The organism is Streptomyces sp. NPDC004752 (assembly GCF_053601275.1).
The window spans coordinates 1-113,164 of record NZ_JBSGBN010000005.1 but is presented as its reverse complement, the minus strand read 5'-3'; the positions used below and the strand labels follow the sequence as shown (position 1 = coordinate 113,164).

Genomic DNA, 113,164 nt, shown 5'->3' with positions numbered 1-113,164 from the left:
CGGCGGCCAGGATGTGCTCGCGCCGCTTCAGCTCGGCGCCCAGGGACTCCAGGGCGCGCTCGACCAGATGGGCGTCGAGGTCGGTGACCATGCCGACGGTGTGCGGCAGTTTCACACAGTCCTTGAACGCCGAGCCGCCCTTGTAGTCGACGAGGACGAACGTCATGTTCTGAGGCGTGTTGGCCACGGCCAGCGAGGCGACGATGGTCTGCAGCAGCTCGGACTTGCCGGAACCGGTGGTCCCGGCGATCAGACCGTGCGGGCCGTCCTTGCGCATGTCGATGCCGAACGGACCGTCGTACGACTCGCCGATGACCGCGAGCGTCGACTGCCCGCCCATCCGCCAGCGGGCGGTGATCGCGTCCCCGGTCGGCGGCTCCAGTTGCAGCACGTCCAGCAGTCGGCTCGCCCCCGGCAGCGCCGAGTCCTCGGTCTCGCCGCTGATGTCCCGCAGCGGGGACAGCGAGCGGGCCAGGCGCAGGCACCAGGGGGCGGAGACGAAGTCGGGCCGTACGTCCTTGATGCGCTCCGCGCCCGCCTCCTCGACCCGCAGCCGCAACTCCCGGTCCTGCGCGGCGGGTTCGTTCTCCTGGTTGGTCGTGGTGTGCCAGGCGTGGAAGGACGGGAAGCCCCCGGGCGTCGGCTGCTGGACCGCTTGCTGCGCGGGGCTGTCGTACTCCTGCGCCTTGGGCTCGGCGACGACGAACGCCTGGCACTCGCCCGGCAGGAACCGTTCCTCCGCGTCCAGGCACAGCGCGTACATCGACACCGCGGGACCCTCGCGCAGCAGCCGTACGACGCCCGGCAGCGAGCGCAGCCGCCGCGAGCCGTCCCAGACGACCACGATGTCCGGGTCGGAGAAGTCGGTGCGCTGACCGCGGTTCTGCTCGGCGGCCTTCTTACGGCCGTCGAGGATCTGGGTCAGCTCGCCGATGCGGGCGCCGACGGTCTCGGCGTCCGTGCCGATGAGGACGTTGGCGTCCTGCCCGCCGGTCGGCCTGGCGTGCGGCAGCCAGCGCACCCAGTCCCAACTGGGCTGCGCGCTGTTCTCGCTCAACACGTAGAACTGGACGTCCATCGGGCTGTGCAGCGCGGTGGTCTGGGCGACCGTCCAGCGGCCGAGGGCGCGGGCGGAGTCGCCCGGTCCCGCGATGCCGATGACGCCTAGGGAGCGCAGCGAGAGTGCGACGGGCGCGTCCTCGATGTGCCAGGTGACCTGGCGGCGGTGCTCGTCCTGCTCCGGGTCGTCGAGTACGACCTCGGAGGGCAGCCGGCCCGTCCCGAACCGTATGAGCAGATGGTCCCGGTCGGTGCGCCGCCGCTCCCACAGCCGGGTGCGCGGGCCGGTGCCGAGGGAGAGGACGGCGGCCGGGTCGGGCACGGCGCCCCGCCGGTCCTGCCGCTCCGCGACGAGCGCGTCCTGCGCGTCCTGCTCGATCCGCTCCTTCTGCTCCTTGTACTCCTTGACCTGCTTCGCATGGGACTTGCGCCCGTGCTTCTTGTCCATGAAGTAGTTGGCGAACAGCAGGATGGGGCTCAGGCCCGCCATGATCAGGTAGTACCAGCGCTGGAAGATGAGCACCGACACCACCGCGCCGACCAGCGGCGTCAGCGCCATCAGCCAGGGCAGCGGCCGGGCCTCGTACTCACGCGGCGGCGACGGCAGCCGGAACTTGGTCTGCCGCTCGGGCGGGCGCAGCCGGGGCGGCCGGTTGTAGTCGAGCCCGATGCCGTCCTCCGACCACTTCAGGGCGGCGTTGGGCGGGCTGTAGCGGCCGAGTTCGAGGAGGGTGTTGCCGATGGCGAGCTGCGCGCCCAGCGGCCAGGCGTCGCCGTCGGCCTCGGAGATCTTCTTCCCGTCGAGGGTGACCGTTTCCTTGTGCGTGTGCACGGCGACTTGGCAGGTGCCATCGGTTGCAACTGACAAGGTGACGGCGCGGGCGTCGAGTTCGGGGTCGTCGATGCGCAGGGCGGCGGCCGGGCCGCTGCCGATGTCGTAGCGGCCGACGCCGAGCCGGTGCACGGAGCCGGCGACCGGCCCGCCCACGACCCGCAGTTCGACCAGCCCGGTGGGTTCGCCGGGCAGGCATCCGGCGGGGTCCTGGAGGCTGACGACGGCGCCCTCGCGCAGCGGCGAACCGACGACGGTGGCCGTGGGATCGACGGCGTACCCGTCCACATACACGAGGGGCGCGCCGCCCGACGGGACCGCGTGGTGCTGCCCGATCGGAATGATCTGCGCACCGCCGACCCCGACCTGCTTGGCCAGCTCCTGGGCGATGTCCCCGACGCTGGACTCGGGGTCGGCATCGAGTACGACATCGGCGGAGCCCCCGCCGAACGGATCGACGACGGTCAGAGTCAGGCGCACGCTTGTCCTCCCCAAGCCCCCCGTGACCGCTCCCTTGCGCAGGTCACAGTGGAAGCGACGATATCCGTTCGGCGCCGGGACGGGGCAATGGGGCGGGTGGTACCCGGTGTTCGGCGCCGGGGCGGGAGGTACCCGGTGCGCTTCCGCACGCTCTTCTGCTTGCGCTCCGCATGTGCTTCTGCTTGCGCTTCCGCTTGCTCTTCCCGATGGCAACGCGCTGTGCACCCGCTCACGACGTCCTGTTCACCGGTGCTGTTCACCGATCCGGTTCGGGATTCGGGGATGTGGCACGTCAGTTCACCCCCGTAAGCTGCTGCCGCAACAGCGGACGATCACCCGGGTGGAACCACGCGGCCCATCCGTCTCGTCAGCGCACAGGGAGCCACGGGGGTTGGCCCTGCGGCACGGTGAAGAGGAGCGGTCTCATGGCCAAGGACCTTGATGTCACATACCAGGACATGCGGGATGCAGCCAAGCATGTCGTGAAGGAGAAGGAAAAGCTCCAGGAGAAGCTCGACGGCCTGCGCAAGTACATCGCCAACCTGGTCGAGTCCGGCTATGTCACCAAGAGCTCCTCGAAGGCGTTCGACGAGAACTTCGAGGAGTTCACCCGCGGCACCAAGGACACGCTCGACGGTCTGGACGGCATGGGTGACTACCTGACCACCGCGGCCGACAAGTTCGAGCAGATCGACGAGGAACTGGCCAAGTCGGCCAAGAGCCGGTGACCGTCGGCTGACGGTGCGCCAGGGTGCGGTGCGGTACGGACACGTCACCGCACCGTTCTTGTCGGAACTTACATCGCTGCATTGCGGGGCGTCATGTCTGGTGAGGGTGAGTACATTCGAGCTGATCTCGATGTGATCAAAGAGATGGGGGTCGGGCTCGGCAATGTCAAAAAGGCATTCGAGGGGCTCGGGAAGCTCGGCGGAAAGTACGGCGACGACTTCGGACACGACGATCTCGCGGACAAGTTCAAGGACTTTGTCACCAACTGGGACATCAGCCGGGAGAAGCTGACCGGGGAGATCGAGGCGTTGGCCGAGATCGCCAAGGCTGCGGCCAAGGCGTACGAGGAAATCGATCACCAGTTGGCCGAGGCCATCCGGGGCGCTCAGGGTGCCACATCGGCAAAGAAGGTGAAGTAGGTCATGCACGGTCGCCCCCGCGATTGGCATCCGATCGCGGACAGTGATCCGATCCCCGGGGACCCTGACCAGGTTGCCGCTCTCGGCCGTCAACTCCGGAAAACTGCAGAAGAGTTGGACCGGCAAATCCGAAACCTCAAGGCGGTCGCCGAAGTCGACTCCTGGGACAGCAAGGCGGGAACGGAGTTCCGGGAGAAGGCAAAGGGGAATGTCAAGAAGCTCGAAGCCGCACTGAAGCGTTATGACACGGCGGCGGATGCGCTTGGCACGAGGGTGGGCGAAGTCGGCGGCGGATACCAGGACAAACTTCACGCCAGGCCGATGAACTATGCATCGGACCTGAACCGGGCCCAGGAGATTGCGGACGCGGCTCTCAGGGACGCCAAGGATGCGGACGACCGCAAGGGGGCTGCGCAGAGGAGCCTTGACGGCCTGACGGGCAATGGCGGGAAGAAGGAGGACGCCGACAAGGACCGAAAGGACCTTGAGGCGAAGCGGGATGCGGCGGGCGATGAAATCAACGCTGCGCGGGAGAAGGTCAACGCGGCCAGGAGGATCCGCAACGATGCGGCCAAGCGGGCCTGTGAATCCATCGATGCCGTCATCAGTCACGACTCGCTGAAGGACGGTTTCTGGGACACCGCGGTCGCATGGGTCGCGGACGTCACCTCCACCATCGCCACCTGGTGCGGGATCCTATCGCTTGTTGTCGGATGGATTCCGGTTGTCGGTCAGGCCCTGGCTGGAGTCCTGGGCGCCATCGCCATGATTGCGACCTTGATCAATTTCGTGGCGACCTTTGTTCAAGTACTCCAGGGAAATGCCGAGTGGATGGACTTGGGGTTCGCCGCTCTCGGATTTCTCATGATGGGTGTCGGTAAGGGATTCTCCAAGATTGCGGGCAAGTTTGCCAAGCGTGCGCTAGGGAATCTTGGCAGGGCCGGGGCCGCGCGTACGGCGCGACAGGTCGGTCGCGCCAACAAAAATCTTCGCAGACTCTCCGGAAAGAAGTTCAAGCTCGACAGGGGCGATGTCTTGAGATCCATCAAGGAGCCCTTCACGGAGCCCTTTTCCAAGAGTTCCTGGAGTAATAATCTCAAGGCGCTCAAGCCCTTCAGTGGAAACTATAATCAGGCTTGGACCGAGATGCGGGAACGCGGTGGCGGAAGTCTTCTCAAGGGAATTCCCAAATCGTTCTCCATGGCTGACCCCGGTGTTGCGTCCGACCTGAAGTCGACCAAACTGGGGACCGCGGCTCTGGCCGGTCAGTTCGACGTCAACACCCTTGACAAGATTTCCAAGACGGCCAGCCGCATGTCCGTCGTCGGAGCCGGGATTACGCTGGGTGGGCTGGGTCTTGACGGAAACCTCAACCCGCTCCTCGATTGAGGCGACGACCACGCCCCGCGTGAAAGGAATGAGCATGACCACACAGGACGAGGGTGCACCTCTGGCCGAGACGTTCGAGTGCACCTTCGACTTTCGGCCCGGCTGGATCGATCTGACGCTGCGTGAGGGCACGAAGTCCGAGGCGAAGGCACTCGCTACGAAGGTCGTGAACAGCCTCAATCCCCTTGCCATGGAGATCGAGAAGAGCGCGGTGTTCGACGACATGGTCGAGCGAGCGGTTGACCTCAACGAGGACGAGCCCGCCCTTGCGGCGGGGTACTACTCCGAAGCGGGGGAGGCCCTGGCCAACCTCATGGTCGACTCATACGGAGACGAAGGCGTGCCACGTCCCGGCGCCGACGAGATCACGCCGCTGTTGCTGGAGTGGGCCAACGCCGAGGTCACGAGTGATCCACAGATCACACACGTGGAGCTGCCCGCTGGACCCGCCGTGCGCGTCCAGGCGATGCTCCAGGTCAAGCGCAGGTTCGGCTTCGGTCGCAAGCTGACCGAATTCATCAAGTACGCCGTCTTCCCGCCCGGTATGCAGAGCCTCATTGTGGTCACGGTGACGTGGGAGAAGATCGCTCTCACCGAGCAAATCATGGAACTGGCCGATGAGGCGGCACATACCATGCGGATCACCTCGCTTGCGTCGGGAGGAACTCCATGAGGACGGCCGAGCAGTTCTCCTCGCCGCCCAAGGACTACAACGTCGTGGTCCCGGACGGCTGGTTTCAGCTCCCGCTCGACCCGGACGACCGCGACCGGGGCATTGCCGTCCTCGCCGAGCGGATGTTCCGCGGTGTGGACAACGCTCCCCATCTCAAGCAGCAGTTCATGCGTGACCTCCAACGCAAGGCGAAGGACGCCTACAACGTCGGGGGAACCGAGCTCTACCTCTCCACCATGACTGTCGGCCCGGTGCCGTTGGCCTCCTCGTTGCTCATCAGCGTTCCGGGACCGGACGAGTGGCTGCACACCTCGGATGCTGAGGAACTGGCGGAACACTTGGCCGGTCAGGATCTCCGTGAGGATGGAGAACTCGGGGTCGCGGAGCTGGCAGTGGCCGGCAAGGCGGTACGACACCGCTACCGAGAAGCCGCCGACCCCGACGCGCAGATGGGCAATACTCTGCCGACCACGACCGTCATGTATTACGTGCCGATTCCGACGACCATGCGGTGGCTGATCCTGAACTTCTCGACTCCCGTGGATCCCCTTGCGGATCGGATGGTGGAGTTGTTCGACACCGTGGCCGACACGTTGCATTGGACGTGAGGGAAAGCTGGCGCTGGGCGGCGGCGAAGCGCTGGTTTTCGCAGGACGAGCAGGTGTCTCCTCCGCTGCCCGGCGGGTAGGGGTCCCGCCGGGCCGGTGGGGGTGTCAGCGGTTGACTGACTGGATCTCCTGCACCGTGACCGCCTGGTCGTTCCCGAACGTGCCGTCGGGGAGCCGCGTCGGGTTGGGGCTGCCCGTGCCCGTCCAGGTGATCTCCCAGGTCACGGTGGCCCGGAGACGGAAGGTGCCGTTGCCCGAGGAGCGCAGGTACTTGACACCGCAGGGCGGGGTCCGGTCGGCCTTGCCTGTGGCGTAGGGCTCTCCGACGGAGCCGTCGGCGTTGGCCTGGCAGTTTCCCGATCCGGGGTAGGTCGTGGCGTCGGCGGTACCGGGTTCGAGCCTGAGAGCGACCGGTTTGGCGGTGGTAGTGGCCTGGATGTTGAGGCCGGCGACGTTGAGGGAGGCGGTCACGGAGACCGCTTTGAACTTGGCCTTGTCGAGCCAGGCCCAGGTGGGCAAGTTGACCTTGGTGGTGTTCTGCGGCGCGAGGGTCACCTCGGTGGAGGGGAGCTGGATGCGGTTGTAGGCGAGTTCGGCCAGGATCTGCGGCGTCACCACGTTGTCCACGGGCGGCGCGTCACCGTTCTCCACCCAGAAGGGCTGCTTGTTGCAGGCCTGTGCCGCGGGTTCCATCCAGCGGTCCTCGTCGACGACCGCCACCCACCAGTTGCCCTCGTCCTTCACGTCGAGGTTGTAGTTCTTGTACGTGCCGTCCTTGTAGTCGTTCCGGAACATGCCGACGGACGCCTTGGCGTAGCTGTGCTGTCCCGGCGTGTTGATCGTTTCCGTGTACATGTCCTCGACGTAGTGCGCGAAATCCTGGGCACTTCTGGGTTCGTACCAGCACGCGGGCGGGGTCCAGTTCGTCACCGGCCGTACCGACGAACTGTTCCCGCTCCCGCGCACCGAGCCGGAGAACGTGACCCGGGAGGTCAGGGTTCCTCCGCTCTCGCTTCCGGACTGTTCGGTGCGTCCCTGCGTGCCGCTGCTCGGCGGCCAGTCGGCGAACGCGACGCCGGAGGCGGTGAAGGTGAGAACCCCCGCAAGGACACCTGCCGAGGCGATTCTGCCGCGTGACGTCACGGAGTGCATGACTTGTGGCCCCTTTGGGAAGTGAGCTTCGTTGTCTGCCAGACGCCCTTCTCGTTCTTTTCCACGCGAGTTGAGTAGAGGACGTAGCTGTTGTCCGTCACTTCGGTCTTGTGGACCTTGTTGGTCTTGCGGTCCTTCGCGTAGGCATTTCCCTGGTCCTCGCAGTAGACGACGCCCGCTGACACGGAATCGAAAACCTCGATCTTGGCGTTGTAATAGCGGTTGGTGCCGGTGATGCTGTACCCGTCCTTCGCAATGGAATGGACCCAGTCCTTGGCGTCGGCAAGGGCGGTACCGCTGTAGTAGAAGGAAAGCGCCGGAAGGTCGACGTCTCCTTGTGTGATGGCGTAGTTGGTGGCATCGATTCGCTGTGTCACGTCCGTGAGGACGGCGTCCTCGGTCGTGTCCCCGGTCCTCCACCCCTCGAACGTGTCCTTGAGGTCGCTGGGAAGCGTGAACTTGGGACGGTCGGCCGAACCGCTTGCACTCGGCGACGCGGACACCGTCGTGCCGCCCGTCTCAGCCCCGGCGATTTTGTCGTTCTCCTTGGAGTCGTCGCTGCTGCCGCAGGAGGTGAGCAGAACGGCTGCGGTTGCGGCAAGCGCGGCAGCGATGGGCAGAGGGCGGCGCTTCACACTGGGCTCCCCGTGAGACAAGAAGTGAGTCGAGAACTCTGACGTTATAGGCGTGGTCAAGCGGTTCGCCAGGACCAACCTCACCCGACAGGTGGTTATTTGAGGGTCTGGAGGGGCAATTCGGCGCACTGGGTGCGTTCCGATCGTGTGGGTGGGCGTCGGCCACCGGCGCCCACCGACCGAGCACGCTCCCATGGGCGTTCCGTGCCCCAGGCTTCGCGAGAGTGATCGGCTTCACACCCACCGCAACGACTCCCCGATCGCCCCGCACAGTTCCCCCATCGGGCTCTCGATGCCGCTCAGCGGGGCGGTGAAGGCCAGCAGCAGATAGCCCGCGTCGCCGGGCATGTGGACGTAGAGGTCCAGCGTCGTCGCTGTGGTCACGCGGACCGTGTCGCCGGCCGGGAGGGGGACGACGGTGACGTCCGCGCCGTCGCCGCGGCGGGCCGCAAGTGCCGCGGCGAATTCCGGCGGCAGGGTGTTCAGGGCTCCCCGCATCGGCAGCAGCGAGACCAGCAGGGTCGCCGGCGTAGCGGTCAGTGCCTCCGCGCGCAGGAAAAGTTCCAGGGCGCCCCGCGCGACCCCGCTCTCGGCGGTGTTGCGCAGGGTCGCCCACAACTCGTGCCTGGCCTCGGCGGACATGGGGCGGTCCGCGGTCTGCCGGTCGACGAACGTTTTCAACTGGGGCCGCCAGCGGTCCAGTGTGAGGTCGATGCGGAACCAGTCGCGGGGGACGAGGAGCCGGTAGTCCTCCGGGGGCCGTGTGCGCGTCGTCGGACCGGTCACGTCTCGGGTCCCAGCGGGTTGCCCGCGTCGTCGAAGAAGCAGAGGCTCTTCAGGATCCCCGCGAACATCGAGGAGAAGACCTCCCAGCCCTCCAGCGTCGGGGTGACCATCTCCAGTACCACGGCGGTGCCGTTGGGCAGCGGCACCTGCACCTGGATGAACGACGTCCAGAACGGCTCGTCGTGGCCCGACGGCATGAGCGCCGCGTCGATGGCCGCCTGCCGGGTGCCGATCCAGGACACGGCCCGGCCGCAGGGCAGGCCGATCTCGGCGACCTCGCCTTGGTCGAGCGCGGTCAGAGCGCCGATCGTGGCGTGCACGGGGTTGAAGCGGGCCTCCTCCGCGACGTCCAGCAGGGACACGTGCACGGTGGCGGTGCAGCGGGTGCCGTCAACCTCGGTGATGACGAAGCCGGCGTACTGCACGCTCGCCTCGACGAACGTGTCGTAGTTCCCGGCGCACAGGGCGGCCCACTGGTACTGCATGTCGGGCGGTGCCCCGGGCATCACCTCGCGGGCCAGGTCGATCAGCCGGTCGGCCAACTCCTCGACGGACTCTACGTCCATCGGCAGGTCGAAAAATCCTTCCGGCATGATCCAGCGGAGGTGTACGGCCTCGCCGTCCACCACGGACGTGGCTTCGGTCTCTGCTGTGACTGTGCTCATCGGCTGTTCGCCTCGCTGGGCAGTTCGAGTTCCTCTGGAGTTGCGCGCGGGGCGACGGCGGACGGCGGTAGTCCGTGAGGAGGCCGGAGCCCCCGGCGCTGCCGCCGGACCCCGCCGCCGTGACGCAAGTGACGGTGAGGGAAGGTCATGGGAGTGCTAGTGCGCGAGCGCCGCGTGGAAAGGCGCGGACGCCGGCCGCGGAGGCGCTTGGGGCGACGGGCTCGGGGTGACCGTCGGGTAGTCGCCGGGGTCGCCGGTCCGTTCGCCGTTGTGCCCGGTGAACACCTTCACCATGGCGTTGACGAAGCTGCCGCCCTTGATGGCCGCGGTGATCTTCTCGCCGGGGATGGCGGCCTTGCCGGCCTTGGTGACGACGAAGTTCACGGCCGTGACGGCGAGGCCGTTGAAGAACTTGAAGCGGACGCCCTCCATCGCCGCCGCGCCGCTGAACCGGAGGCCGCGCAGCCTGGACAGCCCCTTGAGCCCCTTGAGGGCCGTGAAGCCCTTGAGCGCGCCGACGCCCGGAATCACACCGAGGGTGTCGAAGAACAGCTTCACCCCGTTGAATTCTCCGCCGCGCACCGTCATGTCGTAGACGTGCCCGGCGAGCGCCATGGCACTGGTGACGATGGCGAGCCCGGCGAACACCGGGGCCAGGAACTGCAGTGGCGGAACGAACGCGCAGATGACGGCCAGGACGGAGAAGACCGCCGAGAGGTTCGCGAACATGTCGGCCCAGTCGGCGATCCAGTTCATGAAGCCGCCGGGGTCGCGGACGCCGTCGTGGTGGATGATGTTCTTGATGTGTTTCGCGGCGGCCTTGGCGGCGTCGTCGCGGATGATTTTCGCGCGGCCGATCTCGCTGTGACACTGGCGGATGACGTCCCACGCGGCGTCACGTTTCTTCTCCAGCCGGTTCCGGGCGGCGACGTCGTCCTTGCTGGGCACCGTGTCCCGGTACTGCTCAAGACCGGACATGGCGGTCTTGTGGTTGCCCTCCGCCTCGCGGAAGTCGGTCAGCGCCTTGTCGGCGACCTTCTGGGCACGGTGCAGCTCGCTGGCGTACTCCTTGGACTCGTCGCCGTCCACGACCTTGGTGCCCAGCGCCTTCGCGGCCTCGTCGTAGCGGTCGAAGGCCCGCTTCAGCCGACCTGATGTGCCGTCGGCGACCTCGTGGAAGGCACGGCCGGCGTCGCTGTCCCAGCCCTCGACGGAGGCGAGCGCCCGGATGTTGCCGGCCTGCTTGTCGATCTCGTCGGCCATGCCGCGCAGCTTCTTGCCGAGCCTGGCGACCTTGTACGGGTCTCCGGGTATGGGATCGCCGTCGTGCAGGGGTTCCCAGTCGCGGGGGCGGGTCACTTCTTTCCCTTCTTGCGGGCGTCCCGGAGGGCCTGGGCCAGCTTGTGGTCGACGTCGTCGTACGTGTCCGCGGCCGTCTTCGTGTATTCCGCGAGGTTCTCTATGTCCTTCATGAGTTTCTTCCGCGTCTTCTTCCAGGTGTCGGAGAAGTCGTCGAAGACGTCGCGGAGTCTGTCGCTGCCGAGGTCGTCGCGGAATTCGTCGGCGGGATTCCCGTGCTCCTTGAATTCACGATGAATTCGGAACAAGGAGTCGGAGCAGTCCCTGATGGTGTCCAGGTCTGCTCGCGTCCTGTCAGCCATGTGTACCCCCGTGAGGCCCAGGATCGGAGAGTTTGCGTCAAGATGATGAAGGTAGCGGTGCGGCAGGTGGTTCCGCCAGGCCGGGCGTGCGCTCGCCGCCGGAGGGCTGTGAATCTCCTACGGACGGACGGACGGGGCGGAGCTCGGCGGGCTGTTTTGGCTGCCTGCCCGGCTCTTGCCGTCGTCGGTGGCGTTCAACGCAAGGGTGACGAAGGGAAGCAGCGGCACGGCCGTTCCGACGGACAGGACGATACGGCCCAGCGCGCGGGCCGGGTTCTCCAGGAGCGGCGGGTCGTGCCGCCGTGGCCGGTGCTCGTACCGTAGGGCCGCGGAGGCCGCCTTCGGACGCCGCGGCCTGGCCGCCCCCATGCCGCGTCCTCTTTCTCCCGTCGCTCGCCTACTCGTCCAGCAACTTACGGAGCGCGGGCGATAGTTCGGGTACGCGGGCGCCCGCCGTCTGGGCCGACCTGACCGCCCGTACGTAGCTCAGCGCCTCGGTTTGGAGGCGTTCCTTCTTCAGTCCTTGGCGCCTGCCGAGCAGCCAGACCAGGATTGCGACGGGGACGAGGGCGAGGGCGGCGTAGCCGGCGGGGGTGTCCGAGGTGGCGCCCCATACCGCGCCGCCTGCGGCGGCGAGCACCAGCAGACAGCCCGTCTCGTCGTGCCAGCCGCCCTGGTCGGCGATCGTCTCGTACTCGGTGACCGCGTGGGACTTGGCCGGGACCTGGGCCGCGCGGTCGGCTTCCGACGGGTCCTCGGCCGGGTGCGGCACGGCATCTCCGCCTGCTGGGCCCGTCGGCGGCTCGACGGATTCGTACGACGGGATCGGCGCCACCGCCTTCTCGGACCAGGACCCGGCCGAGTCCTTCCGGCGGCCCTCCAGCCACCCCGGCGCATACGCCAGCGCCAGTCCGTGCGCCCGTGCCATGCCCAGCACCTCGCGGTAGCCGGCGAGTGCCGGATGCCTCAACTCCTGCTTCCACCGGTCCCGTACCCGGACGAGTGCGGCCACCGCGATCACCAGGAGGGGACCCGAGGCGGCGAGGCTCGCCCTCGCGGCCTGCGTGGACGCCGTGGACGCGGCGAAGGGCAGCAGCAGGGCGATGACGAGGGCCAACGCTCCGAGCCAGAGCAGCGGGCCGCGTTCGGCGGATCGCAGGGCGCCGCGGCGCTCGGCGAGCAGTGCGGTCACCGCGCTGTCGTCGGTGTAGTCGACGCCGTGGCGGGTGCCGGTCGCGCGCACCGCTGCGAGCAGCCGAGGATCGGACGCCAGCGCGGCGCCTTCGAGAGGGAGCTGCTCGGCCGGTGTCGGTGTTGTCCCAGTCACCCGAGGATGATGACATGGGCATCTCGAACCCAGGTGAGCGAAAGGTGCGGGAACGATGTCCGGCCGGTGCGCTGGAATGCGACGTGGATGCGCGTCGGTCCCGCGCGGTCTGGCTGGGTCCCGCTGGGCCTCGCTGGGTCTCGCTGGGTCTCGTTTGGCTCCGCTTGGTCCCGCTCGGTCCCGCGCCCATGTGGCTCCGTGGCCGCCCCCCTGAACTCCCCGCCCCCGTCGTGTGTCGTGAGTGAAACGTGCAGGCATCGTGTTCGCTCCGTGAGCGATCGTGCGGCTGTGGGTTCGGCGGGTGTTCCGCGGGTGTTCGCCGGTGCACAGGTGATGGGCCCGGTGGCCTCCCTTGGATCAACTGGTCCGCATACGCCCGAAGTTGCAGAGCGTAACGATGATTCGGGTGGGGCCGAGGACCTGGAACGTGCCTTGAGGGGCTTATGTGCGGCTGATACGGTGCGTTCGCTTGACACTCACTCTGGCGCTGGGTATCCGCCCAGGTCGAGCGGTGCGTCCAGCGCGTCTCGCGCGTCGCGCGCGTGCGTTCGGGGGTGAAGTGTCCGCTTGTGCACAGAACTTGGCAGACATTTCTTGGGCGTACGGGGAGCGGTTGCGTGAAGATCCAGGAGCGTACGGGGGCGGGCGCGAATCGTGCCGCCGCTCCGGCTCAGCCGTCGGTCGGTGACCGGCTGCCCACTCCGCCCCGCGAGCGCAAACCGGCGTTGGCCGCGCTCGCCGTGCTGTTGATCCTGCTCGGTGCGCTGGGCGCGACGACCCTCGTACTGCGCGCCGGGGACCGGATCGAGGTCGTCAAGGTGACGACGGAGATCCCGGCGGGCGGGTCCGTCACCGACAGCAATGTGACCTCCGTGATGGTGGCCGCGGACAGCGGTATCCACTACGTCCGGTGGGAACAGCTGGGCAACCTGAAGAAGCTGAAGGCCAAGAGCACCATCCCGGGTGGAGTGGTCGCGGTCGGCGAGATGTTCGAGCAGGAGAGCGGCCTGCCGACGGGCAAGGCCACCGTCGGACTGTCCCTCAAGGAGGGCCAGTACCCGACCGGGCTCAAAGTCTCCGACGTCGTCGCCGCATACCGGGTCGGCGGCAACGGCGGCTCCTCCGGCGGCGGTTCGTCGGACTCGTCATCATCCTCCGCCGGCGGCAGCGGTTCCGTGATCGTCGACCAGGCGCGCGTCACCTACGTCCCGGGGAAGAAGGGGGACGACCTCGTCAGCAGCACCAACCTGGCCGTCACCCTGACCGTGGACAGCGACAAGGCCGCCGCGCTCGCACAGGCCGCGTCCAACGGCGAAGTGGCCCTCGTTCGCGTCCCCGGCAACGACTAAGAGGCGGAACCCACCCATGGCGCTCATCGCTCTCGCCGCCGACAAGGGTTCCCCCGGCGTCACCACCGCGGCCGTCGCCCTCGCGGCGGTCTGGCCCCGGCGCGCGCTGCTCGCCGAGGCCGACCCGGCGGGCGGCGACCTGGTCTACCGCAGCGCCGCCGCGCACGGCGGACCGCTCAACCCGAACACCGGCATGCTGTCCATAGCCGCCACCGCCCGCCGGGGCCTCGTACCCGACCAACTCTGGGACCACGTGCAGCCGTTGAGCGGCGGACTGGAAGTGCTCGTCGGGCTCGGCATCGCCGAGCAGGCCGCCGGTCTGGCCGGGCTGTGGCCCACGCTCGGGCATGCCTTCGCCGCCCTCGCCGACTCCCCGAACGCGCCCGCCGACGTCATCGCCGACTGCGGACGGGTCAGCGGGGACACCCCGGCCGTGGAGCTGTTCCCGCACGCCGCCCTCGTCCTCCTGGTCTCGCGCACCGAACCCGAGTCGCTGGCCCGCGTCCGGGACCGGGCCGCCGCCCTCTCCGCCAAGCTGCACGGCGGTCCGCGCGGCGCCGCAACCCTCGCCACCCCGCTCATCGGCGTCGTCCTGATCGCTGACCCGAACAGCTCCGCGAAGATCGCCGGTCAGGTCAACGACATGCTGGTGCACGCCCAGACCGGCGCCCGGGTCGTCGGCACCCTCGCGGACGACCCCACCGGCGCCGACCAGTTGGCCGGCCGCAAGCGCGGCCGTCTCGACAAGTCCCTGCTGATCCGCTCGGCCCGTAAGGTCACCGCCGATCTGTACCAGCAGTACGGCGCCACCTGGGCCGTATCCGCCCAGGCCCAGCAACCCCAGGTCCAGCAATCCCAGAACCAGCCCCATCAGGCTCAGCGGCCCCAGCAGGGTCACGCGGGGGCCGGCCGATGACCGCTGTCGACCACCAGTTGGTCAAGCGGTTCCGGCAGGAGGCCGGTGACCGCATCGCCGAGCAGCGCCGCCTCGACCAGGTGGGCGGCGTCTCACCGATGTCCACGGAGGACGAACGGCAGTACGCCCGCGCGGTGATCGCCCAGATCCTGGAGGAGTACGCCCGCACCGAGATCAACGCGGGCCGTACGCCGCTGGACGCCGAGACCGAGGAGCAGTACGCGGCCGCCGTGCACGCCGCGCTCTTCGGCGTGGGCCGCCTCCAGCCCCTGCTGGACGACCCCGACGTCGAGAACATCGACATCAACGGCTACGACCAGGTGTTCGTCGGCTACTCCGACGGGCGGGAGGTCACGGGCGATCCGGTCGCCGAGACCGACGAGGAACTGATCGAACTGATCCAGGTGCTGGGCGCCTACTCCGGCCTGTCCTCCCGGCCCTTCGACTCCGCCAACCCGCAGCTCGACCTGCGGCTGCCCGACGGCTCCCGGCTCTCCGCCGTCATGGACGTCACTCGGCGGCCCGCGCTGTCCATCCGGCGTGCCCGCATGGGCAAGGTGTTCATCTCCGACCTCGTCGGCAACGGAACCCTGGGCCCGGAGCTGGGACACTTCCTCGCCTGCGCCGTCCGCGCCCGCAAGAACATCATGATCGCGGGGGCCACCAACGCGGGCAAGACGACCCTGCTGCGCGCCCTCGCCAACGAGATCCCGCCGAACGAACGGCTCATCACCGTCGAACGCGCCCTGGAACTCGGGCTCGACACCTTCCCCGACCTGCACCCCAACGTCGTGGCGTTCGAGGAACGGCTGCCCAACTCCGAGGGCCAGGGCACCATCAGCATGGCTGAACTGGTCCGTCGCTCACTGCGTATGAACCCCTCCCGGGTGATCGTCGGTGAGGTGCTCGGCGACGAGATCGTCACCATGCTCAACGCGATGTCGCAGGGCAACGACGGCTCGCTGTCCACGATCCACGCCAACAGTTCGAGCGAGGTCTTCAACCGTATCTCCACCTACGCGTTGCAGGCATCCGAGCGGCTGCCCATCGAGGCCAGCCAGATGCTGATCGCGGGCGCGGTGAACTTCGTCGTCTTCATCCAGCGGCGCAACAACTACCAGACCGGGGGCCGGCTCCAGCGCATGGTCACCTCCGTCCGCGAGGTCAACGGCGTCGACGGCCGCGTGCTGTCCAGCGAGGTGTTCGCCGAGACCCCCGACGGCCGGGTCGTACCGCACGCGCCCATAGCCTGTCTGGAGGACCTGATGGCCTACGGCTACCAGCCGCACGGGGCGTGGGGGTGACCATGACGCACTTCGCCGCCGACGCGGCCACGCACATGGCGCTACACACGGCGCTCGGCTCGCTCGGCTCCATGGGCGGCCTCTTCTCCACCACCGTCCTGTACTCGATCGGCAGCGGCGTCGCCGTCGGCGGCGGACTCGCGCTGCTGATGCTCGCCGTGCGCGGACTGCCCGCCAAGCCCGCGCACGAGAAGCAGAAGGCCGACGAGCGGGTCGCCGAGCTGATCCGGTTCGCCGGGCAGCGCGGCTCGCTCGCCGCGATCGTCGGCCTCGCCGTCCTGCTGCTGACCCGCTGGGCGGTGGCCGGGCTCGCGGCCGGCGTCCTCGTCTTCTTCTGGGACCGTCTCTTCGGCGGCGCCGCGGAGGAACGGGCCGCCATGCGCCGGGTGGAGGCCCTCGCCTCCTGGACGGAGTCCCTGCGCGACACCATCGCCGGCGCGGTCGGCCTGGAGCAGGCCATCCCGGCGTCCGCGCGCGCCGCGGCCCCCATCCTGCGCCCCCATCTCGACGCCCTGGTCGACCGGTTGCGCGCCCGCACCCCGCTGCCCGAGGCGCTGCAACACCTCGCCGACGAGATCGACGACGCGTCCGCCGACATCATCGTGGCCGCGCTGATCCTCAACGCCCGGCTGCGCGGCCCCGGTCTGCGTCAGGTCCTCGGCGCGCTGGCCAAGTCGGCACGCGAGGAGGTCGACATGCGTCAGCGGGTGATGGCCCAGCGCGCCTCCACCCGCCGTTCGGTGCAGATCGTGGTCGCGGTGTCCATCGCCTTCGTCCTCGGCCTTGCCATCTTCAACCGCGACTTCGTGTCCCCGTACGGCACCGTGGTAGGCCAGCTCGTACTCGCCGTCGTCTGCGCCCTGTTCGCGCTCGGCTTCTGGTGGCTGCGCAAGCTGTCCACGATCGAGACGCCCGAACGCTTCCTGGTTCGCGACGAGTCCTCGGTGCAGTTCGTACGGCCCCGCGCCGCGGCCCCGACCGCACAGCAGCCCCAGCAGCCCCAGCAGGCCCAGCAGGCCCAGCAGGCCCAGCAGGCCCAGCAGGCCCAGCAGGTCCACTCCCAGCAGCCCCAGGCTCAGCAGTCCCCGCAGTCCCCGCAATCCCAGCCGTTCCGGCCGGAAGAAGGTGTACGCCGGTGAACCTGACGATGCCGATCCTGGTCGGCGTGGCCTTCGGACTGGGTGTCTACGTCCTCATCCGTGCCCTGATGCCGTCGAAGCGGAGCGCGGTCGCCCAGGTCGCGCGCATCGACGCGATGCGCGCGCGGGGAGCGGCGTACGAGTCCGCGCGACAGACCCAGGACACCGGGCGCTTCGGCTCGATGCGTGCCGAACTTGGCGCGCGCGTCTCGGAGTTCTACCTCCACCAGGGCTGGGAGCAGCGCTCGCTGCGCGCGGACCTCGCGGTTCTGGACCGCAGCTGGGAGAGGTTCCTGGCGACGAAGGTGCTGCTGGCCGCGGCCGGGCTGTTCTTCGGACCGTTCCTGTTCGCGGTGGTCTGGACGCTGGGCTTCGGCCGCAGCCCGCTCATCCCGGTCTGGCTGGCCCTGTTGTGCGCGGCGCTGTTCTTCTTCCTGCCCGACCTGGAGGTACGGCGGGACGCGGCCGACAAGCGCCGGGACCTGCGGCGCGTCATCGGCGCCTATCTGGACCTGGTGTCGATGAGCCTGGCCGGCGGCCGGGGCCTGCCCGAGGCGCTGATGGCGGCGGCCGAGGTGTCCGACGGCTGGGCCAACCGGCGCATCCGCAGCGCGCTGTCCGACGCCCGGATCACCGGCATCAGCCAGTGGCAGGCGCTCGGGCAACTCGGCGAGGAACTGGGCGTGGAGGAGCTGAAGGACCTCTCGGCCTCGCTGGCGCTGGTCGCGGACGACGGCGCCAAGGTGCGCGAGTCGCTCGCCTCCCGCGCCGAGACCATGCGGCACCGCGAACTCGCCGAGATCGAGGGCAGCGCGGGCGAGAAGTCACAGTCGATGCTCGTGGCGCAGCTGCTGCTGTGCGCCGGCTTCCTGGTGTTCCTGATCTTCCCTGCGGCCATGCGGGTGTTCCAGGTGTGAACCGACCGACCCATACGACTCGTCCCACGATCCGTAACCCACGGCCGCCACAGCCGCCCCTGCTTCCTCCGCTTTCACCCATTTCCATTGCTTCCACCGCTCCACTGCCCGAACCACCAGCTGAGTTGAGCTGAGTTGAGAGGACGACTCCCATGACCGAACGCACCGTCCGCACCGGAATCCCGGCGGTGGACTTCCTGGTCACCTTCCTGCAAGCCCGTGTGCAGCGCGCCCGCTCCGGCGAACTGGACCGCGGCGCCTCCGCCGTCGAGTGGGTCATCATCTCCGCGGTCGTCGTGGCGATCGTCGGTGTGGTGGCCGCGATCATCAACGCCGCGCTGAGCGAGGGCGCGAACAAGGTCGGCGACTGCATCAAGGGCGCGGACGCGGGCAAGACCTGCTGACCGTACGCACGACGCGAGACGCCGCAGGACGACTCGACGCGGCCCGGAACACACCGAGCCGACTCGACACGACGTACAACGACGTACAAAGACGCACGACGAGGCACGATGACGGGGATGCCCGGGACACCCGGGACCCCCCGGATGCCGGTGATGACGGGGGTGATGGTGGTGATGGTGGGCGTGGGCAGATGGGCGCGCCGCCGGGCGCGAGCCGCGCGCGGCGAGGCCGGTGACTCCGGCATGACCGCGATCGAGTTCGTGCTGCTCACCCCCGTCCTGTTCTTCATGATCTTCGCCACGGTGCAGTTCGCGCTGTACTTCTTCGCCGACCATGTGGCGCAGGCGGCGGCCCAGGCGGGCGCCCGGAAGGCCCGCGCCACGGCCGACGAACAGCCGGGCGGCTGGCGGGGCGAGGCCCGTGACGTCGTCGACTCCTACATCCGTCAACTCGGCCCGCAGCTGGTGCTGGCACCGGACGTGAAGCTGCTCCAGCCGGGGCCGAACACGGTGGGTGTGGAGATCTCGGCCCGGGTGCCCACGGTGTTCCCCGGCCTCGATCTGACGGTGCACGCGCGGTCCGCCGGGCCGGTGGAGCGATTCGTACCGGAAGGGGGCAACTGAATGTTCACTCCCTTTCCCCTCACCCGGTTCCGCACGTCGCGCAGGGAATCGGCCTCCGACGACCGGGGGTTGTCGACGGTCGAGGTCGTGATCCTGGCGCCGGTGATGATCCTGTTCATCCTGGTCCTGGTGGCCTTCGGGCAACTCGTGGACGGGCGGGGCGCGTTGGACGGCGCCGCACGCGACGCGGCGCGCGCCGGCTCGATCCAGAAGGACCACGGCACCGCCATGGCCGAGGCCCGCAGGGCCGCCGAGGCGGACCTGGCCGACGTCTGTTCCGGACCGGTGTCCGTCGTCCAGACCAGCCAGGGCTTCGAACCCGACACCATCTTCACGGTCGAGGTGAGCTGCCAGGTGCGGGGCCTGGCCATGCTGGGCCTGGACATCCCGACCCGGCTGTCGGCGAGCTTCAGTTCCCCGCTGGACCCGTTCCGGAGGACGGCGTGAGGACAGTCGTACGTGCGTGGTGGTCCGCCCGCCGGTCCAGGCTGGACGACCGGGGCTCGGGCGCCGGCGCGGTGATCATCTTCACCCTGGTCTTCCTCTCCCTGTCGGCCTTCGTGATCGACGGCGGCCTGTCCATCTCGAAGCGGGAGCGCGCCGCCGACATCGCGGAACAGGCGGCCCGCTACGCCGCCCAGGACATCGACAAGGACGCCCTCTACGACAACGAGGGCGGTCCCGCGCCGATCAACTACCAGAACTGCGATGCGCGGGTGAAGACCTTCGCCCGAGAGATGAACCTGACCGGCCCCGACATCGCCGCGAGCCACTGCGTGGCGGCCGACGCCCAACAGGTCGAGGTCGAGGTCCAGTTGACCTACCAGCCGGTGTTCACAGGCATCTTCTACGGCGGAAACGTGACCGTCCACGGCCAAGCCCTGGCCGAGAACCGGGTGGGCTGAGGCAGCCGCCGCGAGAGGGGGAGGCCCAGGTGAGCGATTGATGTCCGCGCCCGACCCGGGATCTCAAACGCGCCGCCGCCGACCGCCGTCCGGACCGGACCGTCCCCGACGTCTCGCTCGACGCGACGAAGCACCACGACCCCGGCCGTGAATCAGGCCCCTTTCCCACTGAGACGACGATCTCACCTCACCGGTTGACCGACTGGATCTCCTGGACGTTCATGTCCTGGGCGGTCTCGAAGGTGCCGTCGGGGAGGTCTCCCTTGGCGCCTCCGGTGCCTACCCAGGTGATCTGCCAGGTGATCGACGCCTTGAGCTGGTAGGGCTGCCCGTTCGTGGCCCGCAGGTAGGTGATGCCACAGGGAGGGGTCCGGCCGGCGCTCCCCTTCTCGTACGGCGTCCCGATCGACCCGTCGTCGTTGATGGTGCAGTCGCCGGAGGCCGGGTAGGTCTCGGCGTCCGCCGTTCCGGGTTCGAGGTGGAGGGCCACCGGCTTGGCCGTCGTCTCGGCCCAGAGCCCGGTGCCCGGCAACTCCGCGCGTACGGTGACGTCCGTGAAGGTGCCTTTGTCCAGCCAGACCCACGTCGGAAGGTTCACGGTGGACTTCGTTTCGGGCTTCAGCTCGATTTCCGTCTTCGGAACGCTGATCTGGTCGTAGGCATAGGCCGCGAGGGTTTCCGGCTTGGGCGCGTGCTCGTCGTCGGGAATGGTGCCCGCGTCCTGCCAGAACATGATGCGGCCGCAGTCCCAGGCCCTCTGGTCGTCCTCGTGTCCCTTGCGGACGACGCTGCGCCAGAAGTAGCCATCCTTGCCGAGGTTGTAGTTCTTGTAGCCGGACGCGTCGCTCCACGTGTCGTCGAAGTTCTCTTCCGACTCGCCCTTGTCGTAGTGGTCGACGAAGATGCCGGAGGTCCACCACTCGTGTGCGTTGACGGCGCCGAGTCCGCCGTCCTTCTCCAGTTGCTCGACTCCGGACTTCAACTGCTCCGGCGTGAAGACGGGCTCGTACCAGCACACGGGGGGTTCCCAGTTGGGATCGGACGAGGTGATGTCGCCCATGGGGACGTCCTTGGTCTTACCGCCGCTTGTGACGCGGATCCTTGAGTGCGAGACGGATGCCATGAGGTTGCGGCCGTCGGCCCCGCCGGTGGCCTGGTCGTTGCCGGACGGCTGGCCCGGAGTTGTCGCAGACGGCACGTCATCGGCGAAGCCCACGGGCGCGGACCACAGCAGAAGGAGAGTGGTGAGGGCGGTGGTCACCGCTACGTTTCGTCGCGGGGTCCTCACTGCTGGCACTCCTTCACCTTGTCCTGCACCTCGATCTGACCGGCGGTCCAGACGGATGAGGAGTCGGTGGACGGCTGCATGAGGATGCGGTACTTGAGATAGCTGGAGAGGCTCTCCTTCGTGTAGTTGACCTTGTTGGTCTTGATGTCCTTGCTGTACGACTTGGCCTGATTGCGGCAGAAGGTGACGAGCACGGACTTGGTGTCGTCCGATTTGCTGGTCGTGGCCCGGTAGTAGCGGTCCTCGCCGGTCGCGGTCCAGCCGCCCTTCACCCACGCTTCGATCTGGGACTTCGCGTACTTTTCCGCTCCGCCCTGGGAGTAGAACTGGTACGCGCTGTCGTTCGGGTCCTGGGCGACGATGCCGTGCTTCACCGCTCTGATGAAGTTGGCCGCGTCGTCCAGCGCCGCCGCCTCCGCGGAGTCGGAAGGCTTGTCGAAGTCGAAGGTGACCTTGAGGTCGTCGGGGAGCGCGAGATCCGGCCTGTTTTCTCCCGCCGACGCCGAGGTGGACGCCGACGGGCTGCTTGAGCCCGTGTCGGCTCCCTTGATGTCTGCGTTCTTGTCGTCGGCACCGCCGCAGGCGGTGAGCAGGAGGGCCGTCGTGGTGGTCAGGGCGGCGGCGGTGATGGCGGGCAGGGTGCGGCGGGCCACGGTCGAATCTCCCCCGGTGTTCGGCGTCTGTGCGGCGGGGAACGAAGTTATCAGGGGTGTATGGCGGGCACTTGGGCGCTGGTGGGGGATTGTGTGGGGATTGGGGAGGGGTGGGGTACGGCGGTTGCGGAAGGTGGGGGTGGCGCATAGGGGAGGGGTGGCGAGTGCCGGGCAAGGGGTACGTATCGGACATTCGGCAACTGGTCGGTCTGGGCGCCCCGTTCGGTCGTCGCCGGGGCTTCGACGGTGTCGGTTCGAGTCAATAGGATCTCCGTGGGCTCCACTCGCCCCCCCGACCGACCAACGTCTCCCACACAGGACCCAGGACACCCGCCATGGCGCGACGCAGCACATCAAGCTCGACGGGAAGCCCGACGGGCCCGAGGAATCGGACACCGCAGCCGGTGCGCGTGCGGCGCCGTACGTTCGGGGACTTCGTCAAGGCATTCCTCGCGTTCATCGCCCTGCTCGTGCTCGTCGTCGGCGTGCCCGGCGCCCTCGCGCTCACCGTCGGCTGGCCGCTGCCGAGCGGGGCGCCGAAGCTGGAATGGCTCCAGCAGGAGATCACCGTCCAGACGTTCCTGCATGTGCTGACGGTGATCGTGTGGCTCGCCTGGGCCCAGTTCACCGCCTGCGTGCTCGTCGAGGCCAAGGCCGCGCTGTCCGGCGTGGGACTGGCCGGACACGTCCCGGGCGCGGGCCCCAGCCAGTTGCTCGCCCGCCAGCTCGTCGCCGCGCTGCTGCTGGTCGGCGCCACCGCGGCCAGCCTCACCCCGGGGCTGTCGCAGCTGGGGCAGAACCTGGAGGGGAACCAGAGGGGGACGGTGGCCGTCGCCCAGCAGACCCCGGGGCTCTTCGCCCAGCAGCAGGAGCAGGCATCGGGCACCGCCGCCGCCCTCGCCGAGCAGGCCGCGCACGCCGCCGCCCACGCGGACGCCGGCGGCCCGGCCTCCGCCCGGGACGGCGGGACGAAGTACTACCGGATCCAGCCGCCCGAGGGGCGCCACCACGACTCCCTCTGGGAGATAGCGCAGCGGCACCTCGGCGACGGCCGCCGGTACAAGGAGATCTACGAACTCAACAAGGACCGCGTCCAGCCCGACGGTTCCCGGCTGTCCGAGGCGAGCCTGATCCGGCCCGGCTGGATCATGGAGATGCCCGCCGACGCGCGCGGCGGCGAACTGGTCGAGATGCCCGACGCCCAGGTCTCCCCGGACGTCCAGCAGCAGATCCACGACTACGCCAACACCGGGGACCAGGGCCAGGACCAGGGCCACGCCCAGGAGGGCGGCGGCAGCGGGGGCACGGATGCCTCCCCCGTCGCGCTGCCCGAGCAGCGGCCCGGCACGGACGGCGGCACCGGGCACGCGGACGGGCGGGGGGACGCGCACGGGCAGGGGCAGCAGCACGCGGGCCCCGCCCGGACCGACCCCGCCCGGACCGGCTCCGGCGGCCAGCTGGGCGGGCACGCCTTCGGCCTGCCCGAAGCCCTCATCGGCGCGCCGCTCCTCGCCGCCGGCCTGCTCGGCGCGCTCGGACGCCGGCGTCGGCAGGCGCTGTGGCAGTCGGCGCTCGGGGCCGTCGGCGGCCGGCGCGGCATGGAGCCGCCCACGCCGACCGGCGACGCCCAGGACGTGCAGGACGCGCTGCTGGTCGGCGCCGACCCCGAGGGCGTACGGCTGCTCGACCGGTCGCTGCGCGGCCTGGCCGAGCAACTCGCCGCCGAGTCGCGCGCCCTGCCCGTCGTCTACGCCGCCTGGCTGAGCAACGGCGACCTGCACCTCCAACTCGCCCAGCCCGCCGGGAAACCGCCCGCGCCCTGGCGGCTCGGGCAGGACCAGACGTTCTGGCTGCTCGCCCGGTCCGACGCCGAGCGGTACGAGGACGTGGACACCGCCGCGCCCTACCCGGGTCTCGTCAGCCTCGGCACCATGGACGACTCCCGGCTGCTGCTCAACCTGGAGGCGGTGCCCGGCCTCGTCTCGCTCAGCGGACGCGAGGCCGACCGGGCCGCCGTGTTCGCCTCGGTCGCCGCCGAACTCGCCACCAACGGCTGGTCGGACCGCATGACCATCACCCTCGTCGGCTTCGGCGCGGACCTCACCACGCTCGCCCCGAACCGGCTGCGCCACCTCGACGGCATCGAGGCGCTCATCGAGACCATGGAGGCCGAGACCCGGCAGCGGCGCGGGGCGCTGGGCGCCGCCGGGCACGACTCCGTCCTCACCGGCCGTACCGGGCCCGCCCAGCACACCCGTTGGGCGCCGCACCTGGTGCTGCTCGCCGCGCAGCCCTCCGCCGAGGACGCCCTCCGGCTCGCCGAACTCGCCGCCGACGCCAGTCGGCTCGGCATCGGCTATCTGGTCGGCACCGACACCGGCGAACTGCCCGGCGCCGCCTGGGAGATGGAGATCACGCCCGAGGGCAGGCTGCTCGCCCCGCTGCTCGGCCTGGAGCTGGACGCCCAGCTGCTGCCGGCCGTCCAGCAGCGCGCCGTCGTCGACCTGTTCGCCGACGCCGACCCCGAGGGCGATCCGGACGGCCCGGTCAACACCCCGCCGTTCCTCGTCGACATCAGCGAGCAGGGCCGACCCGCGGTGTACGCCCGCCTCGTCGGACCGTACGAGATCATCGGCCTGGACACCCCGGACGGAGAGCGCAGCGCGCTGCTCCATGAGGCGCTCGCCCTGCTGCTTCTGCACCGCGAGGGCGTCCACCCGCGGGTGCTGGCCTCCGCGCTGTGGCCGCGCGGCGTCACCGAGGACGTGCGGGACGCGCTCGTCGAGCGGCTGCACGGCTGGCTCGGCGGCGACCCGGACGGCACGGCCCGCCTCGGCACCGACGCGACCGGCCGGCTCACGCTCGCCCAGTCCGTCGTCTCCGACCTGGACGTGCTGCGTTCCCTCTACCACGAGGCCACGCAGGGCAAGGGCGTGGACAGCCGGGCCGTGCGCGGGCGGCTGCTCACCGATGCGCTGGTCCTGGTCCGCGGACCGCTGCTCGCGGACCGCTCCGAGGACCGCTACCGCTGGCTCACCCACGAGATCATCGACGCCCAACTCCCGCTGCTGGTCGCGGACATCGGGCTCGCGCTGTCCGCGTTCCACCTGGAGAAGGACCGCTCGGAGAAGGCGATCGAGGCGCTGGACGCGGCGCTGCGGACCGCGCCGTCCGACGAGCGACTGTGGAACGAGCTGTTGCGCGCCACCCACGCCACCGGCGAACCCGACCGGGTCCGTTCGCTCGCCGCCGATCTGCTCGCCCGCAGCGGCGCCCGCGGCCTGCCGCCGCGCACGGAAGCGCTCCTCGACGAGCTGCTGCCGTCGTGGCGCGACGGCGTCGCCGCCACAGGATGAGCGACCTGGGGATGAGCGACCTGGGGATGAGCGACCTCGCGCCGATCGTCGCCGCCGTGCTGTGGGGCGCGGCGGCCGGTGCGCTGCTGCCCCGGGCCGCCTACCGCTTCTCCGCCCCGGCGGGCGAACCCTGGCACACCCGGTGCCCGGCCGGCCACCCGGTACGGGGCTGGCTCGGCCCGGCCCGCTGCGGCGCGTGCGCCGCGCGCTCGTACGGCCCCCGGATGCCGACCCTCGCGGTCGTCACCGCGCTCGTCTGCGGTGCGCTCGCCGCCGCCACCGGCACCCGTCCCGAACTCGGCGTCTGGCTGCTGCTCGCCCCCGTCGGGGTACTGCTCGCGGTCGTGGACTTCCGGGTGCGGCGGCTACCGGACCCGCTGACCCTGCCGCTGGCCGCCGCCGCGCTCGGCCTGCTCGCCCTGGCCGCCCTCGTGCCCGAGCACGCCGGCCACTGGCCCACCGCGCTCTACGGCGCCCTCGCGCTCGGCGGCGGCTACTTCGTACTGTTCCTGATCAACCCGGGCGGCATGGGCTTCGGCGATGTGAAGCTGGCCCTCGGGGCGGGCGCGGCGCTCGGCTGGTACGGCTGGCCGACCCTGATGCTCGGCACCTTCGCCGGGTTCCTGTTCGGCGCGGTGTACGCGGGTGCCCTGGTGGTCGCCCGGCGGGCGGGCCGCAAGTCGGCGATCCCGTTCGGGCCGTTCCTGATCGCCGGGGCGTACGCGGGGGTGCTGGTCGGCGCGTACGCGGGCTGAGGTCGGCGCCTACGCGGGCTGAGGCCGGGCCGGTGAGCGGCCTGTCGTAGGCTGGTTCGGTCCGTCCGACCGTCTCTCCGCCCACCCGTCTTCCAGCACCCTTGTACCAAGCGCTTCGCGCGCACCTTTTGATTCTCCTCGACGAAAGGGACGCCCCGGTGACCGAGCAGGCCGACCTCCAGTCCGTCCTCGACCGTGCGGCCGCCGGGGGGCGGATCACCCCCGAGGAAGCGCTCGACCTCTACCGCGACGCCCCGCTGCACGCGCTGGGCGCCGCCGCGGACGCGGTACGCCGACGGACGTACGCGGGCATCGAGCACATCGCGACGTACATCATCGAGCGCAACATCAACTACACGAACGTCTGCGTGACCGCGTGCAAGTTCTGCGCCTTCTACGCCGCCCCCAAGGACACCGCCAAGGGCTGGACCCGCGACCTCGACGACATCCTGCGGCGCTGCGCCGAGACCGTCGAGCTGGGCGGCACACAGATCATGTTCCAGGGCGGCCACCACCCGGACTACGGCGTCGAGTACTACGAGCGGCACTTCCGGGCCATCAAGGAGGCGTTCCCCCAGCTGGTGATCCACTCGCTGGGCGCGTCCGAGGTCGAGCACATGGCCCGGATCTCCGGGGTGCCGGTCGAGGAGGCCATCACCCGGATCCACGAGGCGGGCCTCGACTCCTTCGCAGGCGCGGGCGCCGAACTGCTGCCGGAGCGGCCGCGCAAGGCCATCGCGCCGCTGAAGGAGAGCGGCGAGCGCTGGCTGGAGATCATGGAGGCCGCGCACCGGCTGGGCGTGGAGTCCACGTCGACCATGCTGATGGGCACGGGCGAGACCAACGCCGAGCGGATCGAGCACCTGCGGATGATCCGGGACGTACAGGACCGAACGGGCGGCTTCCGGGCCTTCATCCCGTACACCTACCAGCCCGAGAACAACCATCTGAAGGGCCGCACCCAGGCCACGCTCTTCGAGTATCTGCGGATGATCGCGATCGCCCGCGTCTTCCTCGACAACGTCCGGCACATCCAGGGGTCCTGGCTGACCACGGGCAAGGAGGTCGGCCAGCTGTCCCTGCACTACGGCGCCGACGACCTCGGCTCGATCATGCTGGAGGAGAACGTGGTCTCCTCCGCGGGCGCCAAGCACCGCTCCAACCGGCTGGAGATCATCGACCTGATCCGCCGGGCGGGCCGGGTCCCGGCGCAGCGCGCCACGACGTACGAGCACCTCGTCGTCCACGACGACCCGGCGAACGACCCCGTCGACGACCGTGTGGTCTCCCACATCTCCTCCACGGCCATCGAGGGCGGCACGGCCCACCCCGAACTGAAGCTCCTCGCGTCGAACTGAGCCTCCGATGCCGACGATTCACGCCGCCGACCTGGTGGTCACGGGAGACCGCCGGCCGTCCGTGCCGGGCGGGGCGGTCCTGGTCGACGGCCGGGAGCTCACGGGGCTCGGCACGTACGAGGAGCTGGTGGCCGCGCATCCGACGGCCCGGGTCCGGCGCTGGCCGGGTCTCCTCACCCCGGGACTGATCAACCGGTACGGGCCCGAACTGCTCGCGCAGACCTACCATCCGGACCCGCGCGAGGCCGACGAGCTGGGCACCGAGCCGATCACGGGCGAGGCCCTCGCGGCACTTCCCATGACGGAGGCCCGCTGGGGCGCGAGCGCGCGGCGTGGTGTGCAGCGCATGCTCGCGCACGGGACCGTCGCCGTGGCGGGGGCGCTGCGGCGGCCCGCGGTGGTGGACGCCGTGCGGCGGGCGGGGCTGACGGAAGCGGGGCTGATGGAAATGGAAGGGGAACGGTGCCAGGACCCCGTGGGCCCGCCGACCCTCGACCCGCTGGCCGGACGCGGCCTCGCGGAGGCGATCCTGACGCCGCTGCCGTCCGTCGGCATGGACGCGATTGCCGTGACTTCCGTGATTTCCGCGACGTCGGCAACGTCCGCGACCTTCATGACGTCCACGGCCTCCGTGATGTCCACGGCCTCCGTAACCTCCACGGTCTCCGCGACGTTCGCGGTCTTCGATGTCCCGGACGAGGCCGCGCTCGCCGAGCGTGGAGCCGCCACCTGCGTGGCGACCGTCCTGCGCGGTCGCCTCGTGCACCGCAGGCGTTGAGCGTTCAGCCCGCGAACGCCGTCGCGAAGGCTCCCGTGCGCTGGGATACGCCGCTGCAGTCGGTCGCCGCGCCGTCCTGGGCCGACGTGTCGTCCGCACACTGCCGGTCCCGGAACGTCGACCACATCGACACCCAGGCGATCCCCTTCTTCTCGGCGAACGAACGCACCTGCGCCGCGTCGGCGAGCGTGAACGTCTCGTCCGAGACGTCGTTGACGCCGATCATCGAGGTGAGGGCCATGCCCCGCCAGGCGCCCGCGTCGGTCAGGCCGAAGACCTTCTTCAGCTGAGCGTGCGCGGCCTCGGCGGAGGCGAGCGCGTAGTCACCCATGTCACCGGTGAACGACGTGCCGTAGTTCATGGTCATGAGGTTGACGGTCGACACCTGGACGTCATGCTTGTTCGCGGACTCCAGCAGGGCGAGTCCGTCGGAGTCGAGCCCGGACGGCATCACCGGCAGGGTGAAGGAGACCGTGAGATCGGCGCGTTCCCGCTGCAACAGGGCGATCGCCGCCGAACGCAGGGCGACCGAGGCGGAGTCGGCGAGCGCGTCGCCCTCGATGTCGAAGTCGGCCTGATCGGCACCGGCCGCGTCCAGCGCCGCCCCGTAGGCCGCAGCCAACTCGGCCGCGCTGCCGCAGGTCTGCGCGAGTTCCTTCCCGGACGCCCCGCCGAAGGAGACCCGGACCCCGGCGCCGTCCTGCTTCAGCCGGGAGATACGGGAGGCCACCGCGGAGTCCGTGACCGTCTGTGTGCCGTTCCACTTCGGGGTGCAGCCGCTGCCGTCCGAGAGCACGAAGGCGAGGTTGTATGTCGTCGGAGAGCCCGTGCTGTCGTTGTCGGCCGCCTCGGTGGCGCTGACGTAGGGGGCGTAGGCGGTGCCGCGGGATGCGGACTTGCCGGTGGAATCCGTAGAACCCGTGGAACCGGTGGAATCCGTAGAACCCGTGGAACCGGTCGCGGCGGGCGAACCGGTCGCGGTGGGTGTCGCGTCGGACGTGCCCCCGGAGCCCGAGGAGCATCCCGTGACGGCCAGGGCAACAACACAGGTGAACCCGGCCGCCGTTATCAAGGATCTCCTCATCGCGCATACTCCCACTCTTGTGATGTCCGTCTCCGTGTCCGCATCGGGGCGGAAACGGACCGTCTTTCCCGAGTGAATGTCTCACACCGCGGGGGCGTGGGTAGCCGTTCGGGGAATCTCTCAGGAAAGCGACAGGCCGGCCGTTCTCTCATGGGCAGTTCACAAGAATTTCCGAGAAGAGAACACAAAAAGGCTCCCTAATATCCGGGGAATGCATTCCGAGACTGCCATCGAAAGCCGTGCCGCCGGGCGCGGTCGACGCCGCAAAGGCGGCAACGGCCCCGCCGAGGGACCCGTGTTCGTGGACACCTCCGGGCGCCGGTCGAAGGTGCTGCGCCGCATCGGCGTCCTCGTCGGCGTCGTCTGTCTCGCGTACGCGGGTGTGCTCGGCGCGGCCTTCATGGGCTGGGGCACCTCGCTCAACCCGTCTTCCCTGCTGCCCTTCGCGGGCGGCGGAAGCGGGCAGGTCCCCGACGGCTCGGGGCCGCGCGGCGGCGTCGGCCGCCAGGCCGGTCCGCCCGACGGCGCGCCGTCGGCGCCTCCCTCGGGCGCCACCACCCCGTCCTCCTCCCCGTCCTCGTCCCCCGCCTCCCCGTCCTCGATCGCGACCTCGTCCTCTTCCTCGTTCGCGTCCGCGGCGCCGACTGACCGGAACGCAGCCACCTCATGACCCGTCCGACGCCCTCCCGCGGCCGTCGCCGTGCCCCCACCCGTATGGAGCGGGCGGTCGGCCGCGCAGCCGCCCTGCAGAAGCCGCGTGTCATCCTCGCCCTGCTGCTCCTGCTCGCGCTGACCTGTGTGCTGCTGCTCGACGGCTATCTGCGTGCCGAGGTCGGCGGCGACCAGCGGGTGCGCACCGGGGCCAGTTCCAGCGACGTACCGGATGGGGTGCTCGACGGCGGTCCGATCCTCACCTTCCGGGGCGGCAGCGCGACCACCGTCTCCGTTCCGGCCAAGACCATCGCGCTCACCTTCGACGACGGCCCCGACCCGACCTGGACCCCCGAGGTCCTCAAGATCCTGCGGAAGTACGACGTTCCCGGCACGTTCTTCCTCGTCGGCTCGATGGTGTCGCGCCATCCCGGCATCGTGCGGACCATGGTCGACCAGGGCAACGAGGTCGGCATCCACACGTTCACGCACGTCGACCTGTCGTACCAGAGCGATGCGCGCATCAAGCGTGAGATGGAACAGACGCAACTCGCCCTCGCGGGCGCGGCGGGCATCACCACGACCCTGTTCCGCGCGCCCTACTCCTCAAAGACCGACGCCATCCGGTGATCTTGCGTTGGTATCCTCGGGTTCGGCCGGGGAGGGAATCGCATCTCGTTCCGGAGGCGCGTGGCGCTGGATTTCGCTTCGTCTGTGGGGTGAAGGTCAGGCGGGTTGCTGCTGGCCTTCGATGTACTGCCGGATCACGGTGAGTGGTGCGCCGCCGCAGGACCCTGCGAAGTAGGAGCGGGACCAGAAGACCGGCCCCGTCCCGGTCCGGTTGATCCGGTCCGTGTACTCGGCCCGCAGGTACCGGGAGCTGACGCCCTTGAGGCTGTTGATCAGCTTGGACAGGGCGACCTTCGGCGGGTAGTGCACCAGCAGATGCACGTGATCGGCTTCGCCGTTGAACTCCTTCAGCTCTGCTTCGAACTTGCCGCACACCTCCCGCATGATCTCTTCGCACCGCTTCAGCATGGCGTCATCGAAGACGCCGCGCCGGTGCTTCGTGACGAACACCAAGTGAGCATCGAGGCTGCAGGCGACATGGCGGCCGGTGCGAACATCGGGGTTTGGTTCCCAGCGTGGTGACATACGCCAAGTATAGTAAGGTCGTGCAAGCTGACCGGGAAAGGGGGTGGGCCGGATGCTCCGTGCGTACAAGTTCCTGATGCGGCCCACCGTGGGCCAGCAAGGCGCGCTCGCCGGGATACTGCGTGATCACTGCTCTCTCTACAACGGAGCCTTGCAGGAACGCCGAGACGCCTACCGGCACGCCAGCAGGACGACGATCCGGTACGGGCAGCAGTCCGCTCAGCTCAAGGACATCCGGGCGTTTGACCCGGAGCGTCAGGGGCGCTGGTCGTTCTCCTCCCAGCAGGCCACCTTGCGTCGGCTGGACAAGGCGTTCGCTGCGTTCTTCCGCCGGGTCGGGGCCGGGGAAAAGCCGGGTTATCCGCGTTTCCGGTCAGGCAAGCGGTTCGACACCGTGGACTTCCCCAAGGACGGCGACGGCTGCCGCTGGGACTCCACCCCGCACGACCCCGTCACCCGCGTCCGCCTCCAGGGTGTAGGGCACGTCAAGGTCCACCAGCACCGGCCCCTGGCCGGCGAGGTCAGGACGGTCTCGGTCAAGCGGGAAGGCCGCCGCTGGTATGTCATCCTGACCGCTGAGCAGGCCCAGCCCGAGCCGCTCGCGGCGACCGGCAGCGTGGCCGGCATCGACATGGGCATAGCCAACTTCCTCGCCGACTCCAACGGCGAGTTCGTGCCCAACCCCCGCCACGGGGGGAAGGCCGCCGCGAAGATCGAAGCCGCACAGCAGGCCCTGTCCCGGTGCAAGCGGGGCAGCAAGCGCCGCCGTAAGGCCGTGGAGACCGTGGCCCGGCTGCACCGCAAGGTCCGCCGCCAACGCCTGGATCACGCACACAAGACCGCGCTTCACCTCGTCCGGGAACACGACTTCATCGCGCACGAAGACCTCCTGATCCGCAACATGAGCAAGGCCCCGGCGCCGAAGCCCGACCCGGAACAGCCGGGTGGCTTCCTGCCCAACGGGGCCCGCGCGAAGGCCGGACTCAACCACTCGATCGCTGATGCCGGATGGAGGGTGTTCCTCCAGATCCTCGCCGCCAAGGCAGAATGCGCCGGACGGGAAGTGATGGCCGTGGACCCCCGCAACACCTCCCGGCGGTGCCCCGCATGCGGGCACACCGCCAAGGAGAACCGGCCCACACAGGAGAAGTTCCACTGCGTCTCGTGCGGCCACACCGCGCACGCGGACACGGTAGGCGCCCTGAACGTTCTACGGGCCGGGCTGGTCCGTCGCGAAGCCGCACCGGCATAGCGAGAAGCCCCCTCGTTTACGAGGGGGAGGAGTCACGGGGATCATGTTCGGCCTGGCCGGCACGCTGATGGCCAGGTCCCTGGAGCGGCCCGCGCTCACGGTGCTCCGAAGCCGGCTGCGCAGACTCCTCCCGCCGTTCTGGTTCTGGGGCTTCTTCGTCGTCCTCGCGATGCTGGTGCACGGCTGGCTGCCGGGCCGGGAGATCGTCTACTGGATCGTGCCGATCGGCGATCCGCCGGGCGACGCGTGGGCCGAGCAGACCTGGGAGATCCTCTGGTACCTGCGGACGTACCTCTGGTTCGTCCTGCTCTCCCCGGCCCTGCTGTGGCTGTTCCGCAGGGCGCCGGTCCCCGTGCTGCTACTGTCCCTCGCGCCCGTCTGTGTGCTGAATTTCCTCTGGTCGCCGCCGGACGGCCGGCTGGGCAGCGCCCTGTGGGACCTGTCGACGTACCTGTTCTGCTGGATCCTGGGCTTCGCGCACCACGACGGGGTGCTCCAGCGGATCAAGCCGGTCGCGGTCGTCGCCCTCTCGCTCGCCGCGCTCGGCTACGGCGCCTGGTACGCCTTCGCGCACCAGGCCGAGTTCGGCACGTACGACCTGGACGAGAACCCGCTCGCGCAGGCTTTCTGGTCGGCCGGTTTCGGCACGCTGCTGATGTGGGCGAAGGCGTACTTCCGGATCGACTTCGCCCGGCTCACCCGGCTGCGCCGGACCGACCGGCTCGTGACGGTCTTCAACGCCCGCGCGGTGACGATCTACCTCTGGCACGAGATCGCGCTCGTCCTGGCCGTGCCGCTGATCGACCGGTTCTGGGACGTGCCCGCCTTCGCGAGATATCTGCCGCTGGACAGCCAGTGGTTCCTGTTCGGCATCGGCTGGCTCCTCCTCGCGGTCTTCGTCCTGCTGTGCGGCTGGGTGGAGGACGTGGCGGCGCGGAAGCGGCCGAGGCTGCTGCCGTGACGATGCGGCGACGATGCCGTGACGACGCCGAGGGCGCCGCGCGGGCGGCACACCCCCTGCTGCCACAATGGGCGGGTGACCCGCGCATCCCTGGACAAGCAGCCGCACGAAGTCGCCTCGATGTTCGACGAGGTGGCTGAACGGTACGACCTGACGAACGACGTCCTGTCGCTCGGCCAGGACCGGCGCTGGCGCAAGGAGGTCGCGAGCGCGGTCGACGCGCGGCCCGCGCAGAAGGTCCTGGACCTCGCGGCGGGCACGGCCAGCTCGTCGCTGCCCTTCACCCGGACCGGCGCCTATGTCGTCCCCTGCGACTTCTCCCTCGGGATGCTCCAGGTCGGCAAAAAGCGCAACGCCTGGCTGCCCTTCACCGCGGGCGACGCGACGCGGCTGCCGTTCAAGGACGACACCTTCGACGCCGTGACGATCTCCTTCGGGCTGCGCAATGTGCAGGACACGGACGCCGCGCTGCGCGAGATGCACCGGGTGACCCGGCCCGGCGGGCGGGTGGTGATCTGCGAGTTCTCGCATCCCACGTGGGCGCCCTTCCGGACCGTCTACACCGAGTACCTGATGCGTGCCCTGCCGCCGGTGGCGCGGGCGGTCTCCTCCAGCCCGGACGCCTACGTCTACCTCGCCGAGTCCATCCGCGCCTGGCCCGACCAGGCAGGACTGGCCGGGCGGCTGCGCGCGGCGGGCTGGTCGAAGGTGGCGTGGCGCAACCTCACCGGTGGCGTGGTGGCCCTGCACCGGGGCTTCAAAGCGGCCTGACCCCGCAGGCGCCGCTACCGGTTGGTCATCTCGAAGGCGCCGCCCGGTTCGTTCAGTTCCCGTTGCAGCCCGCCCGCGGGCGGTCTCGGAATGCGTGGTTCGCGGACGCCACCGCCACCGTCACCCTCGCCGAGGTCGAACCACACGTACACCATGGACTCCCGCGGCACCTCGGCACCGGGCTGCGGGTACTGGCGCACGACGTAGTCGACAACCGTGCGGTGGAAATCCGGTCGGTCCGGCGCGTTGAGGAACAGGCCCTGTGCCCGGGCCCGCTCGCGCGCGTCCACGGCCATCAGGCCGACGAGGCGCGGGACGCGCACCTCGGGTGTTTTGGGTGTTATGTGCACAGATGTCACCCCCAGCGGTACTGGAAGGGTAACCCCGACGCGGACCACCCGGAAGCGCGAGGTGGCTTTCTGTGACAGACGACTACCGTCCGTCATGGAGTCGGAATGGCAGCGCGGGCCTCGTTGTGGGCGGTGACCATTGCCACCACCCTCGGCACCACTCTCGCCACCACCCTCGGCACCCCGCCGTCCACAGCCGCTCGCATGGGCGGGCACACGCAGCCGTACTACTGCCCTGCTACTGCCGTACCACCGCCGTACCACTGCCTACTACGGGAGGGTTCGGTTCTCGGGGCAGCCCTTCAGCCGGGTGATCAGAGCCGCTGAATAGACTGCCCGTGTCCAGTGCCGGTCGGCACGCACCTTTCGAACCTTGGGGAGACCCCGCCGTGACCGAGCCCCTCTCCGACAACACCGCCGATGTGATCGTCGTCGGCGCGGGGCCAGCCGGCTCCACGACCGCGTACCACCTCGCCAGGGCCGGACTCGACGTACTCCTGCTGGAGAAGACCGAGTTCCCACGGGAGAAGGTCTGCGGCGACGGCCTCACCCCGCGCGCCGTCAAACAGCTCGTGTCGATGGGTATCGACATCTCCGAGGAGGCGGGCTGGCTGCGCAACAAGGGCCTCAGAATCATCGGCGGCGGGGTCCGCCTCCAGCTGGACTGGCCGGATCTCGCCTCCTTCCCCGACTACGGGCTGGTCCGCAAACGCGACGACTTCGACGAGCAACTGGCCCACCAGGCGCAGAAGGCGGGCGCCCGGCTGTACGAGCGCTGCAATGTCTCCGGCCCGATCGTCGACGACCGCACCGGCCGCATCGCCGGCGTGACGGCCAAGCTCGGCGAGGAGAAGCGGGAAGTCACCTTCCACGCGCCCCTGGTGGTGGCCGCCGACGGCAATTCCACCCGGCTGTCCCTCGCGATGGGCCTGCACCGCCGCGAGGACCGCCCGATGGGCGTCGCGGTCCGTACGTACTTCACCTCCCCGCGTCACGACGACGACTACCTGGAGTCCTGGCTGGAACTGTGGGACCGGCGCGGCCCGCAGGACCGGCTGCTGCCCGGCTACGGCTGGATCTTCGGTATGGGCGACGGCACCTCCAACGTCGGCCTGGGGGTGCTCAACACCTCCGCCTCCTTCAAGGACCTGGACTGGCGCGAGATCCTCAAGGCATGGTGCGCGTCCATGCCGCAGGACTGGGGCTACACCCCCGAGAACATGACCGGCCCGATCCGCGGCGCCGCGCTCCCCATGGCCTTCAACCGTCAGCCGCACTACACCAAGGGCCTGCTGCTCGTCGGCGACGCCGGCGGCCTGGTGAACCCCTTCAACGGCGAGGGCATCGCCTACGCCATGGAATCCGGCCAGATCGCCGCCGAGGTCATCGCCCAGGCGCACGCGCGGGCCACGCCCGGCCAGCGCGAACTGGCGCTCCAGCGCTACCCGCGCGTCCTCAAGGACACCTACGGCGGCTACTACACGCTCGGCCGTGCCTTCGTGAAGCTCATCGGCAACCCGAAGGTCATGCAGATCGCCGCCCAGCGCGGTCTGACCCACCCGCTCCTGATGAGGTTCACCCTGAAGCTCCTGGCCAACCTCACCGACCCGACGGGCGGCGACGCGATGGACCGGATCATCAACGGGCTGAGCAAGGTGGCGCCGAAGGCATGACCCCGGGCCCCGGCCGACTCGTGCGGGTGGGCGTCCGGCCGGCTCGTGCGGGCCGGCGTCCGGCTGGCTAGCTGGTGAAGGCCGTGGTGCGGGCGGTCCGGCGGGCGAGCACCTCCGTCCGGCGGTCCGCGACCTGCCGCAGCGCCTCCCTGCGGTCCCGCTGGGAGAGCCGGTCCAGGTACAGATGTCCGTTCAGGTGGTCGGTCTCGTGGGCGAGGCAGCGCGCGAAGTACCCCGTGCCCTCGATGACGAGCGGGCGGCCGTCCCGGTCCAGGCCGCGCACCACGGCCCGGTCCGGGCGCGGCATCTCCATCACGGCGCCCGGCACGGACAGACAGCCCTCGCCCTCGTCGAGCAGCCGCCGCCCGGCCGGGTCGAGGCGGTCCGGCACGGGGTTGACGAGGTGCCCGACATGCCGGACACCGTCGTCGTCGGGGCAGTCGTAGACGAACAGCCGGAGACCGAGGCCGACTTGGTTCGCCGCGAGTCCGGCGCCCTCGGCTACGTACATCGTCAGGAACATGTCGTCGATGAGCGCGGCGAGGTCCGGCCCGAACTCGGTGATGTCCCGGCAGGGCTTGTGCAGGACCTCCTCGCCGACCTCGGTGATCCGCCGGACCGCACCCCGCCCGGCCTCGGGCGCGAGCCGCGGATAGGTGTCGACGGGCCTGCCCTGGACGAAGACGCTGGGCATCTGTTGCCTCCCTGTGTTTGTGAGGATGCTGTGGGTGACGGGACTGCGGGGTTCCGGCTTGCGGGCCCCCTCCCTACCCTCCGGTTCTCATGACAACAGAACACGCCCAGCACTTTGAGGGGCACGTCGGACACTCCCGCAGACGCTTCCTGGCCGCCGCGGGCGGGACGGCGGCCGGGGGAGCGGCCGCCGCCCTGGGGACGGCGGGACGCGCCGTCGCGGCCCCCGGCGCCGCGGGCAAGCGGGTCGTCGTTCTCGGCGGCGGCGTCTCGGGCCTCAGCGCCGCCCACGAACTCGCCGAACGCGGCTATGCGGTCACCGTCTACGAGTACTACGACGCCCTCGGCGGCAAGGCCCGCTCGATGGACGTCCCCGGCACGGGCACGGACGGCCGCAGACCGCTCCCCGGCGAGCACGGCTTCCGGTTCTTCCCCGGCTTCTACCGGAACCTGCCGGACACGATGCGCCGCATCCCCTTCCCCGGCAACGCGGGCGGAGTCCACGACAACCTCCGCGGTGGCACGGAGGCGCTCTTCGCGCGCGGCGCGGGCCGCCCCGACCTGCACTTCCCGCTGCGCCGGATCACCACCCCGCCCGCGCCCGGCGACCTCACCCCGTCCTGGATCCGCGACCAGATCCTGTCCCTCCTCGACCTCGGCACCCGCCTGCCCGCCCATGAGGCGGCCTACTTCGTCGGCCGTCTCCTGGTCCACCTCACCAGCTGCGACGCCCGCCGCGAGGGCCAGTGGGAGAAGGTCCCGTGGTGGGACTTCATCCGGGCCGGCGAGATGAGCCGCGAGTACCAGGTGCTTCTCGGCATCGGCCAGACCCGCAACCTGGTCGCCACCCGCGCCGAGATCGCCTCCACGCGCACGGTCGGCCGGGTCATCATCGAGGCCCTGCTGCTGTGGGGCCTGCTGGGCCGGGGCATGGACGGCGACGCCGACGTAGACCGGGTCCTCAACGCCCCCACGAGCGAGGCATGGATCGACCCCTGGGAGACGTATCTGCGCTCCCGAGGCGTCGACTTCGTGCTCGGCACCCGGGTGCGCGAGGTGGTCTACGAGGGCGGCCGGGTGACCGGGGTGCGGCTGGCAGCGCGGGACGGCGGCGAGGAGCGCACCGTCACCGCCGACCACTACGTCTGCGCGCTGCCCGTCGAACACGCCCGCGCGACCTGGGGACGGGCCCTGCGCGCCGCCGACCCCCAGCTGGGCCGGTGCGACGCGCTGAGGACGGACTGGATGACCGGCGTGATGTTCTATCTGCGTACCCCGACGCCCGTCGTGCACGGGCACATCAACTGCATGGACTCACCCTGGGCGGTGACCGCCGTCGGACAGGCGCAGTTCTGGGACAAGCGGGACTTCGCGCGCGACTACGGGGACGGGCAGGCTCACGACTGTCTGTCGGCCATCGTCTCGCGGGCTGAACGACTCGGGCAAGACCACGCTCACGGACGGGGACCGGCTCGGCTGGTTCATGGACCCGGCGGTGACGGGTCTGGGCGGTCCCGACCCGCAGAACCGCGAGCAGCTGCTCATCCATCCCACCGGCACGCTCTACAACCGCCCGTCGGCGAGGACCGCCGTGCCGAACTTCTTCCTCGCGGGCGACTATGTCCGCACGGACGTGGACCTGGCGACGATGGAGGGCGCCAACGAGTCGGCGCGACGGGCCGTCAACGCGCTCCTGGATGCGGACAATTCGGACGCCGAGCGCTGTCGGCTGTGGGAGCTGTTCCGCCCGCCGGAGCTGGAACCCCTCAAGCGCGTCGACGAGGTGCGCTACCGGCTGGGCCTGCCCAACACCTTCGACCTGGGATGAGGCGGAGCGGCCGCGGCCCCCGAGCGGCCGCGGCCCTTCCGGGTGCCGGTGCGCTCAGAGCACCCGCACCGCGCCGGACGGCGGGTCGTACGACAGCGGCCTCTCGACGACGCCCGAGGACGGGTTCTGCGCGCCGACGAACATGCCGTCTCCGACGTACACCCCCACGTGGTAGGCGCTGCCCGCGCCGCCCCAGTACAGGATGTCGCCCGGCTGCAGGTTGCTCAGCGAGACCTGGGTGCCCGCGGTCGACTGGTCCTGGGAGACGCGCGGCAGGCTGATGCCCACCTGCTTGAAGGCGGTCTGCACAAGCCCGGAGCAGTCGTAGGCGGACGGGCCGGTGGCGCCGGAGACATATGCCTTGCCGACCTGGGCCTTCACGAACGAGATGACCGTGGCGGCCGAACCGGTGGCCGTGGAGCTGCCGGTGGAGACGCTCGCGGAGGCACCCGAGCCGGAGTCGGAGCTGGAGCTGGAGGCAGGGGAGGAGGTGGAGGCAGAGGCGGAGGCGCTCAGGGTGGTCCGCTCGGCGGCGCGCGAGGCGCGCTCGGCCGCGGCCTTGCGGGCGGCCTCCTCGGCCTTCTTCTTCGCCGCCGCCTTCTTCTTGGCGTCGGCCAGGTCCGCCTTGGCCTCCTTCGCGGCCTTTGCGGCGGCTGCGTCGCGTTCGGCCTGGAGCTGGTAGTTCGCGGCGGCCTGCTGCGTGACCTCCGCGGACTGGGCGACCTGGACGGCCATGTCGGCCGTCAGGGTGGGCAGTTCGAGGGTCTGCGTCACGGGTTCGGCGGCGCTCGCCGAACCGGACGCACCGGCGACTGCCAGGGTGCCGAGGACGCCACCGGCAACTCCGGCCCGCATCGCGATGGTCGACGCGCTGCGGCGGGGCTTCCGGTGGCTGCGTATGTGAGCGGTGTGGGACATGGGAACTAGCGGTACCAGGGGCTCCTTCATATCTTCAAGAAACGTGTGCTGCGCCACAGTTGCTCAATCGTGACGGCGAATCCCGGGCGTGTCGTTCTTTATTGACGCCGTAACGGACATTGCGGACGCAGGTGATCAAGCCCATGATCATGGGCTTTCGTTGATACGCCCGAATTGCCCCGCGCCTACCATCGGTTTCGGCCAAGGCCAAGCCTCGCTCTCAGGCAACTCTCATCGATGTGGCGGAGGTCACGGAACGGTTACCACTGTGGTCGCGTCCGTTGTCCGGTTTGCGCCCCATCGACTTCGTGAACGCGTGCACGCGTCCACATCGCGTCCCACCCCTCCCTCCGATGTGTGAATGCGCTCCTCTATCAGTACGTCCGGTCCAATACCAATTTGCATGCAAGAGAAGTCTCTTGATATTGAGACGCCCGCTCCGGCCTGGGGTGACGAGCGAAAATGTCACCTTTGGTGATCGCTCGAACGCTTCGCGTGCGAAGATCGCCGCTCATCCGACTTCATGATCCTTCGTCAGGTGGTGGAGATCACAAAGCTCGTGCAATACCCCGTGTCGCAGATCACAGAGTGGCGGGCATAAGATGCGAGGCAGTTGGGCTTGTGACCTGCTTCACATGTTCTCGATCTTCGCCCGGGACGAGCGGGGCTCGTGGGACGGGTGGGGCGGATGTGAGCCCGATGCAACCGCCAGCAGTCAGTGCCGACTGAGAGGAGCGAGGAGCGGTGAACGCGTATGCGCCCATCCTCGTACTGGGAGCCCTCGGGGCAGGCTTTGCGATCTTCTCCGTGGTCATGGCCACGCTGATCGGGCCCAAGCGGTACAACCGCGCCAAGCTCGAAGCCTACGAGTGCGGCATCGAGCCGACCCCCACGCCGGCCGGCGGCGGGCGCTTCCCGATCAAGTACTACCTGACGGCGATGCTCTTCATCGTCTTCGACATCGAGATCGTCTTCCTCTACCCCTGGGCCGTCACCTTCGACGCCCTGGGTGTTTTCGGGCTCGTGGAGATGTTGCTCTTCGTGCTCACCGTCTTCGTCGCGTACGCGTACGTATGGCGGCGCGGCGGCCTGGAATGGGACTGAGGGGCCTTAAGGACATGGGACTCGAAGAAAAGCTGCCGAGCGGTTTCCTGCTGACCACCGTCGAGCAGGCCGCGGGCTGGGTGCGCAAGTCGTCCGTCTTCCCCGCGACGTTCGGCCTCGCCTGCTGTGCCATCGAGATGATGACGACCGGCGCCGGCCGCTACGACCTGGCGCGCTTCGGCATGGAGGTCTTCCGCGGCTCGCCGCGCCAGGCGGATCTGATGATCGTCGCTGGCCGGGTCAGCCAGAAGATGGCGCCGGTGCTGCGCCAGGTCTACGACCAGATGCCCAACCCGAAGTGGGTGATCTCCATGGGCGTCTGCGCCTCCTCGGGCGGCATGTTCAACAACTACGCGATCGTCCAGGGCGTCGACCACATCGTCCCGGTCGACATCTATCTCCCCGGCTGCCCGCCCCGGCCCGAGATGCTGATGGACGCGATCCTCAAGCTCCACCAGAAGATCCAGTCCTCCAAGCTGGGCGTGAACGCAGAGGAAGCGGCCCGCGAGGCGGAGGAGGCGGCGCTCAGGGCCCTGCCCACGATCGAGATGAAGGGGCTGCTGCGATGAGCGACGCGAACGGCACCAGCGGCGCGAACGGCACCGGCGCGAACGGCGTGAACCCCGAGAAGGACCTCGCCGCCTCCAACCTCCCCGGCCGGCGCGGCGAGGGCGGTGAGGAGATCCGCGTCCAGCGCGGCATGTTCGGCGCCACCAACGGCGGTGACACCTCCGGCTACGGCGGTCTGGTGCGTTCGGTCCGACTCCCGGGACCGGCCACCCGCCCGTACGGGGGCTGGTTCGACGAGGTCGCCGACGAACTCGAGGGCGCCCTGGAGGAGCAGGGACTCGTCCCGGACAACGCCGTCGAGAAGACGGTCGTCGACCGCGGCGAGCTGACCTTCCACATCGAGCGCGAGTACCTCGTCCAGGTCGCCCGCACCCTGCGCGACGACCCGGCGCTGCGCTTCGAACTGTGCACCGGCGTCAGCGGCGTCCACTACCCGCAGGACAAGGGCCGCGAGCTGCACGCCGTCTACCACCTGCGCTCGATCACCCACAACCGGCTGGTCCGCCTCGAAGTCAGCGCCCCGGACAGCGAGCCGCACATCCCGTCGCTGGTCGCCGTGTATCCGACCAACGACTGGCACGAGCGCGAGACCTACGACTTCTTCGGCATCGTCTTCGACGGGCACCCGGCCCTGACGCGGATCATGATGCCGGACGACTGGCCGGGCCATCCGCAGCGCAAGGACTACCCCCTCGGCGGCATCCCCGTCGAGTACAAGGGCGCCCAGATCCCGGCTCCGGACCAGCGGAGGTCTTACTCGTGAGCACGCAGTCAGCATCCGCGGCGTCGGCGGCTTCGGCGCGCGAGACCACCGAGGGCACCGTATACACGGTCACCGGTGGCGACTGGGACGAGGTCGTCCAGTCGGCGGCCCGCGCCGACGACGAACGCATCGTCGTCAACATGGGGCCCCAGCACCCCTCCACCCACGGGGTGCTCCGGCTGATCCTGGAGATCGAGGGCGAGACGGTCACCGAGGCCCGCTGCGGCATCGGCTACCTGCACACCGGTATCGAGAAGAACCTCGAATACCGGACGTGGACGCAGGGCACCACATTCGTGACGCGCATGGACTACCTGACGTCCTTCTTCAACGAGACCGCCTACTGCCTTGCCGTGGAGAAGCTGCTCGGCATCGAGGACGACATCACCGAGCGGGCCGAGATCATCCGGGTGCTCCTGATGGAGCTGAACCGGATGTCCTCGCACCTGGTGTGCATCGCCACCGGCGGCATGGAGCTGGGCGCCACCACGATCATGATCTACGGATTCCGTGATCGTGAACTGATTCTCGACATCTACGAGCTCATCACGGGGCTCAGGATGAACCACGCGTACATCCGGCCCGGCGGACTCGCCCAGGACCTGCCGCCCGGCGCGGTGGACCAGATCCGCGAGTTCGTGAAGAAGATGAAGAAGAACCTCCCGGAGTACGACAAGCTCGCCACCGGGAACCCCATCTTCAAGGCTCGTATGCAGGACATCGGCTACCTCGACCTGGCCGGCTGCATGGCCCTCGGCGCCACCGGCCCGATCCTGCGCTCCACCGGCCTGCCGCACGACCTGCGCAAGGCGCAGCCGTACTGCGGCTACGAGACGTACGACTTCGACATCCCGACCGCCGACAGCTGCGACGCCTACGGGCGCTTCCTGGTCCGCCTGGAGGAGATGCGCCAGTCGCTCAGGATCGTCGAGCAGTGCCTGGACCGGCTCCAGCCGGGACCGGTCATGGTCGCCGACAAGAAGATCGCCTGGCCCGCCCAGCTCGCCCTGGGACCGGACGGGCTCGGCAACTCCCTCGACCACATCAAGAAGATCATGGGCACCTCCATGGAGGCCCTGATCCACCACTTCAAGCTCGTCACGGAAGGCTTCCGCGTCCCGCCGGGACAGGCGTACACGGCGGTCGAGTCACCCAAGGGCGAGCTCGGGGTGCACGCCGTCTCCGACGGCGGCACCCGCCCCTTCCGGGTCCACTTCCGCGACCCGTCCTTCACCAACCTTCAGGCCATGGCGGCGATGTGCGAGGGCGGCCAGGTCGCCGACGTGATCGTCGCCGTCGCGTCCATCGACCCCGTGATGGGAGGCGTCGACCGGTGACCACCTCTTCTTCGGAGCGGGGCGTCAGCCTGGGCATGCCCGAGCTGCCCGCGCCCGCGTACCCGGACGACGTACGGGCCCGGCTGGAGGCCGACGCGCGCCAGGTCATCGCGCGCTACCCCGACTCCCGGTCCGCCCTGCTGCCGCTGCTGCACCTCGTGCAGTCGCAGGAGGGCCACGTCACGCGCACCGGGATGCAGTTCTGCGCGGACATGCTGGACCTGACCACGGCCGAGGTCACCGCGGTCGCCACCTTCTACACCATGTACCGGCGCAAGCAGTCCGGTGACTACCAGGTGGGCGTGTGCACCAACACGCTGTGCGCGGTGATGGGCGGCGACGCGATCTTCGAGACGCTCCAGGAGCACCTGGGTGTCGGCAACGGCGAGACCACCGACGACGGCAAGGTCACCCTGGAACACATCGAGTGCAACGCGGCCTGCGACTTCGCGCCGGTCGTGATGGTCAACTGGGAGTTCTTCGACAACCAGACGCCGACGAGCGCCACCCGCCTCGTGGACGACCTCCGCGCGGGACGCCCCGTCGAGCCGACGCGCGGGGCGCGCCTGTGCACCTTCAAGGAGACCGCCCGCATCCTGGCCGGCTTCCCCGACGAGCGGCCGGGGGCCGTCGAGGAGAGCGGCAGCGCGGGACCCGCCTCGCTGGTGGGCCTCCGCCTGGCCAAGGGAGAGACCGCACCCGCGCGCGTGGTCCATCCGCGAGCCCAGGAACCCCAGGACACGCCGCCCGCCGGCCAGGCCACCGAGGAGGGGGAGTGATGACGTTGGCAGCCGAACTCAAGGACCACAGCCCAGAGAAGCTGCTCGCACCCGTACTGTCGGCCTTCTGGGACGAGGACAGGTCCTGGACGCTGGACGTGTACCGAAGGCACGAGGGGTACGAGGGGCTGCGCAAGGCGCTCGCCATGTCGCCGGACGACCTGATCGCGTACGTCAAGGACTCCGGTCTGCGCGGGCGCGGCGGCGCGGGATTCCCGACGGGAATGAAATGGCAGTTCATTCCCCAGGGGGATGGAAAACCGCACTATCTAGTTGTCAACGCCGACGAATCGGAGCCCGGGACGTGCAAGGACATCCCGCTCCTCTTCGCGAACCCGCATAGCCTCATCGAGGGCATGGTCATCGCGTGTTATGCCATCAGGTCGTCGCATGCCTTCATCTATCTGCGTGGTGAAGTCGTCCCCGTTCTGCGGCGGTTGCACGAGGCCGTGCGCGAGGCCCGCGCGGCCGGCTACCTCGGCGAGAACATCCTGGGCAGCGGACTCGACCTCGACCTCACCGTGCACGCCGGCGCCGGCGCGTACATCTGCGGTGAGGAGACCGCGCTGCTCGACTCGCTCGAAGGCCGCCGCGGCCAACCGCGGCTGCGTCCCCCTTTCCCTGCTGTCGAAGGGCTCTATGCCTGCCCGACTGTGGTGAATAACGTCGAATCCATCGCGTCAGTTCCCGCCATCCTGAACAACGGCAAAGAATGGTTCAGGTCGATGGGCAGCGAGAAGTCTCCCGGCTTCACGCTCTACTCGCTCAGCGGCCACGTCGCGAGCCCCGGCCAGTACGAGGCGCCGCTCGGCATCACCCTGCGCCAGCTCCTCGACATGAGCGGCGGGATGCGCCCCGGCCACCGCCTCAAGTTCTGGACGCCGGGCGGCTCCTCCACGCCGATGTTCACCGACGAGCACCTCGACGTCCCCCTCGATTACGAAGGAGTGGGCGCCGCGGGTTCCATGCTCGGCACCAAGGCCCTGCAGTGCTTCGACGAGACGACCTGCGTCGTGCGCGCGGTGACCCGCTGGACCGAGTTCTACGCCCACGAGTCCTGCGGCAAGTGCACCCCCTGCCGCGAAGGAACGTACTGGCTCGTGCAGTTGCTGCGGGACATCGAGGCCGGCAAGGGCGCCATGACCGACCTCGACAAGCTCGCCGACATCGCCGACAACATCAACGGCAAGTCCTTCTGCGCCCTCGGCGACGGCGCCGCCTCGCCGATCTTCTCCTCGCTCAAGTACTTCCGCGAGGAGTACGAGCAGCACATCACGGGCCGGGGCTGCCCCTTCGACCCGGCCAAGTCGACGGCCTGGGCCGACCGCCCGGAGGTGAACGCATGACCGTGACCACCAGCGCTCCCTCGGACGGGGGAGAGACGGCGGTCCCGCCGGAAGACCTCGTCACGCTGACGATCGACGGGATCGAGATCAGCGTGCCCAAGGGCACCCTGGTCATCCGGGCCGCCGAGCAACTCGGCATCGAGATCCCCCGCTTCTGCGACCATCCCCTTCTCGACCCGGCCGGCGCCTGCCGGCAGTGCATCGTGGAGGTCGAGGGCCAGCGCAAGCCCATGGCGTCCTGCACGATCACCTGCACGGACGGGATGGTGGTGAAGACCCAGCTCACCTCGCCGGTCGCCGAGAAGGCCCAGCACGGCGTGATGGAGCTGCTGCTCATCAACCACCCGCTGGACTGCCCGGTCTGCGACAAGGGCGGCGAGTGCCCGCTGCAGAACCAGGCGATGTCGCACGGCAACGCCGAGTCCCGCTTCGAGGGGCGCAAGCGGACCTACGAGAAGCCCGTGCCCATCTCCACACAGGTACTGCTCGACCGTGAGCGGTGCGTGCTGTGCGCCCGCTGCACCCGGTTCTCCAACCAGATCGCGGGCGACCCGATGATCGAGCTGATCGAGCGGGGCGCGCTCCAGCAGGTCGGCACCGGCGAGGGCGACCCCTTCGAGTCGTACTTCTCCGGGAACACCATCCAGATCTGCCCGGTCGGCGCGCTCACATCGGCGGCCTACCGGTTCCGCTCCCGCCCGTTCGACCTGGTGTCCTCGCCGTCGGTGTGCGAGCACTGTTCCGGCGGCTGCGCGACCCGCACGGACCACCGGCGCGGCAAGGTGATGCGGCGGCTCGCCGCCGACGACCCCGAGGTCAACGAGGAGTGGATCTGCGACAAGGGGCGGTTCGCCTTCCGGTACGCCCAGTTGAAGGACCGGCTGGACACCCCCTTGGTGCGCACCGCGGGGGGCGAGCTGGAACCGGCGTCCTGGCCGGACGCCCTGCAGATCGCCGCCCAGGGGCTGCTGGCGTCGCGCGGCAGGACCGGCGTCCTCACCGGCGGTCGGCTGACCGTCGAGGACGCGTACGCCTACAGCAAGTTCGCGCGCGTGGCGCTCGACACCAACGACATCGACTTCCGCGCGCGCGTGCACAGCAGCGAGGAGACCGACTTCCTGGCCTCGCGGGTCGCCGGCCGCGGCCGTGATCTCGACGGTACGGGTGTCACGTACCGCTCGCTGGAGAAGGCGCCCGCCGTCCTGCTGGTCGGGTTCGAGTCGGAGGAGGAGGCGCCCGGCGTCTTCTTGCGGCTGCGCAAGGCGTGGCGCAAGCACAAGCAGCAGGTGTTCTCGCTGGCCACCCACGCCACCCGGGGCCTGGACAAGACCGGCGGCACGCTGCTGGCCGCGGCTCCGGGCACCGAGACCGAATGGCTGGACGCGCTCGCCAGCGGCTTCGGCCTGGAAGGGGCCGGGACCGGGGCGGCCGAGGCGCTGCGCGCCGAGGGCGCGGTGATCGTCGTCGGTGAGCGGCTGGCCGGGGTCGCCGGCGGACTCACCGCCGCCGTGCGGGCCGCATCCGCGACCGGCGCCCAGCTGGTGTGGATCCCGCGCCGGGCCGGGGAGCGCGGGGCGATCGAGGCGGGCGCGCTGCCGGCGCTGCTGCCGGGCGGACGCCCGGCGACCGACCCGCGCGCGCGTGAGGAGGTCGCGGCGGCCTGGGGCCTGTCCGAACTCCCCGACCGCTACGGCCGCGACACCGGTGAGATCGTGGCGGCCGCCGCGAACGGCGAACTGCAGGCGCTGCTCGTCGCGGGCGTGGAGATCGCCGATCTGCCCGACCCGGCACGCGCGCGTGCGGCACTGTCCGAGGTCGGCTTCGTGGTGTCGCTGGAGCTGCGGCCCAGCGAGGTCAGCGAGCACGCCGACGTCGTCCTCCCGGTCGCCGCGGTCGCCGAGAAGGCGGGCACCTTCCTCAACTGGGAGGGCCGGGTCCGTTTCTTCGAGGCCGCGCTCAAGCCCGACCAGATGACCCGGCGGCTGCCGCCGACCGACGCGCGCGTGCTGCAGATGCTGGCCGACGCCATGGACGTCCACCTGGGCCTGCCGGATCTGCGCACCACGCGCACGGAACTGGACCGGCTCGGCGCCTGGGACGGGCCGCGGGCCGCCGAGCCGCTGGAGACGGCGGTCACGCCGCTGCGTCCGGCCGCCGGTGAGGCCCTGCTCGCCGGGCACCGGCTGCTGCTCGACCAGGGTGCCCTCCAGCAGGGCGACGAGGCACTGGCCGGAACCCGGCACGCGGCACGCGTACGCGTGTCGGCCGCGACGGCCGCCCAGGCGGGCGTCGCGGACGGTGGCCTGCTCACCGTGACCGGTCCCGCCGGAGCCGTCGCACTCCCGCTCCAGGTCACCGAGATGCCCGACCGGGTGGTGTGGCTCCCGCTGAACTCCGTGGGCGGCGGCGTCGCCTCCGACACCGGGGCCCAGCCCGGCTCCCTCGTTCGCATCGGCCCGGCGACGCCCGCCGACCAGGCCCCCAAGGAGGTGGAGGCATGAGCCCCTACTTCGCCGCTGAAGACCTTTCGATGTTCGGCACCGACCCCTGGTGGCTGATCGTCGTCAAGGCGGTGTTCTGCTTCGCCTTCCTGATGGTGACCGTGCTGTTCTCCATCGTGTGGGAGCGCAAGGTCGTCGCCTGGATGCAGTTGCGCATCGGCCCCAACCGGCACGGCCCCTGGGGCATGCTCCAGTCGCTCGCCGACGGCATCAAGCTCATGCTCAAGGAGGACGTCGTCGTCAAACGCGCGGACAAGGTGGTCTACGTCCTCGCGCCGATCGTCGCCGCCATTCCGGCGTTCATGGCGATCGCGGTGATCCCCTTCGGCCCGGCCGGCAACGAGATCTCGATCTTCGGCCGGCGCACCACGATGCAGCTCACCGACCTGCCGATCGCGATGCTCTTCATCCTCGCGGTCGCCTCGGTCGGCATCTACGGCATCGTCCTCGCCGGCTGGAGCTCCGGATCGACCTACCCGCTCCTCGGCGGCCTGCGCTCCTGCGCGCAGATGATCTCCTACGAGATCGCCATGGGCGCGGCGTTCGCCTCGGTGTTCCTCTACTCGGGGTCGATGTCGACGTCGACGATCGTCGAACGGCAGCACGACCAGTGGTACATCGTGCTGCTGCCGGTCTCCTTCATCCTCTACATCGTCACGATGGTCGGCGAGACCAACCGCGCCCCCTTCGACATGCCGGAGTCCGAGGGCGACCTGGTGGGCGGCTTCAACACCGAGTACTCGTCGATCAAGTTCGCGATGTTCATGCTCGCCGAGTACGTGAACATGGTGACGGTCTCCGCCGTGGCGACCACGCTCTTCCTCGGTGGCTGGCGGGCCCCGTGGCCGATCAGCACGTTCTGGGAGGGCGCGAACCACGGCTGGTGGCCGATGCTCTGGTTCGTCGTCAAGGTCCAGTTGCTGCTGTTCTTCTTCATCTGGCTGCGCGGCACGCTCCCGCGCGTCCGCTACGACCAGTTGATGAAGCTCGGCTGGAAGGTCCTCATCCCGGTCTCCGTGGTGTGGCTGATGCTCGTCGCCTCCGTGCGGGCCCTGCGCAACGAGAACTACAACTTCACCGACATCGTCCTCTACGTGGGCGGCGCCGTCCTCACCCTGCTGATCCTGTCCTTCGTCTTCGACATGTTCATGGAGAAGGCGAAGGCGGCCGAGCAGCCGGACGGGGAACCGGTATTCGACCCGATGGCGGGCGGATTCCCGGTGCCGCCGCTGCCCGGACAGGAACTGCCACCGGTGCCGAGGCGCCGCCCGCGCCGTGAGCGGGAGCTGATTGTCAGTGGCGGGGCGGACACTGTCAGTGACGGATCTTCGGACGGATCTTCGGATGGAAAGGAGGCGTCCGATGGCTGAGGAGCCCAAGGAGACCGAGCCCGGTTTCCTTAACCCCGTGGCCGGCTTCGGCGTGACCTTCAAGGCCATGTTCAAGAAGCGGCTGACCGAGCAGTACCCGGAGCAGAAGAAGACCACGGCCCCGCGGTTCCACGGACGGCACCAGCTCAACCGTCATCCGGACGGCCTGGAGAAGTGCGTCGGCTGCGAGCTGTGCGCCTGGGCCTGCCCCGCCGACGCCATCTACGTGGAGGGCGCCGACAACACCGACGAGGAGCGCTACTCGCCGGGCGAGCGGTACGGCCGTGTCTACCAGATCAACTACGCCCGCTGCATCCTGTGCGGTCTGTGCATCGAGGCGTGCCCCACCCGCGCGCTCACCATGACCAACGAGTTCGAACTGGCCGACTCCAGCCGGGCCAACCTCATCTACACCAAGGAGCAGCTGCTCGCCGGTCTCGACGAGGGCATGGTCGACACCCCGCACGCGATCTTCCCGGGCATGGACGAACAGGACTACTACCGCGGGCTCGTCACCGAGGCCGCGCCGGGCACCGAGCGCCAGGTCGCCGTCTCCAAGGGCGAGAAGCCCGAGGACGAGGAGGTGGAGGCATGACCGCCCAACTCGCCGCGTACACCACCTCCACCGGGGAGGCATTCCAGTTCTGGGTGCTCGGCACCGTCGCCGTGCTCGGCGCCCTGGGCACCGTCTTCATGAAGAGGGCCGTGCACAGCGCGCTCTGCCTCGCCGGAACCATGATCGTCCTGGCGGTGTTCTACCTCGCCAACGGCGCCTACTTCCTGGGCATCGTGCAGATCATCGTCTACACCGGCGCGATCATGATGCTGTTCCTGTTCGTGGTGATGCTCGTCGGCGTGACCGCGGCGGACTCCCTGAAGGAGACCATCAAGGGACAGCGCTGGCTGGCCCTCCTGTGCGGGACCGGCTTCGGCATCCTGCTGTTCGCGGGCATCGCGAACGCCTCCCTGAAGCAGTTCAACGGCACCGGCAGGGCGAACGCGAACGGCAATGTGGAGGGCCTCGCCTCCCTCATCTTCACCAAGTACGTCTTCGCCTTCGAAATCACCGGCGCGCTGCTCATCACGGCCACCGTCGGCGCCATGGTGCTCACCCACCGGGAGCGCACCGAGCGGGCCAAGACCCAGCGCGAGCTGGCCGAGCAGCGGGTGCGCGAGGGAGCGCACGTGCCGCCGCTGCCGGCCCCCGGTGTCTACGCCCGGCACAACGCGGTGGACATCGCGGGACTGCTGCCCGACGGCACCCCGTCCGAGCTGACGGTCAACAAGACGCTGCGCGAGCGCGGCCAGATCCGTGATGTGTCGGCGGAGGCGCTGGGCGACCTGCGCGCCCTGGAGCAGCGCGCCGAGGAGCGGCTGGAGCGCACCGAGAGCGAGCCGTCGAACTCCAGGCGGTCGAAGGAGGCGTCGAAGTGAACCCCGTCAACTACCTCTATCTCGCCGCCCTGTTGTTCACGATCGGCGCCACGGGCGTGCTCATCAGGCGCAACGCGATCGTCGTGTTCATGTGCATCGAGCTGATGCTCAACGCGTGCAACCTGGCGTTCGTCACCTTCTCCCGGATGCACGGCAATCTCGACGGCCAGATCATCGCCTTCTTCACGATGGTCGTCGCCGCCGCGGAGGTCGTGGTCGGGCTCGCGATCATCGTGTCGCTGTTCCGTACCCGCCACTCGGCCTCGGTCGACGACGCCAGCCTGATGAAGCTGTAAGGGGCGCTGGACCGTATGAACGCAGAGAACCTGATTGCGCTGCTGATCGCGGCGCCCCTGCTCGGAGCGGCCGTCCTGCTGGTCGGCGGCCGGCGCCTGGACGCCGTCGGCCACTGGGTCGGTACGCTCCTGTCGGCGGCCTCCTTCGTGATCGGCGTGGTCCTCTTCGCCGACCTGCTCGGCAAGGACGCCGAACACCGCACGCTCACCCAGCACCTGTACAGCTGGATCCCGGTCGAGGGCTTCCAGGCGGACGTCGCCTTCCGCCTCGACCAGCTGTCGATGACGTTCGTCCTGCTGATCACGGGCGTCGGCTCGCTGATCCACCTGTACTCGGTCGGGTACATGGAGCACGACGAGCGGCGCCGCCGCTTCTTCGGCTATCTGAACCTGTTCCTCGCGGCGATGCTGCTGCTCGTCCTCGCCGACAACTACCTGCTGCTGTACGTCGGCTGGGAGGGCGTCGGTCTCGCCTCCTACCTGCTGATCGGCTTCTGGCAGCACAAGCCCAGCGCGGCGACCGCGGCGAAGAAGGCATTCCTGGTCAACCGCGTCGGCGACATGGGCCTGTCGATCGCGATCATGCTGATGTTCGCCACCTTCGGCACCTTCGCCTTCGGCCCGCTGCTCGGCACCCACGCCGAACCCGGTCTGGCGGGCGGCGCCACCGAGGGCAAGCTCACCGCGATCGCCCTGATGCTGCTGCTCGCCGCGTGCGGCAAGTCCGCCCAGGTGCCGCTGCAGTCCTGGCTCGGGGACGCGATGGAGGGCCCGACCCCGGTCTCGGCCCTCATCCACGCGGCGACCATGGTGACCGCCGGCGTGTATCTGATCGTCCGCTCGGCGGCGATCTTCAACGCCGCGCCGGACGCGCAACTCGTCGTCACCGTCGTCGGCGCCGTCACGCTGCTGTTCGGAGCGATCGTCGGTTGCGCGAAGGACGACATCAAGAAGGCGCTGGCCGGTTCGACGATGTCGCAGATCGGCTACATGGTGCTGGCGGCGGGCCTCGGCCCGATCGGCTACGTCTTCGCGATCATGCACCTGGTGACGCACGGCTTCTTCAAGGCCGGGCTGTTCCTCGGCGCCGGTTCGGTCATGCACGGCATGAACGACGAGGTCGACATGAGGAAGTACGGCGGTCTGCGGACGTACATGCCGGTCACCTTCATCACCTTCGGCCTCGGCTACCTCGCCATCATCGGATTCCCGGGCCTGTCCGGCTTCTTCTCCAAGGACAAGATCATCGAGGCGGCCTTCGCCAAGGGCGGCACCGAGGGCTGGATCCTCGGCGGTGCGGCCCTGCTCGGCGCGGCCATCACCGCGTACTACATGACCCGCGTGATGCTGATGACGTTCTTCGGGGAGAAGCGCTGGCAGTCCGACGAGAACGGTAACGGACCGCACCCGCACGAGTCGCCCGGGGTCATGACGATCCCGATGATCGTGCTGGCCGTCGGCTCGGTCTTCTGCGGCGCGGCCTTCAGCATCGGCGACCGGTTCCTGCACTGGCTGGAGCCCGTCACCGGCCACGCGCACGGTGATTCGCCGGTCAGCGCCCTCACCGTCACCCTCTCCACGATCGTGGTGCTGGTGATCGGCGTCGCGATCGCCTACGCGCAGTACGGCCGCCGTCCGGTCCCGGTGGTCGCCCCGCGCGGCTCGCTGCTCACCCGGGCCGCCCGGCGCGACCTGCTCCAGGACGACTTCAACCACGTCGTCCTGGTCCGCGGCGGAGAGCACCTGACCCGCTCGCTGGTGTACGTCGACCACACCCTGGTCGACGGGGTCGTCAACGGCACTGCGGCCGGCTTCGGCGGCCTCTCCGGGCGGCTGCGCCGACTGCAGAACGGCTTCGCGCGCAGTTACGCGGTCTCGATGTTCGGCGGTGCGGCACTCCTGGTCGCCGCGACCCTGCTGATGAGGGCGGTCTGATACCGATGTCCTTTCCCCTGCTGACAGCGACGGCGGTGCTCCCGGCCGTCGGGGCGGTCGCCACGGCTGCCGTACCGGCCGCGCGGCGCACCGCCGCCAAGTGGCTGGCGCTGCTGGTCTCGCTCGCCACGCTCGTCCTGGCGATCGTCGTCCTGGTCCGCTTCGACCCGGGCGGCGATCGCTACCAGCTCACCGAGTCCCACGCCTGGATCACGGCCTTCGGGGTCAGGTACGAGCTGGGCGTGGACGGCATCGCGGTCGCTCTCATCGCGCTGACCGCGCTGCTGATCCCGTTCATCATCCTCGCGGGCTGGCACGACGCCGACCCTTCCCCAAGCTCTCAACTCCGTTCGAGCAGGGGAGGCCCCAAGGACACCGGCCCCTATCACTGGCGGCCGACCCAGGGCTTCTTCGCCCTGATCCTGGCCGTCGAGGCGATGGTGATCATCTCCTTCGAGGCCACCGACGTCTTTGTCTTCTACATCTTCTTCGAAGCCATGCTGATCCCGATGTACTTCCTCATCGGTGGCTTCGGGGACCGTGCCCATGAGCACGGCGAGAAGGCGGCGGCGACGCAGCGGTCGTACGCGGCGGTGAAGTTCCTGCTCTACAACCTGGTCGGCGGTCTGATCATGCTGGCCGCGGTGATCGGGCTCTACGTGGTCGCCGGGAACTTCAGCCTCCAGGAGATCGCGCAGGCGCGGGCCAACGGCTCGCTGCACATGGCGACCAGCACCGAGCGCTGGCTGTTCCTGGGTTTCTTCTTCGCGTTCGCGGTGAAGGCGCCCCTGTGGCCGCTGCACACCTGGCTGCCCAACGCCATGGGAGAGGCCACCGCACCCGTCGCCGTTCTCATCACCGCGGTCGTCGACAAGGTGGGCACCTTCGCGATGCTCCGCTTCTGCCTCCAGCTGTTCCCGGAGGCGAGCAAGTGGGCGACGCCGGTCATCCTCGTCCTGGCCCTGATCAGCATCATCTACGGGGCGCTGCTCGCCGTGGGCCAGCGCGACATCAAGCGGCTGGTGGCCTACGCGTCGATCTCGCACTTCGGCTTCATCATCATGGGCATCTTCGCGATGACCAGCCAGGGCCAGTCCGGCGCCACGCTGTACATGGTCAACCACGGCATCTCCACGGCCGCGCTGATGCTGGTCGCGGGCTTCCTGATCTCCCGGCGCGGGTCGCGGCTCATCGCGGACTACGGCGGGGTCCAGAAGGTGGCCCCCGTGCTCGCGGGCACGTTCCTGATCGGCGGCCTGGCGACCCTGTCGCTGCCGGGCCTGGCGCCCTTCGTGAGCGAGTTCCTGGTCCTGGTCGGCACGTTCACGCGCTATCCGGCGATCGGCATCATCGCCACCTTCGGCATCGTCCTCGCCGCGCTCTACACCCTCGTGCTGTACCAGCGGACGATGACGGGCCCGGTGAAGGCCGAGGTTGCCAAGATGCCCGACTTGCGGGTGCGTGAGCTCGTGGTGGTGGCCCCGCTCGTCGTGCTGCTGATCTTCCTGGGCGTCTACCCGAAGCCCGTCACGGACATCGTCAATCCGGCGGTCAAACAGACCATGTCCGACGTACACAAGACCGACCCCAAGCCCGAGGTGGAGGCGGCCAAGTGAGCGCAGTAGCCGTCCACAGCCTGTGGACAACAGCGGCCGACCCGATCTCGAAGATCGACGCGCCGAAGATCGAGTATGGACAGCTGTCGCCGACCCTGATCATTGTCGGTGCGGCGATCGTCGGGGTGCTGATCGAGGCGTTCCTGCCGCGCAGGTCCCGTTACTACGCCCAGGTGTTCGTGTCCGTCGTGGCGCTGTGCGCCGCCTTCGCCGCGGTGGTCGCGCTCGCGGCCGACGGGTACGGCACGACGAAGGCGCACATCGCGGCGATGGGCGCGATCGCCGTCGATGGGCCGTCGCTGTTCCTGCAGGGCACCATCCTGCTGGCCGGTCTGGTCGGCCTGTTCACCTTCGCCGAGCGCCGCCTGGACCCGGAGGCGCACGGCAACCGGGTCGACTCGTTCGCCGCGCAGGCCGCGTCCGTGCCGGGCAGCGACAGTGAGAAGGCCGCCGTGAAGGCCGGGTTCACCACCACCGAGGTGTTCCCGCTGCTGATGTTCGCGGTCGCCGGCATGCTGGTCTTCCCCTCGGCGAACGACCTGCTGACCCTGTTCATCGCCCTGGAGGTCTTCTCCCTCCCGCTCTACCTGCTGTGCGCGCTCGCCCGCCGCAAGCGCCTGATGTCGCAGGAGGCCGCGGTCAAGTACTTCCTGCTCGGCGCGTTCGCCTCCGCGTTCACGCTGTTCGGCATCGCGCTGCTGTACGGCTACGCGGGTTCGGTGTCGTACGCGACGATCGCGCAGGTCGTCGACGGCACGGTCACCAGCGTCGACCCGGTCCTGGCCAACACGATGGGCAACGACGCGCTGCTGCTGATCGGCGGCGCGATGGTCGTGATGGGCCTGCTGTTCAAGGTGGGCGCGGTGCCGTTCCACATGTGGACGCCGGACGTCTACCAGGGCGCACCGACCCCGGTGACCGGCTTCATGGCGGCGGCCACCAAGGTGGCGGCGTTCGGCGCGCTGCTGCGCCTGCTCTACGTCGTCCTGCCCGGTCTGCGCTGGGACTGGCGGCCGGTCATGTGGGCGGTCGCGATCGTCACCATGCTGGGCGGCGCGATCGTCGCGATCACCCAGACCGACATCAAGCGGCTGCTGGCGTATTCGTCGATTGCGCACGCGGGCTTCATCCTCGCCGGTGTCATCGCGACGTCGAAGGACGGCGTCTCCTCCGTCCTCTTCTACCTGGCCGCGTACTCCTTCGTGACGATCGGCGCGTTCGCCGTCGTCACCCTGGTGCGCGATGCGGGCGGCGAGGCGACGCACCTGTCCAGGTGGGCCGGGCTCGGCCGGCGTTCGCCGCTGGTCGCGGCCGTGTTCGCGGTGTTCCTGCTGGCCTTCGCGGGCATTCCGCTGACGTCCGGGTTCGCCGGGAAGTTCGCCGTGTTCAAGGCGGCGGCGGAGGGCGGCGCGGTTCCGCTGGTGGTCATCGGTGTGATCTCGTCGGCTATCGCGGCGTTCTTCTACATCCGCGTGATCGTGCTGATGTTCTTCAGCGAGCCCCGGCCGGAGGGCCCGACCGTCGCGGTGCCCTCGCCGCTGACGATGGCGGCGATCGGCATCGGCGTCGCCGTCACGGTGGTGCTCGGCGTGGCACCGCAGTACTTCCTGGACCTGGCGAACCAGGCGGGCGTCTTCGTGCGCTGACGCGTCGCGTCGCGTGCGGTACACGACGGCCCGGCACCGCCTCGCGGTGCCGGGCCGTCGTCCGTCTCGCGCCGGGCTACTGCGGCGCGGTGCGGCGCGTCCTGATCTGGGTGAGGTCCAGGTCCACGGGGAAGGGAACGTCCATCTTCATCCGCTCGCGGAAGATCCCCACGCTGGTGTACGTGCCGGTCGTCGGCTCCAGTTCGAAGGCGTGCACGGCGGCACGGCCCTGTTCGTTCTCGACCCGCCAGTAGTGGGGGATCTTCGCCCGGGCGTACTTGACGGGCTTGGTCACGCGGTCGCGGGAGACGGAGTCGTTGGAGACGACCTCGATGGCCAGGACGACTGCGTCCACCGGGAAGCGGGTCTGGTCCGCGTCCTCGACCACGTCCCCGCGCACGACGACCACGTCCGGTTCGGGACGGTTCTGCCGGTCGATGTCGATGGTGAACTCCCGGAACACCTCGAAATCCGCTGGCGCCAGAGACTGGAGCTGCCACTTGAAGTAGTCGATGGCACGCTCGTGAAAGATGGTCTGCGGACTCACGAAGACCAGGCTCCCGTCGATCAATTCCGTGTGCGGAGGAAGATTCGGAAGCCGGTCCAGGTCGTCGGCGGTCCAGCCGCCCTCCGGCGGCATCGGCCAGTTGGACTCGGACGCCTTCGGTGCGACGCTCATCAGTGCTCCCATGGGACGGAGTCTCGCCGGTTCAATCAGACTATCGGCCGGAAACGGGCAGGTCTCCTGCAAACGTGTGAACGACAGTCGTGTCCATGACGCAGTGTGAAGCCGGAGCCTGTGGATAACTCCGGGGCTGTCGGTCCGGGCCCCTATCGTGGAGGCAGTGGTCGAGGGACGACGTACGGGGGACACGGCGATGGGTGCGACGGGCGGGATCAGCGAGATGCCAGGGGTGACCGACAGCGAGGCGCTGGCCACGCTGCACCGGGTCTTCGGATACGAGGCGTTCCGGGGCGAGCAGGAAGCGATCATCGAGCATGCGGTGGCGGGCGGCGACGCGGTCGTCCTCATGCCGACCGGCGGCGGCAAGTCGCTGTGCTACCAGATCCCGGCCCTGGTCAGACCCGGTACGGGCGTCGTGGTCTCGCCGCTGATCGCGCTGATGCAGGACCAGGTGGACGCGCTGCGCGCGCTCGGTGTGCGCGCGGGGTTCGTCAACTCCACACAGGACTTCGACGAGCGGCGCATGGTCGAGGCGGAGTTCCTGGCGGGTGAGCTGGACCTGCTGTACCTCGCCCCGGAGCGGCTGCGCCTGGACTCCACCCTCGACCTGCTCTCCCGCGGCAAGATCTCCGTCTTCGCGATCGACGAGGCGCACTGTGTGTCCCAGTGGGGCCACGACTTCCGGCCCGACTACCTCGCCCTGTCCCTGCTCGGCGAGCGCTGGCCGGACGTCCCGCGGATCGCGCTGACCGCGACGGCCACGCGCGCCACCCACGAGGAGATCACCCGTCGGCTGAACATGCCGTCGGCCCGGCACTTCGTGGCCAGCTTCGACCGGCCCAACATCCAGTACCGGATCGTGCCCAAGGCCGACCCCAAGAAGCAACTGCTCGCCTTCCTGCGCGAGGAGCACGCGGGGGACGCGGGCATCGTGTACTGCCTGTCGCGCAACTCGGTGGAGAAGACGGCCGAGTTCCTGAGCCGCAACGGCGTCGAGGCGGTGCCTTACCACGCGGGCCTGGACGCGGGCACGCGCGCGGCGCACCAGTCCCGGTTCCTGCGGGAGGACGGCCTGGTCGTGGTGGCGACCATCGCCTTCGGTATGGGCATCGACAAGCCGGACGTGCGGTTCGTCGCCCATCTCGACCTGCCCAAGTCCATCGAGGGCTACTACCAGGAGACGGGCCGCGCGGGTCGCGACGGGCTCCCCTCCACGGCCTGGATGGCCTACGGGCTCAACGACGTCATACAGCAGCGCAAGCTGGTCCAGTCCGGCGAGGGCGACGAGGCGTTCCGCCGCCGGGCCGCCGCCCACCTGGAGTCGATGCTCGCGCTGTGCGAGACGGCCACCTGCCGCCGCGGCCAGCTGCTCGTCTACTTCGGCCAGGATCCCGATCCGGCGGGCTGCGGCAACTGCGACACCTGCCGCACCCCACCCGAGACCTGGGACGGTACGGTCGCCGCCCAGAAGGTGCTGTCGACGATCGTGCGGCTGCAGCGGGAGCGCGGGCAGAAGTTCGGCGCAGTGCAGATCGTGGACATCCTGCTCGGCAAGCGCACGGCGAAGGTGATCCAGTTCGACCACGATCAGCTGTCCGTCTTCGGCATCGGAGAGGAGCTGACCGAGGGCGAGTGGCGGGGTGTCGTCCGGCAGCTGCTGGCCCAGGGGCTGCTCGCGGTCGAGGGGGAGTACGGCACGCTGGTGCTGTCCGAGGGGAGCGGCTCGGTGTTGCGGGGTGACCGGGCGGTGCCGCTGCGCAAGGAGCCGAAGAAGCAGGCCGCGGCGCGCACGACGTCTTCCGCGTCCGGCCGGGGCGACCGCAAGCCCAGGGCGGCCGCGGCCGAGCTGCCCGAGGAACTGCTCCCCGCCTTCGAGGCGCTGCGTGCCTGGCGCGCCGAGCAGGCCCGTGAGCAGGGCGTTCCGGCCTATGTCATCTTCCATGACGCGACCCTGCGGGAGATCATCACCAGATGGCCCGGCTCGGTGCGGGACCTCGGCACGGTGAGCGGCGTCGGCGAGAAGAAACTGGCGACCTACGGGGAGGGCGTGATCGGGGTGCTGTCCTCGCTCGGCGCTGCGACCGCGGCCGACCCGAGCGCCACCGCGCCCTCCGCTGCGCCCCCGGCCGCGGCGGGTGGTGTGGCGGGTGGTGTGGCGACGGACGACGGCGGCTGGCCCGACCAGGATGCCGAGCCCGAACCCGAGCCGGACGACTGGGTGTAGGGCCTCGGGCGGCGGTAGCCGCCATCCGCCGCTGATGCGGATGCTCCGGGGCCGGAGGCCGCGCCGACGCCGGAGACGCTGCCCGGGCCCACAGTCCAGGCCATGGATCGAGGACGCGTCAGGACAGGGCGGTCAGCCCCGGGGCGAAGGTGATCAGCAGCGGCAGCAGGGGCACCAGCGCGGCCACCGTCGTCGTCAGGGCCCGGTGCCTGCGCAGCAGCCGGGGCGGGGGCTCCAACAGGCGGTCCACGCGCTCACCCAGCAGGCGTCGGCTGGAGGCGCAGGACAGGACCCCGCGGTGCTGGTTCAGTTCGATCAGGGCGAGGGCCGTGGTGAGGTGGCCGCAGCGGCGCGACGCGGTGTCGTCGGCGGCCAGCTCGACCAGCCGGTGGGTCTGGTCGCAGAAGTGGGCGAACAGCGGGACCCGGGGAAAGCCGGTGGCCAGCGCGCTGGACAGGTGCAGCAGCCAGCCGTGGTGGGCGCGGGCGTGGCCGCGCTCGTGGGTGAGGACGGCGTCCAGCTGGTGGTCGGTGAGACGGTGCAGCGCACCGGTGGTGACGACCAGCTGCGGCGGATGGCCCGGCATCCACCAGGCGTCGGGGTACTCGTCCTCCAGCACCAGCATGGGCCCGCGCGCCGTGGGTAGCCCCGTCGGCAGATCGGGGGCGCGTTCGCGCAGGTGCGCGCGGGTCTGGCCGCGGCGTCGGCGCGCCTCGGCCAACTCGCGGGCGAGCATCGCCGTCGTCCATGCGGCACCGCACGCCAGCAGCACGGTGAGGGCGACGGCCCAGACGGGGGCGGTGGAGAGGTCGTAGGCGGCGGTGACGGCCGGTGGAGCGGGGGCGAAGACCTGGTCGCGCACGGTGTGGAAGACGGCGGCGGCACCCAGGGTCAGCGCGGCCAGGCAGCACAGCAGCACGGTGGCGACCAGACACTGCCACACCCACAGCGCGACCACGGGTTCCCGCTCGGGCCAGACGGCCCGGGTCAGCGCGCGGGGCGCCGGCCCGGCGGTCGCCAGGGCGACGACGCTCAGCAGGAGCAGGCAGACGGTCATGCCAGGGGGCTCCGGTCCTGGTCGGAGGAAGGGCGGGTGTCGGGTGGTGCGCGGAAGTCGGTGCATCGGGTGGTGCGGTGTCTCGCCCGCCAGTATGACGGCGACGGGCGGCAGGGGTAAGGAGTCGCGGCCGAACCGGGCCCGGGCCGGCCCCTGCCCGGCCCCCGCCCGGCCGCAGGCCGCCGGGACGGGACGGGATGGGACGGCCGATATCGGGTGGAGCGCAGGTCAGACGCGCGCGTCAGACGCGCGCGACGATTCGGCCGGTGACGTCGCCCAGTCCCACCCGGGCCCCGCCGGGGCCCGGCGCCCAGGCCGACAGCGTCACCACGTCCCCGTCCTCCAGGAAGGCCCGCTTGCCGTCGGGGAGTTCGAGCGGATCCCGTCCGTTCCAGGTCAGTTCGAGGAGCGAGCCGCGCTGGTCCGGCTCCGGCCCGCTCACCGTTCCCGACCCGTACAGGTCGCCGGTGCGCAGCGAGGCGCCGTTCACCGTCAGGTGCGCCAACTGCTGCGCAGCGGTCCAGTACATGGTGGAGAACGGCGGCTCGGCGACCACATGACCGTTGACGGCGACGGTGATCCGCAGGTCGTAGCCGCCGGGCTCGTCGCCGGAGCCGGAGTCGTCGAGGTAGGGCAACAGGGGGTGGGTCCGCGGCGGCGGTGCCACCCGGGCGTCCTCCAGGGCCTCCAGCGGGGTGATCCACGCCGACACGGAGGTGGCGAAGGACTTGCCGAGGAACGGACCGAGGGGGACGTACTCCCATGCCTGGATGTCCCGCGCGGACCAGTCGTTGAGGAGGCACAGCCCGAAGACGTGCTCCCGGAAGTCGCCGAGCGCCACCGGTTCGCCCTGCGCGGACGGCACACCGACCACGAAACCGACCTCGGCCTCGATGTCCAGCCGGATCGAGGGACCGAAGACCGGTGCCGGGTCGGCCGGGGCCTTGCGCTGGCCCGACGGCCGCACGACATCGGTGCCGGACACCACGACCGTGCCGGAGCGGCCGTGGTAGCCGATCGGCAGGTGCATCCAGTTCGGGGGCAGCGAGTCCGCGGCGTCGGGGCGGAAGATCCGGCCGACGTTTCGGGCGTGGTGTTCGGAGGAGTAGAAGTCGACGTAGTCGGCGACCTCGAAGGGAAGGTGCAGTGTCACCGACGACAGGGGGTGGAAGAGCGGTTCGATCGTCTCCCGGTGCGAGGGGACCGTCAGCCACGCCGTCAGCGCGCGCCGCACGTCCGACCAGGCCGTGCGACCCGCCGCGAGCAGTGGGCCGAGGGTGGGCCGCGCGAGCAGGGAGACATACGGCGAGCCGAGCGCGGCGGCTGCGGCACCCGCGTCGAGCACATGGTCGCCGAGCCGGACACCGACCCGCCGCTCCTGGCTGCCGACGGGCGAGAACACGCCATACGGAAGGTTGTGCGGACCGAAGGGATCGCTCTCGGGGACGTCGAAGGGGGACATGGGTGCCGCCTCGCTCTCATCCGTGCCGTGCATGGCCATGCGTTCCATGGGTCGCGGCACACGTTACGGGTGAGTTGCCTCCCTGGGCAGTGTCTAAAGAGTTCGCAATGTCCAAATAGGCCCTGTTGTCGGAGGGTGCAATTCCGGCTTAGCGTCCTTTGAGGGACACGGACGGGGTGGGTCCGGTCCGGAGGGGACACGTGGGGGGACCCGTGGCCAGGAATGCCGTCAGCGTGCCTTTCCGGGCGGACCGTGAAGTGCCCGGCCTGATCGTCAAGTTCGGCGACTACCCCTTGCACCACGGCGGCGTCGGAGCGATCCGCAGCCTGGGCCGACTGGGCGTCCCCATGTATGCGATCACCGAGGACCGTTACACGCCCGCGGCCTCCTCCCGCTATCTGGAGCGCGCCTTCGTCTGGCCGACGAGCGGCGCGGAGGAACCGGCTTACCTGGTGGAGGGCCTGCTGCGGGTCGGCCGGCGCATCGGTCGGCCCGCCGTCCTCATTCCCACCGACGAGGAGGCGGCCGTCCTGATCGCCGAGCACCAGGACGCGCTGGCCGACCGGTTCCTCTTCCCGCGTGTCGAGCCCGGCCTGCCCCGCCGCCTGGCCAGCAAGCAGGGGCTGCACGAACTGTGCGTGGCGCACGGGGTATCCAGCCCGGTGGCGGCCTTCCCACGGTCGTACGACGAGATCGTGGAGTTCGCCGACAAGGCCCGCTTCCCGGTGGTGGCCAAGAACCGCGAGGCGTTCGTACGGCGCAGACGACCCGCCGTGAACGGCACGACGAAGATCGCCACCCGAGCCGGTCTGCTCGCCCTTGCGCGTGACTGGGGTGAGCACCCGGGCGTCATCCTCCAGGAGTATCTGCCGCGCGAGGAAGCCGAGGACTGGATCGTGCACGCCTGCTTCGCCGCGGACTCCACGCCGCTCGCCCTGTTCACGGGCGTCAAGGTGCGTTCGTGGCCGCCGCACGCGGGCATGACGGCGCACGCGTACGTCGTCGACAACCCGGAACTCGCCGACCTCGCCGCGCGTTTCATCAAGCAGATCGGCTTCAGCGGCATCGTCGACCTCGACCTGCGCTTCGACCGGCGCGACGGACGCTACAAACTCCTCGACTTCAACCCCCGTGTGGGCGCCCAGTTCCGGCTCTTCGAGAGCGAGTCGGGGGTGGACGTCGTACGCGCCATGCACCTGGACCTGACCGGCCGTCGCGTACCGGCGGGGGAGCAGCGCGCCGGTCGCCGGTACGTGGTGGAGAACATCGACCTGCCCGCCCTCCTCGCCTACCGCCGCAGCGGCTACACGACGCCGCATGCGCCCAACCGGCCGAGCGGTACGGAGCTGGCCTGGTTCGCGGGTGACGACCCGCTGCCGTTCCTCACGATGCTCGCGCGCTTCGTCCGGCCGGGCGCCAAGCACCTCTATCAGCTGTGGCGGACCAACCGCCGCGGCGGCACCACCAGCGCCACGAAGTAGGCGTCACGTCCTGGGGAGGGACTTCGTGATCCAACCGGTAGCAGTCATCGGTGCCGGGCCCTTCGGCCTGTCCACCGCTGCCCACATCAGGGCGCGCGGCATCCCCGTGCGCGTCTTCGGCGACCCCATGGTGAGCTGGCGCGACCACATGCCTGCCGGAATGCTCCTCAAGTCGACCCCGGCGGCCTCCACCATCGACGCCCCACGGCCCGGCCACACCCTGGTCGACTACTGCGCCGCCGCGGGCATACCCCGGCTGGTCACCGACGAGGACATCGTCCCCGTAGAGACGTTCATCTCCTACGGTGAGTGGTTCCAGCGGGAGCTGGTGCCGGACCTGGAGCGGGTCCGGGTCGTCTCGGTCGACCGGCGCTTGGGCGGCGGTTTCGACGTCAAGCTGAACTCGGGCGAGTTGTTCCCGGCCCGCGCGGTCGTGATCGCCACGGGACTGTCGGGCCTGTCCCATCTGCCCCCGGAGCTGGCCGCCGCCGCGGCGGAGGGCCCCGCCCCGACGGGCCCGGTGTCGCACAGCTCGCAGCACCACGACCTCACCCGCTTCGCCGGCAAGGAGCTGATCGTCGTCGGCGCCGGGCAGTCCGCGCTGGAGACCGCGGCGCTGGCGGCCGAGGCGGGCGCACGCGTGCGCGTGGTCGCGCGGCACCGCGTCGGCTTCGGCGCCCCGCCGTGGCACCAGCCGCGGCTGCGCCCCGAGTCGCCGTTCGGCCGCGCCTGGTCGCTGTGGGCCCTCAGCCACTACCCGCACCCCTACCGCTACCTCCCCGCTCACACCCGGCACTACCTGGTCCGCCGGGTGCTCGGCCCGCTCGGTGCCTGGTGGCTGCGGGACCGCTTCGAGGGCAAGGTGCGAGTCGAGGCGATCGACCGCGTCATGGGCGCGGAGGCCTCCGACGGCACACCGGTCCTCACGGTCCGCACCCGCACGGGAGCCACCGGCCGGCTGCTCGCCGACCATGTCATCGCGGCGACCGGCTATCGCGTCGACATCGGTGCGATGGGCTTCCTGAGCCACGGAGTCCGCAGTCGGCTCGCCGTCAGCCGGGGCACTCCGAAACTCGGCCCGGGCTATGTCTCCTCGGTCCCCGGCCTCTACTTCACCGGCCTGCCCGCCGCGGCCTCCTACGGCCCGGTAATGCGCTTCGTGTGCGGTACCGAGTTCGCCTCGCCGCGCCTGACGAAACACCTCGTGGCGGCACACGGCTGAGACCCGTGCCGCACCGGACCAGCACCGGACCCGGGCCCACCGGACGAGCGCCGCACGGACCCGTGCCGCACCGGACGTGCGCACCGCACCGGATGACCGGACCGCCGCGGGCGACCGCGCCGGGCCGGATGACCGCACTGGCCCGGACGACTGTGCCGCGCCCGACTACGCCGTCTGCTGCCACTCCAGGAAGTCCTCGATCAGGTCCGGGGGATTGGCGGCCTCGGTGGCCTCGATCTCCCAGCCCGGGCAGTCCATGTCGAAGACGACCACAGGCAGCGGGCGGCCGAACAGCTTCTCCACCCGGCCGGTGGCGTGCAGGGCACGGGCGAGGTCGATGCAGGCGTCCGCGAAGTGGAGGCGCAGGAGGTCACGCCGGGCGTCCGCCTCGTCCGCATCGTCGGCCTCGCACGCCTTGTCGGCCTTGCACACCTCGTCGTCGTCCGGGACGTCCCCGATATCTCCGTCGGACCACAGGCCGAGCCGCTTGACCTCCTCGGCGTACAGCGGGGCGCCGGCCGGGTCCTCGGGGACGTTGCCGAGCGTCTCGAAGCCGTCGAGGAGCCAGCAGGCGTAGTTCCAGCGGGCCTCGCCCGGGTCGTTTTGGTGTCTCTCCCGCCGGTACTGCGACTCGGTGTTGTACCCGATGGCCACGTAGGGGCGGCGGCTGTCGTAGTCGATGCGCCAGATCCGGAAGGACAGGGCGTAGATCTCGGGTCTCAGCTCCGCCGGAAAGCGCTCCAGGATGCCGGTCGCGGCCTCCAACAGATGCGCCCGGAAGTCCGGCCGGACTTCTGCCCTTACCCCCGTCACCGGACTCGTCATTCCCGTCACCGGGCTCCTCGCCGCTCCCGTCATCGCCCCCACCCCCGCTGCGTCGGCACACCGGCCCTGGTGACCGGTCCCGAACGACCGTCACCCCAGTGACCACAACCTAGCGTTCACCACTGACAGTCAGGACCTGACCGGTGGCCGGGGGCGGTGGCCGGGGGCCGAAGGCCGGAGGAACACAAGGCGTTGGCAAGAGCGGTGAGTCCAGGCGGCCTGCTGTCCGTATTCTCTGGTCATGGCCGCTCCTCCCGCATATTCACTCGTCGCCACCGACCTGGACGGAACGCTGCTGCGCGGCGACGACACCCTCTCCGACCGGTCCCTCGCCGCGCTCGCGCGTGTGGCACGGGCCGGCGCCCGGCACCTGGTGGTCACGGGGCGCCCGGCGCCACGGGTGCGGCCCCTGCTCGACACCTTGGGCGGCGGGGGGCTCGCGGTGTGCGGACAGGGCGCTCAGTTGTACGACGCCGGCACGGACCGCCTGCTGTGGTCGGTCACCCTGGACCGGGAGTTGGCCGAGACCGCGCTCGGCAAGATCGAGGCCGAGGTCGGGCAGGTGTACGCGGCCGTCGACCAGGACGGGGTGAGCGGGCTCACGCTCATCGAGCCCGGGTATCTGATGCCGCATCCGACCCTGCCCGCCGTCCGCGTCGAGCGGCGCGACGATCTGTGGTGTGCGCCCATCAGCAAGGTGCTGCTGCGCCACCCCGCCCTGTCCGACGACGAGTTGGCGGTGACGGCGCGCTCGGTCGTGGGCTCCCTGACGACCGTCACCATGTCGGGGCCCGGGACCGTCGAGCTTCAGCCGTGCGGCATCACCAAGGCCACCGGTCTGGCGCTGGCCGCCGAGCACCTCCGGCTGGCCCCCGAGCGGGCCGTCGCCTTCGGTGACATGCCGAACGACATCCCGATGTTCGACTGGGCCGCCCACGGGGTGGCGATGGCCGGCGCCCACCCCGAACTCAAGGCGATGGCCGACGAGATCACCTTGTCGAACGAGGACGACGGCGTGGCCGTCGTCCTCGAAAGACTGTTTCCGTGAAGGGTGCGTCAGTAGGCGCCGAAGACGTTGTCGATCGAGCCGTAGCGCTTGGCGGCGTAGTTGCAGGCGGCCGTGATGTTGGCGACCGGGTCGTAGATGTCGTACGACGTGCCTGCCACGTGGTAGGCGTTGAACGTGGGGTCGATCACCTGGAGCAGGCCCTTGGACGGTATGCCCTTCCGGGCGTTGGAGTCCCAGAGGTTGATGGCCCGCGGGTTGCCCGAGGACTCGCGCATGATGTTGCGGTGGATGCCGTTGTAGGTCCCTGGGATGTGCTTCTCCGCCATGATCGCGAGCGACTCGCGGATCCAGCCGTCGAGGTTGTTCGGGTACCCGGCGAGTGTCGTGGCGGTCGTCGCCACGGTCCCGGGAGTGGCCGCGTGGGCGCCGGTGGCGCCGAGGAGCGGCAGGGCGAGCAGCGCGGCGCCGGTGCCGGCCACGGCGAGGGTGCGAGCGAGGCGGTTGATGCGGGGACGGCGGTTCTGAGCGGCAGCAGACATGGCGATGTTCCTCTCCGGCGCCTACGAGGTGAGCTGTCGGGTTCGGGCGGGGGAGATGCCCGGCCGGGCCGCCGAAAGGCGACTCGACTTCACCCCTAGCCGGTCCGGCCGGCTGTGCCGTCCGGACCGGCGATCTACCTGGGTCCCCCGTTCCTGCCGTGCGAAATATGGTTCGTCGATGGGTCATGACGGGTGGCGGCAGGATTCGGCGTCCACCCGACTGGCCCGGAAGCTATGCGACCGCACATGTCGGAAACAAGTGGTGGATTCACATCTCATACCGATTGACGTGCGATTGAGACGTATGAGTCGCTTGATCCTTTGCGATTGCCAAGCATCAACTGGGCATCGGGGGAGGGGTGGTGAGGGTTGTGGGCGGGGTGTCGCACGATGGTAAAGGGTGACTCAAGTCACTCCCCCTGAAGGTCAAGTACATTCGGCATCAAGGGGAATTGAAATACCAATAGCGGCAAATCGGGCACTTCGCCCCCATGGGGCGCGGAATTCGTTTTTCGCTCGGAGTGGGAGTGGGAGAGGGAGTGGGAGTGGGAGTGGGCCAACAGTGGATCGTTCCCGGCGCTCGTGTACGTCTTCGATGCGTCCTCGGCCCACTCCACACCGTCCGGGTACGCGCGCGTGCCCCCGCCGCACGGGGCGAGCTCCACCCGCCACTCGTCCTCGGTGGCGTCTCGTACCACCAGCCGCCTCGGGTGTGGCTCGTCCAGCGTGACGGACTCGCCCGCGCGCAGCGGCTCGGCCTGCGGGGCTCCCCGAAGACGGCCATCGGGGCCGACGTCACCGCCCGCACCGGGAGTTCGCGCGAGCTGCCGCGAAGGCGTGGCCGGCGCCGCCCAGTTCGGCGGTCGCATCCTCCGTGTCGCCCGGTGGCCAAGGGGTCGCCTTCTTGCGGCCGGGCGGCGCCGTGGCCGACCGGGCGGAAGCGGCCCGCGTCCACGCGGGTGGGCAGAGGTGGGCGCGCCAGGGCCGGGGCACTCTGGAGGCCGTACGCGACGCTCGTCACGTTGGGGACGGCCAGGCGGGCTCGCCGACCCCGCGGGCCTGGGGGCCGGTCCGGTCCGGTCCGGGGTCGCGGGCGGGAGTCGGCGACGTACGCGCGCAGGAGTGGCTCGGACGCCACCGGGCGCGTGTCGGCCGCGCCGTGAGGCGAGCCGGACGTGGAGCCGTCGGGAGGGCCGGAGGCGGAGCCGTGGGAAGAACCGGACGGCGACCCGCCCGCCTAGCCGGTGTCGCCGGTCAGGGCCTCCAGACGCGTCGTCCAGACGGCCTGCCAGGAGTCGTCGGCGTACCGCGGGTCGGGTCGGGCGGGACGGCGGCGGTGGTGAGTGCCGCGGCGGAACGGGCGTGCAGGCGGGCCGCGAGAACCGAGCCCCCGGGGCCGGACCCTTCGTTCTCGTGCCGGTCGTCGGTGCAGCCGTGTCCCGCGTACCAGGGGTGCCGCTGGGCGTCGCGCGCTGCGGTCCGGTCGGTGCGGCGGTCCGGGGTGTACTCAAGGAGGGGCCGGTACGGGGCGGTCCGTCAGGGGGCGCCACACGCGCGCGTACAGCCGCGTCCCGTCGGCGAGGGCGACCCAGAGGTCCGTGTGATCCGGGTGAGCGGTTTCGTGAGGGAAGGATGTGACGTACGGATGTGCATGAGCGACGTTCCGGAGCATTGGCGGGGCAAAAGGTGTCATATCTCCTTGAGTGGCCGAATGTCGGGTTGTATCAGGGGATGGGCAATATGCCGGTCGTGATCCGATACCACCCGGCCTGGACGGTGGGCGCTATCGGTGATCGAAACCTGACCGGATACGCTGACTTGAGTGATGGCAGCGACCTATCGACAAACCGTGTAATCGCCAGCAGGCAGCAGCAGACAGGAGACCCCTCGTGACCGTCGTCGGGCCGTTCGGGCTGAGCGTGCGGGACCAGGCTCTCGAAGCCGATGTCCAGGCCGGATTGGCGGCTGTCGAGGAAGGCTTGCTCGAAGCCACCAAGAGCGAGGTGCCGTTCATCACGGGGGCCGCGCAGCACCTGGTGCGGGCGGGCGGCAAGCGGTTCCGCCCGCTGCTCGTGATGCTCGCCGCGCAGTTCGGTGACCCGTACGCGCCCGGGGTCGTGCCGTCGGCCGTGGTGGTGGAGCTGACCCACTTGGCGACGCTGTACCACGACGACGTGATGGACGAGGCTGCCGTACGACGCGGGGTGGACAGCGCGAACACCCGCTGGGGCAACTCGGTCGCGGTCCTGACCGGCGACTTCCTGTTCGCCCGCGCCTCGCAGATCCTCGCCGACCTCGGTCCCGAGGCGGTCCGGGTGCAGGCCGTCGCGTTCGAGAGGCTGGTCACCGGGCAGATCCTGGAGACGGCCGGGCCCTCGGACGGCCGGGACCCGGTCGAGCACTACCTGGACGTGCTCGCCGGCAAGACGGGCTCGCTGGTCGCGGTGTCGTGCCGGTTCGGGGCGATGATGTCCGGCGCCGACGACACAGTCGTGGATGTGCTCACGCAGTACGGCGAGCGGCTGGGCGTCGCCTTCCAGCTCGCCGACGACGTCCTGGACATCGCGTCGGACTCCGATGAGTCCGGCAAGACCCCGGGCACGGACCTGCGGGAGGGCGTCCCCACGCTGCCCGTGCTGCGGCTGCGGGAGCGGGCGGCCCGGCTGGGGCTGCCCGAGGACCTCGCGCTGTGCGAGCTGCTGGACTCCGACCTGTCCGACGACGGACGGCACGCGCAGGCGCTGGCCGCCCTCCGCGCGCACCCGGCACTGGAGCAGGCCCGGCGGGACACCGTGCGGTACGCGAAGGAGGCGCGGGCGGCGCTGGCCCCACTGCCCGAGAGCGACGCGAAGACGGCCCTGCTGGAGCTGTGCGACGCGGTCGTGCACCGGGCGGGATAGCCACCGGGCAGGCACTCACCGGGCGAGGCGTCGACCGGGCAGGCGACCACCGAGCAGGCGACCACCGAGCAGGCGACCACCGGGCGGGATGGCCCGCCCCGGCCACCGCTCCCGGCACCTGGACCGCCCGTCCGACCCGCCGCCCGTCCCGTCCGTCTCGCCCGTCCTGCCCCTGGGCGTTCGCCTTTCCCGGCCGCCCGCCCCTCCCTGTCGTACGGTCGGCTCCACCCTCGGCCGCCACACTGTTCGACCCCCGTTGACCTGGGAAGCAGCCGGGGACGCAGCCCATTACCCCTACGGGTCGGGGGAGGTGCCTCTTCCGCGTGTCATACCGGAGGTGTACGTGGAGTTGCATCCGCGGGGTGACGCATCCGCACGGCGGATTTGGTCAGATGGAAGCCACGGAAAACACCACTCCTCACCGATTCGGGTGAGAATGGCGGCTCAGGGTGGGAACAGTGCATCGGTGCGTAGAAGGCCGCCGCCGACGACGGAGGTAAGCCACACATGGCACGGTACGAATCCGCTGACAACTCGGGCGCCGAGGAGGCCGAGGGCCTGCGCTCCGGCCGGCGCAAAGCCGCTCGGTACGTCGTCCCGGTAGCGGTCGTGGGGGTGACGGCCGCGACCATCGGGCTGGTCCCGGCACTCGCCGACTCCGGTGACCCCAGTCTGCCGAAGATCACCGCACAGCAGCTCATAGAGAAGATCGCCAAGTCGGACGTCGAGCAGTTGTCCGGCACGGTGAAGGTCAGCGCCGACCTGGGGCTCCCGAACCTGGGCGGTCTGGAGAACAGCCTGGCCTCGGGCATCGCCCCGTCCGGCGACGGATCCTCGGCCGACCCGACGTCCAAGCTCACCGAGCTGGTCTCCGGCACGCACACCCTGCGCGTCGCCGCCGACGGCCCGGACAGGCAGAAGCTGTCACTGATCGAGAGCGCGGCCGAATACAGCCTCATCCACAACGGCAAGGACGTATGGGGCTACGACAGCAAGTCGAATCAGGTCTACCACGGCACCTCGGCCGAGGACGGCGCGGAGCACAAGGACGAGGCTCCGGCCACGCCCAAGGACTTCGCCGACGAGGCCCTGAAGTCCGTCGACGACACCACGTCCGTGACCGTCGACGGCACCATGCGAGTCGCCGGCCGGGACGCCTACAAGCTGCTCGTCAAGCCGAAGCAGTCCGGCACCACGGTCGGCGCCATCAGCATCGCGGTGGACGCGAAGACCGGTATGCCGCTGAAGTTCACGCTGACCCCGGCGAGCGGCGGCGCGGCGGTCGTCGACGCGGGCTTCACCCAGGTCAGTTTCGCCAAGCCGGCCGCCTCGACCTTCGGCTTCACCCCGCCGAAGGGCGCCAAGGTCACCGAGGAGGACAAGCTCGCCGAGGCCCCGGAGTCCAAGTCCGGCCACGACCTCGCCAAGGGCCACGAGGGCCAGGGAACCGAGGGCTACGAGGTGCTCGGCAAGGGCTGGAACTCGATCGCCACCTTCGACTCGGGTGAGAAGGGTGGCCTGCCGTCCGGTTCCGCCGGCGGCGACCTGGGCGGCTTCCTCGGCTCGCTCGGCGACCAGGTGAGCGGCAAGTTCGGCAAGGGCACGGTGTTCTCCACCCGTCTGGTCAACGCCCTGATCACGGACGACGGCAAGGTGTACGTCGGCGCCGTGACCAAGGACGCCCTGCTGAAGGCGGCGGACTCGGGGCGGTAAGTACCCTGCGGGCACGAAGAATCGAGGGAGCCGATGGACGAACCGTCCGCCACGGGGCGGCAGACGGCGCGGGTGCCGGAGGACGCGGGGCCGAGCGTCATCGACACCCGCGGCCTCACCAAGCGCTACCGCGGCGGACAGCTCGCCGTCGACGGTCTCGACCTGACCGTCCCGGCGGGCAGCGTCTTCGGCTTCCTCGGTCCGAACGGCTCTGGCAAGACCACCACCATCCGCATGCTGATGGGCCTCATCGAGCCCACCTCCGGCACCGCGCGGGTGCTCGGGAGGCCCATGCCCCGCTCGGCGCGCGCGGTGCTGCCGCAGGTGGGCGCGCTCATCGAGGGCCCCGCCCTGTACGGCTTCCTCTCCGGCCGGGACAACCTCGTACGCTACGACGCCGCCGATCCGACCGCCGACCCGCGCACCCGGCGCGCCCGGGTCACCGCCGCCCTGGACCGGGTCGGCCTGGCCGCCGCCGCGGGCAAGAAGGCGAGGGCGTACTCGCTGGGCATGAAGCAGCGCCTCGGGCTGGCCGCAGCGCTGCTCCAGCCGCGTCGGCTCCTCGTCCTGGACGAGCCGACCAACGGGCTCGACCCGCAGGGCATGCGGGAGATCCGTTCCCTGGTCAGGGAGTTGGCGTCCGACGGCACGACCGTCTTCCTCTCCTCCCATCTGCTCGACGAGATCGAGCAGGTGTGCACCCACGCGGCGGTGATGGCGCAGGGCCGGCTCATCACCCAGGGCGCGGTCGCGGACCTGGCCGCCGGGGCGCGCGGCCGGCTGGTCGTGACCACGCCGGACACCGGGGACGCGGCCCGGGTGCTGAAGGAGCGGGGCGTGGGCGACGTCGTGGTCACCGAGGACCGGGTGACCGCGGAGCCCCCGGAAGGGGAACTCGCCGACCTGAACGCCGCGCTGGTGTCGGCCGGAGTCCGGGTCCGCGGCTTCGGGGTCGAGCGGGCATCACTGGAGGACGCGTTCGTGGCACTGACCGGAGAGGGCTTCGATGTCGCAGGTTGACGCCGGGGTGGACAGGGCCGCAGCCGCGGCGTCGACGGCCGGGCCCGGGGCCGGACGCGCCCCGAACCCGCTGTGGACCTTCGGACTCCTGCGCAGTGAGTTGGTCACCACCTTCCGGCGCTGGCGCACGCTCGCGCTGCTGGGCGTGCTGGCGGCGGTGCCGATCCTGGTCGGCATCGCGGTCAAGATCGAGACGCGGGACGGCTCGTCGGTCGGCGGCGGCGGCGGCGGCGAGGGGCCGGCCTTCATCGCGCAGATCACCAACAACGGCCTGTTCCTGGTGTTCACCGCGCTGGCCGCGACGCTCCCGTTCTTCCTGCCGATGGCGATCGGGGTCGTCGCGGGCGACGCGATCGCCGGCGAGGCCAACGCAGGAACCCTGCGCTATCTCCTGGTCGCTCCGGCGGGCCGCACCCGCCTGCTGTTCACCAAATACGCGACGACGATGGCGTTCTGCCTGGTGGCCACGCTGGTGGTGGCGGTCTCGGCGCTGGCCATGGGGGCGCTGCTGTTCCCGCTGGGCGATCTGACGACCATCTCCGGCACGCAGATCGGCTTCACCGAAGGTCTGGCGCGTGCGCTGCTGATCGCTCTGGTCGTGGCCGCGTCGCTGATAGGCATCGCCGCCCTGGGCCTGTTCGTCTCCACCCTGAGCAACAGCGGGATCGCGGCGATGGCGACCACGGTGGGGCTGCTGATCACCGTGCAGATCCTCGACCAGATTCCGCAACTGCACGCGCTCCAGCCGTACTTCTTCTCGCACTACTGGCTGTCCTTCGCCGACCTGATGCGTGACCCGGTCTACTGGGACGACCTGGTCAGGAACCTGGGGCTGCAGGCGCTGTACGCGGTGGTGTTCGGTTCGGCGGCCTGGGCGCGGTTCACGGCGAAGGACATCACCGCGTAAGGGTGCCCTCCTCCCCGGACCGGGACGGCTGGACGGCCGCGGCCGTCTCGTACGGGAAGCGCGCGAGCGGCGCCTCCCGTACGAAGAAGGTCTTCGCGCGCGCCAGCGCCTCCGCGTCCTTGAGTACGTCGCCGGGCGCGCTGCCGCTGCCGAGCAGGACGCCGCCGAAGCGCATCTTCAGATACGCGGCCGAGTTGTTGAGCGTGCCGACCAGCGGGGCGGCGACGTCGGGTTCGCGGTCCGCGAGCGCGGTGACGCCCCAGAGCGTGCGGCCCGCCAGGGTCGCCTTGAAGTCGACTCCCGGGGTGCGCAGCCAGCCCGACCAGTGGTCCAGGTAGCGCTTGGTCGGGCCGGACACCGAGTACCAGTACAGCGGCGAGGCGATCACGATGTCCGTGGCGGCGAGCGTGGCGTCCAGGAGTCGGCCCACGGCGGTGTCGGAGAGCGGCCGCACATGGTCGGTGTCATGGCGCAGGTCCGTGAACTCCGGCAGCGGGTGGTCGACCAGGCGGATCCACTCCTGTTCGACGTCCATGGACAACTGCTCGGCGGCCCTGCGGGCCAGCAGTTCGGTGTTGCCGTCGAGACGGGTACTGCCCAGCACGAACAGGAAACGGCGGGTCATCGGTCCCCCCCAAATGGTCTGCATACGAGGAATACAAGACTGCGCATCATATGCGCGCGCAAGTAAATCCGCGAGTGCGCGGTGGGCACCGCGGGGCCGGGGGAGTTCCTGGTGCGAGTCTGTGACGTCGCGGTGACGTGGGAGCGGTGGCGAGCGGCGACACTCGACAGTACGCATGAGTACGACCGGATCGTGACGCCGGGGGAGTGAGGGGACCGATGTCTCGACTCAGCCGCGAGGAGAAGCGGGAACATGAGCGTGGTGCGGGTCCGGCGGCCCGGGTGGACGTCCGTGTCTCGGCCGCGGGCGAGGCGACGGTCGACGGCGTACCGCTCGCCGCGGCCCCCGGCCGGGAGATCCAGCACGCCGTCCTGGACCACCTCCAGTGCCTGGCCCGCACGCTCGGCCACCCCGTACGGGCGGCGATTCACGACGGCCGTGTCGGCTACGTGATCCCCCTCCAGGTGGACACCAACGGCGCCAGCCGCTTCACCGGTGACCCGGCAAGGATGACCCCGAAGGCGAAGGCATCGGGGAAGTCGGGGGCGGCTTCGGAACCGGAACCGGGGGTGCCGGGAAGGACGGGCGAGCGGGAGACCTCGGGGGAGCCGGCGGACGGCCCCTCCGCGGGCTTCGGCCGTGACTCCGCCGCCGATGCCGCTGCCGATGCCCCTGCTGCCGTCGCTGCTGCTGCCGATGCCGCGGCCGAACCGTCGCCGTATCGCGACGAGCCTGCCCACGTCCCGCGTCCCGTCGTCGAACCGGTGCTGGATGTCGCTCCGACGTTCCCTTTGCGGGCGGTACCGGAGCCGCCGCCGCACGCGGAGCCCGCGGGCACGGTCGCACCGCCCCCGGTGGCGGACCTCGCCCCGGGCGCGGTCAAGGCCCCCACCGGCGTCTTCGGACCACCCCCGGTCATGCCCGCCGCCCCATCCCGCCCGGCCGACCCGCCCGGCCCCACGGAACCGCCCCGCCCCGCCGAGCCACCGCGGCCCATCGGGCCGATCCAGGCCACGGTGCCGAAGCCCTCCGGCACACCCGAGGCGGACGCTACGACCGGTTCCGCGCCGGACTGGGTGTCGCAGGCGGCTGTTTCGGGGGCGGCTGTGTCGGGGACGGCTTCCCCCTCCGCGCTCGGCGTTCCCGGGCCGCCCCGCACCCACCGTCCGCCCGCCGCGGACTTCCCCGCCGAGGCTGATCCCGATCCCCGGCCCACGCCGGCCCGCGGGTTCGATGCCGTGGCCGAGGCCGTGCTCGGGGACCGGGACGACAGCGGGACCGTGCTCGGGGAGCCGACCGCGCGGATCAACGAGGCCGTCAGGGCGGGCCGGATCGACGCGGCGGCCGAGTTGGCGAAGCGTACGGTCGAGGCGGCCGCCGCCGACCTGGGACCCGACCACCCCGAAGTGCTCCGGCTGCGCGAACTGACCGCCTACATCGCCTACTTGTCCGGTGACCCGCTGCACGCCTTCCGGCTGTCGCTGGACCTCGCCCGGCTCCGTCACCACAGCCGGGATCCCGAGGCGGCCTACGGCAACGTCCAGAGTGCGGCGGCGGCCTGGCGTGCCGTACGCGACCCCGGGCAGGGACTCAGCCTCGGCCGGGACCTGATCGCCCTGTGGACGGAACTCACCGCCGAGGGGAGCCCGGCGGCCGACGACATCGAGCAACTGAAGTCCGCCCGCGCCCGCATGGTCCGTCTGACCGAACGCGCGGCTCGGGCGGCCGACTAGGGCCGACCGGAATCCGCCGCGCCGTCAGAACTCGTCACTGCACGCGGAAACTTGTCACTGCACGCGGAAACTCGTCACTGCACGCAGAACTCGTTGCCCTCCGGGTCTGTCATCACCACCCACTCCCCGCCGTGCTCCCGCACCCGCCGCAGTACCCGCGCGCCGAGCCGTTCCAGTCGTCCGACCTCGTCCTCACGTCCGTCCGCGGGTGCGTGCACGTCGATGTGGAGCCGGTTCTTGCCGGTCTTCGGCTCCGGGACCCGCTGGAACAGCAGCCGCCGCCCAAGCCCGGTGCCGCTGTCCTTGTCGTACGGGTCGTCGGGATGCCGTACGGCGATCAGCTCCCGGAAGGCGGGGCGGCCGTGGTGTTCGACGGTGGCCGCGCCGGGCAGCGCGCCGAGCCCCAGCAACCGCTCGACGAGCGTGCTGTTGTCCTCGACCTCGTAGTGCAGCGCGGCGGCCCAGAAGTCGGCCTGCGCGTGCGGATCGGCGGCGTCGATGACCAGTTTCCAGTGCAGTGGGGCGGGTCCAGGTGCGGGTGTCTGCGTCATGCCGACCACTTATAGCCGACGCCTCCGACAGTCCCGCCCACCGCGCACCGGCCGGCCCCCGGCTCAACGCGGTTGCGTGTCCACAGGGGCCCGCGCCCCGTGTTCCAGCGTGGCGAGGAAGCTCTCGGCCGCGTCCTGGACCCGGCTCCGGCCGCCGGACGGGGCGCCGAGGAGGAAGCAGGGCCTGGCGGGCGGTCTGCTGTATGGCCCGGCCCGTCTCGGTTCGGTGATCGGGAGGGGTCGGCGGTGACCGCGGTCTACGGCCTGGCGGCCCCCGGTTCCGGTTCCGGTTCCGGTTCCGAGGCGACGCTCTCCGCCTTCCGGGCGGCGTTCTCCGTCTTCCGGGCGGTGCTCGCCGTGCCGGTCGTCATGGTCCTGCCGGGCACGGCGCGCTCGCCGGCGAGCGCGCGGGCCGCGCGGCGGGCGGTGCGCAGGGCGTCCCAGGTCAGCAGCGACAGCGCCAGCCACACCAGCGCGAACCCGGCCCAGCGCTCGGGTGGCATGGCCTCGTCGAAGTAGAGGACGCCCAGCAGGAACTGGAAGACGGGCGCCAGGTACTGCAGCAGCCCCAGCGTCGACAGGGGCACGCGTATCGCCGCCGCGCCGAAGCAGACGAGCGGGAGCGCGGTGACCACGCCGGTGGCGGCGAGCAGGGCGGCATGCCCGGCGCCGTGACCGGTGAACGTGGAGTCGCCGTGCGCGGTCAGCCACAGCAGATAGCCGAGCGCGGGCAGGAACTGGACCGCGGTCTCGGCGGCCAGTGACTCGATACCGCCGAGGTTGACCTTCTTCTTCACCAGCCCGTAGGTGGCGAAGGAGAAGGCGAGGCTCAGGGAGATCCACGGCGGGCGGCCGTACCCGACGGTCAGCACGACCACCGCGGCGAAGCCGACCCCGACCGCCACCCACTGCGCGGGCCGCAGCCGTTCCTTCAGGATCAGCACGCCCATCGCGATGGTGACCAGGGGATTGATGAAGTACCCGAGGGACGCCTCGACGACGTGCCCGGTGTTCACGGCCCAGATGTAGACCCCCCAGTTGACCGTGATGACCGTCGCTGCGATCGCGATCAGCCCGAGTCGGCGCGGCTGGCGCAGCAACTCCCCGGCCCAGGCCCAGCGCCGTACGGCGAGTAGCAGCACGACCACGAGGACCAGGGACCACACCATCCGGTGGGCGAGGATCTCCAGCGCCCCGGAGGGTTTCAGCAGGGGCCAGAACAGCGGGACGAGCCCCCACATCCCGTACGCCGCGAAGCCGTTCAGCAGACCTGTCCGCCGCTCGCTTCTCGACTCGTCGGCCACGGGCCCTCCCTCTCACGTCCTCGCGCACGCGTTCGCCTGCACGAAGGTAGCGCCGAGCGCCCCCGCCTGTCATTGCCGTATCGCCATACAGTCATGACAGGCAGGGGCGGGGGAGGCGAGGCTCCCGTCGGGACGGGTAAAATCCTTGAGCGCGGCCGGTCAGCCCTTGAGCGCGGCCGGTCAGCCCTTGAGCGCGGCCGGTCAGCCCTTGAGCGCGGCGGGTCAGTCCTTGAGTGCGGCGGCGACGGCCTCCGCCAGCGGCGTGGTCGGCCGCCCGATCAGGCGGGACAGATCGCCGGTGGAGACGACCAGCTCGCCCTTGGCGATGGACGCGTCCACGCCGACCAGGATCGTGGCCAGCGCCTCGGGCACCCCGGCTCCGGTCAGGATGCCCTGAAGGGTCCCGCCGGGCACGGAGTTGTAGACGATCTCCTTGCCGGTCTGCCTGCTCAGCTCGGCCGCGTACGCGTCGAAGCCCCACGCCTCGTCGCCGCCCAGCTCGTACGTCCTGTTCTCGTGCCCCTCGCCGGTGAGGACGGCGACGGCGGCGGCCGCGTAGTCGGCGCGCGAGGCCGAGGAGACCCGGCCCTCGCCCGCCGCCGTGACGACGGCGTTGTGCGCCAGCACCGGGGCGAGGTTCTCGGTGTAGTTCTCGTGGTACCAGGCGTTGCGCAGCAGCGTGTAGGGCAGACCGGAGGCGAGCAGCACCTCCTCGGTGGCCCGGTGGTCGTCGGCGAGGGCGGCCGTCAGGCTGCCGGGGGCGCTGGTGTAGGCGAGCAGGGCGACCCCGGCCGCCTTGGCGGCGTCGATGACGACGGTGTGCTGCTGGATTCGGCCCTTGTCGAACTCGTTGCCGGAGATCAGCAGCACCCGGTCGCCGGCGGCGAAGAGGCCGTCGAAGGTCTCGGGGGTGTTGTAGTCGGCCACGGCGATCCGCACGCCGCGCGCCGCGAAGTCGGCGGCCTTCGCCTCGTCGCGCACGACGGCGGTGATCTGCTCGGCCGGGACCTTCGTCAGCAACTGGTCCACGACGTGGCGGCCAAGGTGTCCGGTGGCTCCGGTGACAACGATGCTCATGATTCAGAACTCCTAGTGGGGGTGCGTCTGCCACTTACCCTAGGAGTGGCGCTAACCGTGGGAAAGTACCCACTTTGAAGTAAGGTACCGGGATGGGAGTTAGTGCTGTGGAGAAGACGGCGGCCCGCGACGTCGGCGAGGCGATGTGCCCCTACCGCCTCGTCATCGAACACGTCACCAGCCGCTGGGGCGTCCTGATCCTGATCGAACTGCTGGACCGGCCCCACCGCTTCAGCGAGCTGCGCCGGGCGGTCGGCCGCTACGGCCGGGTTGTCAGCGAGAAGATGCTCACCCAGACCCTCCAGACCCTGGAACGCGACGGGTTCGTGCACCGCGACGCCAAGCCGGTGATCCCGCCCCGGGTCGACTACTCGCTCACCGCGCTGGGCCGTGAGGCGGCGGAGCAGGTGCGGGCGCTGGCGCTGTGGACCAAGACGCGGATGGGGGAGGTGCGGGAGGCCCGGGACAGGTACGACGGGGCGAAGCGGGCCGTGGACGCCGCCACCAAGGACGACCCCGACCCGCGCGTCTGACACCTGGGGGCTCGTGCGGCCCGCACGCCTGGCATGGGGGCTCGGGCGGCCCGGATGTGTGGCTCTGGGGCTCGTGGGCCCGGATGTGTGGCCCCGGCGGCCCTGCGGCGTGTGACCTCGGCGAGGCGAGGGCCCGGACGCGGTGGTGGATGCTGTCGGTCGCATCGACCAACAGCATCCGGTGGTGCGTCCGGGCCCTCGCCCTGCCGCGCGGACACCGGCATCGCCGGATCGCTCGCTCGGCCCACGATGGTCGGCCCACGGTGTTCGGCCCACGGTGTTCGGCCGACGCAGATCGGCCGACGGAGGTCAGCTGACGCAGGTCGGCCGATGACGGTCAGCCGATGACGGTCCAGGTGTCGTTGCCGGCGAGCAGGGCCGCGAGGTCCCCCTTGCCGTGCTGTTCGACGGCTGCGTCGAGCTGGTCGGCCATCTGCGTCTCGTACACCGGGCGCTCGACGCTGCGCAGGACGCCGATCGGCGTGTGATGCAGGGTGTCCGGGTCGGCCAGCCGGGACAGGGCGAAGGCCGTGGCCGACGAGGCCGCGCGGGCGTCGTGGACGAGGATGCGATCCGCGTTGTCGGCCGTCACGGTGACGATCTCCAGGTCACCGGTGAGCGGGTCGCGCAGCACGCCCCGGCTGCCGTCGGGCCCGAACCGGACCGGCTGCCCGTGCTCCAGGCGGATCACCGCTTCCTGGGCGCCTCGCTGGTCCTTGAGGGCGTCGAAGGCGCCGTCATTGAAGATGTTGCAGTTCTGGTAGATCTCCACCAGCGCGGTGCCCGGGTGGGCCGCGGCCTCCCGCAGCACACCGGTGAGGTGCTTGCGGTCGGAGTCGATGGTCCGGGCCACGAACGACGCCTCCGCGCCGAGGGCCAGCGAGACGGGGTTGAACGGCGCGTCCAGGGAGCCCATCGGCGTCGACTTGGTGATCTTGCCGACCTCGGACGTCGGCGAGTACTGGCCCTTGGTAAGCCCGTAGATCCGGTTGTTGAAGAGGAGGATCTTCAGGTTGACGTTGCGGCGCAGGGCGTGGATGAGGTGGTTGCCGCCGATCGACAGTGCGTCGCCGTCGCCCGTGACGACCCAGACCGACAGATCGCGCCGGGTGGCGGCCAGGCCGGTCGCGATCGCGGGCGCCCGGCCGTGGATGGAGTGCATCCCGTAGGTGTTCATGTAGTACGGGAAGCGGGAGGAGCAGCCGATGCCCGACACGAACACGATGTTCTCGCGGGCCAGGCCCAGCTCCGGCATGAAGCCCTGCACGGCCGCCAGGACCGCGTAGTCACCGCATCCCGGGCACCAGCGCACCTCCTGGTCCGACTTGAAGTCCTTCATCGACTGCCGGGCCCCGGCCTTCGGCACGAGCGAGAGCGCCTCGATCGTGTCCGTGCCGCTGCTGGACGTCTCAGCCATCGATGGCCTCCTTCAGCGCCGTGGCGAGCTGTTCCGCCTTGAACGGCATTCCGCTGACCTGGTTGTAGGAGCGGGCGTCGACCAGATACCTCGCCCGGATCAGCAGGGCGAGCTGACCCAGGTTCATCTCCGGCACCATCACCTTGTCGTAACGTCCCAGCACCTCCCCGAGATTCCCCGGGAACGGGTTGAGATGGCGCAGATGCGCCTGTGCCACCGGCACCCCCTGGACCCGCAGTCGGCGCACGGCCGCGGTGATGGGCCCATAGGTCGAACCCCAGCCGAGGACGAGGAGGCTTGCCCCGTCCGGATCGTCGACCTCGATGTCGGGCACCTCGATGCCGTCGATCTTGGCCTGGCGGGTGCGGACCATGAAGTCGTGGTTGGCCGGGTCGTAGGAGATGTTGCCCGTGCCGTCCTGCTTCTCGATGCCGCCGATGCGGTGTTCAAGACCCGGCGTGCCCGGGACGGCCCACGGGCGGGCGAGGGTCTGCGGATCGCGCTTGTACGGCCGGAACACCTCGGTGCCGTCGTCCAGCGTGTGGTTGGGGCCCTGCGCGAACTGCACGCGCAGATCAGGCAGCTCCTCCAGCGCGGGGATCCGCCACGGCTCGGAGCCGTTGGCCAGATAGCCGTCGGACAGCAGCAGCACCGGCGTGCGGTACGTCAGCGCGATCCGGGCCGCCTCCAGGGCCGCGTCGAAGCAGTCGGTCGGCGTGCGCGGCGCGACGATCGGCACCGGGGCCTCGCCGTTGCGGCCGAACATCGCCTGCAACAGGTCGGCCTGCTCGGTCTTGGTCGGCAGCCCGGTCGAGGGCCCGCCGCGCTGGATGTCGATCACCAGCAGCGGCAGCTCCAGCGAGACGGCAAGCCCGATGGTCTCCGACTTCAGGGCCACACCGGGGCCGCTCGTCGTGGTCACCGCCAGGGAGCCGCCGAAGGCCGCCCCGAGCGCGGCACCGATGCCGGCGATCTCGTCCTCGGCCTGGAAGGTCCGTACGCCGAAGTTCTTGTGCTTGGACAGCTCGTGCAGGATGTCCGAGGCGGGAGTGATCGGGTACGAGCCGAGGAACAGCGGCAGGTCCGCCTGGCGGGAGGCGCTGACCAGGCCGTAGGCCAGGGCCAGGTTGCCGGAGATGTTGCGGTAGGTGCCCACCGGGAAGGTCTTCGCGGCCGGGGCGACCTCGTAGGTGACGGCGAAGTCCTCGGTGGTCTCGCCGAAGTTCCAGCCCGCGCGGAAGGCCGTCAGATTCGCCTCGGCGATCTCCGGCTTCTTCGCGAACTTGGTCCGCAGAAACTTCTCCGTGCCCTCGGTCGGCCGGTGGTACATCCACGACAGCAGGCCCAGCGCGAACATGTTCTTGCTGCGCTCGGCCTCCTTGCGGCTGAGGTCGAACTCCTTGAGCGCCTCCACCGTCAGCGTGGTCAGCGGCACCGGGTGCAGCCCGTAGCCGTCCAGCGAGCCGTCCTCCAGCGGGCTGGTGGCATAGCCGACCTTCTGCATCGCCCGTTTGGTGAACTCGTCCGTATTGACGATGATTTCCGCGCCGCGCGGCACATCGCCGATGTTCGCCTTCAACGCCGCCGGATTCATCGCCACGAGAACGTTCGGTGCGTCGCCGGGCGTGAGGATGTCGTGGTCGGCGAAGTGCAGCTGGAACGACGAGACACCCGGCAGAGTGCCGGCGGGGGCCCGGATCTCGGCCGGGAAGTTCGGCAGCGTCGACAGGTCGTTGCCGAACGACGCCGTCTCCGACGTGAACCGGTCACCCGTAAGCTGCATACCGTCACCCGAATCGCCCGCGAACCGGATGACCACCCGATCGAGACGCCGGACGTCCTTCGAACCGCCCGGTTTGCGCTGCTCTCCTACGACGGTTCCGTCGGCCTGCTCCGCTGGGCTGCTGACCTGGCTGGTCACTGACTGGACCTCCTTCGAGGCTGCTGTCCGGGCATGGTCGTCCCACGAACCTTCCCACGATCAACCCTACGTCGCTTAGGGTCGCCTTCCCGCGGCCATTCGCCATGATGGACGGCATTCCGACACGGCCCGTCGCCCTGACGTGTCACGATTTCTCGCCCCCGGACTCTGTCGAAACCCTCCCGGCCCTCCCCGGTTCTCACTTCCGGCCATCCCGCATCCCGGGCAGCGCAACCGGCCGGCCCGCCGCTCGCCCGCTGCTCGCCCGCCTCCGGCCCCCTGTCAGGCCGACTCGAATGGAGACAGGACGACTCGAATGGGGACAGGTCATCACGAGTCGAGACAGGGCATCACGAATTGAGGTAGGTGAGAACGGCCAGAACGCGCCGGTGGTCCCCCTCGCTCTGCGACAGACCGAGCTTCAGGAAGATGTTGCTGACGTGCTTCTCCACCGCCCCGTCGCTGACCACCAGCTGCTTGGCGATCGCCGAGTTCGTCCGCCCCTCCGCCATCAGCCCCAGGACCTCCCGCTCCCGCGGCGTGAGCCCCGCGAGCACATCCTGCTTGCGGCTGCGGCCGAGCAGCTGCGCGACGACCTCCGGGTCCAGGGCCGTACCGCCCCGCGCCACCCGCACCACCGCGTCCACGAACTCCCGCACCTCGGCGACGCGGTCCTTGAGCAGATAACCGACGCCGCGGCTGGAACCGGCCAGCAGTTCGGTGGCGTACCGCTCCTCCACGTACTGCGACAGCACCAGCACCCCGAGGTCCGGGTGCGCCTTGCGCAGTCGTACGGCGGCCCGCACCCCCTCGTCCGTGTGTGTCGGCGGCATCCGTACATCCGCGACCACCACGTCCGGCAGCGCGCCCCGCGCGTCCAGGTCCGCGATCGTTTTGATCAGCGCCTCGGCGTCCCCCACGCCGCCCACCACCTCGTGCCCACGGTCGGTCAACAACCGGGTCAGGCCCTCTCTGAGCAGCACCGAATCCTCGGCGATGACCACCCGCACCCTGTCCTCCACGATCTTCTGGCCCCCCAAGCCCGAACCTCCGACGGTACCCGCCCGTATGGAGGTCCAGCATTCCAGCAATCCCGCGGCATCGCGCCCGGGCACTGGAATAGGGGACCGTGTCAGATCGGATTCGGTTGCCTGCCGCCTCGCCCGGCTGTGCGGTTCGCGCCGGTTTAGCCCGTGCGTGCGGTTTGCGCTGGTCTCGTCCGCCTGTGCGGCTTGCGCTGGTTTCGCCCGCGCGTACGGCTCTCGCCAGTTCCGCTCGCCTGCGTGGTTTGCGCTGGTCTCGTCCGCCTGTGCGGATCGCGCCGGTTCCGTCTACCCGTACGGCTCGCGTCCGTCACACCCGTGCGGCGGCCCGGCTGCCACCCGTGCGGGGGGCGGGCAGCCGGGCCGCGCGCAATTGTTTTCAGCCTCGCCAGGGGAGTTCCGCCGTCACGCGGGTCGGGCCGCCCGGCGGGGAGTCCACCACCAGGATCCCGTCCACCGCGTCCAGCCGCTCCGCCAGCCCGGCCAGCCCCGAGCCCTGGGACACGTCGGCCCCGCCCACCCCGTCGTCCATCACCTGGAGCATCAGCCGGTCCTCCGACCGCCAGACATCCACCGACGCCCAACGGGCCCGGGAGTGCTTGCTGATGTTCTGCAGCAGCTCCGAGACCGTGAAATAGGCGATCCCCTCGATCGCCGGCGCGGGACGCCGCGCCAGGTCCACCTCGACCTGCACCGGCACGGTGCACCGGGAGGCGACCGCGGAGAGGGCGGCGTCGAGGCCGCGGTCGGTCAGTACGGCGGGATGGATACCGCGGGCCAGGTCGCGCAGCTCCTGGAGCGCCGTCTTCACCTCGCCGTGCGCCTCCTCCACCATCCGCGCCGCCGACCGCGGGTCCTCGGTCAGCTTCTCCTTCGCCAGCCCCAGATCCATGGCCAGCGCCACCAGCCGCGCCTGCGCCCCGTCGTGCAGGTCCCGCTCGATCCGCCGCAGGTCCGCCGCCGCCGTGTCGACCACCACGCCCCGGTCCGACTCCAGCTCCACCACCCGCGCCGACAGCCGCGACGGCCCGAGCAGCCCGTGCACCAGCAGCCGGTCCACCATCGTCAGCGCCCGCACGATCCACGGCGTGGCCAGCGTGAACAGCAGCCCGACCAGCGCCGTGACGGTGATCTCGAAGGGGTTGTCGAGATAGATCCGGTGGTGCTCGTCGCCGTAGAGCTGGAGGCCGCCCTGGCCGGCGTACACCGGCAAGACCCAGAACCACAGCGGATACGTCACCAGCGACCAGCCGATCGCCCAGCAGTTCACCGCGACCACGAAGGAGAACATCGCCCACGGGAAGTGCAGCAGCGCGTACAGCAGCTGCCGCCACGAGGTGCCGCTCTTCAGGACCGCGCCCATCCAGGCCATGGCGCCCGGCTTGGGCATCCGCAGCGGCTCCGGGTCGGCCACCTCCAGACCGAGCAGCCCCCGCGCCCGCGCCCGCTCCAGCGCGCCCAGACCGCGGCACCCCGCCAGCGCCGCCGCCAGGACCGGAATCCCGAGGAACGTCACCAGCAGCCCTGCCCCGAGTGACACCATCGTCACCGCGTACGTGAACATCAGGATGCTGATCGGCAGGCTCAGCAGCACATAGCCGAACTCGCGCCAGCTGCGCGCCTCGAACGGCGCGCGCAGCGCGGCCGGCATCCGCTGCCGGGGGGCACCGTCGTATGCGTACCGGTGCCCGTACTCCTGTCCGTACTCCGTGGCCATCGGCGTCGTCCCGTTCTTCTCGTCAGCGGCTCTCCTGCCGTACCCCCACCCTCCTGCGCCGCAGGTCCACGGACCATGGAGGCCGTCGGCGTCTTGGACGGGGGGTTTTCCCCACCTCGGGCCAGGGGATCTCCGCCCAGGGTCAGAAGGCCCGGGGTCAGGAGGTCCGGGGCCAGGAGGTCCGGGGGCAGGAGGTTCAGGGTCAGAAGGCCCAGGGTCAGAAGTTCCAGCGTCAGAAGGCCCAGGTTCAGAAGGCCCGGCGTCAGGAGGCATTCGTACGGTCCCGCCAGGGCAGCTCGGCGGTGACCGTGGTCGGCCCGCCGACCGGGGAGTCGACCACGAACAGTCCGTCGACCGCGCCGAGCCGCTCCGCGAGCCCGCGCATCCCGCTGCCGGCGTCCAGCCGTGCCCCGCCCCGGCCGTCGTCCCACACTTGGATGAGCAGCCGGTCCGCGGACCGCCAGACCTCGATCGACGCGGTCCGCGCGCCACTGTGCTTGCTGATGTTCTGCAGCAGCTCCGAGACCGTGAAGTAGGCGATGCCTTCGATCGCGGCGGCCGGTCTCGACTCCAGATCGGCCGTCACCTTCACCGGCACCGTGCAGCGGGAGGCCACCGAGGACAGCGCGGCGTCCAGGCCGCGGTCGGTCAGGACCGCCGGATGGATGCCCCGGGCCAGGTCGCGCAGCTCCTGGAGGGCCAGCTTCACCTCGCCGTGCGCCTCCTCGACCATCACCGCCGCCGAGTCGGGGTCCTCCAGGAGCTTCTCCTTGGCCAGGCCGAGCCCCATCGCCAGATTGACCAGCCGGGCCTGCGCCCCGTCGTGCAGGTCCCGCTCGATCCGCCGCAGGTCCGCCGCCGCGGTGTCCACCACGATCCCGCGGTCGGACTCCAGCTCGGCGATACGGCGCTCCAGCTCGTCGGAGGGCGACAGCAGACCGCGCACCATCATCCGGTCCACGTTCGTCAGGCCCCGCGCGATGAACGGCAGCACCGGCCACAGCACGAACAGCGCGGTCAACGTGGTGGCGAAGGTGAAGATCCCCCAGGGCAGCCGGATGGAGTCGTACAGCAGGGTCCGCCAGCCCACCGGGTCCTTCAACGCCATCCACATCCGCTGCAGCAGCCCGCCGCCCCTGCCGAGCGGCAGCGGGCTCGGCTCGTCCACCCGCACCCCGAGCAGCGCCCGGGCCCGGCCCCGCTCCAGCTTGCCCAGCACTCGCGCGCCGAGCAGGGTGGCGGCGAGCAGCGGGAAGCCGATCACGGTGACGGTCAGCGCGCCACTGGTGGCGAGCGCCACGGTCGCGTACGTGAAGCCGAGCAGCGCCACCGGCAGGTTCGCGAGGAGATGCGCGATCTCCTTCCAGGTGTGCGCGTCGAAGGCGAAGCGGGCGGGCGGCAGACGGTCATCACCGTCGGTCGGGGCCGCCCCGGTGGAAGGGATCCGGGCGGTCATACGGGCTAGGGTGCCGTGCGCCGCGCTCCCGCGCCATGAGGTCCGCCACCGCGGGGCCCGGGGGAAAACCCCACCTTCCCGTCGCAGACTTCGCCCGGCCGCGAACCGGTGCCGGGCGAAGTCTGCGACGGGCTGCTTACCGTCTCTTTAGACGGACTGCTTACCGTCGCTTTATCAGGGCCTAGACTCCCGTGCGTACAGATCGCCGAACGGTGTCGCACCACAGGATTCACCAAGGCACTCAGGTCACCGGGTCAGGGAGCGAGGAACGCACGTTGCGGGAGACGTTGGCGGGCTCGACCGCCGTCGTCGCGGCGGACTACTTCCGGTCCTATTCGGTCGTGGGACTGCTCGCGCTGATGGGTGTGCTCTTCGTCGGGGCCGCCTTCGGCGCCGGCCGACTGCTGCGCCCCGTCGTCCCCACACCCGAGAAGCTGCTCACCTACGAGTGCGGCGTCGACCCCGTCGGCGAGGGCTGGGCCCACACCCAGGTCCGCTACTACGTGTACGCCTTCCTGTATGTGATCTTCGCCGTCGACTCGATCTTCCTGTTCCCCTGGGCCACCGTCTTCGCCGACCACGGCTACGGCGGGACCACGCTCGTCGAGATGTTCATCTTCCTCGGCTTCCTCGCCGTGGGCCTGCTGTACGCATACAAGAAGGGCGTCCTGGCATGGACGTGACCCCTACGATCCCCGAGCCCGTGCCGCTGCCGGAGCCGAAGCGGCTCGGCGCGCTCGCCCGCCTGGCCCCCGAGCCGATGAAGATCGTCCTGAACTGGGGCCGCCGCTACTCGCTCTGGGTCTTCAACTTCGGCCTCGCCTGCTGCGCGATCGAGTTCATCGCCGCGTCGATGGCCCGCCACGACTTCATCCGCCTCGGCGTCATCCCCTTCGCGCCGGGCCCCCGCCAGGCCGACCTGATGGTGGTGTCGGGCACGGTGACGGACAAGATGGCCCCGGCCGTGAAGCGCCTGTACGAGCAGATGCCCGAGCCGAAGTACGTCATCTCCTTCGGCGCCTGCTCCAACTGCGGCGGCCCCTACTGGGACTCCTACTCCGTCACCAAGGGCGTCGACCAGATCATCCCGGTGGATGTCTATGTACCCGGCTGCCCGCCCCGCCCCGAGGCGCTGCTCCAGGGGATCCTCAAACTCCAGGAGAAGATCGCCCGGGAGTCGCTGGGGGAGCGGTACGAGGTCGGGCGACCGTCCGCTGACGCGCTGCGGAGCGCCTTGGTCCGCCCGCCGTCCGCGGAGCCCACGCGCCCGCCGGCTGCGGAGCGCACGCACCCGTCGGCCGTGGAGGGGGACTCGCGATGACCACCGTCGGCTGGCTCCCCGCCCCCGTCGAGGAACTCTTCGGCCCCGAGGCCACGGCCCAGGAGTCCTACGAGGTCCTCACCGTCGATGTGCCGCCGCAGTCCTGGATCCCCGCGCTGGAGACCGCGCGTACGACCCTGACCTGCACCTACTTCGACTGGCTGAGCGCGGTCGACGAACCGGGCACGGGCTTTCGGGTCTCCGCGCACGTCGTCGCCCTGTCCCCGGTACGGCGCCTGCTGCTGCGCACGACCGTCCCCCACGAGGCGCCGACGCTGACCTCCGCCGTCGGTGTCTACGCCGGCGCTGCCTGGCACGAGCGCGAGACGCACGAAATGTTCGGCGTCAGCTTCGAAGGCCACCCCGCCCTGGACCACCTCCTGCTCCCCGAGACCTTCGAGGGCCATCCGCTCCGTAAGGACTTCGTTCTGGCGGCACGCGTCGCCAAGGCATGGCCGGGCGCGAAGGAACCGGGCGAGTCCGACCACGGCGGCCCCAAGCGCCGGCAGATGCTCCCCCCAGGCGTCCCCGACCCCAACGAATGGGGCCCCCTGAAGGGCCAACTTCCCCCGGCCCCGACCCGCCCGGCCCGCCGCACTCGCACCACAGCGGAAGCCTCAGCCACCCCGACCGAGCCCACCGCCACCCCATCCCGACCACCCCGCCGGTCGCGTACGGCGGCGGAGGGTTCGGTGGGCCAGACGGCGGGCGCGGCGGCAGCCGAAGGGGCGTCCTCGGAGGCATCCGCGCCTCGTGGGGCGGGCGGTGTCTCGGAAGGGGCGGCCGACCGACGAGCCGAACGCGCCATCCCGGCCACCCCGCGACGTTCGCGCAGCGCGGGCGAGGGGTCCGCTTCCCAGCGGGATGAGCGGGGCGAGCAGGCTGGGCAGGTGTCGGAGACGTCGGAGGCGGCTGAGTCGACCGGTTCCGCGGCGGCGGCCGAGCCGACGGTGCCCGCGGGTCCGCGGCGGTCGCGCAGCGCGGCGGAGGGGTCCGCCTCGCAGCGCGCTGCCGAGCAGGCCGAGGCGAGGCAGGAACCCACGGCGCCCCATGGCTCGGACGCGCCCTGGCACCACGCACGCCCCGCCTTCGACGAACCGGCACAACAGCGGCCCCCGCAAGCGGAACCCACCGCCCCCGAGGCCACACCGCACACCACGGAGAAGAGCGAGACCCCCGAGCCCTCGCCCGACAAGCCCGCGTCCGACAAGTCGGCGTCCGACAAGCCGGCCTCCGAGGAACCCCAGTCCCAGGAAGCGGCGTCCGAGGAGCCCGGGACCGAGGAGCCCGGGACCGAGGAGCCCGGGACCGAGGAGTCGGCCCCCGACAGCGGTCAGGACAACGCCCCCGACACCCCCATAGGAGGCCCGCGGTGAACGGCGTGCTGGACGTCGCCCTGCGACTCCTCGTCGTGTTCGTCGTCTTCCTCACCTTCCCCCTGATCGTCGGTCAGACCGAGCACAAGGTGATGGCGCACATGCAGGGCCGCCTCGGCCCGATGTACGCCGGCGGCTTCCACGGCTGGGCCCAACTCATCGCGGACGGCGTCAAGTTCGCGCAGAAGGAGGACGTCGTCCCGAACGGCGCCGACCGCCGCATCTTCCAGCTCGCCCCGGCCGTCGCCCTCCTCCCGTATCTGCTCGTCCTGCTCGCCATCCCGATCGGCCCCGGCGAGGGCGCGGTCGGCCAGGTCCTCGACGCGGGCGTCTTCTTCGTCCTTGCGGTGATGGGCGTCGGCGTCCTCGGCTCGCTCATGGCGGGCTGGGCCAGCGCCAACAAGTTCTCCCTCCTCGGCGGCCTGCGTACGGCCGCCCAACTCCTCGCCTACGAACTCCCCATGCTGCTCGCCGCCGCCTCCGTGGCGATGGCGGCCGGCACGGTCTCCCTCCCCGGCATCCTCGACGCCTTCGAGTGGTGGTGGCTGCCCTGGCAGATCGTCGGCGCGATCGTCTTCTTCGTCGCCGGCCTCGCCGAACTGCAGCGCCCGCCCTTCGACATGCCCGTCGCCGACTCGGAGATCATCTTCGGCGCGTACACCGAGTACACCGGCCTGCGCTTCGCCCTGTTCCTGCTCGCCGAGTACGCCGGAATCATCGTCCTGTGCGGTCTGACCACCGTCCTCTTCCTGGGCGGCTGGCACGGCCCGTGGGGTGCCGACGGCCTCGGCTGGGTCTGGACCCTGCTGAAGACGGCGATCCTTGCCTTCGTGGTCATCTGGCTCCGCGTCACCTACCCGCGGCTGCGCGAGGACCAGCTCCAGAAGCTCTCCTGGACCCTCCTCGTCCCCCTTTCCCTCGCTCAGATCGCCCTCACCGGCATCGTCAAGGTGGTGATCCAGTAGCCATGGCCCCCATTCCTGGCAGCGGCCTCGCCAAGGGCCTGGCCGTCACCCTCCGCACGATGACGAAGAAGACCGTCACCGCGCAGTACCCCGACGTCCAGCCCGACCTCCCGCCCCGCACCCGCGGCGTCATCGGCCTGTTCGAGGAGAACTGCACGGTCTGCATGCTGTGCGCCCGCGAGTGCCCCGACTGGTGCATCTACATCGACTCCCACAAGGAGACGATTCCCGCCGCCGCCCCCGGCGGACGCGACCGCAGCCGCAACGTCCTCGACCGCTTCGCCATCGACTTCTCCCTCTGCATGTACTGCGGTATCTGTATCGAGGTCTGTCCCTTCGACGCGCTGTTCTGGTCCCCGGAGTTCGAGTACGCCGAGACCGACATCCACGAGCTCACCCACGAACGCGACAAGCTCCGCGCCTGGATGTGGACCGTTCCGGCCCCGCCCGCCCTCGACGTCGGCGCCGAGGAGCCCAAGGAGATCGCCGCCGCCCGCAAGACCGCCGAGAAGCTGGCCGCCGCCCAGGCCGAGCCCCGGGAGGGAGACACGTGAGCCTCGCCGCGCCGACCCACGGCTTTCTGTCCCCGACCGGCGTCGAGATCGCCTTCCTCCTCGTCGGCCTGGTCACCTTCGGCGCCGCGCTCGTCACCGTCACCACCCGGCAACTGGTGCACGCCGCCCTGTGGCTGGTGGCCACCCTCGGCGGCCTCGCCGTCGAGTACCTCCTGCTCACCGCCGAGTTCATCGCCTGGGTGCAGGTCCTCATCTATGTCGGTTCCGTCGTCGTCCTCCTTCTGTTCGGTCTGATGCTCACCAAGGCCCCCATCGGCCGCTCCCCGGACGCCGACTCCGGCAACCGCTGGGCCGCCCTCACCGTGGCCGTTGCCGCCGCGGCCGCCCTGGTCTGGGTGGTCGTCGACGCCTTCCGCACCACCTGGATCGACCTGGACGGCGCCGCCGCCGGATCGACGAAGGTCACCGGCGAAAGCCTCTTCCAGCACTGGGTCCTCCCCTTCGAGGCCCTGTCCGTCCTCCTCCTCGCCGCCCTGGTCGGCGCGATCGTCCTGTCCCGCAAGGCGAAGGCGGACGCGGCCGGCCGGCAGGTCCCCGGCGCCCGCGACGGCCGGGCCGCCACCGAGGAAGCGGAAGGAGCCCGCTGATGCACCTCGCCTATCCCGTCGTGCTCTCCGCCCTCCTGTTCTGCACCGGCCTGTACGGCGTCCTCGCCCGCCGCAACGCGATCCTCGTCCTGATGTCGGTCGAGCTGATGCTCAACGCCGTCAACCTCAACCTGGTCGCCTTCGACGTCTGGCTCAGCAAGGCCGCCACGGAGACCCTGCACTCCGGCCAGGCCCTGACCCTGTTCACCATCGCCATCGCCGCCGCCGAGATCGGCATCGGCCTGGCGATCGTCCTCGCCGTCTACCGCAACCGCGGCACCTCCGACATCGACCGGCTCCGCGACACCGCCGAGGGCCACGAGAGCGACGGCCCCGACAGCGGCTCCTCCGCCGCCGAGAAGGCTGAGGCCACCGCGTGACCACGACCACCCTTGCCGTACTCGTCCCCCTCCTGCCGTTCCTGGGCGCCGTGGCCGGGTTGCTGCTCGGCCGCACTGCTCCGGGCTTGGTCCGCCCGCTCGCCGTCCTGCCGACCCTCGCCGCCCTGCTGCTGGCCGTACTGGTCGCCGTGCGCCAGGGCGGCGGCGACGCGATCGACTCCGCCACCGAGCTGACGCCCACCGGCTCGATCCCGATCGAACTCGCCCTGCACATCGACGGTTTCGCTGCCCTCGTCGCCCTCCTGGTCGGCGCCGTCGCCACCTGTGTGCAGATCTATTCGACCGGCTATCTGCGCGACGACCCGCGCTACCCCTCCTACGCAGCCCTCGTCTCCCTCTTCACCTCCGCGATGTTCCTGGTCGTCTACTCCGGCGACCTGATCGTGCTGCTGGTCGGCTGGGAAGTCATGGGTATCTGCTCCTACTTCCTGGTCGGCCATTACTGGGAGACCCCGGAGGCCCGCGCCGCCTCCCTCAAGGCATTCCTTGTCACCAAGCTCGGCGATGTCCCTTTCCTTATCGGCCTGTTCGCCCTCGCCACCGACGCCGGGTCCTTCCGCATCACACGCGCCCTCGGCACCGTCGCGAGCAGTGGACTCGACCACCCGACCCTGATCGCCCTGCTGCTCCTCGCGGGCGTGGCGGGCAAGTCGGCGCAGTTCCCGCTGCACACCTGGCTCCCCGACGCGATGGCGGGCCCCACGCCCGTCTCCGCGCTGATCCACGCCGCGACGATGGTCGCCGCCGGTGTCTACTTCGTCGCCCGTCTTCTCCCCGTCTTCCAGGCATCCGCGACCGCGATGGTCGTCCTCGCCGTCATGGCCGCCGTCACCATGGCCGGCTCGGGGCTCGCCGCGCTCGCCCAGGACGACATCAAACGCGTCCTCGCCTACTCCACGATCGGCCAGCTCGGCTACATGACCGGCGCCCTGGCCGTCGGCGACCGCGGTGCCGCCGTCTTCCACCTCCTGTCCCACGGCGCCTTCAAGGCGCTGCTGTTCCTCGCCGCCGGCGTGATCATCCACGCCGCCGGCACCAACTCGCTGGCCGCCATGTCCCGCATGAGCCGACTACGCGACCGCGTCCCCGACGCGTACTGGACGATGACCGTGGCGCTCCTGGCCCTTGCCGCGATCCCGCCCTTCAGCGGCTTCTTCTCCAAGGAGTCCGTCCTCGGCGCGGCCGAGCACGTCGCCACCGGCCACACCGAGCACGCCCCAGACGGAGCGGGCTGGATCGTCCTCCTCGCCGGCCTGCTGACCGCCCTCCTCACCGCCGCTTACGCGACCCGCCTGTGGCTGCTCGCCTTCCGCGGCCGGGGAACCGAGGCCCCGGACCACGGCAGGCAGCCGCTCACCATGACCGTCGTGCTGTGGGTGCTCGCCGTCCCGTCGCTCGCCTTCGGCGGCTTCGCCTTCCGGCTGCTGCCCGACTGGTTCGACGGCGGCAGCCTGGCCCCGACCCTCACCTCCTCGGTGCTCGGCACGGGTCTCGCTCTGGTCGGCGGACTGGTCACCTACGGTGCCTGGCAGCGCACCACCGCACGGGTCGCCCGCACCCCGATGGGAGCGGTCGCCGCCCACCCCGAGGCCGACGCCGGACGGGTCGAGGCGGCGGCTGTCGCCGGCCACCGGCCCGCCTTCGGCGACGTGGCCTACGCCCCCGACCCGGGCGACCCCGGACGGCTGCTGCTCGGCCCGCTCCACCGGCCCGCCGCCACCGGCTTCCACCTGGACGCCGTGTACGCGGCACTGTTCGTCCGACCGGTCCAGGCGGGAGCGAGTCTCGTCCGCTTCCTCGACCGCGAGGTCGTCGACACCTACGTACGCGGCGCGGCGGCGCTGCCCCGCCTGCTCGGGGCCGCCGTACGGCGTGCCCAGACCGGCAACGTACAGACCTATGTGAGCGCGCTGCTCGCCGGCACCGTCGTCCTGGCGGTCGCCGTCCTCCTCGTCGCCACGGGAGCGTGAGCAGGCGTGATCGATATCAACGAGTCCGTGATGCAGTTCCTTCTGGCATTCGTCGTCGTCGGCCCGCTCCTCGGCGCCGTCGCCGCTCTGCTGCCCGCGCCGCCCGGGCTGAAGGGGAAATCGCCCGAACAGGCCGTGCTGCGCCACGGCGTGACCGTGACCGGCGCGATCCTCGCCGCCACGATCGTCCTCGCGCTCGGCTTCGACCACGACCACCCGTCGAAGATGCAGGCCACGACCGACATCAGCTGGATCCCCGCACTCGACGTGCGGATCCACCTCGGCATCGACGGCATCTCCCTCCCCCTTCTGGTCCTGACCGCGCTGCTGACCTTCCTCTGCGCGCTCTACTCCTACTTCAAGATGCCCGCAGGCCCGTCCCCGAAGGCATTCGTCGCCCTGCTGCTCCTGCTGGAGTCCGGCACCCTCGCCGCCTTCGCCGTCCTCGATCTGCTGCTGTTCTTCCTCGCCTTCGAGATGGTGCTCATCCCGATGTACTTCCTCATCGCCCGCTGGGGCGGTGCGGGGCGGACCCAGGCCGCCTGGAAGTTCATCCTGTTCACCCTGCTCGGGTCCGTCGTCATGCTGCTCGGCCTGCTCCTGATCGGAATCAAGGCGGGCACATTCGACATGATGGCACTCGCCACTGACAACGGTCGGCCGCTGACCACATCCGTGCAGGTCATCGCCGTTTTGGCGGTTGGGATCGGGCTCGCGGTCAAGACGCCGATGTGGCCGCTGCACAGCTGGCTGCCGGACGCCCACACCGCCGCGCCGACCGTCGGCTCGGTCCTGCTGGCCGGCGTGCTGCTGAAGATGGGTACGTACGGGTTCGTCCGGATTCTGCTGCCGATCGCACCCGACGGCTTCCACACCTTCGCGCCCTACCTCGCCGCCTTCGCCGTCGTCGGGATCATCTACGGATCCCTGGCCTGCCTGGCCCTCGCCAAGCAGGGCGCGAAGGGCGACCTCAAGCGCCTCATCGCCTACTCCTCCGTCGGCCACATGGGCTTCGTCCTGCTCGGCATCGCCACGATGACCCCGACCGGCGTCAACGGCGCGCTGTTCGCCAACGTCGCCCACGGCCTGATCACCGGCCTGCTCTTCTTCCTGGTCGGCGCGGTCAAGGAGCGCACGGGCAGCACCGACCTCGACGCCCTCTCCCTCCCGTCGCCCGACCACCGCCCCGCAACGAGCGGCTCCGCCGCGCCGAACCACCTCCTGACCGGCGCCGCGCTGTACGGCAAGGCACCGCGCCTCGGCGGCCTGCTGGCCTTCGCCGCGGTCGCCTCGCTCGGCCTGCCCGGCCTGGCCGGGTTCTGGGGCGAAATGCTGGCGCTGTTCGGAGCGTTCCGGCCCGCCGCCGGCCTCAACCGCCCCGCGTTCCTCACGTTCATGGCGATTGCCGCGTTCGGCACGCTGCTGACGGCCGCGTACCTGCTCATCGTGGTCCGCCGCGTCTGCATGGGCCCCGTACCGCAACAGGCCCCGAAGCTCGCCGACGTCCACACGTACGAGTTCGCGGCCTGGACGCCGCTCGTCGCCCTCACCGTGGTGGCCGGGCTGTGGCCCAGGGCCCTCCTCGGTCTGACCGACCCGGCCGTGCAGCAGCTCCTCGCAGGAGGCACCCCATGAGCCACCCGGCCCAGCCCCTGGCCGAGTCGCTGGTCCAGTCCGTCGACTGGCTCGCGATCGCCCCGCCCACCGTCGCGGCGGTCGTCGGTCTCGGCGTCCTCGTCGCCGACCTGTTCGTGCCCGACGCGAAGAAGGCCGTACTCGGCTGGTGCGCCGTGGCCGGACTCGCCGTCTCGGCCCTCCTGCTGCTGCCGCTCCTCGACGGCGACCGCAGCACCTTCTGCCAGCCCGGCGACGCGCACGTGTGCAGTTACACGGCCGACCGGTTCACCCTCGTCATCCAGTTCCTCGTCCTGGGCGGTGCCCTCCTGGCCGCCCTGCTGTCGGTCGCCGCCCTCAAGGACGGACGCGGGAGAGTCCCCGAAGGGGAGTTCTGGTTCCTGCTGCTCTCCTCCGCCGCGGGCGCCGCCCTGCTGCCCGCCTCCCGCGACCTCGCCACCCTCATCGTGGCCCTGGAAGTCGCCTCCCTGCCCGCCTTCGCCCTCGTCGGCATCCGGCACGGCGACCGCAGGTCCTCGGAAGCCGCCCTGAAGTTCTTCCTGTCCTCGGTCACCGCCACCGCGGTCAGCCTGCTGGGCATCAGCTTCGTGTACGCCTCCACGGGCACCCTCTACCTCGCCCAGATCGCCGACCGCATCCAGCACGTCGACGGTCAGCTCCACACGCTCGCCCAGACCGGCGTCGTCCTCACCCTGGTCGGCTTCGCCTTCAAGACCGCCGCCGTGCCCTTCCACTTCTGGGTGCCCGACACCTACGTGGGAGCACCGCTGCCCGTCGCCGCCTACCTGTCGGTCGTCGGCAAGGCCGTCGGCTTCTCCGGCCTGATCCTCGTCACCGTCGTCGCGTTCCCCTCGTACGCCGACGCCTGGGGTCCCGCGCTCGCCGCGCTGGCCGCCCTCACCATGACCGTCGGCAACGTCGGTGCCCTGCGCCAGCAGGCCACGCGCGCGTACAGCGCGGTACGGCTGCTCGCCTGGTCCTCCGTCGGCCAGGCCGGCTACCTCCTGGTCCCGATCGCCGCCGCCGGTTACTCCGCGGACGCCCGGAAAGCGATCGGCTCCACGGTCGCCTACGCCCTCATGTATGCCGCCGTTAACCTCGGCGCCTTCGCCGTCGCCGCCCTGGTGGGCCGTACGAAGGCGCTCAACCGCGTCAGCGACTACCGCGGGCTGTACACCTCGAACCCCGTGACCGCCCTGCTCCTGGGCTTCTTCCTGCTGTGCCTCGCCGGGCTGCCGCCGGGCATCATCGGCCTCTTCGCGAAGGTCACCGTCTTCTCGGCCGCCGTCGACGCGGGCCTCGGCTGGCTGGCGGTCATCATGGCCGTCAATGTGGTCATCGCGCTCTTCTACTACCTCCAGTGGACGGCCCTGCTGTTCCGTGCCCCGGAAGGCGAGCCCGCGCGGCACCGCGTCCCCGCCCCCCTCACGGCCGCCATCGCCCTCACCGGAGCCCTCGGTATCGCCCTCTCCGGGGCGCCCCAACTGGTACTCCGCTTCGCCAGTACCGGCCTGTTCTGAGCAGCCCGCACACGCGCGTGGAGCACCCGGGCCACACGCGCGTGCCGTGGCGGCGGGCGCCGTCACCCGGACGGTCGATGCTCGGCGCCGCCCTCACAAGGGAACTCGCTGCCCTCGCCTGGCGTTGACCAGTACGGGAGGGTCCACTGGACGTGACATCACAGCACCAGTGGCTTCGGAGATCAGCAAGCACACCAGCAAGCAAAGGGTTCCCCTGCTGCACGATTTGGAGGGCGTACCGTGCACCGCCGGCACAACGGGCTCAGGACCGCAGTACTCCTCGGGGGACTGTCCGCACTCATCATCGTCATCGGCAGCTTCTTCGGCCGCACGGGCCTGATCGTGGCCTTGCTGGTCGCCCTCGGCACGAACGCGTACGCGTACTGGAACAGCGACAAGCTGGCGCTACGCGCGATGCGTGCCCGTCCGGTGAGCGAGTTCGAAGCCCCGGCCCTCTACCGCATGGTCCGCGAGCTGTCCACGCAGGCCCGCCAGCCCATGCCCCGCCTGTACATCTCACCCACGGAGGCGCCGAACGCGTTCGCGACGGGCCGCAATCCGCGCAACGCCGCGGTGTGCTGCACCGAGGGCATCCTGCGCATCCTGGACGAGCGCGAGCTGCGCGGCGTCATCGGCCACGAACTCAGCCACGTCTACAACCGGGACATCCTCATCTCGTCGGTCGCCGGCGCCCTCGCCTCGGTGATCATGTTCCTTGTCAACTTCGCCTGGCTGATTCCGATCGGCCGCTCCGACGACGACGAGGGCCCCGGGCTGCTCGGCATGCTGCTGATCATGATCCTGGGCCCGCTCGCCGCCAGCCTCATCCAGCTGGCCATCAGCAGATCCAGGGAGTACGAGGCGGACGCCTCCGGAGCCCAGCTCACCGGCGACCCGCTCGCCCTCGCCAGTGCCCTGCGCAAGCTCGACGCCGGCACCAAGCAACTGCCCCTGCCCCCCGAGCCCAGGATCGAGACCGCGAGCCACATGATGATCGCGAACCCGTTCCGTCCGGGCCAGGGGCTGTCCAAGATGTTCTCCACGCACCCGCCCATGGCCGACCGAATCGCCCGGCTTGAGAAGATGGCAGGCCGCAACCGGTGAAGACCGTCCCGAACAAGATGTGACTCGGCTGAGCGGCCTCCGGCCGTTCCTCGACCGCCTGCTCGCGGGCGGGTCGACGCACCCTTCGGTGATCACCGGGGGCGGCGACTCAGGGCAGAACAGCTAGGTGTATTGATCACGAGCGTGGCGCAGTACGCGTCCGACATCTCCGAACGCGATCCCGCCGCTTTCCAAGGTGTCCGCCGCCCCTAACACCTGAGAGGAAACTGAGAGATTGCCGTGCCAGGCTGGCGCGCCCACCCATGCTGAGGAGCGCCTCGATGAGTCTGGTCAACGGCCTGCCCGCCCATGTCCTGCTGGTTCACATAGTCGTCGTGCTGGTACCTCTCACGGCACTGGCCTTGGTGGTGGCAGCGTGGTGGCCGCGCGCCGCCCGGCGGCTGGGCCCGCTGTTGCCGCTGCTGGCCCTGGTCGCCCTGGTCAGCGTGCCGTTGACCACACAGGCCGGCGAGTGGCTGGAACGGCACGTGACCAGCGACGACCTGGTACGGCGGCACACCGAGCTGGGTGACGGGCTGTTGCCCTGGGCCTTGGGTCTGTTCGTGCTGGCCGCAGCCGTGTGGTGGGCGACGCGGAGCGTTTCGGCGGAGCCTGGGCGTGGCGGCGGAAAGCGCTGGTCGGCCCTGCCCGTCCGGATCGTCGTGGGGGTCCTTTCGCTGGCCGTTGCGGTGGGAGCGGTTGTGGACGTGTACCGGATCGGCGACTCCGGAGCGAAGGCGGCCTGGCACGACAATGTCTCGCAGACGGCGACGCCTTGAGTCACCGCTGACATGGGCGGCTTCGGGACACTCCAGGGCCGCGCACTCGAGCAGGGGCGACATGTCCGGGCCGGGCCGGCGGATGCCCTCATTCTCCCCGGCCCCCTCCCGTGTGTCGCCGACCCACACTCCGTGGAGCCGACGTGCTCCCTGGCACTGCGAACTTCCTGGCACTGCGAAGCACGCGTCGGCGCAGCCGAGCCGGGAACCGCGCCCGGCGGCGCGGAGCAATCTGGTCGGCCCGGACAGGTCAGCGTCCGCCGAATGCCTCATCGGTCGGGACGACCTCGTGACCCAAGGGCGTCAGGGAGATCGGAATCAGCTTGAGGTTCGCCCAGCCGAAGGGAATTCCGATGATCGACAGGAAGAGCGGGATGCTCGTGATCAGGTGACCGAGGGCGAGCCACCAGCCCGCGAAGACGATCCAGATCACGTTGCCGATGCACGAGGGGGCCCCGGCGTTCTGCTTCGGCACCGTGGTGCGCCCGAAGGGCCAGAGCACGAAGCCCGCGATCCGCAGCGAGGCGATACCGAAGGGAATCGTCACGATGAGGACGAAGCAGATCAGCGCGGCCAGGGCGTAGGCGATGGCCATCCAGATCCCGCAGAAGATCAACCACAGGACGTTGAGGACGAGGTTGATCGGTTTCATGATCGCTGCTCCTTCAGGAGTGACACTCGTACGCGGTCTCACCAGCCAGTATCCGGCGCTCAAGTATGAAGCCGTAACTACCGCGGTCTTGTGGGAGAGTTGTGAGCGTCGGGGAGCGATCCGGTTCGCCATCGCCACCTTCAAGCTGATCCGGGTGCTCCTGCTTTCGCCGGGACGTGAGATCGTCCCCACGGACCAGCTGGGACCAGCCGTTCGCGACGCGCTGATCACGACGGGGGAGTACGGCGGGTGAGCGCGGCGGGTGAGCGCGGCGGGGGAAGGAAGACACAGGTGGGGGCACCGCGGTACGCCGTCATGGTGGATGACGACGAGGGCGAAGTCCAGGAGACCGTGGCCCTGTGCGAGGACGCGGAAGACCTCTGCGCGGATGAACCCGAACTGGACCGTGGCATCTACGAACTCCTCGGCTGCGCACCCGAAGGCGGCTTCGCGGTCACCCTCGCCCACGCGCGAGCCACCGGCTCGGCGCCGGTCGGACTGCTCGTCCTGGAGGTCCTCGACAGGCGGGGCGACGGGTTCGGCCGGCACTATCTGTCCGACGTCCGCGTCCTCGACGACCGCCCCTGCGCGCGCGACCTGTCCCTGCGCGACGTGACCATCGAGGCGTCCGTGGACGAGGAAGACCGGATCGTCTCCCGTCCTCGACCGCTGTCCGCCGGTTACCGGCTGCTGGGCCAGGACTGGGCGCACAACTCGTTCGAGGAGCCGCTCGGTACCTGCAAGGACGTGATCACCCCGCTCGACGGATCGCACGAGTCCCACGAAACGCCGCCCGTGCGACTGCTCGACTGCTCAGTGACCGGCGCCCTGCGCACGGCGATGGAGGCCGGCAAGGAAGACCTCGGGCCGGCCGTGCTGGTACGCCTGGACAGATCCGGCCGCCCGATCGGGATCGCCACGGACGGCGACCTGACCGCCTGCGCCCCGGCCGCCCGCGGGCACGGCCCGGTCGACCTCACGCTGGCACCGCGGTCCCGGCGACCGCCCACCGTCGCCCGACAGGTCTGGCGGTTGTGGGAGGACGGACGGCCGACCGAGCCCAACGCATGGGCGGAGTGCAGTGCGGAGGGCCGCGAGTACTGGCTGACGACCGCCCTCCACCACCACGGTCGCGGACCCGACAGGTCACCGGGCACGACCTACCACCTCCAAGGCCGGTTCGTCACCGACGCCCCCGGCTTCTTCTGCGCGCTCGGCGAAGCCGTGAACGGCCCCGGCGGCTACTTCGGTTGGGGTCTGGACGCCACCGCCGACGCCCTCTGCGGCGGCTTCGGGGCGACCTGGCCCTTCACTCTTGTCTGGCACGACTCCGACGTCGCCCGCACCTGCCTCGGCCCGACCCCGCTGCTCCGGGGCCCGGAGAGCTTCGAGAGCCTCGTACGGTTCCTCACCCGGAAAGGCATCGAGGTCCGGCTGGACTGATCACTCGTCACCCACCACCGCCGCCCACGGTTTTCCACAGGCCCGAGGTTGTCCACAGGCCCGCCCGATTGTCACAGGCGGCCTGCATCATGAAGCCATGACCGAGATCGAGCAGTTGCTGACACGGGTGGCCGCACAGGCCCGCACCTCCCGTCCATGGGGCTGGCCTTCGCTGCCCAACCCCGTCGACCCGGCCGCGCCGGTCCGTGCCCAGGCCGCCCTGGGCTTCGCCCTGCCACCGCTGCTCGCCTCGCTCTACAGCCGCATAGCGGACGGCGGCTTCGGCCCGGAGTACGGCCTGCTGCCCCTGCTCGACAGCCCGCCCTCCGGCGAACCGGCCGCCGTCGCCCAGTACCTCGCCAACCGCGACGAGGGCCGCAAGGATCCGGACTGGCCCTGGCCCGAGGGCGTCCTGCCGATATCCCACTGGGGGTGCGGGATGTACGCCTGCGTGGACTGCCGCACCCCGGAAGCCACCGTCCTGCTCTACGAGCCGAACGCCGACGAGGCCGACCACGCCTGGTACGTGGACGCGCCCAGCCTCACCGACTGGCTGCGCGCCTGGCTCGACGGCACCGGCTGGTACGAGGAGAGCAATCACGGCATGGACATGGAGCCGTGGGCCGACTTCCGGAGCCGCACGGCACCCTTGCGGACCCCCTGAAGCCGGGCCCGGCACCGGGCCCCTCCCGACCGCGGTCAAGACGCGGCCCTCCACCTTGTCCCACCGTTCTCAGCGCGCCCCGTCCACCGCGGTTCGCCGTAACCCGCTCCCCTCCCCCCTCACCGCGAGCGCCCCCGCGCCCACAGCCGTCGCGGTCGCAGGCAGCGCGAAGCCCTGAAGCAGCCCACCCGGCCCTGACGTGCCCCCGATGCGCAGCCGCCCGGCATCGGCCCGACCTGACCCGACCCGAGAGGAGACAGCCCACCACCACACAAGCGAGGCCCCAGTACACGGTCGCGATCACCGCACCAGCCAGGCGGACTTCTCGGTCAGGAGGTCGGGCGGTCAGACGGTCAGGCCGAGGGCGGTCAGACGGTCGGGATCGGTGAGGATGTCGAGTCCGATGATGCGGCCGTCTCGGATGGTGAAGGACATGACGGACAGCGGTCGGCCCTCGCTGAACGAGACAACGCCAGGTGTGCCGTTGACCAGCACCAGACGCGCGTCCGCTGCGAAGCGCGCGAAGGCGATGGCCTGGGACGCCACGTCGGCTGCGCCGCGCCGCAGGACGCTCGGGACGAGCGTGCCGCCGTCGGAGCGCGCGATCACATTGGGGTCGAGGACGGCCAGGAGCGCCTCGAAGTCGCCGCCGCGAGAGGCGGTCAGAAAGGCGTTGACGACGTCGCGTTTGCGGGCGTTGTCCGTGTCGGCCGTCGGGGCGGCGCCCTGAACACGGCGGCGGGCACGGCTGGCGAGCTGTCGGGTGGCGACCACCGTGCGGCCCAGGATGGCGGCGATGTCGTCGAAGGGCACGTCGAACAAGTCGTGCAGGACGAAGGCGAGCCGCTCGGCCGGGGAGAGGGTCTCCAGCACGACCATGAGGGCGATGCCCACCGCGTCCGCGACCAGGACCGCCTGCTCAGGATCGTGGTGGCCAAGCCGGGTGACCACCGGGTCCGGCAGCCGGACCTGCCCGTCGTGCTCGGGCAGCGGATCCTCGCGCCGGGAGGTCCGCGAGCGCAGCATGTCCAGGCACACTCGACCCACGACCGTGGTGAGCCAGGCCCCCAGGTTCTGCACATCGCTCACGTCGGTGCGGCTGAGCTTGAGCCAGGTCTCCTGGACGGCGTCCTCGGCCTCGGCGAGCGACCCCAGCATCCGGTAGGCCACCGCCCGCAGTCCCGGCCGCTCCGCCTCGAAACGGTCGGCCAGAAAAGCATTGCCGGTCACCTGTCACACCTCCGCGCCGTGATCCGTCGGTCCAGTGACAGACGCTAACGGATCACCAGGAGAGCATCGGATGAACGCCATCACCATGACCACTGCCCGGATGAAGAACCCCGCCCTTGTCCTGCCGGAGGCCAAGCAGGGCATCCAGAACATCTACAAGGCCATGTACCAGGGCGGCGTCGCCCCGCAGATCCTGGAGCTGGTCCACCTGCGGGCCAGCCAGATCAACGGCTGCAGCGCCTGCGTGTTCGCTGGCGTGGCAGGCGCGCAGAAGCACGGCGAGAGTGACGAACGCCTCCACTCCGTGGCCGCCTGGCGCGAAGCACCGTTCTTCACCGCGGAGGAGCGCGCCGCCCTGGCCCTGACCGAGGCCGCCACCCGGATCGCCGATCGCTCCGGCAAGGCAGTCCCCGACGGGGTCTGGGACGAGGCAGTGGACCACTTCAATGAGGAGCAACTCTCCGCGATCATCCTGATGATCAGCCTCACCAACTTCTTCAACCGCATCAACACCACCATCGAAGAGCCCGCCGGCGCCAGTTGGTGACCGGCGCGGCCGGGCCCCGGCGCCGGGACCCGAGGCGCATACGGGCGGCGAGCCATGCCGATGGACAGGGCGTTGCAACGGGCCTGTCTGTCCGCGGCGGCCAGCCCGGGGAGCCGTCCCGGCGCCGCCGTCCACCGCGGGTCCCAGCACGGAGAAGACGTCGGCCCGGACCATCGAGCCCAGGCCGACGATCAGGCGTTCCGGACCCAAGGGGGCGCTGCGGGGCGGAGGCGGTGGGTGTCACGGGGCCGTCACCGTACTGATCGCCGCAACCGGTCAGGGCCTGCGCGGCGTCTTCTGGAGCAACACGGCACGAACAGGCAGGCGCAGGACGGATGGCCCGGACCACGGGCCGTACGGCCTGCGCAGCACAGTCGGCGTTGACGGACATCACAGCGCCCGAAAAGTGCGAGCACAGCGTGGGAGGGCAGGTTGACGCCATGAGCATCATCGGTTGGATCGTCCTGGGACTGTTGGCCGGCGCCATCGCCAAGATCCTGTTGCCGGGGCGTGACCCGGGCGGCTTCATCGGCACGACCCTCATCGGCATCGCGGGCGCGTTCACCGGCGGCTGGATCTCGGCCCGCTGGCTGGACCACCCCATCACCAAGGACTTCTACGACGGGGCCACATGGGCGGCCGCGATCGGCGGCTCGCTCGTCCTCCTGATCCTCTACCGCCTCCTGTTCGGCAACTCGCGCAACTGATCTGAGCTCCGGACGCGCTGCCGACAGACGAGAAGGGCGGGCCGCCTCGGATGCCCACCCTTCCTCGGGGATGCGTCGTTCCCGGACCCGCGTGGGGCGCGGACCGGTGGGACTACCGGTAGTTCACGAACTGCAGCGCGAAGTCGAAGTCCTGCCCCTTCAGGAGGGCGATCACGGCCTGGAGGTCGTCCCGGCTCTTCGAGCTGACGCGCAGCTCGTCGCCCTGCACCTGGGCCTTCACGCCCTTCGGGCCCTCGTCGCGGATGATCTTCGCGACCTTCTTCGCGTTCTCCTGGGAGATGCCCTCCTGAATCGACGCGAAGATCTTGTACTCCTTGCCGGAGAGCTGGGGCTCGTCCGCCTCCAGCGCCTTCAGTGAGATGCCGCGCTTGATCAGCTTGGACTGGAAGACGTCGAGGACAGCCTTGACCCGCTCCTCGGAGTTCGCCTGCATCAGGATCTTCTCGCCGGACCAGGCGATCGAGGCACCCACGCCCTTGAAGTCGTAGCGCTGCGAGATTTCCTTGGCGGCCTGGTTGAGGGCGTTGTCGACCTCCTGCCGCTCGACCTTCGAGACGATGTCGAAACTGGAGTCGGCCATGTCCTGTGGCTCCTTGTATCAGGGTGCGTTTCGGGTGCGTTTCGGGTGCGTGCCGACGTGCGCGGAGGCAGCCGCCGAGCCCGGTGCGCGACCGGGCCGCATCCGCACCAGCCTAGCCATCCGATGCGGGCCGGGTGCCGATCAATCGGGTGGCGGAGCACCCCTGGGCATCGGGTATTGTTTACGTCGTTGCCAGGGAGCACCGCCGAAAAGTGGGCTCCACACGGCAGCAAAATCCCAGGCGGTGTGCCCGAGCGGCCAAAGGGAGCAGACTGTAAATCTGCCGGCTCAGCCTTCCCAGGTTCGAATCCTGGCGCCGCCACACGGAGACGAAGGGTCCGTGACCTGTCAGACGGCAGGTTACGGACCCTTCGTCGTGTGAGTACGGCATGTTGTTCTGACGCAGCGAACAGAGATCTCGGTGTGTGCGCCGCCTGTCCTCGTCGGCGAGGATTCGGCTCCGGTGTCGAACCGGGGGACCCGGCGCGGTGACGAAGATCATAAAGGGGTCCGCCGTGCCGCAGGGCTGCTTCTGGGCCTATGTGACGATAGTTGAGGATGCGGTGGACCTCACGGGCCGGATGTGGATCGTGGGCTTCAACTGGCCGTTGATCGCAGGGTTGGTGTACGGGCTCAGCCGGTTCACGAAGTCGAGTTCCCCCCTGTCGCAGGGGCGGAACCGCTGGGTCGGGACATGGAGCGCGGTCGTTCTGGGCCAGGGTCCACGGCTTCCGGTCCGCCACGGCGACCTTTGTCGCTCCACGACGCTCAGTGTCCCGGCAGGTCGGCCGGGGAGCCTCCGGATCACGGCACCGTCGGAGACCAGCCGTTACCGGCGGCGATGGTCCCGGGGAACGGCGCGTGGGACGGCCGTACGGCCACCGGGTCATGGACAGCACCGTGCCCGGCGCCGGACAGCACCGTGCCCGGCGCCGGACAGCACCGTGCCCGGCGCCGGACAGCACCGTGCCCGGCGCCGGACGGCGCCGTCTGACCCCACCGGCGCCGCCGCAGTACGGCCATGACCTGCCGATCTCGCATGTCGCCCAAGCGGATCAGGCGCGGTGGCGGCGGAGGGGGACCTCCGTAGCCTTGATCGCGTAGGGAGAGGGGCCTCCCGTTCCAGGGGGGTGCTGTGCACTGCTGCCACAAGGAGTCATGCCATGACCGCTTCTTCTGAAGGCACCCGGCGTTCGGAAGCCGATGTCACCGGCTTCACGGCCTCGCCGCAGATGGCCCAGGCGTTGCAACAGATCCTGGTGGATCTCGTCGAACTGCATCTTCAGGGGAAGCAGGCCCACTGGAACGTGGTCGGCCACAACTTCCGTGACCTGCACCTGCAACTCGACCACATCGTCGACGACGCCCGGGAATCGGCCGACGTCATCGCCGAACGCATGCGCGCCCTCGGCCACTGGCCGGACGGCCGCTCCGACACCGTGGCGGCGAGCACCACACTCCCCGCGTTCCCGGAGGGAGAGGCGAGCGTGAGCGCCGTTGTCGATCTTGTCACCGCGCGCCTGCGTGCCGCTGTCGACACCGTGCGCAGCTACCACGACCAGGTCGACAACGAGGATCCCTCCACCGCCGACCTGCTGCACGCGATCATCGACTCCCTGGAGAAGCACGCCTGGATGGTCAGCGCGGAGAACCGAACCGACTGACACCGTCCCCGCGGTGCCCGGGCTTCGGCACGGCAGATCACATGCGCGTGGCCGGGTTTGCGCGGGGCCATGGAGGACACTGGCTCCATGGCCTCCCGTCGTAGAACCTGTCCGGTGTGCCGTCGTGACATCGCCGTCGTCGCGGGACGCTTCGCGCGGCACGACCCACCCGGCGCGCGCGAGAGCGGCGAACTCGTCTCGTGCGCCGGCTCGCGGCGACAGGCACAACTGGACGCGATCCAGCCGACGTTGGACGGGTACGCCGTGCCGGACTTCCCGGGGCAGTTGCCCCTCTTCTGATGGATGGTGTTCTGGACGTTCTGATCGATGATGCCGACCGGTTCAGCGGGTTCGACCGGTCAACAGATCCAACGGGCCGCGGGCTGCTTCAGTTCCCCGCCACCGACTTCCCCGCAGGCGGCCTCAGTTCCCTGCCACCGACTTCACCGCGACCGACACCGGTGTCGACCCGCTGATCAGCTCCAGCGTCAGACCGGCCGTCGCCCGGCTCTCCACCAACTCCGCCAGTACGGCGGCCACGTCCGCGCGCGGGACGGAGCCGCGCCCCGTGTGCGCCTCCAGGCGTACGAGGCCGGTGCCGCGCTCGTTCGTCAGCATCCCGGGGCGAACGATCGTCCAGTCCAAGGCGTCCAGGCCGGTCACGTACGCGTCGGCCGCACCCTTGGCACGCAGGTAGGCGTCGAAGACGTCGTCCCCCTCGTGGGCCGGGTCCGCGCCCATCGAGGAGACGACGAGGAAACGGCGTACGCCCACCTGGACGGCCGCGTCGGCGAACAGCACCGCCGCGCCCTTGTCCACGGTCTCCTTGCGGGCCGTGCCGCTGCCCGGGCCGGCGCCCGCCGCGAACACGGCGGCGTCCGCGCCCCGCAACCGCTCCGCGACATCCTCGACCGAGGCCGACTCAAGGTCGAGGACGATCGGCTCGGCACCGGCTTCCCGCAGATCGCCTTCCTGTTCGGCCTTGCGGATGATCCCCGCGACCTCGTCCCCGCGCGCGGACAGGAGCCGCTCCAGCCGCAATGCGATCTGACCATGACCGCCGGCAATGACAATGCGCATGTTTCCGACCGTACGCCCGAAGAGCCGCATCCGCCGCACGAGTTCGGCCGCGTTCCCGCGCCGCGCACGCAGACCGCTCGCACCCCGGCGCACACCCCTTGGCCGACCGCGGTCGGCGTCGGCCCGCTCCCCGCGGGCACCCCGCGTGCGAGCCCTCGTCGCGCGCCTCTCTTCACCTCACCCCACCCGCTTCCCCCCTCGCTCCTACCGGCCCGTCCAGTGCCCCAATCCCACCCCGCGTCGGCCCCGAGCCCCAGCTCCGGGCCCCACCGCCCCCGACCACCGGGCCTATGGCCCCGGCCCCTGCTGATCCGGCTCCACCACCTCACGACACCTTGCCTCGCCCCCTCACGACACCTCGCCCCGCCCCTGGCGCGGCAGCCCCAGTTCCGCGGCGACCCCCGAGTTGCAGTACTCCCGTACCGCGCTGGTGCGCGCAACCACGCGCCCCCGGTGCACCACGATCCGGCTGTACGCGAGGGAGAGCGCGCCGGCCAGATGTTGACCGCGTACCGCGAGCAGTTCAGCCGGGAAGCCGGCCTCCACGCGGACCTCGGGAAGGCCGAGGACGGCGCGGGCCGAGGCGCTCACGGCGTCGTACGCCTCCTGCGGGCGCAGCCCGTGGCCGGAGGCCAGCAGGTAGGCGGCCTCCAGGGGGTCGCCGCGGCCGACCGGGTTGGACACGTCCCGCAGGGCCCCGCTCCCGGCCGCCACCCGCACCCCGGCGGCGCGCAGCAGCCGTACCGGGGCCGTACCCGGCCGCTCGACGCCGCCGCAGCCGCCCTGCGGCAGGCACACCACGGTCACCCCGGCCGCCGCCAGCCGGTCCGCGACGCGGGCGGCCGCCTCGGTCGGCAGCCGGGACAGGCCGCCGCACGGGCCGAGGGTCACACCGGGCCGCAGCCCGCCCGCCATCGCCGCGAGCCGGGCCAGGCGGGCCGGGTCGGATGCGTCCGTGTGCAGGTCGACGGGGCAGCCTTGCTCGGAGGCCACCTCCAGGACCGTCTCGACGTAGCCCGTGGGATCGGGGTCGAGGTCGGGGCAGCCGCCCACCACGGAGGCGCCCATCTTCAGCGCGTCGCGCAGTATCGCCAGCCCGTCGGCCCCGGCCACCCCCGTCAGCAGCCGCGGCACGGCCACCGTGGTCAGCTCCGCGAGCCCGCGCAGCGAGCGCCGCGCCTGAAGGACGGCGCCGAGCGCGCCCAGCCCCTGGACATCGCCCACGCGCACGTGTGCGCGCAGTGCCGTCGCCCCGTGTGCGAGTTGCAGCAGCGCGGCCTCCGTCGCCCGGCGCTGGACGTCCTCCGCGTCGTACGAGACGGGTCCGCAGTGGTCGGCGGAGAGCGCGGTGTCGGCGTGGGCGTGCGGTTCCACCGGGGCCGGAAGGAGCAGGTAGCCGTTGAGGTCGACGCGGGCGCCGGAGCGGGCCGGTCCCGGCGCCAGGCTGCCGGCCGTACCGACCGCCTCGATGCGTCCGCCGCCCAACCGCACGTCCACGGTGCGGCCGTCGGTGAGCCGCGCACCGCACAGGACGAGGGTCCCCTCGGACCGGCCCGGCGAGCCCGGGGGGTTCGACGAGGGCGGGGGTGGCTGCGGCTGGCTGTCGGGCATCGGGGTCCAGGGGCTCGGGGCTGCGGCTCGGGCTGCGCGGGAGGAAGGCTGTGCGGGAGGAAGTGAACGGACTCTTGATCACGCAGAGTGAGTCGAGCCTAGGCCGGTGAGTCGCGCATGGCGGGGAGGAGCGCAATAGTCGTACCGGTGTGGTCCGTCCGGTCCGTTACGCGCGCGTGGAGCGTCCTCTACGCGCGCGTGGAGCATCTCCGGAAGAGGCCCGCGAGGCTGCCGGTACACGGGCCGAAGGGGCCTGGACGGGCGGTACGAAACGGATTTGGGTGAACGGTGGCCGAGCGTGTAATGTCTTCATCGCTCGCCCCAATAGCTCAGTCGGCAGAGCGTCTCCATGGTAAGGAGAAGGTCAACGGTTCGATTCCGTTTTGGGGCTCTGGTGTGAGAGGTTCCCGTTGCGAGACGGGGCCCGATCTCATCAAAGCGGTGTAGCTCAGTCGGTAGAGCAAGCGGCTCATAATCGCTGTGTCACCGGTTCAAGTCCGGTCACCGCTACTGACAGTAGCCGATTGCGGGGTCGGTCCTTCGATCGGCTACTCTTTCTTGCGTTGAATCAGTCCATCCGTCCGTCATAGGAGCACTCACGTGGCTGCCACCGACGTCCGCCCGAAGATCACGCTGGCCTGCGTGGAGTGCAAGGAGCGGAACTACATCACCAAGAAGAACCGGCGTAACAACCCGGACCGTCTTGAGATGAAGAAGCACTGTCCGCGCTGCAACGCGCACACCGCGCATCGCGAGACGCGCTGACCATCAGGCTCGTACACGAGGCCGCCCCCGACTGAGGGGGCGGCCTCGTGTCGTTTCCACCGGCTGGAACCCAGCTACCTTTGTGAACCATCACAGCTGACATCTGGAGGTGCCGGGCCATGCCGCTCGACCAGTCCTTCGTGGGGCGGAGCTACCCGCCCACCGAGCCCTACGAGGTGGGCCGGGAGAAGATCCGCGAATTCGCCGAGGCGGTCGGGGACACCAATCCGGTGTACCGGGAGCAGGAGGCCGCCAAGGCACTCGGCCACCCCGATGTGATCGCGCCGCCGACCTTCGTCTTCTCGATCACCTTCCGGGCCGCGGGACAGGTCGTCGAGGACCCGCAGCTCGGCCTCGACTACAGCCGCGTGGTGCACGGCGACCAGAGGTTCGCGTACACGCGCCCGGTGCGCGCGGGCGACCGGCTCCAGGTCACGTCGACCATCGAGGCCGTCAAGTCCATGGCCGGAAACGACATCCTGGACATCCGGGGTGAGGTGTACGACGAGGCGGGCGAGCATGTCGTGACGGCCTGGACCAAGCTGGTGGCGCGCGCGGCCGGGGAGGCATGAGAGATGACGGCGAAGATCGCTTACGACGACGTGGAGGTCGGCACCGAGCTGCCGGCGCAGACCTTTCGGGTGACCCGCGCGACGCTCGTGCGCTACGCGGGCGCCTCCGGGGACTTCAACCCGATCCACTGGAACGAGGAGTTCGCCAAGGAGGTGGGGCTGCCGGACGTCATCGCGCACGGCATGTTCACCATGGCCGAGGCGATCCGGGTGGTCACCGACTGGACCGGGGATCCGGGTGCGGTCGTCGAGTACGGCGTCCGCTTCACCAAGCCCGTCGCCGTCCCGAACGACGACAAGGGCGCCGTGATCGAGGTCGGCGGCAAGGTCGCGGCCAAACTCGACGACAACACGGTGCGGGTGGACCTGACGGCCATGAGCGGCGGCCAGAAGGTGCTCGGCATGTCCCGGGCGCTCGTACGCCTGGCCTGAGTCGGCATGTCCGGCCTGGGCGTTGGGCAACGGCGGTAAGGGGCGTCCCCCATTGAGGGCGCCCCTTACGCGTTCAGGGCACCTCTTGTGCGTCCAGGGCACTCCTGACGCGCCCAGGGCGCGTCCTGCGAGTCCCGTCCCCGCGACGTTCGGACGGCATCGCTTGACCTAGTTAGTGATTGAGTACTAACTTACTCGCATGGTCAGGATGAGCGCGGACGAGAGACGCGAGGGCGTCATTCGCGCGGCGATCACGGAGTTCGCACAGAGGGGCTACTACGGCACCTCGACCGAGGCGATCGCCAAGCGGGTAGGGGTCTCGCAGCCGTACCTCTTCCGGCTCTTCGCGGGCAAGAAGGCCATCTTCGCCGCCGCCTCGCAGCGCTGCATCGACGACGTGTGCCAGGTCCTGGGGGAGGCGGGTGAGGGTCTTGAGGGCGAAGAGGCGGTGCACGCCATGGCCCAGGCGTATGTGCGGCTGATCCAGGAGCAGCCGGAGCGGCTCCAGATGCAGATGCAGACGTATATCGCGGTCGCCGCCGCCGAGGCGGAGGGCGACCACCGATTCGGCGAGTCCGTGCGGGCCGGCTGGATGCGGCTGTGGGAGGTCGTGCATCTGCCGCTCGGGGCCGACGAGCACGAGACGACGACCTTCCTGGCCTACGGGATGCTCATCAACACCCTTGCGGCCATGGGCTTTCCGCCGGGCCACCGGGTCTGGCAGGGGATGTACCCGTCCGCCCGGATCGGGGAGCCGACGGACGGGCAGGGGGACTGAGGCGGGGCTACGCAGCCGCCGCCGTTTCATGCCCTCGAAAGTTAGTAATCAATAACTAATCATCGATCACGCTCTGGGGGAGCGATGCCACAGCAGACCGCACCGACCACGGAACGCCGCGGGGGAGTCGTCTGGGCCCTCGTCATCACCGGCGTCGCCGGCTTCATGGCGTCTCTGGACAACCTCGTGGTGACCACCGCCCTGCCCTCCATCCGCGGGGACCTCGGCGGGGCGCTGGACGACCTGGAATGGACCGTGAGCGCCTACACGCTCACCTTCGCGGTCCTGCTGATGCTCGGCGCCGCGCTCGGCGACCGCTTCGGCCGACGCCGCCTCTTCCTCGCCGGGCTCACGATCTTCACCGCCGCCTCGGCCGCCGCGGCCATGGCGCCCGGCATCGACTCGCTGATCGCGGCCCGCGCGGTGCAGGGCGTCGGCGCGGCGGTGATGATGCCCCTGACGCTTACCCTGCTGACGGCGGCCGTGCCCGCCGCCAAGCGCGGGATGGCGTACGGCATCTGGGGCGCCGTCACCGGTCTCGCGGTGGCCTCCGGGCCACTGATCGGCGGCAGCCTCACCGAGCATGTCTCCTGGCACTGGATCTTCTGGCTGAACGTGCCGCTCGGCCTGGCCCTGCTGCCGCTCGCCCGATTCCGTCTCGCCGAGTCCCACGGCACCGGCGCCCCGCTCGACATCCCCGGCACCCTGCTCGCCAGCGGCGGCCTCTTCGGGATCGTCTACGGACTGGTCCGCGGCCCCGCCGACGGCTGGACCGACGCCGTCGTGCTCACCGGCCTGCTCGGGGGCGGCGCGCTGCTGATCGCCTTCGTCGTCCACGGCTCGCGCGCCCGGAACCCCATGCTCCCGATGCGGCTCTTCCGCTCCCGCGCCTTCGCCGGGATCAACGCGGCCAGCCTGCTGATGTTCCTCGGGATGTTCGGTTCGATCTTCCTGCTCAGCCAGTACATGCAGGGCGTGCTCGGCTACTCGCCGACCGAGGCGGGCTTGAGGATGCTGCCGTGGACCGGTATGCCGATGCTCGTCGCGCCCCTCGCCGGGATCCTCTCCGACCGCATCGGCGGCCGTCCCGTCGTCGCGGCCGGTATGTTCCTCCAGGCCGTCGGGCTCGGCTATCTGGCCTCCGTGGTCACCGCCGATGCCTCGTACGCCGCCCAGTTGCCCGGCCTGATCATCAGCGGCATCGGCATGGGGCTGTACTTCGCCCCGGCCGCCGACCTGGTCATGTCCAGCGTCCGGGCGTCCGAGCAGGGCATCGCCTCCGGCGCCAACAACGCCCTGCGCGAGGTGGGCGGCGCGCTCGGCATCGCGGTCATGTCGTCGATCTTCTCGGCACAGGGCAGCTACGAGTCCGCGCAGTCCTTCGTCGACGGCCTGCGGCCCGCCCTGGTGACGGGCGCCGCGACGGTGGCCCTCGCCGGGGTGGCCGCCCTGCTGATCCCGGCCCGCCGCACCCCCGGCCGGATCGTGACGTCGGCCGAACCGGCGCCGGCACGGGAGACCGCCGCCCGCTGAACGCCCGACCGGCACGCGCGTGTACGGCCCCGTCCCC

106 protein-coding genes, 3 tRNA genes, 3 pseudogenes and 1 riboswitch (1 of these 113 cut by a window edge) are annotated in these 113,164 nt (G+C 70.2%); of the genes and pseudogenes, 77 read left to right on the top strand and 35 right to left on the bottom strand.

Translation table 11 applies throughout. The features are described 5' to 3' along the window. Positions 1-2,371 carry the 5' portion of an FtsK/SpoIIIE domain-containing protein gene (locus ACWEKM_RS03970; RefSeq protein ID WP_451619566.1) on the bottom strand. It extends 2,189 nt beyond the left edge of the window, so only the first 2,371 of its 4,560 coding nucleotides appear in the window; its start codon is at positions 2,369-2,371; its stop codon lies off the left edge, out of view. 425 nt (positions 2,372-2,796) lie between these two features. On the opposite strand from ACWEKM_RS03970, the gene ACWEKM_RS03965 reads away from it, so the two are divergent. The 5 genes from ACWEKM_RS03965 (at position 2,797) to ACWEKM_RS03945 (ending at position 6,189) form a co-directional block, all read left to right on the top strand. Then, complete coding sequence (locus tag ACWEKM_RS03965) at positions 2,797-3,099, top strand: WXG100 family type VII secretion target (RefSeq protein WP_451619565.1); 303 nt, start codon at positions 2,797-2,799, stop codon at positions 3,097-3,099. A gap of 132 nt (positions 3,100-3,231) precedes the next feature. Further along, positions 3,232-3,519, top strand: coding sequence for a hypothetical protein (locus ACWEKM_RS03960; RefSeq protein ID WP_451619564.1), 288 nt, complete (start codon positions 3,232-3,234; stop codon positions 3,517-3,519). A gap of 3 nt (positions 3,520-3,522) precedes the next feature. After that, on the top strand, positions 3,523-4,908 hold the full coding sequence (locus ACWEKM_RS03955; protein WP_451619563.1) for a putative T7SS-secreted protein: 1,386 nt from the start codon (positions 3,523-3,525) through the stop codon (positions 4,906-4,908). Between the two features lie 34 nt (positions 4,909-4,942). Next, entirely contained in the window at positions 4,943-5,581 is a 639-nt protein-coding gene (locus ACWEKM_RS03950; protein WP_451619562.1) for a hypothetical protein, read from the top strand. Then, on the top strand, positions 5,578-6,189 hold the full coding sequence (locus ACWEKM_RS03945; RefSeq protein ID WP_451619561.1) for a hypothetical protein: 612 nt from the start codon (positions 5,578-5,580) through the stop codon (positions 6,187-6,189). Before ACWEKM_RS03950 ends, ACWEKM_RS03945 begins: the two co-directional genes overlap by 4 nt. A 105-nt stretch (positions 6,190-6,294) precedes the next feature. Here ACWEKM_RS03945 and ACWEKM_RS03940 read toward each other — a convergent pair whose 3' ends face one another. The 8 genes from ACWEKM_RS03940 to ACWEKM_RS03905 form a co-directional block, all read right to left on the bottom strand. Next, positions 6,295-7,341 (bottom strand): hypothetical protein, encoded by a 1,047-nt coding sequence (locus tag ACWEKM_RS03940; protein WP_451619560.1) that lies wholly within the window; start codon positions 7,339-7,341, stop codon positions 6,295-6,297. Continuing rightward, on the bottom strand, positions 7,329-7,976 hold the full coding sequence (locus tag ACWEKM_RS03935; RefSeq protein ID WP_451619559.1) for a hypothetical protein: 648 nt from the start codon (positions 7,974-7,976) through the stop codon (positions 7,329-7,331). Before ACWEKM_RS03935 ends, ACWEKM_RS03940 begins: the two co-directional genes overlap by 13 nt. Before the next feature lie 234 nt (positions 7,977-8,210). Further along, positions 8,211-8,762: a hypothetical protein gene (locus ACWEKM_RS03930; RefSeq protein ID WP_451619558.1), complete on the bottom strand. Its 552-nt coding sequence runs from the start codon at positions 8,760-8,762 to the stop codon at positions 8,211-8,213. Further along, positions 8,759-9,427: a hypothetical protein gene (locus ACWEKM_RS03925; RefSeq protein ID WP_451619557.1), complete on the bottom strand. Its 669-nt coding sequence runs from the start codon at positions 9,425-9,427 to the stop codon at positions 8,759-8,761. Before ACWEKM_RS03925 ends, ACWEKM_RS03930 begins: the two co-directional genes overlap by 4 nt. A gap of 156 nt (positions 9,428-9,583) precedes the next feature. After that, complete coding sequence (locus ACWEKM_RS03920) at positions 9,584-10,786, bottom strand: putative T7SS-secreted protein (protein ID WP_451619556.1); 1,203 nt, start codon at positions 10,784-10,786, stop codon at positions 9,584-9,586. Then, positions 10,783-11,088 carry a hypothetical protein gene (locus ACWEKM_RS03915; RefSeq protein WP_451619555.1) on the bottom strand — a complete coding sequence of 102 codons (306 nt, stop codon included), beginning with the start codon at positions 11,086-11,088 and terminating at the stop codon, positions 10,783-10,785. The genes ACWEKM_RS03920 and ACWEKM_RS03915 overlap by 4 nt, the downstream gene beginning before the upstream one ends. 117 nt (positions 11,089-11,205) lie before the next feature. After that, on the bottom strand, positions 11,206-11,457 hold the full coding sequence (locus ACWEKM_RS03910) for a hypothetical protein (RefSeq protein WP_451619554.1): 252 nt from the start codon (positions 11,455-11,457) through the stop codon (positions 11,206-11,208). Positions 11,458-11,485: 28 nt separating this feature from the next. Then, complete coding sequence (locus ACWEKM_RS03905; RefSeq protein WP_451619553.1) at positions 11,486-12,415, bottom strand: hypothetical protein; 930 nt, start codon at positions 12,413-12,415, stop codon at positions 11,486-11,488. 617 nt (positions 12,416-13,032) lie between these two features. On the opposite strand from ACWEKM_RS03905, the gene ACWEKM_RS03900 reads away from it, so the two are divergent. From ACWEKM_RS03900 to ACWEKM_RS03860, 9 genes are all read left to right on the top strand, one after another. After that, on the top strand, positions 13,033-13,764 hold the full coding sequence (locus tag ACWEKM_RS03900) for a hypothetical protein (RefSeq protein ID WP_451619552.1): 732 nt from the start codon (positions 13,033-13,035) through the stop codon (positions 13,762-13,764). Positions 13,765-13,780: 16 nt separating this feature from the next. After that, complete coding sequence (locus ACWEKM_RS03895; RefSeq protein WP_451619551.1) at positions 13,781-14,680, top strand: hypothetical protein; 900 nt, start codon at positions 13,781-13,783, stop codon at positions 14,678-14,680. Next, positions 14,677-15,984, top strand: coding sequence for a CpaF family protein (locus tag ACWEKM_RS03890; RefSeq protein ID WP_451619550.1), 1,308 nt, complete (start codon positions 14,677-14,679; stop codon positions 15,982-15,984). Before ACWEKM_RS03895 ends, ACWEKM_RS03890 begins: the two co-directional genes overlap by 4 nt. Before the next feature lie 71 nt (positions 15,985-16,055). After that, positions 16,056-17,123 (top strand): type II secretion system F family protein, encoded by a 1,068-nt coding sequence (locus tag ACWEKM_RS03885; RefSeq protein WP_451619594.1) that lies wholly within the window; start codon positions 16,056-16,058, stop codon positions 17,121-17,123. Continuing rightward, a complete protein-coding gene (locus ACWEKM_RS03880; RefSeq protein WP_451619549.1) occupies positions 17,120-18,040 on the top strand; it encodes a type II secretion system F family protein in 921 nt (306 codons plus the stop codon). The genes ACWEKM_RS03885 and ACWEKM_RS03880 overlap by 4 nt, the downstream gene beginning before the upstream one ends. A gap of 152 nt (positions 18,041-18,192) precedes the next feature. Further along, positions 18,193-18,444: a hypothetical protein gene (locus ACWEKM_RS03875; RefSeq protein WP_121893025.1), complete on the top strand. Its 252-nt coding sequence runs from the start codon at positions 18,193-18,195 to the stop codon at positions 18,442-18,444. A 165-nt stretch (positions 18,445-18,609) separates the two neighbouring features. Further along, positions 18,610-19,068, top strand: a complete 459-nt coding sequence (locus ACWEKM_RS03870) for a TadE family protein (RefSeq protein WP_451619593.1) — start codon at positions 18,610-18,612, stop codon at positions 19,066-19,068. Next, entirely contained in the window at positions 19,069-19,515 is a 447-nt protein-coding gene (locus tag ACWEKM_RS03865) for a TadE/TadG family type IV pilus assembly protein (RefSeq protein WP_451619548.1), read from the top strand. Continuing rightward, positions 19,512-19,973: a TadE/TadG family type IV pilus assembly protein gene (locus ACWEKM_RS03860; protein ID WP_451619547.1), complete on the top strand. Its 462-nt coding sequence runs from the start codon at positions 19,512-19,514 to the stop codon at positions 19,971-19,973. Before ACWEKM_RS03865 ends, ACWEKM_RS03860 begins: the two co-directional genes overlap by 4 nt. 187 nt (positions 19,974-20,160) lie before the next feature. On the opposite strand, the gene ACWEKM_RS03855 is transcribed toward ACWEKM_RS03860, so the two are convergent. After that, positions 20,161-21,261 carry a hypothetical protein gene (locus tag ACWEKM_RS03855; RefSeq protein ID WP_451619546.1) on the bottom strand — a complete coding sequence of 367 codons (1,101 nt, stop codon included), beginning with the start codon at positions 21,259-21,261 and terminating at the stop codon, positions 20,161-20,163. Continuing rightward, positions 21,258-21,914 carry a hypothetical protein gene (locus ACWEKM_RS03850; RefSeq protein ID WP_451619545.1) on the bottom strand — a complete coding sequence of 219 codons (657 nt, stop codon included), beginning with the start codon at positions 21,912-21,914 and terminating at the stop codon, positions 21,258-21,260. The genes ACWEKM_RS03855 and ACWEKM_RS03850 overlap by 4 nt, the downstream gene beginning before the upstream one ends. A gap of 335 nt (positions 21,915-22,249) precedes the next feature. Between ACWEKM_RS03850 and ACWEKM_RS03845 the strand changes: the two genes are divergently transcribed. From ACWEKM_RS03845 to ACWEKM_RS03830, 4 genes are all read left to right on the top strand, one after another. Continuing rightward, positions 22,250-25,270, top strand: coding sequence for a BTAD domain-containing putative transcriptional regulator (locus tag ACWEKM_RS03845; RefSeq protein ID WP_451619544.1), 3,021 nt, complete (start codon positions 22,250-22,252; stop codon positions 25,268-25,270). 11 nt (positions 25,271-25,281) lie between these two features. Continuing rightward, positions 25,282-26,025, top strand: a complete 744-nt coding sequence (locus ACWEKM_RS03840) for a prepilin peptidase (RefSeq protein ID WP_451619543.1) — start codon at positions 25,282-25,284, stop codon at positions 26,023-26,025. A 158-nt stretch (positions 26,026-26,183) separates the two neighbouring features. Next, positions 26,184-27,383: a cyclic dehypoxanthinyl futalosine synthase gene (gene mqnC, locus ACWEKM_RS03835; RefSeq protein ID WP_451619542.1), complete on the top strand. Its 1,200-nt coding sequence runs from the start codon at positions 26,184-26,186 to the stop codon at positions 27,381-27,383. A gap of 7 nt (positions 27,384-27,390) precedes the next feature. Then, positions 27,391-28,161 carry a hypothetical protein gene (locus ACWEKM_RS03830; RefSeq protein ID WP_451619541.1) on the top strand — a complete coding sequence of 257 codons (771 nt, stop codon included), beginning with the start codon at positions 27,391-27,393 and terminating at the stop codon, positions 28,159-28,161. 4 nt (positions 28,162-28,165) lie between these two features. On the opposite strand, the gene ACWEKM_RS03825 is transcribed toward ACWEKM_RS03830, so the two are convergent. After that, positions 28,166-29,245 carry a chitinase gene (locus ACWEKM_RS03825; protein WP_451619540.1) on the bottom strand — a complete coding sequence of 360 codons (1,080 nt, stop codon included), beginning with the start codon at positions 29,243-29,245 and terminating at the stop codon, positions 28,166-28,168. A 211-nt stretch (positions 29,246-29,456) separates the two neighbouring features. Between ACWEKM_RS03825 and ACWEKM_RS03820 the strand changes: the two genes are divergently transcribed. Both ACWEKM_RS03820 and ACWEKM_RS03815 read left to right on the top strand, forming a co-directional pair. Continuing rightward, positions 29,457-29,915: a hypothetical protein gene (locus ACWEKM_RS03820; RefSeq protein WP_451619539.1), complete on the top strand. Its 459-nt coding sequence runs from the start codon at positions 29,457-29,459 to the stop codon at positions 29,913-29,915. Continuing rightward, positions 29,912-30,520: pseudogene (locus tag ACWEKM_RS03815) on the top strand (polysaccharide deacetylase family protein); the annotation flags it as partial. The gene ACWEKM_RS03820 and the pseudogene ACWEKM_RS03815, both read left to right, overlap by 4 nt. Positions 30,521-30,622: 102 nt before the next feature. On the opposite strand, the gene tnpA reads toward ACWEKM_RS03815, so the two are convergent. Beyond that, on the bottom strand, positions 30,623-31,051 hold the full coding sequence (gene tnpA / locus ACWEKM_RS03810) for an IS200/IS605 family transposase (protein ID WP_451619538.1): 429 nt from the start codon (positions 31,049-31,051) through the stop codon (positions 30,623-30,625). A 52-nt stretch (positions 31,052-31,103) separates the two neighbouring features. Between tnpA and ACWEKM_RS03805 the strand changes: the two genes are divergently transcribed. The 3 genes and pseudogenes from ACWEKM_RS03805 (at position 31,104) to ACWEKM_RS03795 (ending at position 34,035) form a co-directional block, all read left to right on the top strand. Next, positions 31,104-32,303 (top strand): RNA-guided endonuclease InsQ/TnpB family protein, encoded by a 1,200-nt coding sequence (locus ACWEKM_RS03805; RefSeq protein ID WP_451619537.1) that lies wholly within the window; start codon positions 31,104-31,106, stop codon positions 32,301-32,303. 37 nt (positions 32,304-32,340) lie between these two features. After that, positions 32,341-33,264 (top strand): annotated as a pseudogene (locus tag ACWEKM_RS03800) (acyltransferase family protein); the annotation flags it as partial. A 75-nt stretch (positions 33,265-33,339) separates the two neighbouring features. After that, the gene (locus ACWEKM_RS03795) at positions 33,340-34,035 is read left to right on the top strand and encodes a demethylmenaquinone methyltransferase (RefSeq protein WP_451619536.1); all 696 of its coding nucleotides are present in this window, start codon (positions 33,340-33,342) and stop codon (positions 34,033-34,035) included. Positions 34,036-34,049: 14 nt separating this feature from the next. Here the strand turns inward: ACWEKM_RS03795 and ACWEKM_RS03790 are convergent, their stop codons facing one another. Then, on the bottom strand, positions 34,050-34,385 hold the full coding sequence (locus tag ACWEKM_RS03790) for a PASTA domain-containing protein (RefSeq protein WP_451619535.1): 336 nt from the start codon (positions 34,383-34,385) through the stop codon (positions 34,050-34,052). A gap of 105 nt (positions 34,386-34,490) precedes the next feature. Here ACWEKM_RS03790 and ACWEKM_RS03785 point away from each other — a divergent pair, with 105 nt between their 5' ends. Beyond that, complete coding sequence (locus ACWEKM_RS03785) at positions 34,491-34,712, top strand: hypothetical protein (RefSeq protein ID WP_451619534.1); 222 nt, start codon at positions 34,491-34,493, stop codon at positions 34,710-34,712. Between the two features lie 62 nt (positions 34,713-34,774). After that, on the top strand, positions 34,775-36,058 hold the full coding sequence (locus tag ACWEKM_RS03780) for a geranylgeranyl reductase family protein (protein WP_451619533.1): 1,284 nt from the start codon (positions 34,775-34,777) through the stop codon (positions 36,056-36,058). Positions 36,059-36,125: 67 nt separating this feature from the next. Here the strand turns inward: ACWEKM_RS03780 and def are convergent, their stop codons facing one another. Continuing rightward, positions 36,126-36,752 (bottom strand): peptide deformylase, encoded by a 627-nt coding sequence (gene def / locus ACWEKM_RS03775; protein ID WP_451619532.1) that lies wholly within the window; start codon positions 36,750-36,752, stop codon positions 36,126-36,128. Between the two features lie 89 nt (positions 36,753-36,841). Between def and ACWEKM_RS03770 the strand changes: the two are divergent. Next, a pseudogene (locus ACWEKM_RS03770) lies at positions 36,842-38,579 on the top strand (hydroxysqualene dehydroxylase). A 54-nt stretch (positions 38,580-38,633) separates the two neighbouring features. On the opposite strand, the gene ACWEKM_RS03765 reads toward ACWEKM_RS03770, so the two are convergent. Then, positions 38,634-39,497, bottom strand: a complete 864-nt coding sequence (locus ACWEKM_RS03765) for a C40 family peptidase (RefSeq protein ID WP_451619531.1) — start codon at positions 39,495-39,497, stop codon at positions 38,634-38,636. A gap of 744 nt (positions 39,498-40,241) precedes the next feature. Here ACWEKM_RS03765 and ACWEKM_RS03760 point away from each other — a divergent pair. From ACWEKM_RS03760 to nuoN, 14 genes are read left to right on the top strand one after another with little or no spacing between them, the layout of a single operon-like run. Continuing rightward, positions 40,242-40,601: an NADH-quinone oxidoreductase subunit A gene (locus ACWEKM_RS03760; RefSeq protein ID WP_007383963.1), complete on the top strand. Its 360-nt coding sequence runs from the start codon at positions 40,242-40,244 to the stop codon at positions 40,599-40,601. Between the two features lie 14 nt (positions 40,602-40,615). After that, positions 40,616-41,170, top strand: coding sequence for a NuoB/complex I 20 kDa subunit family protein (locus tag ACWEKM_RS03755; RefSeq protein WP_451619530.1), 555 nt, complete (start codon positions 40,616-40,618; stop codon positions 41,168-41,170). Next, positions 41,167-41,934: an NADH-quinone oxidoreductase subunit C gene (locus tag ACWEKM_RS03750; protein WP_451619529.1), complete on the top strand. Its 768-nt coding sequence runs from the start codon at positions 41,167-41,169 to the stop codon at positions 41,932-41,934. Before ACWEKM_RS03755 ends, ACWEKM_RS03750 begins: the two co-directional genes overlap by 4 nt. Then, positions 41,931-43,271: an NADH-quinone oxidoreductase subunit D gene (locus ACWEKM_RS03745; RefSeq protein WP_451619528.1), complete on the top strand. Its 1,341-nt coding sequence runs from the start codon at positions 41,931-41,933 to the stop codon at positions 43,269-43,271. Before ACWEKM_RS03750 ends, ACWEKM_RS03745 begins: the two co-directional genes overlap by 4 nt. Beyond that, the gene (gene nuoE / locus ACWEKM_RS03740) at positions 43,268-44,050 is read left to right on the top strand and encodes an NADH-quinone oxidoreductase subunit NuoE (RefSeq protein ID WP_451619527.1); all 783 of its coding nucleotides are present in this window, start codon (positions 43,268-43,270) and stop codon (positions 44,048-44,050) included. Before ACWEKM_RS03745 ends, nuoE begins: the two co-directional genes overlap by 4 nt. Continuing rightward, on the top strand, positions 44,047-45,396 hold the full coding sequence (gene nuoF, locus ACWEKM_RS03735; protein ID WP_451619526.1) for an NADH-quinone oxidoreductase subunit NuoF: 1,350 nt from the start codon (positions 44,047-44,049) through the stop codon (positions 45,394-45,396). Before nuoE ends, nuoF begins: the two co-directional genes overlap by 4 nt. Continuing rightward, entirely contained in the window at positions 45,393-47,897 is a 2,505-nt protein-coding gene (locus ACWEKM_RS03730) for an NADH-quinone oxidoreductase subunit G (RefSeq protein ID WP_451619525.1), read from the top strand. Before nuoF ends, ACWEKM_RS03730 begins: the two co-directional genes overlap by 4 nt. Then, entirely contained in the window at positions 47,894-49,267 is a 1,374-nt protein-coding gene (nuoH, locus tag ACWEKM_RS03725; RefSeq protein ID WP_451619524.1) for an NADH-quinone oxidoreductase subunit NuoH, read from the top strand. The genes ACWEKM_RS03730 and nuoH overlap by 4 nt, the downstream gene beginning before the upstream one ends. Continuing rightward, positions 49,260-49,862: an NADH-quinone oxidoreductase subunit NuoI gene (gene nuoI, locus ACWEKM_RS03720; RefSeq protein ID WP_451619523.1), complete on the top strand. Its 603-nt coding sequence runs from the start codon at positions 49,260-49,262 to the stop codon at positions 49,860-49,862. The genes nuoH and nuoI overlap by 8 nt, the downstream gene beginning before the upstream one ends. Further along, positions 49,859-50,701, top strand: coding sequence for an NADH-quinone oxidoreductase subunit J (locus ACWEKM_RS03715; RefSeq protein WP_451619522.1), 843 nt, complete (start codon positions 49,859-49,861; stop codon positions 50,699-50,701). The genes nuoI and ACWEKM_RS03715 overlap by 4 nt, the downstream gene beginning before the upstream one ends. Further along, the gene (gene nuoK / locus ACWEKM_RS03710) at positions 50,698-50,997 is read left to right on the top strand and encodes an NADH-quinone oxidoreductase subunit NuoK (RefSeq protein ID WP_023547474.1); all 300 of its coding nucleotides are present in this window, start codon (positions 50,698-50,700) and stop codon (positions 50,995-50,997) included. The genes ACWEKM_RS03715 and nuoK (ACWEKM_RS03710) overlap by 4 nt, the downstream gene beginning before the upstream one ends. A gap of 15 nt (positions 50,998-51,012) precedes the next feature. Next, complete coding sequence (nuoL, locus tag ACWEKM_RS03705) at positions 51,013-52,932, top strand: NADH-quinone oxidoreductase subunit L (protein ID WP_451619521.1); 1,920 nt, start codon at positions 51,013-51,015, stop codon at positions 52,930-52,932. Between the two features lie 5 nt (positions 52,933-52,937). Beyond that, positions 52,938-54,548, top strand: coding sequence for an NADH-quinone oxidoreductase subunit M (locus ACWEKM_RS03700; RefSeq protein ID WP_451619520.1), 1,611 nt, complete (start codon positions 52,938-52,940; stop codon positions 54,546-54,548). Next, positions 54,545-56,194 carry an NADH-quinone oxidoreductase subunit NuoN gene (gene nuoN / locus ACWEKM_RS03695; RefSeq protein WP_451619519.1) on the top strand — a complete coding sequence of 550 codons (1,650 nt, stop codon included), beginning with the start codon at positions 54,545-54,547 and terminating at the stop codon, positions 56,192-56,194. Before ACWEKM_RS03700 ends, nuoN begins: the two co-directional genes overlap by 4 nt. A gap of 76 nt (positions 56,195-56,270) precedes the next feature. Here the strand turns inward: nuoN and ACWEKM_RS03690 are convergent, their stop codons facing one another. Further along, positions 56,271-56,873, bottom strand: coding sequence for a Uma2 family endonuclease (locus ACWEKM_RS03690; protein ID WP_451619518.1), 603 nt, complete (start codon positions 56,871-56,873; stop codon positions 56,271-56,273). Positions 56,874-57,072: 199 nt separating this feature from the next. Here ACWEKM_RS03690 and recQ point away from each other — a divergent pair, with 199 nt between their 5' ends. Next, positions 57,073-59,103, top strand: a complete 2,031-nt coding sequence (gene recQ, locus ACWEKM_RS03685; protein WP_451619592.1) for a DNA helicase RecQ — start codon at positions 57,073-57,075, stop codon at positions 59,101-59,103. A gap of 118 nt (positions 59,104-59,221) precedes the next feature. Here the strand turns inward: recQ and ACWEKM_RS03680 are convergent, their stop codons facing one another. Then, entirely contained in the window at positions 59,222-60,160 is a 939-nt protein-coding gene (locus ACWEKM_RS03680) for a M56 family metallopeptidase (RefSeq protein WP_451619517.1), read from the bottom strand. A gap of 241 nt (positions 60,161-60,401) precedes the next feature. Then, positions 60,402-61,622, bottom strand: coding sequence for a fumarylacetoacetase (gene fahA / locus ACWEKM_RS03675; RefSeq protein WP_451619591.1), 1,221 nt, complete (start codon positions 61,620-61,622; stop codon positions 60,402-60,404). Positions 61,623-61,855: 233 nt separating this feature from the next. On the opposite strand from fahA, the gene ACWEKM_RS03670 reads away from it, so the two are divergent. Both ACWEKM_RS03670 and ACWEKM_RS03665 read left to right on the top strand, forming a co-directional pair. Beyond that, positions 61,856-63,103 carry a carboxylate--amine ligase gene (locus ACWEKM_RS03670; RefSeq protein WP_451619516.1) on the top strand — a complete coding sequence of 416 codons (1,248 nt, stop codon included), beginning with the start codon at positions 61,856-61,858 and terminating at the stop codon, positions 63,101-63,103. A 25-nt stretch (positions 63,104-63,128) separates the two neighbouring features. Beyond that, complete coding sequence (locus ACWEKM_RS03665) at positions 63,129-64,325, top strand: NAD(P)-binding domain-containing protein (protein ID WP_451619515.1); 1,197 nt, start codon at positions 63,129-63,131, stop codon at positions 64,323-64,325. A gap of 165 nt (positions 64,326-64,490) precedes the next feature. On the opposite strand, the gene ACWEKM_RS03660 is transcribed toward ACWEKM_RS03665, so the two are convergent. Beyond that, on the bottom strand, positions 64,491-65,150 hold the full coding sequence (locus ACWEKM_RS03660; RefSeq protein ID WP_451619514.1) for a hypothetical protein: 660 nt from the start codon (positions 65,148-65,150) through the stop codon (positions 64,491-64,493). A 241-nt stretch (positions 65,151-65,391) separates the two neighbouring features. Between ACWEKM_RS03660 and ACWEKM_RS03655 the strand changes: the two genes are divergently transcribed. Next, the gene (locus ACWEKM_RS03655) at positions 65,392-66,198 is read left to right on the top strand and encodes an HAD family hydrolase (protein WP_451619513.1); all 807 of its coding nucleotides are present in this window, start codon (positions 65,392-65,394) and stop codon (positions 66,196-66,198) included. Positions 66,199-66,206: 8 nt separating this feature from the next. Here the strand turns inward: ACWEKM_RS03655 and ACWEKM_RS03650 are convergent, their stop codons facing one another. Continuing rightward, the gene (locus ACWEKM_RS03650; RefSeq protein ID WP_451619512.1) at positions 66,207-66,698 is read right to left on the bottom strand and encodes a transglycosylase SLT domain-containing protein; all 492 of its coding nucleotides are present in this window, start codon (positions 66,696-66,698) and stop codon (positions 66,207-66,209) included. A gap of 3 nt (positions 66,699-66,701) precedes the next feature. Beyond that, positions 66,702-66,886, bottom strand: a riboswitch (cyclic di-AMP (ydaO/yuaA leader). 1,701 nt (positions 66,887-68,587) lie between these two features. On the opposite strand from ACWEKM_RS03650, the gene ACWEKM_RS03645 reads away from it, so the two are divergent. From ACWEKM_RS03645 to ACWEKM_RS03630, 4 genes are all read left to right on the top strand, one after another. Further along, positions 68,588-69,598, top strand: a complete 1,011-nt coding sequence (locus ACWEKM_RS03645) for a polyprenyl synthetase family protein (protein WP_451619511.1) — start codon at positions 68,588-68,590, stop codon at positions 69,596-69,598. Positions 69,599-70,105: 507 nt separating this feature from the next. Beyond that, on the top strand, positions 70,106-71,311 hold the full coding sequence (locus ACWEKM_RS03640) for a LolA family protein (protein ID WP_451619510.1): 1,206 nt from the start codon (positions 70,106-70,108) through the stop codon (positions 71,309-71,311). 33 nt (positions 71,312-71,344) lie between these two features. Continuing rightward, on the top strand, positions 71,345-72,331 hold the full coding sequence (locus ACWEKM_RS03635; protein WP_451619509.1) for an ABC transporter ATP-binding protein: 987 nt from the start codon (positions 71,345-71,347) through the stop codon (positions 72,329-72,331). Beyond that, positions 72,318-73,238: an ABC transporter permease gene (locus ACWEKM_RS03630; protein WP_451619508.1), complete on the top strand. Its 921-nt coding sequence runs from the start codon at positions 72,318-72,320 to the stop codon at positions 73,236-73,238. Before ACWEKM_RS03635 ends, ACWEKM_RS03630 begins: the two co-directional genes overlap by 14 nt. Here the strand turns inward: ACWEKM_RS03630 and ACWEKM_RS03625 are convergent. Continuing rightward, positions 73,228-73,863 carry a flavodoxin family protein gene (locus ACWEKM_RS03625; protein ID WP_451619507.1) on the bottom strand — a complete coding sequence of 212 codons (636 nt, stop codon included), beginning with the start codon at positions 73,861-73,863 and terminating at the stop codon, positions 73,228-73,230. The genes ACWEKM_RS03630 and ACWEKM_RS03625 overlap by 11 nt on opposite strands. A 218-nt stretch (positions 73,864-74,081) precedes the next feature. On the opposite strand from ACWEKM_RS03625, the gene ACWEKM_RS03620 reads away from it, so the two are divergent. Then, the gene (locus ACWEKM_RS03620) at positions 74,082-75,596 is read left to right on the top strand and encodes a hypothetical protein (RefSeq protein ID WP_451619506.1); all 1,515 of its coding nucleotides are present in this window, start codon (positions 74,082-74,084) and stop codon (positions 75,594-75,596) included. A 74-nt stretch (positions 75,597-75,670) separates the two neighbouring features. On the opposite strand, the gene ACWEKM_RS03615 is transcribed toward ACWEKM_RS03620, so the two are convergent. From ACWEKM_RS03615 to ACWEKM_RS03605, 3 genes are all read right to left on the bottom strand, one after another. Then, positions 75,671-76,147, bottom strand: coding sequence for a VOC family protein (locus ACWEKM_RS03615; protein WP_451619505.1), 477 nt, complete (start codon positions 76,145-76,147; stop codon positions 75,671-75,673). A 257-nt stretch (positions 76,148-76,404) separates the two neighbouring features. Further along, positions 76,405-77,451 carry an EamA family transporter RarD gene (gene rarD / locus ACWEKM_RS03610; protein ID WP_451619504.1) on the bottom strand — a complete coding sequence of 349 codons (1,047 nt, stop codon included), beginning with the start codon at positions 77,449-77,451 and terminating at the stop codon, positions 76,405-76,407. A gap of 222 nt (positions 77,452-77,673) precedes the next feature. Further along, positions 77,674-78,528 carry an SDR family oxidoreductase gene (locus ACWEKM_RS03605; RefSeq protein ID WP_451619503.1) on the bottom strand — a complete coding sequence of 285 codons (855 nt, stop codon included), beginning with the start codon at positions 78,526-78,528 and terminating at the stop codon, positions 77,674-77,676. Positions 78,529-78,620: 92 nt separating this feature from the next. Between ACWEKM_RS03605 and ACWEKM_RS03600 the strand changes: the two genes are divergently transcribed. Then, positions 78,621-79,061, top strand: coding sequence for a winged helix-turn-helix transcriptional regulator (locus ACWEKM_RS03600; RefSeq protein ID WP_451619502.1), 441 nt, complete (start codon positions 78,621-78,623; stop codon positions 79,059-79,061). A gap of 337 nt (positions 79,062-79,398) precedes the next feature. Here the strand turns inward: ACWEKM_RS03600 and ACWEKM_RS03595 are convergent, their stop codons facing one another. The 5 genes from ACWEKM_RS03595 to ACWEKM_RS03575 form a co-directional block, all read right to left on the bottom strand. Then, positions 79,399-80,478 carry a 2-oxoacid:ferredoxin oxidoreductase subunit beta gene (locus ACWEKM_RS03595; protein ID WP_451619501.1) on the bottom strand — a complete coding sequence of 360 codons (1,080 nt, stop codon included), beginning with the start codon at positions 80,476-80,478 and terminating at the stop codon, positions 79,399-79,401. Next, a complete protein-coding gene (locus tag ACWEKM_RS03590; protein ID WP_451619500.1) occupies positions 80,471-82,399 on the bottom strand; it encodes a 2-oxoacid:acceptor oxidoreductase subunit alpha in 1,929 nt (642 codons plus the stop codon). Before ACWEKM_RS03590 ends, ACWEKM_RS03595 begins: the two co-directional genes overlap by 8 nt. A gap of 350 nt (positions 82,400-82,749) precedes the next feature. Then, complete coding sequence (locus ACWEKM_RS03585) at positions 82,750-83,409, bottom strand: LuxR C-terminal-related transcriptional regulator (protein WP_451619590.1); 660 nt, start codon at positions 83,407-83,409, stop codon at positions 82,750-82,752. A gap of 412 nt (positions 83,410-83,821) precedes the next feature. Then, a complete protein-coding gene (locus ACWEKM_RS03580; RefSeq protein ID WP_451619499.1) occupies positions 83,822-85,159 on the bottom strand; it encodes a sensor histidine kinase in 1,338 nt (445 codons plus the stop codon). Between the two features lie 262 nt (positions 85,160-85,421). Then, a complete protein-coding gene (locus tag ACWEKM_RS03575) occupies positions 85,422-86,615 on the bottom strand; it encodes a sensor histidine kinase (protein ID WP_451619498.1) in 1,194 nt (397 codons plus the stop codon). A 275-nt stretch (positions 86,616-86,890) separates the two neighbouring features. On the opposite strand from ACWEKM_RS03575, the gene ACWEKM_RS03570 reads away from it, so the two are divergent. The 12 genes from ACWEKM_RS03570 to ACWEKM_RS03515 all read left to right on the top strand — a co-directional run bounded on the left by ACWEKM_RS03570 (position 86,891) and on the right by ACWEKM_RS03515 (position 98,848). After that, positions 86,891-87,298, top strand: coding sequence for an NADH-quinone oxidoreductase subunit A (locus tag ACWEKM_RS03570; RefSeq protein ID WP_451619497.1), 408 nt, complete (start codon positions 86,891-86,893; stop codon positions 87,296-87,298). Then, complete coding sequence (locus ACWEKM_RS03565) at positions 87,289-87,936, top strand: NADH-quinone oxidoreductase subunit B (RefSeq protein ID WP_451619496.1); 648 nt, start codon at positions 87,289-87,291, stop codon at positions 87,934-87,936. Before ACWEKM_RS03570 ends, ACWEKM_RS03565 begins: the two co-directional genes overlap by 10 nt. After that, on the top strand, positions 87,933-89,312 hold the full coding sequence (locus tag ACWEKM_RS03560; RefSeq protein ID WP_451619495.1) for an NADH-quinone oxidoreductase subunit C: 1,380 nt from the start codon (positions 87,933-87,935) through the stop codon (positions 89,310-89,312). The genes ACWEKM_RS03565 and ACWEKM_RS03560 overlap by 4 nt, the downstream gene beginning before the upstream one ends. After that, positions 89,309-90,277 (top strand): complex I subunit 1/NuoH family protein, encoded by a 969-nt coding sequence (locus tag ACWEKM_RS03555; protein ID WP_451619494.1) that lies wholly within the window; start codon positions 89,309-89,311, stop codon positions 90,275-90,277. The genes ACWEKM_RS03560 and ACWEKM_RS03555 overlap by 4 nt, the downstream gene beginning before the upstream one ends. Positions 90,278-90,279: 2 nt before the next feature. After that, positions 90,280-90,831 carry a NuoI/complex I 23 kDa subunit family protein gene (locus ACWEKM_RS03550; protein WP_451619493.1) on the top strand — a complete coding sequence of 184 codons (552 nt, stop codon included), beginning with the start codon at positions 90,280-90,282 and terminating at the stop codon, positions 90,829-90,831. After that, positions 90,828-91,439 carry an NADH-quinone oxidoreductase subunit J family protein gene (locus ACWEKM_RS03545; protein WP_451619492.1) on the top strand — a complete coding sequence of 204 codons (612 nt, stop codon included), beginning with the start codon at positions 90,828-90,830 and terminating at the stop codon, positions 91,437-91,439. The genes ACWEKM_RS03550 and ACWEKM_RS03545 overlap by 4 nt, the downstream gene beginning before the upstream one ends. Further along, positions 91,439-91,819, top strand: a complete 381-nt coding sequence (gene nuoK, locus ACWEKM_RS03540) for an NADH-quinone oxidoreductase subunit NuoK (protein WP_451619491.1) — start codon at positions 91,439-91,441, stop codon at positions 91,817-91,819. Before ACWEKM_RS03545 ends, nuoK (ACWEKM_RS03540) begins: the two co-directional genes overlap by 1 nt. Continuing rightward, positions 91,816-93,810, top strand: coding sequence for an NADH-quinone oxidoreductase subunit 5 family protein (locus tag ACWEKM_RS03535; protein ID WP_451619490.1), 1,995 nt, complete (start codon positions 91,816-91,818; stop codon positions 93,808-93,810). Before nuoK (ACWEKM_RS03540) ends, ACWEKM_RS03535 begins: the two co-directional genes overlap by 4 nt. Positions 93,811-93,816: 6 nt before the next feature. Next, a complete protein-coding gene (locus ACWEKM_RS03530) occupies positions 93,817-95,445 on the top strand; it encodes an NADH-quinone oxidoreductase subunit M (protein ID WP_451619489.1) in 1,629 nt (542 codons plus the stop codon). Then, the gene (locus ACWEKM_RS03525) at positions 95,442-96,965 is read left to right on the top strand and encodes an NADH-quinone oxidoreductase subunit N (RefSeq protein ID WP_451619488.1); all 1,524 of its coding nucleotides are present in this window, start codon (positions 95,442-95,444) and stop codon (positions 96,963-96,965) included. The genes ACWEKM_RS03530 and ACWEKM_RS03525 overlap by 4 nt, the downstream gene beginning before the upstream one ends. A 240-nt stretch (positions 96,966-97,205) precedes the next feature. After that, positions 97,206-98,069: a zinc metalloprotease HtpX gene (gene htpX, locus ACWEKM_RS03520; RefSeq protein ID WP_451619487.1), complete on the top strand. Its 864-nt coding sequence runs from the start codon at positions 97,206-97,208 to the stop codon at positions 98,067-98,069. A gap of 281 nt (positions 98,070-98,350) precedes the next feature. Next, positions 98,351-98,848 carry a DUF2231 domain-containing protein gene (locus tag ACWEKM_RS03515; RefSeq protein ID WP_451619486.1) on the top strand — a complete coding sequence of 166 codons (498 nt, stop codon included), beginning with the start codon at positions 98,351-98,353 and terminating at the stop codon, positions 98,846-98,848. A gap of 250 nt (positions 98,849-99,098) precedes the next feature. Here the strand turns inward: ACWEKM_RS03515 and ACWEKM_RS03510 are convergent, their stop codons facing one another. Continuing rightward, on the bottom strand, positions 99,099-99,500 hold the full coding sequence (locus ACWEKM_RS03510) for a YccF domain-containing protein (RefSeq protein ID WP_451619485.1): 402 nt from the start codon (positions 99,498-99,500) through the stop codon (positions 99,099-99,101). Here ACWEKM_RS03510 and ACWEKM_RS03505 point away from each other — a divergent pair. The 3 genes from ACWEKM_RS03505 to ACWEKM_RS03495 all read left to right on the top strand — a co-directional run bounded on the left by ACWEKM_RS03505 (position 99,499) and on the right by ACWEKM_RS03495 (position 101,607). Then, positions 99,499-99,753, top strand: a complete 255-nt coding sequence (locus ACWEKM_RS03505) for a hypothetical protein (RefSeq protein ID WP_451619484.1) — start codon at positions 99,499-99,501, stop codon at positions 99,751-99,753. The two genes, ACWEKM_RS03510 and ACWEKM_RS03505, sit on opposite strands and share 2 nt — an antisense overlap. Before the next feature lie 38 nt (positions 99,754-99,791). Further along, a complete protein-coding gene (locus ACWEKM_RS03500) occupies positions 99,792-100,943 on the top strand; it encodes a barstar family protein (protein WP_451619483.1) in 1,152 nt (383 codons plus the stop codon). Positions 100,944-101,040: 97 nt separating this feature from the next. Further along, positions 101,041-101,607, top strand: a complete 567-nt coding sequence (locus tag ACWEKM_RS03495) for an SMI1/KNR4 family protein (RefSeq protein ID WP_451619482.1) — start codon at positions 101,041-101,043, stop codon at positions 101,605-101,607. A 345-nt stretch (positions 101,608-101,952) separates the two neighbouring features. On the opposite strand, the gene ACWEKM_RS03490 is transcribed toward ACWEKM_RS03495, so the two are convergent. Further along, positions 101,953-102,837, bottom strand: coding sequence for a sigma-70 family RNA polymerase sigma factor (locus tag ACWEKM_RS03490; protein ID WP_451619481.1), 885 nt, complete (start codon positions 102,835-102,837; stop codon positions 101,953-101,955). A 70-nt stretch (positions 102,838-102,907) separates the two neighbouring features. Between ACWEKM_RS03490 and ACWEKM_RS03485 the strand changes: the two genes are divergently transcribed. Further along, the gene (locus ACWEKM_RS03485; protein ID WP_451619480.1) at positions 102,908-103,384 is read left to right on the top strand and encodes a carboxymuconolactone decarboxylase family protein; all 477 of its coding nucleotides are present in this window, start codon (positions 102,908-102,910) and stop codon (positions 103,382-103,384) included. 440 nt (positions 103,385-103,824) lie between these two features. Beyond that, complete coding sequence (locus ACWEKM_RS03480) at positions 103,825-104,091, top strand: GlsB/YeaQ/YmgE family stress response membrane protein (protein WP_451619479.1); 267 nt, start codon at positions 103,825-103,827, stop codon at positions 104,089-104,091. 112 nt (positions 104,092-104,203) lie between these two features. Here the strand turns inward: ACWEKM_RS03480 and ACWEKM_RS03475 are convergent, their stop codons facing one another. Further along, on the bottom strand, positions 104,204-104,692 hold the full coding sequence (locus tag ACWEKM_RS03475; protein WP_451619478.1) for a YajQ family cyclic di-GMP-binding protein: 489 nt from the start codon (positions 104,690-104,692) through the stop codon (positions 104,204-104,206). Between the two features lie 240 nt (positions 104,693-104,932). Between ACWEKM_RS03475 and ACWEKM_RS03470 the strand changes: the two genes are divergently transcribed. The 3 genes from ACWEKM_RS03470 (at position 104,933) to ACWEKM_RS03460 (ending at position 106,656) form a co-directional block, all read left to right on the top strand. Continuing rightward, a tRNA-Tyr gene (locus ACWEKM_RS03470) sits at positions 104,933-105,014 on the top strand. A gap of 841 nt (positions 105,015-105,855) precedes the next feature. After that, the gene (locus tag ACWEKM_RS03465) at positions 105,856-106,356 is read left to right on the top strand and encodes a Dps family protein (protein WP_451619477.1); all 501 of its coding nucleotides are present in this window, start codon (positions 105,856-105,858) and stop codon (positions 106,354-106,356) included. 87 nt (positions 106,357-106,443) lie between these two features. Further along, entirely contained in the window at positions 106,444-106,656 is a 213-nt protein-coding gene (locus ACWEKM_RS03460) for a hypothetical protein (protein WP_451619476.1), read from the top strand. A 123-nt stretch (positions 106,657-106,779) separates the two neighbouring features. Here ACWEKM_RS03460 and ACWEKM_RS03455 read toward each other — a convergent pair whose 3' ends face one another. Further along, positions 106,780-107,436, bottom strand: a complete 657-nt coding sequence (locus tag ACWEKM_RS03455; RefSeq protein WP_451619475.1) for an NAD(P)H-binding protein — start codon at positions 107,434-107,436, stop codon at positions 106,780-106,782. A 348-nt stretch (positions 107,437-107,784) separates the two neighbouring features. After that, the gene (locus ACWEKM_RS03450) at positions 107,785-109,047 is read right to left on the bottom strand and encodes an amidohydrolase family protein (RefSeq protein ID WP_451619474.1); all 1,263 of its coding nucleotides are present in this window, start codon (positions 109,045-109,047) and stop codon (positions 107,785-107,787) included. Between the two features lie 318 nt (positions 109,048-109,365). Here ACWEKM_RS03450 and ACWEKM_RS03445 point away from each other — a divergent pair. The 7 genes from ACWEKM_RS03445 (at position 109,366) to ACWEKM_RS03415 (ending at position 113,127) form a co-directional block, all read left to right on the top strand. Continuing rightward, positions 109,366-109,438: transfer RNA gene (locus ACWEKM_RS03445), tRNA-Thr, on the top strand. A 46-nt stretch (positions 109,439-109,484) separates the two neighbouring features. Then, positions 109,485-109,557: transfer RNA gene (locus ACWEKM_RS03440), tRNA-Met, on the top strand. 90 nt (positions 109,558-109,647) lie between these two features. Then, a complete protein-coding gene (rpmG, locus tag ACWEKM_RS03435; protein ID WP_003948671.1) occupies positions 109,648-109,812 on the top strand; it encodes a 50S ribosomal protein L33 in 165 nt (54 codons plus the stop codon). A 119-nt stretch (positions 109,813-109,931) separates the two neighbouring features. Beyond that, complete coding sequence (locus ACWEKM_RS03430) at positions 109,932-110,384, top strand: FAS1-like dehydratase domain-containing protein (RefSeq protein WP_451619473.1); 453 nt, start codon at positions 109,932-109,934, stop codon at positions 110,382-110,384. 3 nt (positions 110,385-110,387) lie between these two features. Next, entirely contained in the window at positions 110,388-110,816 is a 429-nt protein-coding gene (locus tag ACWEKM_RS03425) for a MaoC family dehydratase (RefSeq protein ID WP_451619472.1), read from the top strand. Between the two features lie 199 nt (positions 110,817-111,015). Further along, entirely contained in the window at positions 111,016-111,594 is a 579-nt protein-coding gene (locus tag ACWEKM_RS03420) for a TetR/AcrR family transcriptional regulator (RefSeq protein ID WP_451619471.1), read from the top strand. Between the two features lie 84 nt (positions 111,595-111,678). Beyond that, a complete protein-coding gene (locus tag ACWEKM_RS03415) occupies positions 111,679-113,127 on the top strand; it encodes a DHA2 family efflux MFS transporter permease subunit (protein ID WP_451619470.1) in 1,449 nt (482 codons plus the stop codon). The last annotated feature ends 37 nt before the right edge of the window (positions 113,128-113,164 follow it).

Coding starts and splice junctions, on each gene's coding strand:
- ACWEKM_RS03965 (WP_451619565.1), top strand. CDS start 2,797: ATGGCCAAGGACCTTGATGTCACATACCAGGACATGCGGGATGCAGCC.
- ACWEKM_RS03955 (WP_451619563.1), top strand. CDS start 3,523: ATGCACGGTCGCCCCCGCGATTGGCATCCGATCGCGGACAGTGATCCG.
- ACWEKM_RS03950 (WP_451619562.1), top strand. CDS start 4,943: ATGACCACACAGGACGAGGGTGCACCTCTGGCCGAGACGTTCGAGTGC.
- ACWEKM_RS03945 (WP_451619561.1), top strand. CDS start 5,578: ATGAGGACGGCCGAGCAGTTCTCCTCGCCGCCCAAGGACTACAACGTC.
- ACWEKM_RS03940 (WP_451619560.1), bottom strand. CDS start 7,341: ATGCACTCCGTGACGTCACGCGGCAGAATCGCCTCGGCAGGTGTCCTT.
- ACWEKM_RS03925 (WP_451619557.1), bottom strand. CDS start 9,427: ATGAGCACAGTCACAGCAGAGACCGAAGCCACGTCCGTGGTGGACGGC.
- ACWEKM_RS03915 (WP_451619555.1), bottom strand. CDS start 11,088: ATGGCTGACAGGACGCGAGCAGACCTGGACACCATCAGGGACTGCTCC.
- ACWEKM_RS03910 (WP_451619554.1), bottom strand. CDS start 11,457: ATGGGGGCGGCCAGGCCGCGGCGTCCGAAGGCGGCCTCCGCGGCCCTA.
- ACWEKM_RS03895 (WP_451619551.1), top strand. CDS start 13,781: ATGGCGCTCATCGCTCTCGCCGCCGACAAGGGTTCCCCCGGCGTCACC.
- ACWEKM_RS03890 (WP_451619550.1), top strand. CDS start 14,677: ATGACCGCTGTCGACCACCAGTTGGTCAAGCGGTTCCGGCAGGAGGCC.
- ACWEKM_RS03885 (WP_451619594.1), top strand. CDS start 16,056: ATGGGCGGCCTCTTCTCCACCACCGTCCTGTACTCGATCGGCAGCGGC.
- ACWEKM_RS03875 (WP_121893025.1), top strand. CDS start 18,193: ATGACCGAACGCACCGTCCGCACCGGAATCCCGGCGGTGGACTTCCTG.
- ACWEKM_RS03870 (WP_451619593.1), top strand. CDS start 18,610: ATGGTGGTGATGGTGGGCGTGGGCAGATGGGCGCGCCGCCGGGCGCGA.
- ACWEKM_RS03865 (WP_451619548.1), top strand. CDS start 19,069: ATGTTCACTCCCTTTCCCCTCACCCGGTTCCGCACGTCGCGCAGGGAA.
- ACWEKM_RS03845 (WP_451619544.1), top strand. CDS start 22,250: ATGGCGCGACGCAGCACATCAAGCTCGACGGGAAGCCCGACGGGCCCG.
- ACWEKM_RS03840 (WP_451619543.1), top strand. CDS start 25,282: ATGAGCGACCTGGGGATGAGCGACCTCGCGCCGATCGTCGCCGCCGTG.
- ACWEKM_RS03830 (WP_451619541.1), top strand. CDS start 27,391: ATGCCGACGATTCACGCCGCCGACCTGGTGGTCACGGGAGACCGCCGG.
- ACWEKM_RS03825 (WP_451619540.1), bottom strand. CDS start 29,245: ATGAGGAGATCCTTGATAACGGCGGCCGGGTTCACCTGTGTTGTTGCC.
- ACWEKM_RS03820 (WP_451619539.1), top strand. CDS start 29,457: ATGCATTCCGAGACTGCCATCGAAAGCCGTGCCGCCGGGCGCGGTCGA.
- tnpA (WP_451619538.1), bottom strand. CDS start 31,051: ATGTCACCACGCTGGGAACCAAACCCCGATGTTCGCACCGGCCGCCAT.
- ACWEKM_RS03805 (WP_451619537.1), top strand. CDS start 31,104: ATGCTCCGTGCGTACAAGTTCCTGATGCGGCCCACCGTGGGCCAGCAA.
- ACWEKM_RS03785 (WP_451619534.1), top strand. CDS start 34,491: ATGGCAGCGCGGGCCTCGTTGTGGGCGGTGACCATTGCCACCACCCTC.
- def (WP_451619532.1), bottom strand. CDS start 36,752: ATGCCCAGCGTCTTCGTCCAGGGCAGGCCCGTCGACACCTATCCGCGG.
- ACWEKM_RS03765 (WP_451619531.1), bottom strand. CDS start 39,497: ATGTCCCACACCGCTCACATACGCAGCCACCGGAAGCCCCGCCGCAGC.
- ACWEKM_RS03755 (WP_451619530.1), top strand. CDS start 40,616: ATGGGACTCGAAGAAAAGCTGCCGAGCGGTTTCCTGCTGACCACCGTC.
- ACWEKM_RS03750 (WP_451619529.1), top strand. CDS start 41,167: ATGAGCGACGCGAACGGCACCAGCGGCGCGAACGGCACCGGCGCGAAC.
- ACWEKM_RS03730 (WP_451619525.1), top strand. CDS start 45,393: ATGACCGTGACCACCAGCGCTCCCTCGGACGGGGGAGAGACGGCGGTC.
- nuoH (WP_451619524.1), top strand. CDS start 47,894: ATGAGCCCCTACTTCGCCGCTGAAGACCTTTCGATGTTCGGCACCGAC.
- nuoI (WP_451619523.1), top strand. CDS start 49,260: ATGGCTGAGGAGCCCAAGGAGACCGAGCCCGGTTTCCTTAACCCCGTG.
- ACWEKM_RS03715 (WP_451619522.1), top strand. CDS start 49,859: ATGACCGCCCAACTCGCCGCGTACACCACCTCCACCGGGGAGGCATTC.
- nuoL (WP_451619521.1), top strand. CDS start 51,013: ATGAACGCAGAGAACCTGATTGCGCTGCTGATCGCGGCGCCCCTGCTC.
- ACWEKM_RS03700 (WP_451619520.1), top strand. CDS start 52,938: ATGTCCTTTCCCCTGCTGACAGCGACGGCGGTGCTCCCGGCCGTCGGG.
- ACWEKM_RS03690 (WP_451619518.1), bottom strand. CDS start 56,873: ATGAGCGTCGCACCGAAGGCGTCCGAGTCCAACTGGCCGATGCCGCCG.
- recQ (WP_451619592.1), top strand. CDS start 57,073: ATGGGTGCGACGGGCGGGATCAGCGAGATGCCAGGGGTGACCGACAGC.
- ACWEKM_RS03680 (WP_451619517.1), bottom strand. CDS start 60,160: ATGACCGTCTGCCTGCTCCTGCTGAGCGTCGTCGCCCTGGCGACCGCC.
- fahA (WP_451619591.1), bottom strand. CDS start 61,622: ATGTCCCCCTTCGACGTCCCCGAGAGCGATCCCTTCGGTCCGCACAAC.
- ACWEKM_RS03660 (WP_451619514.1), bottom strand. CDS start 65,150: ATGACGAGTCCGGTGACGGGGGTAAGGGCAGAAGTCCGGCCGGACTTC.
- ACWEKM_RS03655 (WP_451619513.1), top strand. CDS start 65,392: ATGGCCGCTCCTCCCGCATATTCACTCGTCGCCACCGACCTGGACGGA.
- ACWEKM_RS03650 (WP_451619512.1), bottom strand. CDS start 66,698: ATGTCTGCTGCCGCTCAGAACCGCCGTCCCCGCATCAACCGCCTCGCT.
- ACWEKM_RS03640 (WP_451619510.1), top strand. CDS start 70,106: ATGGCACGGTACGAATCCGCTGACAACTCGGGCGCCGAGGAGGCCGAG.
- ACWEKM_RS03635 (WP_451619509.1), top strand. CDS start 71,345: ATGGACGAACCGTCCGCCACGGGGCGGCAGACGGCGCGGGTGCCGGAG.
- ACWEKM_RS03630 (WP_451619508.1), top strand. CDS start 72,318: ATGTCGCAGGTTGACGCCGGGGTGGACAGGGCCGCAGCCGCGGCGTCG.
- ACWEKM_RS03625 (WP_451619507.1), bottom strand. CDS start 73,863: ATGACCCGCCGTTTCCTGTTCGTGCTGGGCAGTACCCGTCTCGACGGC.
- ACWEKM_RS03620 (WP_451619506.1), top strand. CDS start 74,082: ATGTCTCGACTCAGCCGCGAGGAGAAGCGGGAACATGAGCGTGGTGCG.
- ACWEKM_RS03615 (WP_451619505.1), bottom strand. CDS start 76,147: ATGACGCAGACACCCGCACCTGGACCCGCCCCACTGCACTGGAAACTG.
- ACWEKM_RS03605 (WP_451619503.1), bottom strand. CDS start 78,528: ATGAGCATCGTTGTCACCGGAGCCACCGGACACCTTGGCCGCCACGTC.
- ACWEKM_RS03600 (WP_451619502.1), top strand. CDS start 78,621: ATGGGAGTTAGTGCTGTGGAGAAGACGGCGGCCCGCGACGTCGGCGAG.
- ACWEKM_RS03595 (WP_451619501.1), bottom strand. CDS start 80,478: ATGGCTGAGACGTCCAGCAGCGGCACGGACACGATCGAGGCGCTCTCG.
- ACWEKM_RS03580 (WP_451619499.1), bottom strand. CDS start 85,159: ATGGCCACGGAGTACGGACAGGAGTACGGGCACCGGTACGCATACGAC.
- ACWEKM_RS03575 (WP_451619498.1), bottom strand. CDS start 86,615: ATGACCGCCCGGATCCCTTCCACCGGGGCGGCCCCGACCGACGGTGAT.
- ACWEKM_RS03565 (WP_451619496.1), top strand. CDS start 87,289: ATGGACGTGACCCCTACGATCCCCGAGCCCGTGCCGCTGCCGGAGCCG.
- ACWEKM_RS03560 (WP_451619495.1), top strand. CDS start 87,933: ATGACCACCGTCGGCTGGCTCCCCGCCCCCGTCGAGGAACTCTTCGGC.
- ACWEKM_RS03550 (WP_451619493.1), top strand. CDS start 90,280: ATGGCCCCCATTCCTGGCAGCGGCCTCGCCAAGGGCCTGGCCGTCACC.
- nuoK (WP_451619491.1), top strand. CDS start 91,439: ATGCACCTCGCCTATCCCGTCGTGCTCTCCGCCCTCCTGTTCTGCACC.
- ACWEKM_RS03525 (WP_451619488.1), top strand. CDS start 95,442: ATGAGCCACCCGGCCCAGCCCCTGGCCGAGTCGCTGGTCCAGTCCGTC.
- ACWEKM_RS03515 (WP_451619486.1), top strand. CDS start 98,351: ATGAGTCTGGTCAACGGCCTGCCCGCCCATGTCCTGCTGGTTCACATA.
- ACWEKM_RS03505 (WP_451619484.1), top strand. CDS start 99,499: ATGATCGCTGCTCCTTCAGGAGTGACACTCGTACGCGGTCTCACCAGC.
- ACWEKM_RS03510 (WP_451619485.1), bottom strand. CDS start 99,500: ATGAAACCGATCAACCTCGTCCTCAACGTCCTGTGGTTGATCTTCTGC.
- ACWEKM_RS03495 (WP_451619482.1), top strand. CDS start 101,041: ATGACCGAGATCGAGCAGTTGCTGACACGGGTGGCCGCACAGGCCCGC.
- ACWEKM_RS03485 (WP_451619480.1), top strand. CDS start 102,908: ATGAACGCCATCACCATGACCACTGCCCGGATGAAGAACCCCGCCCTT.
- ACWEKM_RS03480 (WP_451619479.1), top strand. CDS start 103,825: ATGAGCATCATCGGTTGGATCGTCCTGGGACTGTTGGCCGGCGCCATC.
- ACWEKM_RS03475 (WP_451619478.1), bottom strand. CDS start 104,692: ATGGCCGACTCCAGTTTCGACATCGTCTCGAAGGTCGAGCGGCAGGAG.
- ACWEKM_RS03465 (WP_451619477.1), top strand. CDS start 105,856: ATGACCGCTTCTTCTGAAGGCACCCGGCGTTCGGAAGCCGATGTCACC.
- ACWEKM_RS03460 (WP_451619476.1), top strand. CDS start 106,444: ATGGCCTCCCGTCGTAGAACCTGTCCGGTGTGCCGTCGTGACATCGCC.
- ACWEKM_RS03455 (WP_451619475.1), bottom strand. CDS start 107,436: ATGCGCATTGTCATTGCCGGCGGTCATGGTCAGATCGCATTGCGGCTG.
- ACWEKM_RS03450 (WP_451619474.1), bottom strand. CDS start 109,047: ATGCCCGACAGCCAGCCGCAGCCACCCCCGCCCTCGTCGAACCCCCCG.
- ACWEKM_RS03430 (WP_451619473.1), top strand. CDS start 109,932: ATGCCGCTCGACCAGTCCTTCGTGGGGCGGAGCTACCCGCCCACCGAG.
- ACWEKM_RS03425 (WP_451619472.1), top strand. CDS start 110,388: ATGACGGCGAAGATCGCTTACGACGACGTGGAGGTCGGCACCGAGCTG.
- ACWEKM_RS03420 (WP_451619471.1), top strand. CDS start 111,016: ATGGTCAGGATGAGCGCGGACGAGAGACGCGAGGGCGTCATTCGCGCG.
- ACWEKM_RS03415 (WP_451619470.1), top strand. CDS start 111,679: ATGCCACAGCAGACCGCACCGACCACGGAACGCCGCGGGGGAGTCGTC.